At 71.8% G+C, this 108312-nt stretch carries 109 protein-coding genes and 3 pseudogenes (1 of these 112 only partly in view); 53 read left to right on the top strand and 59 right to left on the bottom strand.

Annotated features, from left to right (window positions below):
- Together ACFYP0_RS00755 and ACFYP0_RS00750 are read right to left on the bottom strand one after the other, a co-directional pair.
- A protein-coding gene (locus ACFYP0_RS00755; RefSeq protein ID WP_356980061.1) for an undecaprenyl-diphosphate phosphatase crosses the window boundary here: on the bottom strand, positions 1-14 show its start. 823 nt of this gene lie to the left of the window's left edge; 14 of the gene's 837 nt are visible here — the first part of the coding sequence; its start codon is at positions 12-14; the stop codon falls past the left edge of the window.
- The gene (locus tag ACFYP0_RS00750; protein ID WP_356980059.1) at positions 11-1063 is read right to left on the bottom strand and encodes an LLM class F420-dependent oxidoreductase; all 1053 of its coding nucleotides are present in this window, start codon (positions 1061-1063) and stop codon (positions 11-13) included. The genes ACFYP0_RS00755 and ACFYP0_RS00750 overlap by 4 nt, the downstream gene beginning before the upstream one ends.
- 186 nt (positions 1064-1249) lie before the next feature.
- Between ACFYP0_RS00750 and ACFYP0_RS00745 the strand changes: the two genes are divergently transcribed.
- A complete protein-coding gene (locus ACFYP0_RS00745; RefSeq protein WP_091408467.1) occupies positions 1250-2221 on the top strand; it encodes an aldo/keto reductase in 972 nt (323 codons plus the stop codon).
- A gap of 37 nt (positions 2222-2258) precedes the next feature.
- On the opposite strand, the gene ACFYP0_RS00740 is transcribed toward ACFYP0_RS00745, so the two are convergent.
- From ACFYP0_RS00740 to ACFYP0_RS00730, 3 genes are read right to left on the bottom strand one after another with little or no spacing between them, the layout of a single operon-like run.
- The gene (locus ACFYP0_RS00740; RefSeq protein ID WP_124854663.1) at positions 2259-3164 is read right to left on the bottom strand and encodes a hypothetical protein; all 906 of its coding nucleotides are present in this window, start codon (positions 3162-3164) and stop codon (positions 2259-2261) included.
- Between the two features lie 12 nt (positions 3165-3176).
- Complete coding sequence (locus ACFYP0_RS00735) at positions 3177-4238, bottom strand: WXG100 family type VII secretion target (protein WP_124854662.1); 1062 nt, start codon at positions 4236-4238, stop codon at positions 3177-3179.
- A complete protein-coding gene (locus tag ACFYP0_RS00730; protein ID WP_112587418.1) occupies positions 4235-4567 on the bottom strand; it encodes a hypothetical protein in 333 nt (110 codons plus the stop codon). Before ACFYP0_RS00730 ends, ACFYP0_RS00735 begins: the two co-directional genes overlap by 4 nt.
- Positions 4568-4659: 92 nt before the next feature.
- Here ACFYP0_RS00730 and ACFYP0_RS00725 point away from each other — a divergent pair, with 92 nt between their 5' ends.
- From ACFYP0_RS00725 to ACFYP0_RS00715, 3 genes are all read left to right on the top strand, one after another.
- On the top strand, positions 4660-5079 hold the full coding sequence (locus tag ACFYP0_RS00725; RefSeq protein WP_356980056.1) for a YbaB/EbfC family nucleoid-associated protein: 420 nt from the start codon (positions 4660-4662) through the stop codon (positions 5077-5079).
- Complete coding sequence (locus ACFYP0_RS00720) at positions 5076-5930, top strand: SseB family protein (protein ID WP_356980054.1); 855 nt, start codon at positions 5076-5078, stop codon at positions 5928-5930. Before ACFYP0_RS00725 ends, ACFYP0_RS00720 begins: the two co-directional genes overlap by 4 nt.
- 223 nt (positions 5931-6153) lie before the next feature.
- Positions 6154-6345: a DUF5703 family protein gene (locus ACFYP0_RS00715; protein ID WP_013734349.1), complete on the top strand. Its 192-nt coding sequence runs from the start codon at positions 6154-6156 to the stop codon at positions 6343-6345.
- Positions 6346-6396: 51 nt separating this feature from the next.
- On the opposite strand, the gene ACFYP0_RS00710 is transcribed toward ACFYP0_RS00715, so the two are convergent.
- Positions 6397-7059, bottom strand: a complete 663-nt coding sequence (locus tag ACFYP0_RS00710) for a hypothetical protein (RefSeq protein ID WP_091408864.1) — start codon at positions 7057-7059, stop codon at positions 6397-6399.
- Between the two features lie 58 nt (positions 7060-7117).
- Positions 7118-8446, bottom strand: a complete 1329-nt coding sequence (locus ACFYP0_RS00705; protein ID WP_124854659.1) for a M20/M25/M40 family metallo-hydrolase — start codon at positions 8444-8446, stop codon at positions 7118-7120.
- A gap of 148 nt (positions 8447-8594) precedes the next feature.
- Between ACFYP0_RS00705 and ACFYP0_RS00700 the strand changes: the two genes are divergently transcribed.
- From ACFYP0_RS00700 to ACFYP0_RS00690, 3 genes are all read left to right on the top strand, one after another.
- Positions 8595-9203: a hemerythrin domain-containing protein gene (locus tag ACFYP0_RS00700; protein WP_356980051.1), complete on the top strand. Its 609-nt coding sequence runs from the start codon at positions 8595-8597 to the stop codon at positions 9201-9203.
- Positions 9204-9289: 86 nt separating this feature from the next.
- Complete coding sequence (locus tag ACFYP0_RS00695; protein ID WP_124854657.1) at positions 9290-10270, top strand: LysR family transcriptional regulator; 981 nt, start codon at positions 9290-9292, stop codon at positions 10268-10270.
- Positions 10271-10330: 60 nt separating this feature from the next.
- Positions 10331-10576, top strand: coding sequence for a hypothetical protein (locus tag ACFYP0_RS00690; protein ID WP_053655798.1), 246 nt, complete (start codon positions 10331-10333; stop codon positions 10574-10576).
- A 53-nt stretch (positions 10577-10629) separates the two neighbouring features.
- On the opposite strand, the gene ACFYP0_RS00685 is transcribed toward ACFYP0_RS00690, so the two are convergent.
- The 3 genes from ACFYP0_RS00685 to ACFYP0_RS00675 are packed head-to-tail and all read right to left on the bottom strand — an operon-like array spanning position 10630 to position 13747.
- Positions 10630-10980 carry a DUF3140 domain-containing protein gene (locus ACFYP0_RS00685; RefSeq protein WP_091408434.1) on the bottom strand — a complete coding sequence of 117 codons (351 nt, stop codon included), beginning with the start codon at positions 10978-10980 and terminating at the stop codon, positions 10630-10632.
- Positions 10980-11192, bottom strand: coding sequence for a hypothetical protein (locus ACFYP0_RS00680; protein ID WP_355496546.1), 213 nt, complete (start codon positions 11190-11192; stop codon positions 10980-10982). Before ACFYP0_RS00680 ends, ACFYP0_RS00685 begins: the two co-directional genes overlap by 1 nt.
- Positions 11189-13747 carry an ATP-dependent Clp protease ATP-binding subunit gene (locus ACFYP0_RS00675; RefSeq protein WP_124854655.1) on the bottom strand — a complete coding sequence of 853 codons (2559 nt, stop codon included), beginning with the start codon at positions 13745-13747 and terminating at the stop codon, positions 11189-11191. Before ACFYP0_RS00675 ends, ACFYP0_RS00680 begins: the two co-directional genes overlap by 4 nt.
- Before the next feature lie 140 nt (positions 13748-13887).
- Here ACFYP0_RS00675 and ACFYP0_RS00670 point away from each other — a divergent pair, with 140 nt between their 5' ends.
- The 7 genes from ACFYP0_RS00670 (at position 13888) to ACFYP0_RS00640 (ending at position 22347) form a co-directional block, all read left to right on the top strand.
- Entirely contained in the window at positions 13888-14280 is a 393-nt protein-coding gene (locus ACFYP0_RS00670; RefSeq protein WP_091408422.1) for a hypothetical protein, read from the top strand.
- A gap of 153 nt (positions 14281-14433) precedes the next feature.
- Positions 14434-14694: a hypothetical protein gene (locus ACFYP0_RS00665; RefSeq protein ID WP_030332749.1), complete on the top strand. Its 261-nt coding sequence runs from the start codon at positions 14434-14436 to the stop codon at positions 14692-14694.
- Positions 14695-14700: 6 nt separating this feature from the next.
- Positions 14701-15819 carry a hypothetical protein gene (locus tag ACFYP0_RS00660; RefSeq protein WP_356980047.1) on the top strand — a complete coding sequence of 373 codons (1119 nt, stop codon included), beginning with the start codon at positions 14701-14703 and terminating at the stop codon, positions 15817-15819.
- Positions 15812-18487 carry an FtsK/SpoIIIE domain-containing protein gene (locus ACFYP0_RS00655; RefSeq protein WP_356980045.1) on the top strand — a complete coding sequence of 892 codons (2676 nt, stop codon included), beginning with the start codon at positions 15812-15814 and terminating at the stop codon, positions 18485-18487. Before ACFYP0_RS00660 ends, ACFYP0_RS00655 begins: the two co-directional genes overlap by 8 nt.
- Positions 18484-19146 (top strand): hypothetical protein, encoded by a 663-nt coding sequence (locus ACFYP0_RS00650; protein WP_356980043.1) that lies wholly within the window; start codon positions 18484-18486, stop codon positions 19144-19146. The genes ACFYP0_RS00655 and ACFYP0_RS00650 overlap by 4 nt, the downstream gene beginning before the upstream one ends.
- Positions 19147-19236: 90 nt before the next feature.
- The gene (locus tag ACFYP0_RS00645; RefSeq protein ID WP_357005340.1) at positions 19237-21792 is read left to right on the top strand and encodes a CHAT domain-containing protein; all 2556 of its coding nucleotides are present in this window, start codon (positions 19237-19239) and stop codon (positions 21790-21792) included.
- Positions 21793-21831: 39 nt separating this feature from the next.
- Entirely contained in the window at positions 21832-22347 is a 516-nt protein-coding gene (locus ACFYP0_RS00640) for a trypco2 family protein (RefSeq protein ID WP_356980039.1), read from the top strand.
- Position 22348: 1 nt separating this feature from the next.
- Here ACFYP0_RS00640 and ACFYP0_RS00635 read toward each other — a convergent pair whose 3' ends face one another.
- Together ACFYP0_RS00635 and ACFYP0_RS00630 are read right to left on the bottom strand one after the other, a co-directional pair.
- On the bottom strand, positions 22349-23626 hold the full coding sequence (locus ACFYP0_RS00635) for a cupin domain-containing protein (protein WP_356980037.1): 1278 nt from the start codon (positions 23624-23626) through the stop codon (positions 22349-22351).
- A 9-nt stretch (positions 23627-23635) separates the two neighbouring features.
- Complete coding sequence (locus ACFYP0_RS00630) at positions 23636-23941, bottom strand: hypothetical protein (protein ID WP_091408405.1); 306 nt, start codon at positions 23939-23941, stop codon at positions 23636-23638.
- A 157-nt stretch (positions 23942-24098) separates the two neighbouring features.
- Here ACFYP0_RS00630 and ACFYP0_RS00625 point away from each other — a divergent pair, with 157 nt between their 5' ends.
- Positions 24099-24872, top strand: a complete 774-nt coding sequence (locus tag ACFYP0_RS00625; protein ID WP_356980035.1) for a DUF72 domain-containing protein — start codon at positions 24099-24101, stop codon at positions 24870-24872.
- Positions 24873-24914: 42 nt separating this feature from the next.
- On the opposite strand, the gene ACFYP0_RS00620 is transcribed toward ACFYP0_RS00625, so the two are convergent.
- From ACFYP0_RS00620 to ACFYP0_RS00575, 10 genes are all read right to left on the bottom strand, one after another.
- A complete protein-coding gene (locus tag ACFYP0_RS00620; protein ID WP_124854647.1) occupies positions 24915-25343 on the bottom strand; it encodes a DUF2267 domain-containing protein in 429 nt (142 codons plus the stop codon).
- Positions 25336-25521, bottom strand: coding sequence for a hypothetical protein (locus tag ACFYP0_RS00615; protein ID WP_356980033.1), 186 nt, complete (start codon positions 25519-25521; stop codon positions 25336-25338). The genes ACFYP0_RS00620 and ACFYP0_RS00615 overlap by 8 nt, the downstream gene beginning before the upstream one ends.
- A 111-nt stretch (positions 25522-25632) precedes the next feature.
- Positions 25633-26505, bottom strand: coding sequence for a DUF72 domain-containing protein (locus ACFYP0_RS00610; protein WP_356980031.1), 873 nt, complete (start codon positions 26503-26505; stop codon positions 25633-25635).
- Positions 26506-26553: 48 nt separating this feature from the next.
- Complete coding sequence (locus tag ACFYP0_RS00605; protein WP_356980029.1) at positions 26554-26952, bottom strand: TraR/DksA family transcriptional regulator; 399 nt, start codon at positions 26950-26952, stop codon at positions 26554-26556.
- A gap of 164 nt (positions 26953-27116) precedes the next feature.
- A complete protein-coding gene (locus tag ACFYP0_RS00600) occupies positions 27117-27779 on the bottom strand; it encodes a uridine kinase (RefSeq protein WP_356980027.1) in 663 nt (220 codons plus the stop codon).
- Positions 27780-27820: 41 nt separating this feature from the next.
- Positions 27821-28426, bottom strand: a complete 606-nt coding sequence (locus ACFYP0_RS00595) for a winged helix-turn-helix domain-containing protein (protein WP_112587450.1) — start codon at positions 28424-28426, stop codon at positions 27821-27823.
- Between the two features lie 247 nt (positions 28427-28673).
- Positions 28674-29207, bottom strand: a complete 534-nt coding sequence (locus tag ACFYP0_RS00590; protein ID WP_124854642.1) for a winged helix-turn-helix domain-containing protein — start codon at positions 29205-29207, stop codon at positions 28674-28676.
- Positions 29208-29257: 50 nt separating this feature from the next.
- Entirely contained in the window at positions 29258-29746 is a 489-nt protein-coding gene (locus tag ACFYP0_RS00585) for a rhodanese-like domain-containing protein (RefSeq protein ID WP_124854641.1), read from the bottom strand.
- 40 nt (positions 29747-29786) lie between these two features.
- Complete coding sequence (locus ACFYP0_RS00580) at positions 29787-30242, bottom strand: cysteine dioxygenase (protein ID WP_356980024.1); 456 nt, start codon at positions 30240-30242, stop codon at positions 29787-29789.
- Positions 30243-30355: 113 nt separating this feature from the next.
- Positions 30356-30733 carry a signal peptidase I gene (locus tag ACFYP0_RS00575; RefSeq protein ID WP_124854639.1) on the bottom strand — a complete coding sequence of 126 codons (378 nt, stop codon included), beginning with the start codon at positions 30731-30733 and terminating at the stop codon, positions 30356-30358.
- A 109-nt stretch (positions 30734-30842) separates the two neighbouring features.
- On the opposite strand from ACFYP0_RS00575, the gene ACFYP0_RS00570 reads away from it, so the two are divergent.
- Positions 30843-31190: an ankyrin repeat domain-containing protein gene (locus tag ACFYP0_RS00570; protein WP_386994817.1), complete on the top strand. Its 348-nt coding sequence runs from the start codon at positions 30843-30845 to the stop codon at positions 31188-31190.
- A 31-nt stretch (positions 31191-31221) separates the two neighbouring features.
- On the top strand, positions 31222-32172 hold the full coding sequence (locus ACFYP0_RS00565) for a DUF3500 domain-containing protein (RefSeq protein WP_356980020.1): 951 nt from the start codon (positions 31222-31224) through the stop codon (positions 32170-32172).
- A 166-nt stretch (positions 32173-32338) separates the two neighbouring features.
- Here the strand turns inward: ACFYP0_RS00565 and ACFYP0_RS00560 are convergent.
- The 8 genes and pseudogenes from ACFYP0_RS00560 to ACFYP0_RS00525 all read right to left on the bottom strand — a co-directional run.
- Positions 32339-32647: pseudogene (locus tag ACFYP0_RS00560) on the bottom strand (class I SAM-dependent methyltransferase); the annotation flags it as partial.
- 76 nt (positions 32648-32723) lie between these two features.
- Positions 32724-32918 (bottom strand): DNA-binding protein, encoded by a 195-nt coding sequence (locus tag ACFYP0_RS00555; RefSeq protein ID WP_356980018.1) that lies wholly within the window; start codon positions 32916-32918, stop codon positions 32724-32726.
- 314 nt (positions 32919-33232) lie between these two features.
- Positions 33233-33718: a DUF2231 domain-containing protein gene (locus ACFYP0_RS00550; protein ID WP_356980016.1), complete on the bottom strand. Its 486-nt coding sequence runs from the start codon at positions 33716-33718 to the stop codon at positions 33233-33235.
- Positions 33719-34052: 334 nt separating this feature from the next.
- Complete coding sequence (locus ACFYP0_RS00545) at positions 34053-34793, bottom strand: GAF and ANTAR domain-containing protein (RefSeq protein WP_355496572.1); 741 nt, start codon at positions 34791-34793, stop codon at positions 34053-34055.
- Between the two features lie 181 nt (positions 34794-34974).
- Positions 34975-37266, bottom strand: a complete 2292-nt coding sequence (secA2, locus tag ACFYP0_RS00540; RefSeq protein WP_355496575.1) for an accessory Sec system translocase SecA2 — start codon at positions 37264-37266, stop codon at positions 34975-34977.
- 75 nt (positions 37267-37341) lie between these two features.
- Complete coding sequence (locus tag ACFYP0_RS00535) at positions 37342-39150, bottom strand: ABC transporter ATP-binding protein (RefSeq protein ID WP_355496577.1); 1809 nt, start codon at positions 39148-39150, stop codon at positions 37342-37344.
- A gap of 41 nt (positions 39151-39191) precedes the next feature.
- Positions 39192-40280 carry a zinc-dependent alcohol dehydrogenase gene (locus tag ACFYP0_RS00530; protein WP_355496580.1) on the bottom strand — a complete coding sequence of 363 codons (1089 nt, stop codon included), beginning with the start codon at positions 40278-40280 and terminating at the stop codon, positions 39192-39194.
- Positions 40273-41283 (bottom strand): Gfo/Idh/MocA family protein, encoded by a 1011-nt coding sequence (locus ACFYP0_RS00525; RefSeq protein ID WP_355496582.1) that lies wholly within the window; start codon positions 41281-41283, stop codon positions 40273-40275. The genes ACFYP0_RS00530 and ACFYP0_RS00525 overlap by 8 nt, the downstream gene beginning before the upstream one ends.
- A 228-nt stretch (positions 41284-41511) precedes the next feature.
- Between ACFYP0_RS00525 and ACFYP0_RS00520 the strand changes: the two genes are divergently transcribed.
- The 5 genes from ACFYP0_RS00520 (at position 41512) to ctaD (ending at position 47193) form a co-directional block, all read left to right on the top strand.
- Positions 41512-42495, top strand: a complete 984-nt coding sequence (locus tag ACFYP0_RS00520; protein ID WP_356980127.1) for a glucosyl-3-phosphoglycerate synthase — start codon at positions 41512-41514, stop codon at positions 42493-42495.
- A complete protein-coding gene (locus ACFYP0_RS00515) occupies positions 42492-43658 on the top strand; it encodes a glycosyltransferase (protein WP_355496586.1) in 1167 nt (388 codons plus the stop codon). Before ACFYP0_RS00520 ends, ACFYP0_RS00515 begins: the two co-directional genes overlap by 4 nt.
- An 84-nt stretch (positions 43659-43742) precedes the next feature.
- The gene (locus tag ACFYP0_RS00510; protein ID WP_124858322.1) at positions 43743-44201 is read left to right on the top strand and encodes a DUF4383 domain-containing protein; all 459 of its coding nucleotides are present in this window, start codon (positions 43743-43745) and stop codon (positions 44199-44201) included.
- A gap of 147 nt (positions 44202-44348) precedes the next feature.
- Positions 44349-45077 (top strand): ATP-binding protein, encoded by a 729-nt coding sequence (locus ACFYP0_RS00505; protein WP_355496589.1) that lies wholly within the window; start codon positions 44349-44351, stop codon positions 45075-45077.
- A gap of 124 nt (positions 45078-45201) precedes the next feature.
- The gene (ctaD, locus tag ACFYP0_RS00500) at positions 45202-47193 is read left to right on the top strand and encodes an aa3-type cytochrome oxidase subunit I (RefSeq protein ID WP_355496592.1); all 1992 of its coding nucleotides are present in this window, start codon (positions 45202-45204) and stop codon (positions 47191-47193) included.
- A 64-nt stretch (positions 47194-47257) separates the two neighbouring features.
- On the opposite strand, the gene ACFYP0_RS00495 is transcribed toward ctaD, so the two are convergent.
- Entirely contained in the window at positions 47258-48406 is a 1149-nt protein-coding gene (locus ACFYP0_RS00495) for a SigB/SigF/SigG family RNA polymerase sigma factor (protein WP_124858316.1), read from the bottom strand.
- Between the two features lie 222 nt (positions 48407-48628).
- Positions 48629-50071 carry a hypothetical protein gene (locus ACFYP0_RS00490; protein ID WP_356980012.1) on the bottom strand — a complete coding sequence of 481 codons (1443 nt, stop codon included), beginning with the start codon at positions 50069-50071 and terminating at the stop codon, positions 48629-48631.
- 145 nt (positions 50072-50216) lie between these two features.
- Between ACFYP0_RS00490 and ACFYP0_RS00485 the strand changes: the two genes are divergently transcribed.
- Positions 50217-50447 (top strand): CDGSH iron-sulfur domain-containing protein, encoded by a 231-nt coding sequence (locus ACFYP0_RS00485; RefSeq protein WP_112587484.1) that lies wholly within the window; start codon positions 50217-50219, stop codon positions 50445-50447.
- A 214-nt stretch (positions 50448-50661) separates the two neighbouring features.
- Here ACFYP0_RS00485 and ACFYP0_RS00480 read toward each other — a convergent pair whose 3' ends face one another.
- The 3 genes from ACFYP0_RS00480 to ACFYP0_RS00470 are packed head-to-tail and all read right to left on the bottom strand — an operon-like array spanning position 50662 to position 54671.
- Entirely contained in the window at positions 50662-51750 is a 1089-nt protein-coding gene (locus ACFYP0_RS00480) for an iron-containing redox enzyme family protein (protein ID WP_355499988.1), read from the bottom strand.
- A gap of 49 nt (positions 51751-51799) precedes the next feature.
- Complete coding sequence (locus tag ACFYP0_RS00475) at positions 51800-53554, bottom strand: thiamine pyrophosphate-binding protein (RefSeq protein WP_355499985.1); 1755 nt, start codon at positions 53552-53554, stop codon at positions 51800-51802.
- Positions 53547-54671: a baeRF2 domain-containing protein gene (locus tag ACFYP0_RS00470; protein ID WP_355499982.1), complete on the bottom strand. Its 1125-nt coding sequence runs from the start codon at positions 54669-54671 to the stop codon at positions 53547-53549. Before ACFYP0_RS00470 ends, ACFYP0_RS00475 begins: the two co-directional genes overlap by 8 nt.
- A 142-nt stretch (positions 54672-54813) precedes the next feature.
- Here ACFYP0_RS00470 and ACFYP0_RS00465 point away from each other — a divergent pair, with 142 nt between their 5' ends.
- Positions 54814-55362 (top strand): hypothetical protein, encoded by a 549-nt coding sequence (locus ACFYP0_RS00465; protein ID WP_181539518.1) that lies wholly within the window; start codon positions 54814-54816, stop codon positions 55360-55362.
- Positions 55363-55410: 48 nt separating this feature from the next.
- Here the strand turns inward: ACFYP0_RS00465 and ACFYP0_RS00460 are convergent, their stop codons facing one another.
- The gene (locus ACFYP0_RS00460) at positions 55411-55749 is read right to left on the bottom strand and encodes a DUF3817 domain-containing protein (RefSeq protein WP_124858346.1); all 339 of its coding nucleotides are present in this window, start codon (positions 55747-55749) and stop codon (positions 55411-55413) included.
- 153 nt (positions 55750-55902) lie between these two features.
- On the opposite strand from ACFYP0_RS00460, the gene ACFYP0_RS00455 reads away from it, so the two are divergent.
- On the top strand, positions 55903-57381 hold the full coding sequence (locus tag ACFYP0_RS00455) for a glutamate--cysteine ligase (protein ID WP_355499979.1): 1479 nt from the start codon (positions 55903-55905) through the stop codon (positions 57379-57381).
- A 34-nt stretch (positions 57382-57415) separates the two neighbouring features.
- Here ACFYP0_RS00455 and ACFYP0_RS00450 read toward each other — a convergent pair whose 3' ends face one another.
- A complete protein-coding gene (locus ACFYP0_RS00450; RefSeq protein ID WP_158629610.1) occupies positions 57416-57802 on the bottom strand; it encodes a DUF2267 domain-containing protein in 387 nt (128 codons plus the stop codon).
- A gap of 404 nt (positions 57803-58206) precedes the next feature.
- On the opposite strand from ACFYP0_RS00450, the gene ACFYP0_RS00445 reads away from it, so the two are divergent.
- Positions 58207-59232: a S66 peptidase family protein gene (locus ACFYP0_RS00445; protein WP_355499976.1), complete on the top strand. Its 1026-nt coding sequence runs from the start codon at positions 58207-58209 to the stop codon at positions 59230-59232.
- A gap of 3 nt (positions 59233-59235) precedes the next feature.
- Here ACFYP0_RS00445 and ACFYP0_RS00440 read toward each other — a convergent pair whose 3' ends face one another.
- From ACFYP0_RS00440 to ACFYP0_RS00430, 3 genes are all read right to left on the bottom strand, one after another.
- Entirely contained in the window at positions 59236-59682 is a 447-nt protein-coding gene (locus tag ACFYP0_RS00440) for a GNAT family N-acetyltransferase (RefSeq protein WP_356979608.1), read from the bottom strand.
- 133 nt (positions 59683-59815) lie between these two features.
- Positions 59816-60988 carry a zinc-dependent alcohol dehydrogenase gene (locus tag ACFYP0_RS00435; protein WP_355499970.1) on the bottom strand — a complete coding sequence of 391 codons (1173 nt, stop codon included), beginning with the start codon at positions 60986-60988 and terminating at the stop codon, positions 59816-59818.
- Positions 60989-61017: 29 nt separating this feature from the next.
- Positions 61018-61968 carry an SRPBCC family protein gene (locus tag ACFYP0_RS00430; protein WP_355499968.1) on the bottom strand — a complete coding sequence of 317 codons (951 nt, stop codon included), beginning with the start codon at positions 61966-61968 and terminating at the stop codon, positions 61018-61020.
- 241 nt (positions 61969-62209) lie between these two features.
- On the opposite strand from ACFYP0_RS00430, the gene ACFYP0_RS00425 reads away from it, so the two are divergent.
- The 5 genes from ACFYP0_RS00425 (at position 62210) to ACFYP0_RS00405 (ending at position 67497) form a co-directional block, all read left to right on the top strand.
- Positions 62210-63220 (top strand): carboxypeptidase-like regulatory domain-containing protein, encoded by a 1011-nt coding sequence (locus ACFYP0_RS00425; RefSeq protein ID WP_355499965.1) that lies wholly within the window; start codon positions 62210-62212, stop codon positions 63218-63220.
- A 53-nt stretch (positions 63221-63273) separates the two neighbouring features.
- A complete protein-coding gene (locus ACFYP0_RS00420; RefSeq protein WP_386993815.1) occupies positions 63274-63804 on the top strand; it encodes an RNA polymerase sigma factor in 531 nt (176 codons plus the stop codon).
- Positions 63791-64999, top strand: a complete 1209-nt coding sequence (locus ACFYP0_RS00415; RefSeq protein WP_355499962.1) for a WD40/YVTN/BNR-like repeat-containing protein — start codon at positions 63791-63793, stop codon at positions 64997-64999. Before ACFYP0_RS00420 ends, ACFYP0_RS00415 begins: the two co-directional genes overlap by 14 nt.
- Before the next feature lie 81 nt (positions 65000-65080).
- Positions 65081-65449 carry an SCP2 sterol-binding domain-containing protein gene (locus ACFYP0_RS00410; RefSeq protein WP_355499959.1) on the top strand — a complete coding sequence of 123 codons (369 nt, stop codon included), beginning with the start codon at positions 65081-65083 and terminating at the stop codon, positions 65447-65449.
- Positions 65446-67497: an amylo-alpha-1,6-glucosidase gene (locus tag ACFYP0_RS00405; protein WP_386993812.1), complete on the top strand. Its 2052-nt coding sequence runs from the start codon at positions 65446-65448 to the stop codon at positions 67495-67497. The genes ACFYP0_RS00410 and ACFYP0_RS00405 overlap by 4 nt, the downstream gene beginning before the upstream one ends.
- Before the next feature lie 8 nt (positions 67498-67505).
- Here the strand turns inward: ACFYP0_RS00405 and ACFYP0_RS00400 are convergent, their stop codons facing one another.
- Positions 67506-68459, bottom strand: coding sequence for a helix-turn-helix domain-containing protein (locus ACFYP0_RS00400; RefSeq protein WP_355499957.1), 954 nt, complete (start codon positions 68457-68459; stop codon positions 67506-67508).
- Between the two features lie 93 nt (positions 68460-68552).
- Between ACFYP0_RS00400 and ACFYP0_RS00395 the strand changes: the two genes are divergently transcribed.
- Positions 68553-69563 (top strand): saccharopine dehydrogenase family protein, encoded by a 1011-nt coding sequence (locus tag ACFYP0_RS00395; protein ID WP_355499955.1) that lies wholly within the window; start codon positions 68553-68555, stop codon positions 69561-69563.
- 78 nt (positions 69564-69641) lie between these two features.
- On the opposite strand, the gene ACFYP0_RS00390 is transcribed toward ACFYP0_RS00395, so the two are convergent.
- From ACFYP0_RS00390 to ACFYP0_RS00380, 3 genes are all read right to left on the bottom strand, one after another.
- Complete coding sequence (locus ACFYP0_RS00390; RefSeq protein ID WP_356979604.1) at positions 69642-70148, bottom strand: hypothetical protein; 507 nt, start codon at positions 70146-70148, stop codon at positions 69642-69644.
- 82 nt (positions 70149-70230) lie between these two features.
- Positions 70231-71241: a HEAT repeat domain-containing protein gene (locus tag ACFYP0_RS00385; protein WP_355499950.1), complete on the bottom strand. Its 1011-nt coding sequence runs from the start codon at positions 71239-71241 to the stop codon at positions 70231-70233.
- A 6-nt stretch (positions 71242-71247) separates the two neighbouring features.
- Complete coding sequence (locus ACFYP0_RS00380) at positions 71248-71916, bottom strand: HEAT repeat domain-containing protein (RefSeq protein ID WP_386993809.1); 669 nt, start codon at positions 71914-71916, stop codon at positions 71248-71250.
- A 158-nt stretch (positions 71917-72074) separates the two neighbouring features.
- Here ACFYP0_RS00380 and ACFYP0_RS00375 point away from each other — a divergent pair, with 158 nt between their 5' ends.
- Together ACFYP0_RS00375 and ACFYP0_RS00370 are read left to right on the top strand one after the other, a co-directional pair.
- Positions 72075-73262, top strand: coding sequence for a DUF418 domain-containing protein (locus tag ACFYP0_RS00375; protein WP_356979602.1), 1188 nt, complete (start codon positions 72075-72077; stop codon positions 73260-73262).
- Positions 73263-73271: 9 nt separating this feature from the next.
- Complete coding sequence (locus tag ACFYP0_RS00370) at positions 73272-74363, top strand: winged helix DNA-binding domain-containing protein (RefSeq protein WP_356979600.1); 1092 nt, start codon at positions 73272-73274, stop codon at positions 74361-74363.
- Positions 74364-74376: 13 nt separating this feature from the next.
- On the opposite strand, the gene ACFYP0_RS00365 is transcribed toward ACFYP0_RS00370, so the two are convergent.
- Both ACFYP0_RS00365 and ACFYP0_RS00360 read right to left on the bottom strand, forming a co-directional pair.
- A complete protein-coding gene (locus ACFYP0_RS00365; protein ID WP_355499943.1) occupies positions 74377-74820 on the bottom strand; it encodes a DUF5990 family protein in 444 nt (147 codons plus the stop codon).
- 159 nt (positions 74821-74979) lie between these two features.
- Entirely contained in the window at positions 74980-75384 is a 405-nt protein-coding gene (locus ACFYP0_RS00360) for a nuclear transport factor 2 family protein (RefSeq protein WP_124858270.1), read from the bottom strand.
- 67 nt (positions 75385-75451) lie between these two features.
- On the opposite strand from ACFYP0_RS00360, the gene ACFYP0_RS00355 reads away from it, so the two are divergent.
- The 5 genes from ACFYP0_RS00355 to ACFYP0_RS00335 all read left to right on the top strand — a co-directional run bounded on the left by ACFYP0_RS00355 (position 75452) and on the right by ACFYP0_RS00335 (position 81238).
- Positions 75452-75988 (top strand): TetR/AcrR family transcriptional regulator, encoded by a 537-nt coding sequence (locus tag ACFYP0_RS00355; RefSeq protein ID WP_355499940.1) that lies wholly within the window; start codon positions 75452-75454, stop codon positions 75986-75988.
- Positions 75989-76133: 145 nt separating this feature from the next.
- Positions 76134-76835, top strand: a complete 702-nt coding sequence (locus ACFYP0_RS00350; RefSeq protein WP_355499938.1) for a DUF4396 domain-containing protein — start codon at positions 76134-76136, stop codon at positions 76833-76835.
- A gap of 172 nt (positions 76836-77007) precedes the next feature.
- Positions 77008-79623, top strand: coding sequence for a rifamycin-inactivating phosphotransferase (rph, locus tag ACFYP0_RS00345; RefSeq protein WP_355499935.1), 2616 nt, complete (start codon positions 77008-77010; stop codon positions 79621-79623).
- A gap of 22 nt (positions 79624-79645) precedes the next feature.
- Positions 79646-80569, top strand: coding sequence for a class A beta-lactamase (gene bla, locus ACFYP0_RS00340; RefSeq protein ID WP_355499933.1), 924 nt, complete (start codon positions 79646-79648; stop codon positions 80567-80569).
- Between the two features lie 39 nt (positions 80570-80608).
- Positions 80609-81238, top strand: a complete 630-nt coding sequence (locus ACFYP0_RS00335; RefSeq protein WP_355499930.1) for a VOC family protein — start codon at positions 80609-80611, stop codon at positions 81236-81238.
- A 36-nt stretch (positions 81239-81274) separates the two neighbouring features.
- Here the strand turns inward: ACFYP0_RS00335 and ACFYP0_RS00330 are convergent, their stop codons facing one another.
- Positions 81275-82189, bottom strand: coding sequence for an SDR family NAD(P)-dependent oxidoreductase (locus ACFYP0_RS00330; RefSeq protein WP_355499928.1), 915 nt, complete (start codon positions 82187-82189; stop codon positions 81275-81277).
- A gap of 101 nt (positions 82190-82290) precedes the next feature.
- On the opposite strand from ACFYP0_RS00330, the gene ACFYP0_RS00325 reads away from it, so the two are divergent.
- The 5 genes from ACFYP0_RS00325 (at position 82291) to ACFYP0_RS00305 (ending at position 85317) form a co-directional block, all read left to right on the top strand.
- Complete coding sequence (locus tag ACFYP0_RS00325) at positions 82291-82956, top strand: TetR/AcrR family transcriptional regulator (protein ID WP_355499926.1); 666 nt, start codon at positions 82291-82293, stop codon at positions 82954-82956.
- Between the two features lie 57 nt (positions 82957-83013).
- Complete coding sequence (locus tag ACFYP0_RS00320) at positions 83014-83898, top strand: S41 family peptidase (protein ID WP_355499924.1); 885 nt, start codon at positions 83014-83016, stop codon at positions 83896-83898.
- A gap of 350 nt (positions 83899-84248) precedes the next feature.
- On the top strand, positions 84249-84626 hold the full coding sequence (locus ACFYP0_RS00315; RefSeq protein ID WP_355499922.1) for a DUF2089 domain-containing protein: 378 nt from the start codon (positions 84249-84251) through the stop codon (positions 84624-84626).
- Entirely contained in the window at positions 84626-84883 is a 258-nt protein-coding gene (locus tag ACFYP0_RS00310; protein WP_124853472.1) for a hypothetical protein, read from the top strand. The genes ACFYP0_RS00315 and ACFYP0_RS00310 overlap by 1 nt, the downstream gene beginning before the upstream one ends.
- A gap of 11 nt (positions 84884-84894) precedes the next feature.
- Positions 84895-85317, top strand: a complete 423-nt coding sequence (locus tag ACFYP0_RS00305; RefSeq protein WP_355499920.1) for an SHOCT-like domain-containing protein — start codon at positions 84895-84897, stop codon at positions 85315-85317.
- Between the two features lie 216 nt (positions 85318-85533).
- On the opposite strand, the gene ACFYP0_RS00300 is transcribed toward ACFYP0_RS00305, so the two are convergent.
- Complete coding sequence (locus tag ACFYP0_RS00300) at positions 85534-86220, bottom strand: Type 1 glutamine amidotransferase-like domain-containing protein (protein ID WP_355499918.1); 687 nt, start codon at positions 86218-86220, stop codon at positions 85534-85536.
- Between the two features lie 77 nt (positions 86221-86297).
- On the opposite strand from ACFYP0_RS00300, the gene ACFYP0_RS00295 reads away from it, so the two are divergent.
- Positions 86298-87371, top strand: coding sequence for a glycoside hydrolase family 43 protein (locus tag ACFYP0_RS00295; RefSeq protein ID WP_355499916.1), 1074 nt, complete (start codon positions 86298-86300; stop codon positions 87369-87371).
- Positions 87372-87470: 99 nt separating this feature from the next.
- On the opposite strand, the gene ACFYP0_RS00290 is transcribed toward ACFYP0_RS00295, so the two are convergent.
- Positions 87471-88727 (bottom strand): MFS transporter, encoded by a 1257-nt coding sequence (locus ACFYP0_RS00290; protein ID WP_355499914.1) that lies wholly within the window; start codon positions 88725-88727, stop codon positions 87471-87473.
- Position 88728: 1 nt separating this feature from the next.
- Positions 88729-89313 (bottom strand): winged helix-turn-helix domain-containing protein, encoded by a 585-nt coding sequence (locus ACFYP0_RS00285; protein WP_355499911.1) that lies wholly within the window; start codon positions 89311-89313, stop codon positions 88729-88731.
- 265 nt (positions 89314-89578) lie between these two features.
- Between ACFYP0_RS00285 and ACFYP0_RS00280 the strand changes: the two genes are divergently transcribed.
- The gene (locus ACFYP0_RS00280; protein WP_355499908.1) at positions 89579-90076 is read left to right on the top strand and encodes a hypothetical protein; all 498 of its coding nucleotides are present in this window, start codon (positions 89579-89581) and stop codon (positions 90074-90076) included.
- 28 nt (positions 90077-90104) lie between these two features.
- Here the strand turns inward: ACFYP0_RS00280 and ACFYP0_RS00275 are convergent.
- The 3 genes and pseudogenes from ACFYP0_RS00275 to ACFYP0_RS00265 form a co-directional block, all read right to left on the bottom strand.
- Positions 90105-90445 (bottom strand): annotated as a pseudogene (locus tag ACFYP0_RS00275) (DUF6069 family protein).
- Between the two features lie 157 nt (positions 90446-90602).
- Positions 90603-91181 carry a sigma factor-like helix-turn-helix DNA-binding protein gene (locus tag ACFYP0_RS00270; protein WP_355499998.1) on the bottom strand — a complete coding sequence of 193 codons (579 nt, stop codon included), beginning with the start codon at positions 91179-91181 and terminating at the stop codon, positions 90603-90605.
- Between the two features lie 100 nt (positions 91182-91281).
- Entirely contained in the window at positions 91282-91893 is a 612-nt protein-coding gene (locus ACFYP0_RS00265; protein ID WP_355499905.1) for a TetR/AcrR family transcriptional regulator, read from the bottom strand.
- Positions 91894-91969: 76 nt separating this feature from the next.
- Here ACFYP0_RS00265 and ACFYP0_RS00260 point away from each other — a divergent pair, with 76 nt between their 5' ends.
- Positions 91970-93073: a DMT family transporter gene (locus tag ACFYP0_RS00260; RefSeq protein WP_355499902.1), complete on the top strand. Its 1104-nt coding sequence runs from the start codon at positions 91970-91972 to the stop codon at positions 93071-93073.
- A gap of 202 nt (positions 93074-93275) precedes the next feature.
- Positions 93276-93536 (top strand): annotated as a pseudogene (locus ACFYP0_RS00255) (fatty acid desaturase family protein); the annotation flags it as partial.
- Positions 93537-93624: 88 nt separating this feature from the next.
- Here the strand turns inward: ACFYP0_RS00255 and ACFYP0_RS00250 are convergent.
- The 3 genes from ACFYP0_RS00250 to ACFYP0_RS00240 form a co-directional block, all read right to left on the bottom strand.
- Positions 93625-94875: a helix-turn-helix domain-containing protein gene (locus ACFYP0_RS00250; protein WP_355499899.1), complete on the bottom strand. Its 1251-nt coding sequence runs from the start codon at positions 94873-94875 to the stop codon at positions 93625-93627.
- A complete protein-coding gene (locus tag ACFYP0_RS00245; protein ID WP_355499896.1) occupies positions 94862-95023 on the bottom strand; it encodes a hypothetical protein in 162 nt (53 codons plus the stop codon). Before ACFYP0_RS00245 ends, ACFYP0_RS00250 begins: the two co-directional genes overlap by 14 nt.
- 123 nt (positions 95024-95146) lie before the next feature.
- A complete protein-coding gene (locus ACFYP0_RS00240; RefSeq protein WP_355499995.1) occupies positions 95147-96331 on the bottom strand; it encodes a helix-turn-helix domain-containing protein in 1185 nt (394 codons plus the stop codon).
- Positions 96332-96768: 437 nt separating this feature from the next.
- On the opposite strand from ACFYP0_RS00240, the gene ACFYP0_RS00235 reads away from it, so the two are divergent.
- Genes ACFYP0_RS00235 through ACFYP0_RS00225 form a run of 3 tightly spaced genes read left to right on the top strand, consistent with a single transcriptional unit; the run spans position 96769 to position 99013 of the window.
- Complete coding sequence (locus tag ACFYP0_RS00235) at positions 96769-97167, top strand: GntR family transcriptional regulator (RefSeq protein WP_355499894.1); 399 nt, start codon at positions 96769-96771, stop codon at positions 97165-97167.
- Positions 97164-98054, top strand: coding sequence for an ABC transporter ATP-binding protein (locus ACFYP0_RS00230; RefSeq protein WP_355499891.1), 891 nt, complete (start codon positions 97164-97166; stop codon positions 98052-98054). The genes ACFYP0_RS00235 and ACFYP0_RS00230 overlap by 4 nt, the downstream gene beginning before the upstream one ends.
- On the top strand, positions 98051-99013 hold the full coding sequence (locus ACFYP0_RS00225; protein ID WP_355499888.1) for an ABC transporter permease subunit: 963 nt from the start codon (positions 98051-98053) through the stop codon (positions 99011-99013). The genes ACFYP0_RS00230 and ACFYP0_RS00225 overlap by 4 nt, the downstream gene beginning before the upstream one ends.
- A gap of 135 nt (positions 99014-99148) precedes the next feature.
- On the opposite strand, the gene treZ is transcribed toward ACFYP0_RS00225, so the two are convergent.
- From treZ to glgX, 3 genes are read right to left on the bottom strand one after another with little or no spacing between them, the layout of a single operon-like run.
- Positions 99149-100873: a malto-oligosyltrehalose trehalohydrolase gene (gene treZ, locus ACFYP0_RS00220; RefSeq protein ID WP_355499885.1), complete on the bottom strand. Its 1725-nt coding sequence runs from the start codon at positions 100871-100873 to the stop codon at positions 99149-99151.
- A complete protein-coding gene (treY, locus tag ACFYP0_RS00215; protein ID WP_124854569.1) occupies positions 100870-103176 on the bottom strand; it encodes a malto-oligosyltrehalose synthase in 2307 nt (768 codons plus the stop codon). The genes treZ and treY overlap by 4 nt, the downstream gene beginning before the upstream one ends.
- Before the next feature lies 1 nt (position 103177).
- Entirely contained in the window at positions 103178-105295 is a 2118-nt protein-coding gene (gene glgX / locus ACFYP0_RS00210; protein WP_124854568.1) for a glycogen debranching protein GlgX, read from the bottom strand.
- Between the two features lie 317 nt (positions 105296-105612).
- Here glgX and ACFYP0_RS00205 point away from each other — a divergent pair, with 317 nt between their 5' ends.
- A complete protein-coding gene (locus ACFYP0_RS00205; RefSeq protein WP_124854567.1) occupies positions 105613-107052 on the top strand; it encodes a glycosyltransferase family 4 protein in 1440 nt (479 codons plus the stop codon).
- A 431-nt stretch (positions 107053-107483) separates the two neighbouring features.
- Complete coding sequence (locus tag ACFYP0_RS00200) at positions 107484-108128, top strand: maleylpyruvate isomerase N-terminal domain-containing protein (protein ID WP_355499881.1); 645 nt, start codon at positions 107484-107486, stop codon at positions 108126-108128.
- The last annotated feature ends 184 nt before the right edge of the window (positions 108129-108312 follow it).

The raw sequence follows: 108312 nt of genomic DNA, 5'->3' as shown, positions 1-108312 counted from the left end.
TCGACCCAGGTCACTCGCCGACTCCCGAGAGGTCGAGAGCCTCGGCGACGGTACGCAGGGTCTGCACACCGCTGTCCCGGTCGGCCACGAAGAGGGTCACCGACAGCGTGGTGACGCCGGCTGCGGCGTACTCCCGCATCCGCTCGGCGATGCGCTCCTTCGGGCCGAGCAGCGAGGTGCGGTCGATGAACTCCATGGGCACCGCGGCGGCGGCGTCGCGCTGCCGCTTGGCCAGGTACAGCTCCTGCACCTCGCGGGCGGCGTCGCCGTAACCCATCCGGGTGGCGAGCTGGTTGTAGAAGTTCTGCTGCCGGCTGCCCATGCCACCCACGTAGAGCGCGGCGTACCAGCGGACGAGTTCGGCGCAGGAGGCCACGTCGTCGCCGACCACCACAGGCACCGACGGCACCACGTCGAACCCTGCCAACTCCTTGCCGACCTTGGCCCGCCCGGCGCGCACCGAGGCGAGCTGCTCCTCGGCGAACTCCGGGGCGTAGAACACGGCCAGCCAGCCGTCGGCGATCTCGCCGGCCAGCTCCAGGTTCTTCGGGCCGACCGCGGCCAGGTAGATCGGTATGTGCTCGCGGGGTGGGTGGAAGCCCAGCCGCAGGGCCTTGCCCGGGCCGTCCGGCAGCGGCAGCGTGTAGTGCTCGCCGTCGTACGCCACCTCCTTGCGGGCGACGGCCAGCTTGACGATGTCGACGAACTCGCGGGTCCGGGCCAGCGGCTTGGCGAAGCGCACGCCGTGCCAGCCCTCGGACACCTGCGGGCCGGAGACACCCAGGCCGAGGCGGAACCGACCGCCGGAGAGCGCGTCGATGGTGGCGGCGGTCATGGCGGTGGCCGCCGGCGTACGGGCGGGGATCTGCATCACCGCGGCGCCGACGTCGATCCGTTCGGTCTGGCCGGCCATCCAGGCGAGCATGCTGGGCGAGTCGGAGCCGTAGGCCTCCGCCGCCCACACCACCGAATAGCCCAGCCGGTCCGCCTCCTGAGCCAGCGCCAGGTGGTCGGCCGGTGTGCTCCACGCCGTCTGATATCCGAGACTGAGCCCGAGTCGCACTGGTCCTCCCCCATCCGTGGCACAGGTCGCCCCAGGTTACGCAATGCCGATAACGGACTCGATCACCGGCTCGACCCCTTTGATCCCCCCTCCATCGGGGCAGCCCGGGGCGGCGGAACCGGCAGAACCGGCAGAGATACGGGAGCGAGGATATCCGTGGCGGCAGGTTCGAAATAAGGTTCACCCATGCAACAGCGACCGCTCGGCCGAAGCGGGCTGGCGGTTTCCCGGCTCGCGCTCGGCACCATGACCTGGGGCCGGGACACCGACGCCGACGATGCGGCCGCTCAGCTGAAGAGTTACCTCGACGCGGGCGGCAACCTGATCGACACCGCCGACGTGTACGGCGACGGCGACGCCGAGTCGGTGATCGGCTCGCTGCTGGGCTCCCTCGTCCCCCGTGAGGACCTGCTGATCGCCACCAAGGCCGGGTTGCGCCCCGGCAGTGGCCGACGTCGGGACGGCTCCCGGGGGCACCTGCTGCGCACCTTGGACGCGTCGCTGCGCCGGCTCGGCACCGACCACGTCGACCTGTTCCAGGTGCACGGGTACGACCCGGACACCCCCCTCGAAGAGACCCTGGCCGCCCTGGACCACGCGGTGGCCAGCGGCAAGGTCCGCTACGTCGGGGTGTCGAACTTCTCCGGCTGGCAGACCGCGCGGGCCGCCGCCTGGCAGACCGCCTGGCCGGGGCGGGCGCCGGTGGTCGCCTCTCAGGTGGAGTATTCGCTGCTGGAGCGAGGCGTGGAGCGGGAGGTGCTGCCCGCGTGCGACGCGCTCGGCCTCGGCGTGCTGCCCTGGTCGCCGCTGGGCCGGGGCGTGCTCACCGGCAAGTACCGGCACGGCCGCCCGGCCGACTCCCGGGCCGCGTCGCCGCACTTCGAGCGGTTCGTCTCGACCTACCTGGAGCCGCGCTGCTCCAGCATCGTGGAGGCGGTGGCGACCGCGGCCGGTGGGCTGGGGGTGTCGCCGTTGGAGGTGGCGTTGGCGTGGATCCGGGACCGGCCCGGCGTGACCGCGCCGATCCTCGGCGCGCGCACGGTCGGGCAGCTCCTCGGCGCGCTCGCAGTGGAACGGATCACCCTGCCCGAGGAGATCACCACCGCGCTGGACGACGTCTCCGCGGTACCGGTCGGCTACCCCGAACGCGACGGCTGACCAGCCGGCCAGGTCCCGGCTGGCCGCGCGCGCCGGATCACGGCTGAGGGCGCTGCCCGGGGAGGTCGTGGATCGCGGTCAGGAAGCGCGACTGGTCGTCGCGGAGCGCGGGCTGGGTGAGCCGGATCCACGAGCCGTCGTCGAAGACGATCGTGGACGTCAGCTGCACGAGCCCGGTCGCGCCGCGCTCCGAGTCGACCCGGGCCACCCGGTCGCGACGCACACTCCACAGCACCCGCGGTTGCCGTCGGTCGGGCCGGTCGGCGTCCGGGCGGGGGCCCATCCGCAGCAGGTGCAGGTGGGTGTCGGTCACCGCCAGCGGGGTGCCGCTGTAACGCTCCAGGAAGAGCAGCAGGCTGCCGGCGAGGGTGGCGAGGTCGCCGCTGAAGACGAACCGGCGACGGTAGGCGATCTCGGCGAGCTGCTCGGCCAGCGGGCGGTACAGGCTGAGCCGGAACAGGGCGCGGAACGCCTCCTGCTCCTCGGTGAGCGGGATGGGATCGCGCTGCACCCGCTGGTGTGGTGGGGTCGGCTCCGGTTCGGCCGCCTCCGGCACACCGGCGGCGATGGCACCGGCCTTACCGGGCAGCAGCAGCACGCCCGCGGCCAGCCGGACCGGCGTCAGCACCGCGTCCACCCAGACCACCGGGTTGACGATGTTGAGTAGCCCGAACAGCACCTTCGGGTCGAGCGAGTCGACAAACTCGTCGGCCATCACATCGGCGAGCTGCCGACCGGCCTTGTGGGTCTGCGGGGCGCGGACCGGGCCGAGCCCCACGTAGCGCAGCTCCTGACCGGGCAGCAGTGGCGCGACGAGAGCACGTTCGGGTTCGTCGCTGGTGCGGAACTCGTCGCGCAGCTCGCGGGCCTTGTCCCGGGCGGCCCGCGCGCCGCCGAGCACCGCGTCGGTGAACCGACCGAGCCGGCCTCGCTCCTCTGACATCACGCGTTCCTCCTAGCGGCCCGCCGGCTGACCCGCCGGCGGCTGCCCGAACACATTCTGGTCGATCCAGTCCGCGCCGCCCTGCACCGCCTGGTCGATCTGGTCGCCGACCTGTTCGCTGCCGGGAACGGAGAGCCCGCTGGTCAACGCGACCGTCCCCCAGGTGACGCCGTGCACGACCGAGTTCGGCACGTTCCACGGCAGGTTCGTCGCCCAGTCCCGGGCGATCACCCGGGCCCCGTCGGCGACCCCGTGCGCCCGCAGCGCGGCGGCCCGGTCGAGGACGCCCATGTCGAACGGGGAACCGGACTTGCCCAGCTTGTAGGTGCCCTTCGTGGGGTCGAAAATTTTGTGGAACCACTTGTCGGCCTTGCCGGCGGCGTGCCGCTTGTCGGCGTACTTCTTGCCGGTACGCAGCTTGTCCTGCATCTTGACCAGCTTGTCGAGGTGTGCCTGCAGCTTGCGCAGGTACAGCATGACCCGCTGGAGCAGGCGGATGACCTTCTGCAGATGCACCGCCAGCGGCCGGATGACCTTCAGCATCCGGGTGACCACGACCAGGGCCCTGGTCACCGTCACGCCCACGCCGACCGCCCAGGACGCCCCCATAGTCACCGGCGCCATCAGCAACGCCGTCACCAGCGTCACCAGGAGGAAGTTCACGAACTCCACGCAGAGGTCCACGAGCACGTCGTGCACGGTCTGCAGGCCGTCGGCGACACTGCGCAGGTATTCCGCGGTCGCGGCGAACTGCTCGGCGACGTCGAGGAGCTGCTGCTCCACCTCGGCCAACCGCTGGCCGTACGCCACACCGGACGGTGAGCGCCAGCCGGCCTGCGCGGACTCCCGGGTGCCGCGGTGGCCCTGGGCCAGGTCGCGCACCTGCGCGGCCAGCGCGTCCCACTCGGCGGCCTTCGCGCGCAGCACGGCCGGCTCGCCGTCGACCAGGTCGACGAGCTGGATCAGTGGCCAGGCCAGGGTCCGGCAGACACTGTCGACGGCGTCCTGCACCCCGGAGAGCGCGCTGTCCAGGCCGTTCCACAGTTGGACGGCGCTGCCGGCCGGGCCGCTCATCCGGGCAGCCCCGACTGGATGGCCTTGAACCCGGCGTCGAGGTCCCGTTCGTTGTGCTCGTACGCCTCGACCGTGTCGGCCAGCGCCGTGGCGACCCGGCCGAACGCGGCGTTCGCGGCGGCGAACAACTCCTTGCCGCCGGTGACCTGCTCGGCGTACTTGTCGCGGAGCATGTCGCTGGCGAACGGCAGGTGACCGAAGGCGTCCGACGGCACGTCGCCGGCCGAGACGATCTGCCGCTCCAGCGCGGCCAGCGAGCTGGCGACCTGCTTGGCGGCTGTCTCCAGTCGACGGACCGCCTGCACGTCGACATCGATATCCGGCGGCATGCCGTTCCTCCCCCATGAGTCGAGCGCACCGACGATACGATCTCCCGGCCGCCGGGCACCACCCGGTCGCACGATCCACGGGGAGGATTCTCATGACGGACCCGACGTCCGCGTTCGACGCGCTCGCCGGGCGGATCGCCGACATCGAACGCCGGTTCGCGGGCCTCCGCGACGACCTGGCCGAGCTGTCCGGCACCGCGGTCGACGAGAGCGGGCTGGTCTCGGCGACCGTCGACGCCACCGGCGCGCTGACCGGCCTCACCCTCGCGCCCGCCGCCCTGCGCGCCGGCACGGAGGGGGTTGCCGAGTTGGTGCTCGACGCGTACCGGCGGGCTCGGGAGGTTGCCTCCGGGCACGTCGACGAGCACACCGAGGGGTTGGACGTCGCGCTCGGCGCAGGGCTCGGCGACCTGTTCGGCACTCCGGGGGACTTCTCGTCGCTGGGCCGGCTGGAGGAGACCGTGGCCCGGCTCGGTCGGCTGGACGACCGCCTGCCGGGCGCACCGGCGTGACGTCGCCGGCGCCGACCTGGCCCGAGATCGCCGCTCGGCTGCGGGACAGCGTCTCCCGCTGCGACCGGGACACCGACCTGGAGCTCTCCGCCGGTCCGCGCGGGATCCGGCTGCTGGTGCGCCGCGAGGTGGTGCGGGTGATCTGCCCCGGCCACGACGAGGCACGCCTGGCCGCGCTCGGCTGGCACCGCCCGACCGGCGACGAGGGCTGGTGGTACGAGGCGGCGCGCACTCCGGAGCAGGTGGAGCGGCTCAGTGTGTTCGTGACCCGTACCGCCGCCGAGGTGTTGACCGACGAACCCGGCGCGCTCTCCTGCCAGCCGGTGCCACCGACCACCGGTCCCGGCCCTGGGGTGCCGCCGGCCGCGCGCCCCGGCCCTGCGGCGCTGTCGATCGATCGGCCGGCGCCCGTCGAGGTGGCCCAGGTCGAGGCGGCTCCGACGGGAGCGGCACCCGCCGAGGCGACACCCGTCGACGCAGAGCCGGCGGTGGTTGCGCAGCTCGCCGCCGCCGTCGGCCAGCGCGACCTGCCCGGCTACCTCGGAGCGCTGGCCGGCGCCACGGTGTGCGTTCCCCTCTCCGGGGAACCGGCGCCGGACGCCGACTTCCCGTGGATGGTGGTCGGTGACGCGACCGGCGCGCCGCTGCTGCCGGTCTTCACCTCGCCGGGGGCGCTCGCCGCGTTCACCGGGGACGGGGTGCCGTTCGTCGCGCTGCCCTGCGCCGACCTGTTCGAGGACTGGCCGGACTCGTCCTGGGGGCTGACGGTCGACCCGGGCAGCCCTCGGGCGGTCGCCCTGGCCGCCCCGGCCCTCGCCGCCCTGCTGACGGCGAACGTCACCACAGCCTGACGCCCCTGCCCAACCGGGACGACGCACCCTCTTCCGCGATCTTGCAGTTTCTGTCGCGACATAGGGAACGTTCCACTCATCTCGGCGACAGAAACTGCAAGATCGGCGCGACGGGGACGCGGGGCAGCGAGGAAGGACGGGGCGGCACTAACCGCCCGCGGCGGCGTCGTTGGTCACTCCGGAGGGGGTGGCGAACGCCCGCTGGGCTGGGCAGCATGGAGGCATGGACTACGAATACGCGCCACTGCGGCTGCCGCCGAACGTCGACCGGCTGACCGCCGCGGCGCAGTTGGCGATCCAGGCGGAGTTCTCCGGATGGGAGTTGGCCCGGGTGCGGCTGTACCGGGACGGCACGCGGCAGGTGGTGCTGCGTCGTCGGCGGGTCAACCAGCCGCAGCCGGGTCTGTCGTACTGACGACCGGGCGGTGCCGTCCGAGGCCGGAGCCGGCCCCGGACGGCAGCCGGCCTAGTGCTGGTGCCCCGCGTGGTCGTGGTCGTCGTCGAGCTCCAGGAACGGGTGCTCGTCGAGCCGACCGACCAGCCGGTCGTCGGCCGCCGGCTGGAACGGGCCGACCGCGTCGTCGTCGTCGAACGACTCCAGATCGACCGGGGTGCCCACCTCGCTGACCATGACCACCCCGTCGAGCGGCTCCAACTCGGGGACGTCCAACGCGCCGAGCGAGCCGTCACCGCTCTGCAGCAGCTCCAGCACCGCCTCGCCGACGCCCTCCACCGGCGCCGGCTCGTCGTCCTCCGGGGTGCCCTCGCGGCGGGCCGCCTCGGCCACCCGCAGCAGCGCGGCGACGCTCGGCACCCGGTAGTCACGACGCTGACGCACCGAGATCACCCGGGGGTGCGGGTCGCTGGCCTCGGCACCCTCGCCGCCGCCGAAACGCTCGTCGGCCTCGTCCGGGTCGATCGAGTCGACATCCCACGGCGTCACCTCGCCGAAGGCGTCGAGCAGTCGCTCGTCGTACGCGAAGGAGGCGTTGTTCAACGCCACGTACGCCTGCCAGACGTCGTCGTCGTCGACGCGGCCCTGCGCGGCGCGTACGGCGGCCAGGTGGTGGCGGGCCGCTTCGATCACCCGCTCGAGAGCGGCGTCCAGCTCACCATGCTGGTCGGTCATGTGGGGCAGTCCCTTCACGATGGGGAGGTTGCGCGCCGGCGGCCACCGCCGGACACGACTAGCAGGTGCGGAGGAACCGGTCGAGAACCCGCACGCCGAACTGTAGTCCGTCCACCGGAACGCGCTCGTCGATGCCGTGGAACAACGCCGAGAAGTTCAGGTCGGCGGGCAGCCGCAGCGGGGCGAACCCGAAGCAGCGGATGCCGAGCTGCGAGAACGCCTTGGCGTCGGTGCCCCCGGAGAGCATGTACGGAACGGGCCGCGCCCCCGGGTCCTCCGCGCGCAGGGCCGCCGACATGGCCTCGACCAGGTCACCGTCGAAGGTGGTCTCCAGCGCAGGCTGCCGCTGGACGTACTCGATCGCGATGTCCGGGCCGACCAGCTCACGCAGCTGCCGCTCCAGCAGCTCGGACTGGCCGGGCAGGCTGCGGCAGTCGATGGTGGCGGTGGCCCGGCCGGGGATGACGTTGTCCTTGTAGCCGGCGCTCAATCGGGTCGGATTGGCGGTGTTACGAATGGTCGCGCCGATGATGTTGGCGATGGGGCCGAGCTTCGCGATGGCCGTCTCCGGGTCGTCCGGGTCCAACTCGATGCCGAGCAGGTCGGAGACCTCGGTCAGGAAAGCCCGCACGGTGTCGGTCACCACCACCGGGAAGCGGTGCCGGCCGATCCGGGCGACCGCCTCGGCGAGCGCGGTGACGGCGTTGTCGTCGTGCATCATCGAGCCGTGCCCGGGGCGACCCTTGGCGTGCAGCCGCAGCCAGTCGATGCCCTTCTCGGCGGTTTCGATGAGGTAGAGCCGCTGGCTGTCGTTGACCGAGTAGGAGAAGCCGCCGACCTCACCGATCGCCTCGGTGCAGCCGTCGAAGAGGCCCCGGTGGTTGTCCACCAGGAAGCGCGCGCCGTAGTCGCTGCCCGCCTCCTCGTCGGCGGTGTACGCGAGCACGATGTCGCGCGGGGGTCGTACGCCGGTGCGCTGCCAGTGCCGCACGACGGCGAGCACCATCGCGTCGAAGTCCTTCATGTCGATGGCGCCCCGGCCCCAGAGGTAGCCGTCGCGCAGCTCGCCGGAGAACGGGCCCACCGACCACTCGTCGGCGTCGGCGGGCACCACGTCCAGGTGGCCGTGCACCAGCAGCGCGCCCCGGCTCGGGTCGGTGCCCGGGATGCGGGCCACCACGTTCGCCCGGCCCGGCGCGGACTCGTGCAGGACGGACTCCACGCCCACCTCGGCGAGCTTCTCCGCCACGTACTCGGCCGCGCGGCGCTCGCCGACGCTGGTGTCGTTGTCACCGGTGTTGGTGGTGTCGATGCGCAGCAGGTCGCGGCAGAGGTCCACGACCTCTGCGGTGGGGTCGGGCAGGGCGGAGGCGGCATCGCTCGTCATCGCCTCTTCATACCAGCCCGGGCCGCTCGACAGGCCGGCGCGGGTGGACGCATCGACGGGCCGGTTTCGCGTTGGCCGCGTTCGGGTACCGCCGCCCACGACCGTACGTCCCTGCCGGAGCTTCCGCCCGCCAGTCGAGGAGGGCACCATGTCCGCTGTTCCCCTGCCGCCGCTGCCGCCCACGCCCGCACCCGAGGAGGGTTACCGACCCGCCGGTCGCAGCATCGCCGACACCGTCGACCGGGAGCACAGGCAACTGCTGGCGCTGCTGGACCAGCTCTCCGGCCCGGGCACCACGCCGCAGGAGGGGTTGGCGGTGCTCACCGCCGCGCTGTCGCGGCACCTGTCCGCCGAGGAGCAGTACCTGCTGCCGGCGGTCCGCGCGGCACTGCCGGAGGCCACCGAGCGGGTGGACGCGGAGATCAACGCCGACGCGGCCCTGCTGAGCGCCCTGAAGGGGCTGACGGACGAGGCGCTGACCGAGATCGCCGAGCGGGTCCGCCGGCATGTCGACGGGGTGGGCGCGCTGGTCACCGAGCTGCGCGCGGTCGCGACCGAGGAGGAGCTGATCCGGCTGGGCAACCGGTTGGAGATCGCCGAGGAGGCCGCGCCGACCCGGCCGCACCCGGGCACGCCGGCCACCCCTCCGTGGAACCGAATCGTCGAGCCGGCGGTCGGAGTGGTGGACAAGGTCCTCGACGCGGTGACCCGCCGGCCGACGTACCTGGCGGACCTGCCGGAGCCACCCCGCGACTGAGGCAAGACCACGCTCGCCAATGCATTCATTATCACCGATCCGCTCGGGCTATTCCGCCGGCTGACCCGTGGTCCTACCGTCACAATATGAACCTGGAGCTGCGTCACCTGCGGGTGGTCTGCGCGATCGCGGAGACGGGAAGTGTGACGAAGGCGGCCTCGGCGCTCGGCCTGGCCCAGCCTGCGCTCACCGCCCAGCTCCAACGCATCGAACGGACGCTGGGCGGCCCGCTGTTCGACCGGGACCGGCGCGGGGCACGGCCCACCGCGCTCGGTGAGCTGGTGCTGGCCCGCGCCCGGGTGCTGCTGCCGGCGATGAAGGGGTTGCAGGACGAGGCCGCCCGGCTGGCCGGAGCGGGCGACACGCCGCCGTGCTACCGGTTCGGTGGGGTGAATAGCCCGATCCTGGGTCGGCTGGTGCACCGGTTGGCGGCCGAGCAGCCGCCCGCCCAGATCACCACGTACGCGTCCTGGTCGGTGGACGAGTTGGCGCAGTTGGTGGCCGGCGGTCGGTTGGACTTCGCGCTGGCCGGTGTGTGCGGCGACGCCAGCCCGTCGGCCGGGTTCGGGTTGAGCTGGCAGGAGGTGGCCGTCGACCCGGTGCTGGTGCTGCTGCCGGAGACCCATCCACTCGCGGCCCAGGACGAGGTCCGCCTGGCCGACCTGCGCCACGAACAGTGGGTCGCCGCGCCCGGTGACGGCTGCTTCGCCGACTGCTTCGCCGCCGCCTGCGCCCGCGCCGGCTTCACCCCTCGCAAGGTGTACGAGACGGACATCCGCGGCTGCGTCGACCTGGTGGAAGCCGGCGTGGCGGTGGCCCTGTGCCAGGCGACGTTCCGCCCGGTGAGCGGTCTGGTCACCCGTCAACTCGCCGGTACGCCGCTACGCTGGCGGCTGCTGCTCGGCTGGCATCCGGACTCCCCCGCCGCCCAGGGCGCCCAACTGGTGCTGGAGACGGCCAAGGCGGCCTACGTCGACTCGTTGGCGCCGCACCCGGCCTACCTGGCCTGGCTGCCCCGCAACCCGGGGTTCGGCGTCCGGCACCCCAGCGGGGTACGGCAGGGCTGAGCGGCCGGTATTCCCGGCCGCTGGCGGTGCGAACCGCCGTGGGCCGGGTATCTGGCGGACATGACCGACCTCTACCCGCCCGCCGACGACCGCGAACTGCTGCGCCAGGCGGCTGCCGCGCACACCGCCGCCACCCGCGAGGTGGAGGCTTTCCTGCGCCGCCTACCGGCGGTGCCCGACCCAGCCGACGTGACCGAGTACGCCAACCTGCTCACCCGGGAGGACCAGACCCGCGGTGACCGGGACGCCGCCGCCGACGCGGCCGGCCTGACCATCGCGAGCCTGGAATCCGACAAGGGCCAGTAGCAGAACGCCGAACGGTGCCGTCCCTGCCCGGGACGGCACCGTCGTGCGGTCGATCAGCGTTCGACGAGCGGGTCGTGACCCAGGTCCAGCAGGGAGTGCCGCCAACTGTCGTCGGCGTTGCCGCGCGACGGCTTGGCGTCCATCAGCTCGCGGATCCGCTCGACCGCCTCCCGCATCACCTCGATGTCCTCCGGGGTGAGGTCCACCTTGCGCTTGTTGAGCACCTTGAGGATCTCCCGGCCGGGCTGGGGCAGGTCGAGGTTCGGGTTCGGGCTGAACGACTCCTCCCCCGAACCCCGGGTCAGCAGCCACGTCCGCAGTTGCTCCGACGGGACGTTGACCTCGGCGTGGAAGTCCTCCCAGAGCACTTCCACCTCGGGGTCGAGCCGCGCTTCGCGTACCATCAGGTCTCCTCTCCGGGCGGCGGCCCGGACGTCTCCGGGTCGTCCTGGTCGGTCTTCGGATGCAGGCCCTCCGCGGGCACCCGCGTCCGGCGGGGGTTCGCGGTGGGCGGCGCCAGGATCGGGTCGGGATGGTCGTCCTCGTCCCGGGGTTTCGCGGACTCCGCGGAATGGTGCGGGTCCTCGTGTTCGTCCCTTCGCGCCGGCCCGCTCATCGCGGGTGTGTGGTCGTGGCGGCGGTGTACCCCCGCTCGCCCGCGGTCACGTCGAAGGTGAGTGCGCCGTCGCGGACGTCCACCGTGACCTTCTGCCCCGGCGAGATCGCCGACTCCAGCAGCATCCGGGACAGGTGGTTGTCCACCTCCCGCTGGATCACCCGGCGCAGCGGGCGGGCACCGAACTCCGGCTGGTAGCCGTGCTCGGCGAGCCAGTCGATGCCGGCGGTGGTGAACTCCACCTGGAGGTCCTGGGCGTGCATCCGGCGGCGGGTCTCCTCCAGCAACAGCGCGGTGATGTCGCGCAGCTGCTCGGCCTCCAGCCGGCGGAAGATGATGACCTCGTCGATGCGGTTGAGGAACTCGGGGCGGAAGTTCTCCTGCAGGCGGCGCATGAGCCGCTCCCGCAGCTCGTTGCTCTCCTGCTCGCTGCCCACGTCCCCGGTGCCGAAGCCGACCGAGCGCTGGGCGCCGGTGATCAGCTCGGACCCGAGGTTGCTCGTCATGATCAGGACGGTGTTCTTGAAGTTCACAGTGCGACCCTGACTGTCGGTGAGCCGCCCGTCGTCGAGCACCTGGAGCAGGATGTTGAACACGTCCGGGTGGGCCTTCTCGATCTCGTCGAGCAGCACCACCGCGTACGGGCGGCGACGCACCGCCTCGGTGAGCTGACCGGCTTCCTCGTAGCCGACGTATCCGGGCGGCGCGCCGACCAGCCGGCTGACCGTGTGCCGCTCCTGGAACTCGCTCATGTCCACCCGGACCATCCGGTCCGCCTCGCCGAACAACGCCTCGGCCAGGGCCCGCGCCAACTCGGTCTTGCCGACACCGGTCGGGCCGAGGAACAGGAAGCTGCCCATCGGTCGCTCCGGGTCGGCCAGCCCGGCCCGGGAGCGGCGCACCGCCTCGGCGACCGCGGTGACCGCGTCGTCCTGACCGACCACCTTCTGGTGCAGGTGACCCTCCAGGCGCAGCAGCCGGTCGCGTTCCTCCTCGGTGAGCTGGCTGACCGGGATTCCGGTGGCCCGGGAGACCACCTCGGCGATCTCCTTGGGGCCCACCTCGGGCACCTGGGAGCTGGACGAACCGTCCTCGCCGTTCGCCCGCCGGATGGCCTCCTCCAGTTCGGAGATCCGGTCGCGCAGCGCGGAGGCCCGCTCGTACTGCTCGTCGGTGACGGCCTGTTCCTTGTCCCGGCGTACCTCGTCGAGTTCCTGCTCCAGCTCCCGCACGTCGGAGGCGGGGGTGCGGGTGCGCAGCCGTACCCGGGCGCCGGCCTGGTCGATGAGGTCGATCGCCTTGTCCGGCAGGAACCGGTCGGTGACGTACCGGTCGGACAGCTCGGCAGCCGAGACCAGCGCCTCGTCGGTGAAGCGCACCTGGTGGTGGGCCTCGTACCGGTCGCGCAGCCCGCGCAGGATGGCGATGGTGTCGTCGACGCTGGGCTCGGGCACCAGCACCGGCTGGAAGCGCCGGGCCAGGGCGGCGTCCTTCTCGATGCTCTTGCGGTACTCGTCCAGCGTCGTCGCGCCGATCACCCGCAGCTCGCCGCGGGCGAGGGCGGGTTTGAGCATGTTGGACGCGTCCATTCCGCCCTCGCTGCCGGCGCCACCGGCCCCGACCAGGGTGTGGATCTCGTCCATGAAGATGATCAGCTCGTCGCGGTGCGCCCGGATCTCGTCGATCACCTTCTTCAGCCGTTCCTCGAAGTCGCCCCGGTAGCGGGTGCCGGCGACCAGACCGGCCAGGTCGAGCTGGACGACCCGCTTGCCGAGCAGGGTCTGCGGTACGTCGCCGTCGCAGATCCGTTCGGCCAGCCCTTCGACGATGGCGGTCTTGCCGACGCCGGCCTCGCCGATCAGCACCGGGTTGTTCTTGGTCCGCCGGGACAGGATCTCCACGGCCTGCTCGATCTCGTCGGCCCGCCCGATCACCGGGTCGATCTGGTCGTTGCGGGCCAGGTCGGTGAGGTCCTGCCCGTACTGGTCCAGGGTGGGGGTGCCGCGGTCCGGCTTCGGCCCGGTCATCGGCCCGCGCTCGGCGTTGGCGGCCTGCAACGACTCGGGTTGGATCCGGCCGGCGGCCAGCATCCGCCCGGCCGGCGACTCCGGGTTGAGCGGCAGCGCCATCAGGATGTGCTCGGGACCGATGTAGTTGGCGCCCATCGCGCGGGACAACTGATGGGCGTCGAGCAGCGCCCGCTTGGCGGCAGGGGTCAACGACAGGTTGGGCGGCACCTCCCCGCGCGGCGCGCCGTCGCCCTTTCCGCCGAGGGCGTTGAGCAGGGTGTCCGCGTCAGCACCGGCCCGGCGTACCAGGTCACGCAGTGGTTCGCGTTGCAGCGCCGCCCAGAGCAGGTGGTCGGTGTCCAGGTCGCTGCTCTGCCGTTGCGCGGCCCGCCGGGCCGCGTCGGCCAGCATCTCCCGGGCGTCGGCCGTCATCAGTCGGGTGATGTCGACCCGGTGCGGCGGTCGGCGCCCTCCCTCGCCCCGGCCGAAGTACCTGGCCAGGAATTCGTCCCACGGGTCGGAGCCGATGTCACCGGGTCCCATCATGTCTGTCCTCCGCAGTAGGGCTCGGCACGGTCGGCAGGGGCTACCCGGCGCGCGCCCCGACAAACGCCGCAGGTGGCGGAGGACGGGCGTTCCGGGAGTGGCGTCGGGTCCGGGCCGGCCGATGGTGGCAGGCTGACGGGATGGATGAGACCCCGCTGCTGATCGTGGATGGCGCCAACGTGGTGGGCTCGCGCCCGAACGGGTGGTGGCGTGACCGTGCCGGGGCCGCTGCCCGGTTGCGCGACTCGCTCGCCCCGGTGGCGACCATCGGGTTGCCGGCCCGGCTGACCGCCCCGGTGGAGGTGGTCCTGGTGGTCGAGGGGGCCGCGCGGGACGTGCCGGGCACCGAGGGTGTGCGGGTGGTCTCCGCCGCCGGCTCCGGCGACGACACGGTGGTCGAGCTGGTGGAGGGCGCGCCGCGGCGTCGGCGGCTGGTGGTCACCGCCGACCGGGAGTTGCGCGGGCGGGTGACGGCGCTGGGCGCCGAGGTGTACGGCCCGCGCTGGCTCCGCGAGAACCCGACCAGCAACTGAGAAATTCTCGCACTGGGACTCCCACAGATCGGACTCCCGGCACTTCCGAGGGCCTTCCGGACAGGCGGGCAGGAACACCGACAGGGCGGATGTTCTTTCGGAACCGCCGATAGGCTCTAATGGAGATCTCCCCCGCCCCCAGGAGGTTCCGCCGTGGCGAGCGTCGCCGAGCTGAAGGCTGCCATCGATGTCGCCCTCCAACAGATCGGAGACGGGCAGACAGCCGTGCAGGCGGCCGGCGAGAAGCTCTCCGAGGCACAGCAGACCCTGGCCGGAGCGCTGGAGGGCAGCGGGCACGAGACGGTGGAGGCGGCCCAGGCGTCGCTGACCCAGGCCAGCCAGGAGCTGGAGGAGTGTCTCGCCGCGACACTTGTCGCGGTGGAGCAGGCGCAGCTCTACGTCTCCACCCTGTAGGCCGCCATGTCCATCATCGAGGATGTCGGCGGGCAGGTCCGTGCCGCCACCGAGGAGTTCCCGGTGGCGCTGCTCGGGCAGGCGCTGGAGAAGTTCGGCCTGGCCGCGGAGCGGCTGCGCTGGGTACGACAGGAGTCGGCCAACCCGATGGGGGTGCCCGAGCTGTCCGCCGCCACCGAACACGCCGAGAGCGCCGGCTACGCGCTGCGGGTGGCCCAGGAACAGCTGTCGGCCTACCTGACGGCGATCGGGCTCGGCGCGGACGGCGCCCCGGCACCCCGCCCTGATCAACGCGCTCCCCGACACGACACGCCACCGGCGTCCGGGCCCGCCACGGTCGCGCCGGAGCCGGCCGAGCAGGTGCGAATGCGCCGCTGGTGGTCGGTGCGGGTGGCCGAGCTGACCGGCGGGCGCGAGGGCACCGACGACGAACCCGACGAGCGGGTGGACGACTCCCAGGAGTTGCTGCGCCGAGTGGTGGGCGGTGTCCGCTCCGGCGATCGGGACCGGCTCCGCAAGGAGCTGCGCCGAGCCCCGGCCGACGTGGGGCTGGGCATGGCGGCGCTGGCGCCGCCGCTGCTGCGCGAGCTCGCCGGTGAGCTGCTCGGGCACCCGCCGCGCGCCACCGACCTCGGGCGGCTGCGCGGCGAGTTGGACGGACGGGTCCGCGACCTGCTGCCCGGGTTGCCGCCGCCGGTGCTGGAGACGCTGCTGACCCGGGTGTGCCGGATGCCGCCGCCACGCGCCTCCGGGGAACCACCGCACGCCGCCGACTCCGCGGTCACCGCCGGGGTGGCGACCGGGCTGCTGCTCGCCCGCCTCGGCCGGGACCTGCCGGCCGGCGGCGCGAGGGAACCGGCGGGCGCGAAAGAACCGGCGGGCAGCGCGGGGCAGCGAGGCGACGCGGGGCAACCGGCGGGCGCGCAGCGACCGGGTGGGACCGGGCGACCGGGCGCGGTTCCCCGTGCCGGCGGTGCGGTGCAGCGGCCGGGCAGCGCGGCTGCGCAACGCTCCGGTGGCCTGCCGCCGCGTTCGGATGGGCCGACGGCGCGCCCCGGTGGGCTGCCCCCACGCTCGGGCAGCCCGTGGCGGGACGCGCCGACGCGCCGGGGCTCCGATGGCTGACCGGCGCGGTCAGCTGGCCAGCCGTGTCCGGGAGACCCTCGCCGAGGCGTTGGGCGCCACCCGTACCCGGCTGTCCGCCGCCCAGGCCGACCTGACCGCCGGGCGGGAACGACTGGCCCGGGTCCAGCGAGCGGCGGCCGCCGTACCGGCGCGGGTGGGCGCCCAGCGGGACCGCCGTATCGCCGAGATCGACGCCCGCTACTCCACCCGGATCGCGGAGCTGGCGCGGCGGGCCGCCGACGCGGCCCGGCAGGAGGCGCCCGGCTGCGCGGGGGCCGACTGGGCCGGGTGGGCGCCGACGCCCGCCCGCCGGGCCGAGCCGCCCGGCGCGCTGCGGGTCGGCACGGTCCGGATCGACGGGGTCGACCCGGTGCCCGCGCTGGTGCCGCTGCTCGACGCCGGGCACGTCCACCTCTCCGGCGACGACCGCGCCGGCTGCGACGCGGTGGTGTCCGCGTTGCTGCTGCGGGCCGTCGGCCGCGCCGACCCCGGGGCGGTACGACTGATCGGGTACGACCCGGACCAGCTCGGCGGCGGACTGGCCGGGTTCGCCCCGTTGGGCACGGCGGGGCTGCTCACCTTCGTCGGCCCGGGCGGGCTGGGCCCGCTGCTGGACGACCTGGTGGAGCAGATCCGCCGGATCAACGAGACGGTCCTCGCCGGCGAGTACGCGTCGCTGCGCGAACTGGCGGCGGCGACCGGCCGACGACCCGAGCCGTGGCGGGTGGCGGTGCTGCTCGGTGGGGAGGAGCTGAACCGGCACGAGCGCGGGCAACTGGACCGGGTGGTGCGGGCCGGCGCCGCCTGCGGCGTACACCTGGTGGTGCACGGTGTGCCGTTGCCGGAGGATCCGACCGTGACCCGGGTAGTGGCCGGGGTGTCCGGCGCGCGGATCGGCGGCTCGGCCGGACTGCCGGTCCGGCTGGACCCGCCGCCACCGGCGGCGCTGGTCACCGAGACCTGCCGGGACGTCGCCGCCCAGGTGAACGCGGGCCCGCCGCCGACCCCCTTCACCGACCTGCTGCCCCCGCCCGAGCTGATGTGGCGGGAGGACTCCGCCGACGGGCTGACCGCGCCGATCGGTGAAGGCCCGCACGGTCGGCCGGTGCGGTTGACGCTCGGCGACTATCCACCGCACGCGCTGATCGGCGGGCCGTCCGGCACCGGCAAGACCAATCTGATCTTCGCGTGGATCGGCGCCCTCGCCGCCCGCTACTCCCCCGCCGAGCTGGAGTTCTACCTGTTGGACTTCAAGGAGGGGGTTTCCTTCGCGCGGTTCGCGCAGGGCCGGCGCGACCCGAGCTGGCTGCCGCACATGCGGCTGGTCGGCATCAACGTCAACACCGACCGGGAGTTCGGGCTGGCGCTGCTGCGCTTCCTCGCCGAGGAGTTGCGCCGACGCGCCGACGCGGCCAAGAAACACGAGGTGACCAAGCTGGCCGAGCTGCGGGCGGTCGACCCGACAGGGCACTGGCCACGCATCGTCGCCGTGGTGGACGAGTTCCAGATGTTGCTGGCCGGCCGGGACGTGGTCGCCCGGGAGGCGGCCGACCTGCTGGAGGACCTGGCCCGCCGCGGCCGGTCCCAGGGCATCCACCTGGTCCTGGCCTCGCAGGACGTGCGGGGCATCGAGGCGCTGTGGGGCCGCCCCGCACTGGTCGCCCAGTTCACCCTGCGCATCGCGTTGCCCAAGGCGCTGCGCATCCTCGCCGAACGCAACGACGCGGCGCAGTCGCTGCCGCGCTGGCACGCGGTGGTGAACGCCGAGTCGGGCATGGTGGAGGGCAACGAGGTGGCCCGCATCCCGTCGGCCAGCGACTGGGAGACCTGGAGCGGGTTGCAGCACCGGCTGTGGCGGATGCGCGCCCCCGACGCGGCGCCGGCCCGGCTCTTCGACGGCGACGCGATCCCCCGGCTGGCGGACGCCCCGGACTTCCGGGCGCTCGCCGTACCGCCGGACGGGACCGTGCCGCGCAACCCGGTGGCCCTGCTCGGCGAGATCATCGACGTGCAGTCCCGCTCGGGGTCGCTACGGCTGCCGCGTGCCCCGGGCCGCAACCTCGCGGTGCTCGGCACCCGCGTCGACGAGGCCTGCGCGGTGCTCGACGCGGCGGCCCGGTCGCTGGCCCGTCAGCACCCTCCGGGCACCGCCCGGTTCTCCATCGCCTGCCTCGACCCGGACGCCGACCCGATCGCCCGCGCCCTCTACGACGACCTGGCCGACGACGCCTCCTGGTACGACGAGGAGACCATCGGCGAGCTGATGGCCGAGACGGCCGACGGGCTCAGCGGCCCGGGAAGCCCGCACTACCTGCTGCTGTTCGCAGTCGACGCGGCAGCGGGTGCGTTGGCCGCTCGCGCGGGTCGGCGTACCGGCCTGGAGCAGCTACGTCGGATCCTGCACGACGGGCCGGAACGACGCACGCACGTGCTGGCCTGGTGGCGGGGAGTGGCCCGGATGCGCGTCGACCTGGGTGGGGCCGGCACCCGCACCGACCAGATCGGCGCCTGGGTGGCCCTGGACGCGCACGGCGACGAGCTGGGCTCGTCGCTCTATCCGGGCACCGGCGGCCCGGACTGGTATCCCCGCCCCTGGCGGGGGCTCTTCTTCGACCGGGCGGTGCACCGCACCGGACAGGTGATCATCCCCTATGGACCGACACGATGAACGAACCGGTGACCAGCGAGACGTACGCGGCGCAGCTGCGGCGGCTGGCCGACCTCACCGCGCGGGTGCGCGAGCAGCGCGCCGAGGCGCACACCTGGCACGAGCGGCAGTGCGTTGCCGCCGAGCGGGCCGTCGCCGAGGCCGCCGAGCAGCTCCAGAGCGCCGAGGAGGAGTTGGTCGCCGCCCGTGAGCAGCAGAAGCAGGTGGACGCCGAGGTGGCTCACCTGTGGCAGCAGGTCCGCTCGCGCCTCGGCGCCCGCCGCCTCGGCGGCCCGCCCGCCCCGGCGAACGGCGTCGGAGCCACCGACCCGGTGCTGCTGCTCGCCAAGGCCCGGGGCCTGCTCGACCGGGCTGGTCAGCCGGGCGAGCTGCCCGGCTCGGTCAACCCGCTGCTGGCGCTCTGCGGCGTGGCCGGCGGTGTGCTGGCGTACGCGCTGGGCTCCGGTGCCCGCGCGCTCGGCGCAGGGTACGGCGGGGACCTGGCGGTCGGACTACCGGTGCTGGCGCTGGTGGTGACGCTGCTCGGGCCGTTGGTCGGCCTGGTGCCGGCCCGGGTGCTGGCCGACCGCCGGCACGCGGTGCTCGGCCCCCGACCGATCACAGTGGTCCTCGGTGCGGGGGTGGTCGCCACCGGGCTGCTGCTGGCGCTCGGCCGCTGACCGCGCTGATCGGAACAGCCGTCGAGGTTGTCGCATAGTCGACCGTCGGCGCGGCGAGTCCGGGGCCAGATCTTCGATACGGTACGAGAAATGGTCAGTTTCTCCCTCAGCTACCCCACCGACCGTGGTGGCGACGCCGCGCGTCTGCTCGACGATGCGCTGACCACCCGATTCGGTGGCGAGAACGTCCTCGTCGGCGTTGCGGGCGCCGTGGAGGGCTCCGCCGATCTTCGGCGGCGCCTGGCTGCCTCGGCGGCACTCATCGTCGTGATCGGACCGCACATCCCTGGCGTGCCCGAGGTGCCGTCGAGAAACCTTCCGGACATCACCCGTCGGGAGATCGAAACCGCCTTCGAACTACAGATCCCGGTCATACCGGTGCTGGTGGGGGGCGCTGAACTGCCATTCGAGACGGAGTTACCCGAACCGCTCAGACCGCTCGCTCGACAGCAGTACCGGCGGATCCACGCAGGTACCCTCCGCGAGGACATCCGTCACCTGGTCGACGACCTGGCGAGAAGTTTCGGCGCGAAGAGCGAGAATGCTGGTCCGGTGCCCGTGATCCGACTGATCCTCAGCGCGGAACCGGTTCGGTTGTTCATGCCCCCTCCCAAGCGACGACCAGCGGTGACGATCGTCTACTCGACCCGCCGGGGTGATTGGGTGGTCGCCGACAGCAGCCGGCCGATACGGTGGTGGAACCCCGCGATCGTCGCCAGATTCGTTACCCGCTACGAGGTGGACACCAGCGACCACAGGGTCGACTTCCACGTCCGGTTGCCCGCGAAGGGCGGCGCCTACCACTTCGAGGCGTCGATCTCCGTCCGCTTCCGGGTGACCGACCCGGCGCAGATCGTCCGACGCCCGATCACGGACGCCGCGGGCGTGATCCTCAAGTTCCTGCTCGAGATCTGCAGGCCGGTCACCAGGCAGTTCGGTCCCGAAGAAGTTGCCGAGGCCGCGGCGGCCCTGGACGGGCGACTCGCTCGGGAGGTTCTCGTCCCCGAGGGCATCACCCTCTACACGAGAGGGACGCGACTGAGCCTTGACGATCACGCGAGGAACTATGTGCGAGAGCGTGAGTCGCAACGCGCGAGACGTTACCTGCAGGAGCGAGCCAAGCCTCGGGTGGAGTTCCACGGGTTTCCGCCAGGTGCCGGCGCGATACCGTCCCTTGCGTGGCGGGATGGCTCGTCCTCTGTGGGTGCCAGCCGGCCCCCGGAGCGGCTGCTGGTGGCGCGGGCGCCCGCGCAGGTGCCTGCGGGCCAAGAACTGAGCGTCGACGTCCGGCTCGTCACCGAGGGCCGGCCGGTTCATTCGGACGCCGTGACCGCCCGGCTGGAGAACCTCCTCGTCGCTGACGACGGCACACCGGTGACGGTGACCGTCCACGCGCCCGCCGGCCTGCACGCCGACGGCCCGCTTCAGCAGACCGTGCTGGTCAAGCCGGACGAGGACCCGGATCCGATCCGGTTCGGTTTCGGGGCGCAGACCCCGGGTCTGCATCGCATCGACGTGACGGCCTGGGCCGGCGGCACGTTCCTCAGCGAGGTGTCCGTCGAGGTATCCGTCGCGGACGGTGGGCCGTTCCGCGACGGCCGGTTACACGCGGCACCGCTGAATGCCCCGCAAGCCCGGCCGGGCGAGGTCACCATGGAGGTGCGATTCGACGGCAGCCGCTACACGTTCCAACTGCGCTCCGACGCGGCGCTGTTCGCCCCGGTCGTCGAGTCGATCACGAACCCGCCCACCGCCGCGGTGGAGAACGCGATCAAGGAGTTGCAGCAGCTCGCCGGGGGTGGTTCCCGGTACAACGCGACGATGACCCGCGAGGTCATCCGGTCGGCGGGCATCCAACTGTGGTCGGAGCTGGTGCCGGCTGACGTGCGGGACCAGTTCTGGCAGGTCGGCGCCGACATGAGCGCCTTCACGATCGCCACCGACCACGACGTGGTCCCGTGGGAACTGCTCTATCCGCTCAGCGCCCAGCACGATGCCGGCTTCCTCGTCGAGCAGGTCCCCGTGGTACGCCGCACCTACGGGCAGCGCCGCAACGCGAGGGTCGGCCTGCGCAACCCGCGCTTCGTGGTGCCACCGAAGGCTCCCACCGGAGCGCACGAGGAGATCGCCACCATCCGCGCGATCCTCGGAGCGGCCGACAGCGAGCCCATCACCAGGGCCGACGAACTCCTCGCCCTGATCAATGCGGGGGCGCTCGGGGCGATCCACTTCGCCTGCCACAACACGTTCTCGTCGGACGGCTCGTTCATCGACATGGACGGCGGCCGGTTCAAGCCGGCCCTGCTCGCCGAGGCCAGCATCCGGAAGCTGCTGGCGGAGACCGGCCCCCTCGTGTTCATCAACGCGTGCCGGAGCGCGGGCGTGGCACCGACGTACACGAAGATGCTCGGCTGGGCTCAACAGTTCATGTCGTCCGGAGCGGGCGCGTTCGTCGGCACGCTCTGGGCGGTTCGCTCGGACAGCTCGGCCCGCTTCGCGACCGCGTTCTACCGGTCCCTCGCCGACGGCGCCACGCTCGGCGCGGCGGCCCTCGCCGCACGGGTCGAGCAGCAGGACGACCCGCTCGATCCGACCTGGTTGGCCTACACCGTGTACGGCGACCCGTTCGCCACCGCCGCCGTCTGACCGGTCGGCAACTCAACTCGCTCAGGAGGGACGGACGGCATGGACGTGATCGACTACAGCGTGCCGGTCGAGGAACTGGTGTCGGCGGTGAAGAACGCGGTGAAGCAGGCCGGCATCTCCACGACCGACGAGGGCCGGGACCTGCGGGTCGGCACGGTTCAACTTATCTTGAGCGCGGTCGTCACCACGAAGCTCGGCGGTGGCCTGGACTTCCGGGTCCCCGTGATCGGCTGGAAGGTCAAGGTGGGCGGCAGCCACGCCCGCCAGCGGACCCACACGATCGACATCACGCTCGTCGCCGAGGATCTCCAGGATCAGCACGAGCTGCGCCACGGCGCGGTCGAGTCGACCCTCGTGGACGCGATCACCACGATCCGCGCGGTGGTCACCGCGGGCACCGGGGGTGACGACCCGCTGGTGTTGCAGGCCGCCACTGTGGAACTCGTCTTCGGCGTCACCGACCAGGGCACGATCTCGGTCGGCGCGGAGGGTGAGCTGACCGACGAGGTCACGAACACGCTCAGGATCGAGCTTGTCGGGGCCACAGCCGGCTAGCTCAGGCCGGGACGAGCACGGCCTCGCGGAGCAGTCGGCGGGTCAGGGTGACCCGGTCGGCGTCGTCGGGCAGGCCGGGCAGGTCACCGACCCGGGTGACCGTGCCGGTGAGCAGGGCGCGGGCGGCCGGTTCGCAGCTCGCCGGAAGGGTGATGGTGCGGTCGAAGAGGCGCAGCGCCACCATGTCCGAATCGTGCGGCACCAACTGCCAGCGCAGGCCGGGACGCAGGGCGACCCGGGAGTCGGCGTCAAGGGTGGCCAGCGCATCGGCCTGGGCGAGCGGTCGGATCGGCGCCGGACGGGCCGCCGGCCAGGCCCGCTGGCGCAGTCGCGCGGCGACCGCGCCCGGGTCGGCGCGCAGCAGCCAGTCCCGCAACGCCTCCACGGTCTCGGTCAGCTCCGGCTCGATGGCGTCCGGGTCGGCGACGTCGGTGCCGAACGGCAGGCTGGCCCGCAGCCGCTGGTCCTCGGCGGACAGCGCCAACAACTCCTCGACCAGGGCGTAGCGGGTGAGCGCGCGGATGCCCACGGTCAGGTGCAGCGAGCTGGCGTCCTGCGCCTGCGCGCTGTGCAGCCACCCCCGGGGCAGGTAGAGCGCGTCACCGGGGGCGAGCACCACGTCCAGCGCGGCCGGGCCCTGCGCGGTGGCACCGACCTCGTCGGCGCGCCCACCCCACGGCTGCTTCTCGAGCGGGTCGGGCAGCACCGGCGGGTGGATCCGCCAGTGCTTGCGGCCGTCGACCTGGAGCACGAACACGTCGTGGGTGTCGTAGTGGGTGGCGAAGCCCTGGCTGCCGGCCGGGGTCAGGTAGGCGTTGATCTGCAACGGCTGGTTGAGCGCGAGGCCCAGGTCGCGGGCGAAGTCGACGAGCGGCGGCCAGATCCGGTGCAGCCCCTGCAACACCAGGGTGGCCCCGGACGCGTACTGCTCCAGGACCCGCTCGTCGAGCACCTGGTCGCCGATCTCGGCGCCCGCCCCGCCGCCGCCGGTCCAGCGCGACGCCGCGACCAACTGGCCGTCCCTGGCGACGCGCAGGAACGGCGTACGCAGGCCGCGCCGGCTCAGCAGCTCGTCGGCGTCGGCGGGGCTGAGAAGGTCGGTGAAGCCGGCCGGGTCGGGCAGTTCGGCGGCGCGGGACAGCAGCGGGGTGTGCCCCCAGTGCGCGGCGGCGAACTTGGCCGGTTCGACCGAGACGCACCGGGCCAGCGCCGCGGTGGCCTCGGCGGACGGAACCGCCGGGCGGCCGTGGTGGCCGCCCGGCGGGTCGAGGTAGGTCATGGCGAGCCGCTACCGGGCGCTGCCGTCAGCGCCACCGTCCTGCTGGCCCGGGGTGGCACCACCGTCGGCGGGACCCTCCGCGCCGCCATCGGCGCCACCGTCGTGCTGACCGGGAGTGGCACCGCCGTCGGCGGGACCCTCCGCGCTGCCGTCGGCGCCACCGTCGTGCTGGCCCGGGGTGGCACCACCGTCGGCGGGACCCTCCGCGCCGCCATCGGCGCCACCGTCGTGCTGACCGGGGGTCGCACCGCCGTCGGCGGGACCCTCCGCACCGCCGCCGCCGGTGGTCTGCATGTCGTCATCGTTGAGTGCCATCGGTACTCCCTCGGGTGTGCCGCCCCGCCGTACGCCGGGGTCCGTCGTGCTGCGGGTGGTACCCCACGCGCGATCTTCTCTAACCCTCACCGTAGACGCCGAACCGGGGCGACACGGGCAGTTCGCGAGCGGCGGCGGAGAGTGCCAGGATGGGGTGGTGATCCTGGTGGGCACGTCCGGCTGGCAGTACCGGGACTGGCGCGGCCGCTTCTATCCGCAGGGGCTGCCGCAGCGGCTCTGGCTGGAGCACTTCGCGGCCGGGTTCGCCACGGTCGAGGTCAACAACGCCTTCTACCGGCTGCCCGAGCGGGACACCTTCGCCGCCTGGCGGGCGCGCACCCCGGCGGATTTCTGCGTGGCGGTGAAGATGAGCCGCTACCTCACCCACATCAAGCGACTGCGTGACCCGGAGGAGCCGGTGGCCCGGTTCCTCGGCCGCGCCACCGCGCTCGGTGACCGGCTCGGCCCGGTGCTGCTGCAACTGCCACCGAACCTGCGGGCGGACGTCGAGGCGCTGGACGCGACGCTGCGACTGTTCCCGGCCCAGGTGCGGGTGGCGGTCGAGCCCCGGCACCCCTCCTGGTGGACCGCCGCCACCCGTGCGGTGCTGGAGCGGCGTCGGGCCGCGCTGGTCTGGGCGGACCGGCTGGGCCGCCCGGTCGCCCCCCGTTGGCGCACCACCGACTTCGGCTACCTGCGGCTGCACGAGGGGCGGGCACGGCCGTGGCCGCGTTACGGTCGGGCCGCGCTGCGGTCCTGGGTGGGTCGGCTGACCGACGCCTTCGGCGCGGACGAGCCGTCGTACGTCTATTTCAACAACGATCCGGGCGGGGCCGCGATCGTGGACGCCGTGGCGTTCGCCGCGCTGGCCCGCCGGGCCGGGCACCCGGTGTCGCGGGTGCCCACCGCCGCCGAGGCCGCCGACGACTGAGCCCGCCCGACAACCGTCGGACGGGCTCGCGGTGTCAGGCCGTCACGGCATCATCGTGGCGAGGTCCTTGGGCATGGTGTCCTTCACGTCCTGCCACTCACCCTGGGTCACGTGGCGGCGCAGGGTGTCCAGCACCACCTGCGTCACCCGCTCCGCGCCACCCTCCGCGTCGTACGGGAAGCCCTGCCGCACCTCGTAGAGGAAGTCGTCACGGTTGAGCTTGATCGGCACGTCGGACGGCACCCAGCCGTCGAAGTAGATCCCCCGCACCAGCACCGGCAACTGCTGGGCGAACTCCACGCTCTCGTCCACCGGCAGCCGGTCGCGCAGCAGGTGCAGCACCGTGCGCAGCGCCGCGTACGACTGGTTGCGCCGTTCCTTCGGCCAGCCGTAGGCGTTCTCGATGTCCTTGAGAATGAGGTTCGTCTTGTCCAGCGAGGACTCGAACGCTGAGATCATCGAGTCAGCCATCGGTCGACCCCCGATCCATGGTGTCCCACCGTCGGTCGTCGGCGCGGCGCGGCGGCCCCGCCGGGCCACGGCGGGCCCGTACCGGGCTGCCCTGCGGGGCGCGCCGGGCGTTGTCGGCTGTGCCGACCACGTGCAGGACGGCACCACGCCGTCGATCCGTCACCACTCGAACCGTCATCCCCGTCACCTCCGTGTCGTCTCCGGCGTCGGCCGTCCTCGGGCGGCCGTACCCACCGCGTCCACCCTGCCCATGGGTGGGGTGAGTCGTCCCCACCCGGATCGGGTGAGGTCAGCCGGCGTCGAGGAGACTCGCGAGGGTCTTCGCGTTGGTCTGCGCGTAGTCCCGATAACAGTTGTTCATGAGCACGTGGGTCTGCCCGGCCTCGCCGGCCAGCTCACGCAGCTTCGGCGCCCAGTCGGCCAACTCCCGCTTGGAGTAGTGGTAGCCGAACTTCTCGTGGATGTCCTTGCTGGTCCACTTGTCGCTGTGCCCGTGGAAGCGCATGACCGCGAGGTCCGCGGTGGCGGCCAGCACCGGAGGCAGCGACGAGCGGTGGCCCTGCGGCATGTCCACGCAGACGTACGGCAGTTTGTGCTCGCGCAGGAAGGCCAGGGTCTCGTCGGCGTTGTCGCCCTCGAACCAGGAGGCGTGGCGGAACTCGTACACCGGGCGCAGCGGCGCGCAGCGCTTCGCCACCTCCAGCAGGTACTGCTTGTTGGCCCGCTTGATGGTGAACCAGGGCGGGAACTGGAACAGCAGCGCGCCCAGCTTGCCGGCCTCGACCAGCGGGTCCAGCGCGGACAGGAAGCGCGTCCACACCTCCTCGTACGACTGCGCGGGCAGGTCGTCGGGGTAGACGTTCTTCTTGTCGGTCTCCGGGCGCAGGTCCTTGTAGAGCGCGCTGACCCGGGTGGGGTGCCCGGTCAGCAGGCTGAACGCCTTGATGTTGAACGTGAAGCCGGCCGGGGTGCGTTCGGCCCACAGCCGCGCGGTCGCCTCGGCGGGCGGCGAGTAGTAGGTGGCGTCCACTTCGACCAGCGGGAACTGCCGGGCGTAGTAGGCCAGCCGCTTCTCCGGGGTGTCCGCGGTCTGCGGGTACCACCCCGAGTCCAGCAGAGTGCGGTCGGTCCAGGACGCGGTGCCCACGAGGATGTCACCCATTGGGGAAGTCCATCGCGTCGCGGACCGACCGGCAACCGCTGGGGTGGCTCAGGCCGCCCGCCGCTCGCGAGTCTGCTTGCACGTCACGCACGTGGTGGCGGACGGGAAGATTTCCAGCCGTTCCACCGGGATCGCCGCGGAGCAGCCCTCGCACCAGCCGTAGGTGCCCTCCTCGAGCCGGCCGAGGGCGTGCTCGAACTGGGCGCGGCGGTCGAGGATGGTGCGCAACAGGGACTGGGCGGTGTCCCGCTCGGCGGTCTTGGTGCCGCTGTCGGCCTGGTCGTCGCCGGCGGTGTCGCCGACCTCCACCAGCCGCAGCACCTGGCTCTGGAGCACAGCCTGGTCGTACTCCCCGGTCAGCTCGTCGTACCGCGCCTGGAGCGACTGCCGGATCTGGTCGATCTCCGTCTGGGACCGGGTCGTACCGACCGTGTCGTGGACGAGCATCGCTGCCTGCCTTTCCTGGGCCTGTGGCTCAAGGTGAACCGGGTGCCGGCGGCGCGGGGCCCCGGTCACGGTCGCTTTCGGTGCGCGGGCGATCACCCGTGCTCTGTGAGCCGGGCGAGTACCCGCCCGATTAGGCGCGCAAACCGACAAGTTCTCGGTTGTTGTCAGACGTTGCCGCCGGACTCCACGAGCGCCGGTCGGCGGGGGTCGTCGGCGCGTACCACGACGTCGGCGAAGCTCGCCGGAACGACCTCCTCGGCGTACCGGTCGAAGGCCGGCAGCGCCCACTGCAGAGCCGGTTCGGTGCGCCGGCGCAGCGCCGCCGGGGACAACTCCAGGTGGACGGTCACGTCGAAGGGCAGACCGCCGCCGAGCAGCAGCGAGCCGCTGACCAGGACGACACCGCCGGGCGCCAGGTCGACATAGCGGGCGCGGCTGGCCCGGTCGGCGTCGGCATCCCAGAGCGACGGAAGCAGCCGGCCGCTGCCGCCCGGACCGGCCGGGTCGAGCACCTCCCGGCGCAGCCCGGCCTCGTCGACCCAGGCCTCGTAGAAGGAGTCCGGGTTGCTGCGCCCCAACTCGAAGCGCAGCGACGCGGGGCGCAGGAAGTCGGTGGCGCGGACGTGCAGCACCGGGTGCCCCTGGGCGCGCAGCGGGTCGACCAGCGCCGCGGCCAGCTCGTCGACGCCGGCGGCCGGGGCGCCGTCCACGGCCACCCGCAGCCGCGCGGGCCCGGCGGCGGCGCTCGCGGCCCGGGTCGCCGCGTCGGCCAGCCGGCCGGTCAGCTCGGTGACGAGCAGGTCGGGCGAGATGGGGCGGATGCGCACCGGACCATCCTGCCCCGCGCCGGGTACGTCGGTGCCGCCGGTCAGCCGCTGCGGTCGATGGTGACCCGGGCGTCGTCGGCCAGCCGGTAGCCCACGCCGTAGACGGTGGTGACCAGCGGCACGTCCACGCCGACCTTGCCGCGCAGCCGACGCACGTGCACGTCGACGGTGCGCACGCCGGCATGCTCGTAGCCCCAGACGGCGTTGAGCAGTTGGAGCCGGGTGAACACCCTGCGCGGGTGGGCGACCAGGTGCAGCAGCAGGTCGAACTCCAGCCGGGTCAGCGGCAGCGGCTCCTCGTCGCGCAGCACCGAGCGCGACGAGGCGAGGATGTGCAGGGCGGGAATGGTCGGGCTGATCGGGCGCGCCGGCGACCGGTTGGCGGGCGCCTGGTCGGGGCGGCGTTCGGCCGGAACCGATCCGATGATCACGCCTTCGCCCCGCTCCAGCATCTCGCGGGCGGCCTCCAACAACCGGCGCGCCGCCGGGGTCAGCGACTCCTCACAGGCCAGCGGGATGGACAGCGTCACGGTGAGCACGGGCGCGGCGGTGTTCGCCGGGCGACGCTGGCCGCCGGGAGGTCGACCGGGCACCGCGGGTTGGGACGTATGCCATCCGGCGCGCGACGACGCGGGGCTGACCGACATGGTCCTCCTTGGGCTGGTCCGGGTATCTCCCCACGGCCCGGGACGCCGCTTCATCGATGTTTCCCGGCGCCTGGGCGAGGGTCAAGAGGCGGCTGCGTTGCATGAATGTGACAATTGACGAACACATCGGAGCCAGATGCTCGCTCTGCGTACGAGGCCTGATGATTACAGCAGAGTCGTCGAGATGCCCCGTTACGGGGGTCCCCGACCGGTTCACCAGGCGGTCACATCGCCGCCGGACCAGGGCTCAGCTGCTGTGATCCACGCTGATCAGGGCCTCGTCGGCCAGCCGGTAGCCGACGCCGTAGACGGTGGTGACCACCTCCGAGCCGGCCAGCTTGGCGCGCAGCCGGCGGACGTGCACGTCCACCGTCCGGGCCACCGCGTGCTCATAGCCCCAGACGCTGGAGAGCAGTTGCAGGCGGGTGAAGACCCGGCGGGGCCGTTCGGCCAGGAACAGCAGCAGCTCGTACTCGATGCGGGTCAACGCGATGATCCGGTCGCCCTGGCGGACCATCCGCGAGCCGGCCAGGATGCGGACGTGGTCCGGTGCGGCGGGCGGCGCGGCGGGGCGCGGGGCCGACGCGGGCTCCTCCACGGCACGCAGTTGGCCCTCCCCCGACTCGGCCAGCTCGCCCAGCAGCTGCACCAGGCGGGCCAGCCGGGGGCTCAGCGGCCCGGGGACGAGATCGAGGGTGATGGTCAGGGTCGGGCTGGTGCGCGCACGGGCCGGCGGGCGCACGCCGGGGTGGCGGCGCGTGGGGATGGCGACGACGGACATGATGCCTCCTGAGTGGCGGTACGCGCGCCACGCCGGGTGTGGCGTGACGGTCAGCGGCGCGCCCAGCCGGCGTTGACCGGGGACGCGAGGGGAGATGGGTGGTGCAGTGGGGTCGGGCCGAGCGCCGGCAGGCCAGCTATCCGCCAGGCCGCGAACCCACCGACCACATCGGTGGCCCGGTGCAGGCCGACGTCCTGCAACGCGGCGGCGGCCAGCGACGAGGTGTAGCCCTCCTGACAGAGGATCACCACCGGCACGTCGTAGTCGACGGCCTGCGGCAGCCGGGCCGCACAGCGTGGGTCGAAGCGCCACTCCAGCACGTTGCGTTCGACGATGAGCGAGCCCGGCACCACGCCGTGCGCGGCCCGCTGCGCGGCCGGGCGGATGTCGACCAGCAGCGCTCCGGCCCGGTACGCCAGGTGCGCCCGCTCCGGGTCCAGCCGGCGCAGCCGGGCCCGCGCGGCGGTCAGGATCTCGTCGATGCCCCTGGAGCCCGGTGGCGGCACGGGGGCGGGACAGTGCTCGGCGGTTATCTGCATTCTCGGGTCCTTCCGGTGACAGGGTTCTCGGTGGGAGCGGCTACCAGGACCGGCCGGCCTCGGCGACCTCGGCGACCCGCAGCCGCCCGTCCAGGAGGTGATAGCGGGTCATCCGCAGCAGCGCCGGCCGGTAGACGTGCACGCTGACCGCCGGCGCCGGGCCCCGGTTGGTCACCTGGTGCACGTGCCGGGGGCCGAAGCGGCGGCCCGCGCCGGCCGGCAGCAGTCGGGGGCGTAGTCGACCGGCGCCGACCGTCTCCTCGGTGAGCACGCCGCCGACCACCCGGAACGCTCCGGAGGAGCCGCCGTGGTCGTGCAGGTCGGTGCCCTGCCCGGGCAGCCAGCTCAACGCCCACACCTCGTGCTCGTCGCTGACGGCGAGGCGGGCGTACCAGCGCTCGGCGGGGTCGAAACGCAGCGCGACCGGCCAGCCGGCCGGGTCGGCCCATCCGGCGGCAACGGTGAGCAGGTCGGGCTCCGGACGGTGGTGCGTCATGGCGGTTCCTCGCGGGTCGTTCGGCGGGGTGCCCTCGTACTCTAGACGGCAAAGCCTATAGGTTTAGTAGGTAATTCCGTCTGGTGGGACGCCAGGTCAGCCGCTCGGGTGAATCAGCGCAGCACCGGCGGGTCCGCGCGGTAGCCCGGCAACGAGGGCCAGCGGACGGTCAACACCACCGACGCGCGCTCGGCGAACCACGAATGGTCCACCCCACGGGCCCACACCACGTAGTCGCCCGGCTCGGCCAGCCGTACCGTCCGGTCCGGCAACTCCACCCGGAAACACCCCTCGACGAGTACGAGCAGAGTGGTGCGCCGCTCACCGGTCGCCCAGCGGGACCGGGCCTGCCCGGGCGGATGCACGCCCCACTTCACCTCGACGTCGGTGCTGTGCCGGATCTCCCCCGGCGGCGCGAAGTGCCCGAGCAGCCAACCAGCGTTGGTGGCGCCGTCGACGCCCGCGTTGCCCACGTACACCGTCTCACCCATCGGACCCCTCCCCCAGCGCGCCGGCCGAGCAACCTATCAGGACCGGTGTGGCTAACCTGGACCGGTGACCGAGAACCTCGACGCCGAGACGCTGGCGTTCGCGCACCGGATGTTCGACCTGGCCCGAGCCGGCGCCACCGACGAGTTGGCGGCGCAGATCGACGCCGGCCTGCCGGTCAACCTCACCAACGACAAGGGCGACACGCTGCTCATCCTGGCCGCGTACCACTCTCACCCGGACACGGTGGCCGCCCTGCTCAGCCGCGGCGCCGACCACACCCGGGCCAACGACCGCGGTCAGACCGCATTGGCGGCGGCGGTCTTCCGCAGCAGCACCGAAGCGGTCCGCGCGCTCCTCGCCGCCGGCGCGGATCCGGCACACGGCAACCCGTCAGCCGTCGAGACCGCGAACTTCTTCGACCTGCCGGAGATGACCGAGCTGCTGCGCGTCGGCTGACACCGGCACGGCCGGGCGGTATACAGGGGCGGTGGAAGATCCTCTGCCCGAGCAGATGCGGGCGGCCAGCACCGCGCTGCTGACCGCCCTCGACCCCGCCGCCCGCGAGAGCGCGATGCACTCGTTCGACGACGAGGCGGCCCGACGCTGGCTGGAATACCGGCCTCGACCCCGACCGGGCGTCTGCCTCGCCGAGCTCGACGTCACCGCCCGCAAGGCCGCCCACCGGTTGCTGGCCACCGCGCTCAGCCCCTCGGCGTACGCACAGGCGATGGCGATCATCTCGCTGGAGGAGGTGCTGGACCGGGCCGAGGGCTGGCAGCGCGGGCGGCACAGCGGCGACTACTGGGTGGCCGTGTTCGGCGACCCGGCGCGCGACGACCGTTGGGCGTGGCGACTCGAAGGGCACCACCTGTCGGTGAACATGACAGTGGTGGACGGTCAGGTCTCCCCCGCGCCGATCTTCTTCGGCGCCAACCCGGCCGCGGTCCGCTACGCCGGCCGGCCGGTCTCCCGTCCACTCGGTGTCGAGGAGGACCTGGCCCGCGCCCTGCTCGACGCGCTGGGCCCGGCCGAGCGGGCCGCCGCGATCATCGCCGACGAGGCGCCAGCGGACATCATCAGCGCCACCCGCGGACGGGTCGACGCGCCGCTGGAGCCCCTCGGCGTACCGGCGGAGCGACTGGGACCGACCGGCCGCGCGCTGCTCGACCAGGTGGTCGCCCTCTACCTCGACCGGCTGCCGCCCGAACTGGCCATCCGGGAGGCGACCCGACTGGACGCCGGCCCACTGCACTTCGCCTGGGCCGGCCCGACCCACCCCGGGCGGCGGCACTACTACCGGGTGCAGGGCGACGACCTGCTGATCGAGTACGACAACACCACCGCGGACGGCAACCACGCACACACTGTGCTGCGCCGCCCCGCCAGCGACTTCGGCGCCGACGTCCTGGCAACCCACCACCACACCCACCCCCACTAACCCCGCCCCCGCCCCCCGCCCTCGCCCCGCCCTCGCCCCCGCCCCGCCGATCTTGCAGTTTCGGCGGTCGAGTTGCCCGGGTAGGCGGCTTTCGCGGGTACCGAAAGTGCAAGATCGGCGGGTCGGGGTGGCCGTCAGGGGCGGGTGGCCTCGATCAGGAAGCCGGCGCGACCGCGACCACCGACGCGCCGACCCGACGCAGGGTCCGGCGGGCAACCTCCACGTTCGGCGGCCACGCCTCGGTCGCCGTCAGCAGCCTCGGTGGACGCGGCACCTCGGCGAGCACCTCCCCGCCGCCGGTGTCCACGTCCAGCGCCGCGTCGGCCCTCGCCATCCGGTCGGTGACCAGCCGCGCGTACCCCCAGGGTGGACGCTCCTCGGTGGCCCGGCCGGCCAGTCAGCCGAAGCCCCAACCTTCGACGGGCGCGGCGGCCGCCTCCGCGATCAAGTCCTCGGCGTCACGCTCAACGGTCATGGCGGTCAACTTCGCGGCCGATCGCCCGGCCGGCAACCCATTTGCCGCCGCCCGGCCGGGGTGTCCGCGGTGGATCTCAGCCGAGGCTCAGCCCGTGCTCTTCGAGGGCGGCCTGGAGGATCCCGAGCGCCCTCGGGCCCATGCCGTGCAGCTTGGACAGGTCCGCCCGGGGAACGTCCGCGAGCTGGCGCAGCGCGGTGTAGCCGGCACCGTTCAGAGCCCTGGTGGCGGGCGTGCCGATCTTCGGAAGCGTGTCCAGAGAGGAGGTCATCCCGGGATGGTAGACCGACCAGTCGCACAGATGCCGGCCCCGCACACCAGGCCCACTTGCCGGCCGGACGGCGGGGTCGGGCGCGTCCAGCGGGTCGGGTGCGCCCCGCGAGTCGGGGGACGCGTCCAGCGGGTCGGGGACGCGTCCAGCGGGTCGGGTCACCGGGCCGGCCCGGCGGGTGGGGTCCGGTGCGCGTCCGGCGGGTCGGGTCAGCGGGCCCGCTCGGTGGGTGCGGTCAGGGCCGAGTCCAGAGGGTCCAGTAGCGGGGCCTGCTCGGCCGGTGGGGTCAGAGACGAGACCGCCGGCAGGGCGGGTCAGGGGCGGGCGATCTCGCCGGTGGAGCCAGCCAGCGCGTCGAGGCTGCCAGACTCGGCGCGGCCGCTGTCGAACTGACGCATCAGCCGGGCGCCCAGGTGCACGCCGACCCCGCCGACGGCCAACGCGACCAGTTCGGTGACCAGGATCGCGACGGACGCGCCGCGCTGCGGGGAGTGTGACCGGACCAGGCAGGTGAGCAGGAACATGGCGGCCATCACCGCGTTCACCAGGTTGAAGGCGACGGCGGTGCGGCGGGTACGGTCGCCCGGCACGTCCCACAGGTCGACCATGCCGGCCACGGCGGTCAGCGCGGCGGCGACGAGGGCGGCGACGCTGGTCCAGTAGCCGACCTCGCCGAGGAACGCGGGCCCCCCGATCACGTCGGTGAGGTCGAAGACGGTGGCGCTGACGAAGAGCCCGAGCGGAAACGTCACCAGCATCGGTTGGATCGGGTGCCCCTGCACCCGCAGCCTGCTCTGCATCGGTCCTCCCCCAGGTCGGCGCAGCTCACCTGACCAGAGTGCTACCCGGGGCCGGTCGAGGCGAAACGATGCCGCCCGACTCGCCGCCGACAGGGAGAACGGGCACCGTGGCCGCGCCCGCCGAGGCCGGACGGCCAGACCGCCGGCTGATCGACTCGAGTTTCCGGAAGTCGGGGCGTCCGCCGACCCGTGACACCGCGATTTCCAGGAACCCGAGTGGATCACACCGCCGAGGCGACCCCAGCGGCCCACGCGACCCCAGCGGCCCAGGCGACCCCAGCGGCCGACGCGGCCCCAGCGGCCGACGCGATCCACGCGGCCCTAGCGGCCGGGGTCAGTTGTCGCGTTGGCGGGAGACAGTCCGGACCAGGCGCTCGGCCACCTCGCGCAGCGGGATGTCCAGCGACGAGGCGGCCGTACGCAGCACGTCGAGGGCCTCGGCCGGCGGGCATCCGCGCTGCGTCATGATCACGCCGACGGCCTGGCCCACCACCCCGTCGTGCAGGAGTGAGGCGTCCCGTTCCCCGGCGAGGGTCATCTGCCGGCCGCGGTCGCGGACGGCGGCGAGCAGCAGACCGGCGTGTTCGGCGAGCAGCATGGCGGTCAACTGGTGTTGCGGGGTCAGCAGGTCCGGCGCGGCGGCGTACAGGTTGATCGCCCCGATGACCTGGTCGTCGATGTCGACCGGTGCGGAGATCACCCCGCGTACGCCGAGGTCGCGGGCGTGCGCCGTCCAGGCCGGCCAGCGGAGCTCACCGGTCAGGTCGGCGGCGAGGATCATCTCGCGGCGGTGGATCGCGCTCATCGCCGGTGTGTCCGGCCCGTGTCGCAGGTCGTCCAGCCCGGCCAGCCCTTCGTCGGAGGCGGCCACCCCGGCCGGCTCACCGGCCCGCAGGGCGGTGAACCCGCACCAGCGCACCCCGGCGACGGCGTCCCGGGTGACCCGGACCAGGGCCAGCAGCGCCTCATCAAAGTCGGTCAGGGCGATCAGCCCGGCGGTCAGCTCCCGCAACAGGGCGGCTGCTTCCAGCACACCGAGGGTGCGCACCACCGGTTCCCGCGTGTCGAGATTCACCGGTTCGCAGCCTCCGTGCCGTCCCGTGCCTGCCCGGTACGCATCGTCACCTGTGTCATCGTCTGCTCTCTCCCGACTCGACCGACCAGCCCTACTACCCTGGGAAACCTGGGTCGAAACGGCGTAAATCGGGGCCCCGGTCGCGCGCGGAGGCGCGGTCGGGGCCCCGACGGTCGGTACGTCAGCGCGAGGCGCCGCTGAGCCGCCGCCCGATCGACGCGATCAGACGGTCGAGCTCGGACCCGAACGGGTTGTCGTGCACCAGGTACGTCCAGGTGGCGGTGGGCCGGACCAGGGTGCCGTCGTCGGGCTGCCAGTTCTCATCGAATTCGGTCTCGGTGAAGGTGGCGATGGTGCGGGCCTCGATCTCCGGGATCAGGTCGTTGAACGCCGGCACCGCGGCCCGGTGGAACTCGTCCAGCGGGTCGAGCCGGCCCAGCGCGCGCAGGTGCACGCCCTCGCGGACCTCCGACAGCTCGGCCAGGTGCTCGGCCCAGAGCCGGTCCAGGTGGTAGAGCGCGATCGACCGGGCGGCACGGGCGAGCAGGTCCTCGTCCATCTCGCCGGCCTTCTCGGGCTCCTTCTCCAGCAGCATCACCGCGGCCACGTCGCTGGTCAGCAGCCGCTCCCGGCGCGCGGCGAGGGCCTTGCGCTGCTGCTCGATCACGACGCTGTAGCGCCAGGTGTTGCGGTGGATCTCGTGGTTGACGCCCTCGGCGACCCGCTGGGCGTGCTCCACCGCGTAGTCGACCTGCTCGTCGGTGACCAGGCCGTCGGCGTTCATCCGCGGTGAGGCCGGCACCGAGTCGGAGGCGTGCCGGACGACGAGGTCGTCCTCCAGGCTGACGAAGAAGACCGAGCCACCGGGGTCGCCCTGCCGGCCGGCCCGACCGCGCAGCTGGTCGTCCACCCGGCGGCTGTCGTGTCGGCCGCTGCCGATCACGTAGAGCCCGCCCAGCTCGGCGACCCGCTCCTGGTCGGTCTGGTCGCTGCCGCCGAGGCGGATGTCGACGCCACGGCCGGCCATCTGGGTGGACACGGTCACCGCGCCGTACGCGCCGGCCTCGGCGATGATCGCGGCCTCTTCGTCGTCGTTCTTGGCGTTCAGTACGACGCAGGGCACGCCGGCGGCGTTCAGCCCGGCGGCCAGCCCCTCGGACTCCTTGACGTCCAGGGTGCCGACCAGCACCGGCCGCCCCTTGGCGTGCCAGCGCTGGATCTCGTCGATCAGCGCCTCGTCCTTCTCCGCCCGGGTGGCGTAGATGCGGTCCGGCTCGTCCTCGCGGATGCACGGGGTGTTCGGCGGGATCACCGCGACCTCGAGGTCGAAGAACTCCCGCAGTTGGTCGCCGACCAGCACGGCGGTGGCGGTCATCCCGCAGACCTTCGGGTAGAGCGCGATGTACGCCTGCATGGCGATGGTGCCGAGCACCTCGCCCTCGGCGGTGGCGTCCAGCCCTTCCTTGGCCTCGACCGCGGCTTGGAGACCGTCCGGCCAGCGGCGGCGCTGGGCCACCCGGCCGCGCATCTCGTCGACCAGCTCGACGGAGCCGTCCCGGACGATGTAATCCACGTCACGGTGCAGCAGGGCGTGCGCGTGCAGCGCCACGTTGACCGCGGAGAGCTGCGCGACGTGCTCCTCGTCGTACAGGTCGATGCCGAGCTTGGCCTCCATGGCGGCCAGGCCGGCGGAGGTGAACGCCACGCTGCGCCCGTCCTCGGCGACCGTGTAGTGCTTGCCCTTGCGAAGGCCACGAACGAGCGCGGCGGCGGCGTGCACCGGGTCCTGCTCGCCCGGCACCGCGCCGGCCAGGACCATCGGCACCCGGGCCTCGTCGATCATGATCGAGTCGGCCTCGTCGACGATGGCGGTGGTCAACGCGGGCTGCACCCGGTCTTCCACGTCGGTGACCAGTTGGTCGCGGAGGTAGTCGAAACCCGCCTCGCTGACCGAGACGTAGGTGACGTCGCAGGCGTACGCGTCGCGCCGCTCCTGCGGGGTGGAGGCCTCGTTGACCCAGCCGACGGTGAGGCCGAGCAGGGTGTAGACCGGCTCCATCCACTGGGCGTCGCGGCGGGCCAGGTAGTCGTTGATGGTGAGCACGTGCACCGGGCCGTTGCCGAGCCGGACGTGCCCGTACGCGGCGATCGTGGCGGTCAGTGTCTTGCCCTCACCGGTGGCCATCTCGGCGACCTTGCCGGAGAGCAGCGACATCGCGCCGAGCAGCTGCACGTCGTACGGCCGCTGGTCGAGGCCACGGCGGGCGGCCTCACGGCCGACGGCGCAGATCTCCTCGTAACCGGCGGCGGCACCCGCGGCCGCGGTCAGCTCGGCGTCGTCGAGCGCGGTGAGCTCAGCCTCGCGCGCCTCGATCGCCGGGAGCAGTTTCTCCAGCGGAGCAAGATCCACGGTCGAGCCGGGGCGCTGGAGGAACCGCCGGAACTTGCTCTTGAACCGTTGCGACACACCCATGAGCGGCAACGGTACGCGATTCCGGGCGGCGCGCGCGGCCCGGCCGCCCGGCAAGTTGGCCTTCCTGGGGCGCGGTCAGCCGACCAGCAGCTGATGGCTGGCGAGTTCCCGGTACAGCGGGTCGGTGGCGGTCAGTTCGGCGTGGGTGCCCACGGCCACCACCCGGCCGCCGTCGAGGACGACGATCTGGTCGGCGTCGACCACGGTGGCCAGCCGGTGCGCCACGATCAACAGGGTCCGCCGGACGGCCACGGCGTCGATGGCGCGGCGCAGCGCGACCTCGTTGCGGGAGTCGAGGTTGCTGGTCGGCTCGTCGAGCAGCAGCACCGGCGGGCCGGCGAGCAGCGCGCGGGCGATGGCCAGCCGCTGCCGCTCACCTCCGGAGAGCAGCACGCCACCCTCCCCCACCTGCACGTCGAGGCCGAGCGGGGTGCGCTGCGCCAGGTGGCCCAGGTTGACCTCGTCGAGGACGTCGCGCAACCGGTCGTCGGTGGCGTCCGGGGTGGTGATCAGCAGGTTCTCCCGCAGCGTGCCGGCCAGCACGGGAGCCTCCTGCTCGACGTAGCCGAGCCGGGCCCGCAGCGCGTCGCGGGGCAGGTCCCGTACGTCGGTGCCGTCGAGTCGGACCGCGCCGGCGCTCACCTCGTAGAAGCGCTCGACCAGGGCCAGCAGGGTGGACTTGCCGGCGCCGGAGGGACCGACCAGGGCGGTCCGGGTGCCGACGGGGACCGCGAAGCTGACCTCGTGCAGCACCGGCTCGCCGCCCGGGTAGCCGAAGCCCACCCGGTCGAACTCGATCATCGGGGTCGGGCGACGCGGGGTTGCCGTCGCGGCGGCGGAAGCCGGGCGGTCGTCCGCGCCCTCCGCGGGCACCGCGAGGATCTCCTCGATCCGCTGGAGGGCGCCCAGGCCGGACTGCAACTGGGTGTACGCCCGCAGCACCTGACCCAACGGCAGCGCCAGCAGAAACAGGTACATGACGAACGCGACCAGGTCGCCGACGGAGATCGCCCCGGCGGCGACCCGCGCCCCACCGATGCCGAGCACCAGCAGGAACGCGCCCTGCACGGTGACCGAGCCGATCGGGCCGACCAGCGCCTGCACCCGGGCCACCCGCAGCCCCGCCGCGTACGCCTCCCGCGCGCTGCCGGTGACGGTCTCCGTCTCCCGGGTCTCGGCCCGGCTGGCCCGGATGGTCCGGGCCGCCGAGATGGCCCGCTCCACCGCCGAGGTCATCTCGCCGATCCGCTCCTGGGCGACCCGGGCCAGCGCCCGGACCCGGCGGGCGAAGGTGGCGGCGAAGGCCAGCCCCAGCGCCACCCCGAGCAGGGTGACGCCGAACAGCAGCGGGTCGAGCAGCACCATGGCCGTGCCGGCGCCGACCACCGTCACCGCCCCGGTGACCGTCTCGAACAGCCCGGAGGTGACGACCGCGCGCAGCAGCGTGGTGTCCGAGCCCACCCGGGAGAGCAGGTCGCCGGTGCGTCGGCGGTCGTACTCGGCGATGGGCAGCCGCAGCAGGTGGCCGGCGAGCCGACGCCGGGTGCCCAGCACCACTCCTTCGGCGGTGCGTTGCAGCAGGTAGTCACGCAGCCCGCCGATCGCCGCGCCGAGCACCACGAGGGCCACCAGCACCGCCACCAGCTGGGAGACGCCCTGCTCGGCGCCGATCCGCTCCAGGACCGACCGGGTGAGCAGCGGCTGCGCCAGCGACGCCGCCGAGCCGATCAGCGACAGCGCGCCGACCACGACCAGGGTGCCGCGGTGCTCCCGCAGGTACGGCAGCAACGCGGCCAGGCCGACCGACCGGCCCCCGGGGCTGCCGCCGACCGGCCGGTCGGTCGAGGTGTCGCCGGAAACCGGCCGGTCCTGCACGGTGCTCATGTCGCGAACGGTAGCCGCCCCCGGCACGCGGCAAAGGCGGGTCAGGTCGCGAGCACCACCTGAAGCTCCTGGCGGCGACGGTCGGCCAGGTCGGTGAGGAGGGCGGGCGCCTCGTCGAACGGCACCACCGCCGAGACGAGGTGCTTGCGGATCGTGTCGCCGTACGTCCTGAGCAGGTCGACGGTCTCGGCGGAGAGCCGTTCGCGGTCCCAGGTCGGCGCGAGCCCGCGCGGCACCCGGCCGATCTGGGCGCAGCGCAGCGACAGCCCGTTGTGGTGGAACTCCTCACCGAGGCGGACCGCGTCCGCGCCGCCCTGGTAGAAGGCGAGGTCGATGACGGTGCCCTGGGGCCGCAGCAGCCGCAGGGCGAGGTGCAGCGCCCACGCCTGCCCCCGGCACTGGAACACCACGTCGGCGCCCCGGTCGCCGGCGGTGTGCGCCCAACGGGTCTTGAGCACCACCGCCGGGTCGTCCGCGTCGGGGTCGAGGGTTTCCAGACCGAGGGCCTCGGCGACCTGGCGGCGTTGCGGGGTGGGGTCGAGCACCACCACCGACGCGGCGCCGTTGCGCCGGGCGAACAACGCCGTCAGCAGCGCCACGACACCGGCGCCGACGACGGCGACCCGTCGGCCGCGTACCCCGTCGCCGAGCGCGCGGACGTCGGTGCCGTGCAGGTCGGCGGCGGCGTGCAGCAGACCGTTGGCGCAGATCGGGCCCATGTGCGCGACGTAGACGCCGAGCAGCGGGTCCAGGTCGTCGGGCAGCGCCACGAACCGTTCGGCGACCGGGTCGGCCAGCCAGCCGGTGCGGTGCCCGTACGTCATCGCGCCGACCGTGCCCACCGCGACGGCCGGGGTCTCGCTCTCCACCACCCGGCCGACCTGCATGTAGCCGAGTCGGGTCACCGGGTAGGGCGTGCTGGCCGCGCCCGGCTGGAACAGGCCCAGGTCGGCGTTCCAGGTGACGTTCAGGTAGGGGTTCGTGCCCTTGACGTAGCTCAGCTCGGTGCCGGCGGAGACACCGCTGAACAGCGTCTCGACCCGGAACGTGCCGGGGCGCAGCGGGGCGGCGTCCTGCTCGACGAGGTCGACCCGGCCGGGGCCGGTGACCACCACGACCTTGTCACGCATCGACGGTCACCCCGGTGGCGAGCACCGTCGGCCCGGTCGCGCTGGCGAGCCGCACGGTGGCGCCGGTACGGGCCGAGTCGGCCACCGCGAGGGCCAGGCGCTGGGTCGCGAGGGCCTCGGCGTACGGGACGCGCACGTCGTCGCCGATGCCGCGGACGGCGTCGACGAAGGCGCGGTCCACCGCCACCCGGGCGGCTTCCGGGTCGGCGGGAACGTGTCGTTCGCCGTCGGCGTCGCGGATCGACAGCCCGTCCTCGGTGATCGCCAGGGCCAGCCCGTCGGCGAGGATCTCCAGGCCGGCGCGGTGCTTCCAGCCGAGGACGCAGGCGGCGCTGAGCGTGCCGACCGCGCCGTCGGCGAAGCGCAGCGCGGCAGTGGTCACCGAGTCGATGTCGGCGCCGTCGACCGGCGGTGGGGTGCCGTTGCCGTACGCGGTGACCTCGGTGACCTCGCCGGCCAGCACCCGGATCAGGTCGAGCACGTGGGCGGCCTGCTCCACCACCGGGCCGCCGGAGCGGTCCCGCCGCGACCACCACGCCACCGGCGGCACCTTGTCCAGCCAGGCGCCGCTGACCATCCGCACCGGCCGGTCGGCGAGCAGGTCGCGGGCCTGGTCGAGCACGCTCAGGTAGCGCCAGTGGTGGCCGACGGCGGTGCGCAGCCCACGCCGCGCGACCAGTTCGGCGATGCGCTCGGCGGTGCTCAGGTCGACAGCGACCGGCTTCTCCACGAACATCGGCACCCCGGCCTCGATCACCGCCTCCTCGGCAGGGCCGTGCGCGAACGGTGGCACGCAGACGTACACGGCGTCCAGCTCGGCGGCCAGCAGCTCGGCGACGTCGGCGCAGGCCCGCCCGCCGTGCTGTTCGGCCAGCGCGGACGCGGCCTCCGGCGCGACGTCCGTGACGCCGACCAGCTCGACGTCGTCGAACCCGGCCAGCACCCGCGCGTGGCGTTGTGCCACGCCACCGGCTCCGACCAGACCCACCCGGCATTTCCGCATTCCGACACCCCTTCGAAGACTTTTCATCTGCGCTGGGAGCAGTCCCCTGAGCTGTGCGCAATCAAACGTTCATCCCCCGGGAACGCATTGTCGTCACCTCTGTGATCAAGCTGTTGCCCAGAATGCGGTTAGCGCGTGATGAGGAATGGGAACAACCAATTTTGGTTTTTCCACGCACGAACGGAGGGGGTGCCCGTGCGGGATACGACATCGAGTGTGTCGCCGGTGGTGGAGGCGTGGGCCACGTACCGGACGACGGCTGCGGCGGACTGGCCGACCCGTCGGCTGTTGCGTGCCAAGGGTGAGACCCGGGTCAGCGTGGTGCTGCCGGCCCGCAACGAGGAGGCCACCGTCGGCGCGATCGTGTCGACCATCCGGGAGCACCTCATGGATCGGGTGGCGCTGGTCGACGAGCTGATCGTGGTGGACTCCCGCTCGACGGACCGCACCGCGCAGGTGGCCCGTGCCGCCGGCGCGGAGGTGGTCAGTCAGGACGCGATGACCCGGGGGTTGCCCCGGCTCACCGGCAAGGGCGACGCGCTCTGGGCCGGGCTGGCCGCCGCCGAGGGCGACGTGGTGGCGTTCATCGACGCCGACCTGCGGGAGTTCCGGCCGCACTTCGTGAGTGGGCTGCTCGGCCCGCTGTTGACCGACCCGTCGGTCGACTTCGTGAAGGGCTTCTACCACCGACCTCTGGTGGGCACCGCCAGCGTGGAGCAGGACGGCGGGGGCCGGGTGACCGAGTTGATGGCCCGACCGCTGCTCAACCTCTTCTGGCCCGAGCTGGCCGGCTTCGTGCAGCCGCTCGCCGGCGAGTACGCGGGTCGCCGGGACGTGCTGGCCCAGGTGCCGTTCGTCTCCGGGTACGGGGTGGAGACGGCCATGATGATCGACCTGCTCGACCTGGTCGGCCTGGACGCGCTGGCGCAGGTCGACCTCGGTGAGCGCAAGCACCGCCACCAGGACACCGCGGCCCTGGGCCGGATGTCCGCGCAGATCATGTTGACCGCCTGGTCCCGGCTGCAACGGCGCGGCTGGGCGACCCCCGGATTCGCGCCGGAGGCGTTGCTGACCCAGTTCCGTCGCGGTGGTTCGGACACCCTGCCGAACCTGGACCGCGAGATCGTGGTCAGCGACGTGTCCATCGAGGAGCGCCCACCGTTGGCCGAACTGCGCCACCGGGTGCCCCGCCGCCGGGTGGCCGCCGCATGAGCGCGAGGAGTCTCACCGTGCTGATGAACGCCGGCCCGTGGCTGTCGGTGCCACCGCCCGGCTACGGCGGCATCGAGAACGTCATCGCCACGCTGGTGCCGGAGCTGCGGCGACTCGGCGTACGGGTGGTGCTCGCCTCGGTGGGAAGCAGCACCCTGCCGGTGGACGAGCAGATCTCGGTCTTCCCCGACGGGCAGTTCGCCGCATTGCAGCGGCCGTACAACCAGGTCTGCGGGATCGCCCAGGCGCACCTGGCCGGCGTGGTCCGGGAGCTGCACTCCCGCGACGACATCGACCTGGTGCACGATCACGTCGAGGCGGTCGGGCTGGCCACCCTCGCCGCGATGGGGCCGGCCGGACCGCCGACCCTGCACACCCTGCACTGGGACCTGGCCAAGCACCCGGCGCTCTACGGCAGCCTGGACGGCGGCGACCGGGTCCGGGTCAACGGTGTCTCCGCGTCGCAGCTGGCCCGCGCCCCGCTGGCGCTGCGCGAGCACTCGGTGGGGCACGTGCACCTGTCCACGCCGCTCGCCGTCGACGCCGACCGGCGGCCCCGACCGGACAAGGGCGAGCACCTGCTCATCCTGGGCCGGATCAACCCGGGCAAGGGGCAGGACGTGGGTGCCCGGCTCGCGCACCGGGTCGGTATTCCGCTGGTGCTGGCCGGCCCCGTCGGCCCGTACCACCGGCCGGCCGACCTGGCCGCCGCCGGCGACGAGGCTCGGCAGAACCCGGACGTGCGGTTCTTCCTCGACGAGGTGGCGCCGCACGTCGACGGTGACCTGGTCCGCTGGGTCGGCACCGTCGCCGGTCAGGAGCGCGACGACCTGCTCGCCAGCGCCCGCGCGTCGCTGTTCCCGCTGCGGTGGGAGGAGCCGGGCGGCACGGCGGTCGTCGAATCGCTCGCCCTGGGTACGCCGGTGGTGGCCACCGCTCGGGGTTGCCTGCCGGAGCTGATCGAGCACGGCCGTACCGGGCTGCTCACCGCCGACGAGGAGGAGTTGGCTGACCTCGTCCTCGCCGCCGAGTTGCTCGACCCCGACGAGTGCCGGCGGGTGGCCGCGCAGCGCTTCACGCCCGCGGTGATGGCGCAGCGCTACGTCGAGCTGTACGAGCGGGTCCGGCAGTCCGCGAGCGCGCCGAGGTTGCTGCCGGCCTGACCGCCAGCGGGGCCGGCCCGGTTTGCCGGTCGCGCCAGCGGGTAGCCGGCAGCGCTCATGCCGCCGCGCGACGAGGAGCCGGGAATGGTCGGACCGATGGCGCACTCCCGGGCCCGACCCAACCCGGCCGACGGCAAACCGCCGGTCCGTCGCGCGGCGGCGACGGTGGGGGTGTTGTTCCTGCTGGTCGGCGTGCTCGGCTTCGTGCCGGGGATCACCACCGGCATGGACGCGCTGCGCTTCGCCGGCCACGACTCGGGCGCGTACCTGTTCGGCGTCTTCCAGGTGTCGGTGCTGCACAATCTGGTGCACCTGGCGTACGGGGTGGCGGGTCTGCTGTTGGCCCGGACGGTCACCGGCGCTCGGGCGTTCCTGATCGGCGGCGGCGCGGTCTACCTGGTGCTCTGGCTCTACGGGCTGGCGGTGGACCACGACACCGGGGCGAACGTGCTGCCGGTCAACGACGCCGACGACTGGCTGCACCTGGGGCTCGGCGTCGGCATGATCGCACTGGGCATCCTGACCGGCCGGCCCCGTCGCTGACCGCCGACCCCCGGCCTGACCGGCCGGGTCCGTCGCTGACCTGGGGGCGGGGGGCGTGACCTGCCTCGCCCCGCCGTCGGTCCGGTTTGAGCGGGAAGGGCCTCGGGTAGTTGGCAGATCCCGACCCAGCAGCGAATTGAGGCGCCGATGTCGAGCGGGATCACCTGCGAGGTGCGTGCCACGGCACCGGTGGCGGTCGTCCGACTCACCGGTCCGCTGCACCTCGGCACGATGCGCTCGGTGCACCGGGCGCTCAGCGACGCGCTGGTCGACCAGCCGGAGGCGCTGGTGGTCGACATGGCCGGGGTGAGCGTGGAGGACCGGTTGGCGCTGTCCGTTTTCGCCGCGACCGCCCGCCGGGCCGAGGAGTGGCCGGCGGTGCCGGTGCTGCTCTGCTCCCCGTCGCCGATCGCCGCACGATGGCTGGCCGAGTCGACCACGTGCCGGGTGCTCCCGGTGTCCGCGGACTGCGCGGAGGCGACCCGGTTGGCCGGCACGACGTCCACGTTGCGGATGCGGGCCCGGCTGGAGCCGGTGGCCGGGGCCTGCCGGCGTGCCCGGGAGTTGGTCACCGACGCGTGCGCGCGGTGGAACCTGCCCGACGCGGCCGGGCCGGCGGCGTTGGTGCTCAGCGAACTGGTGGGCAACGTGGTGCGCCACGCCGGCACGCCGATGCAGGTGACGGTGACCCTGCGCCGGCCGTACCTGCACCTGGCGGTGGTGGACGGCAGCAGCGCCCAGGCCCGTGCGGGCGGGACGGACCTGTACGCCGAGGGTGGGCGAGGATTGATGCTGGTCCGGGAGCTGACCCAGCGGTGGGGCAGCGTGCCGGCCGGTCAGGGCAAGGCCGTCTGGGCGATGCTGCCAGCAACCTGAGCGTTCGAGGTGCTTGCACCGGTCCTGGCGATCTGCCCGAAATTGCCGTCGTTGGCTGGTTACATGGTGTGAGGGTGGGTAGAGCACGCCCGTCCTTTATGCCGTCACGACGGGGTGAGCAGCCATGCCCAAGCGGGTAACCACAGAACCCGGTCGAGATCGGGGCCCGGCGATCCTGGCACCGGCCCGCTTCGGGGGCTTCCCGGGACCGGTACGCGCACCGGTTCCCGGCAGCTCGTTGATCAAGTTCCTGGCCACGACCGACCACAAGCAGATCGGCCTGCTGTATCTGCTGACCTCCTTCGCCTTCTTCTTGTTGGCTGGCCTGGAGGCGATGGTGATGCGGGCCGAACTGGCCCGCCCGGGGATGCAGATCCTGTCCCCGGAGCAGTACAACCAGCTCTTCACCTCGCACGGCGCGGTGATGCTGCTGCTCTTCGCCACGCCCGCGGCGTTCGGGTTCGCCAACTACATCGTGCCGATCCAGATCGGCGCGCCGGACGTGTCGTTCCCCCGCCTCAACGCGCTCGCCTACTGGCTTTACCTCTTCGGCGGGCTGATGGTGGTCGGCGGCTTCCTCACCCCGCAGGGGTCGGCGGACTTCGGCTGGACCGCGTACACCCCACTGAGCAGTGTCGAGAACAGCCCCGGAGTGGGCGCGAACATGTGGGTGCTCGGCCTGGTCGTCTCCGGGCTCGGCACCATCCTCGGCGCGGTCAACCTGATCACCACGATCCTGACCCTGCGCGCCCCCGGCATGACCATGTTCCGAATGCCGATCTTCACCTGGAACATGCTGTTCACCAGCGTGCTGGTGATCCTCGTCTTCCCGCTGCTGGCCGCCGCGCTGCTGGCGCTCTCCGCCGACCGGTTGCTCAACGCGCACGTGTACGACGCGGCCACCGGCGGCCCCATGCTGTGGCAGCACCTGTTCTGGTTCTTCGGCCACCCCGAGGTGTACATCATCGCGTTGCCGTTCTTCGGCATCATCACCGAGATCATCCCGGTCTTCTCCCGCAAGCCGCTCTTCGGCTACACCGGGATCGTGCTGGCCACCATCGCCATCACCGTGCTGTCGATGACGGTCTGGGCGCACCACATGTTCGCCACCGGTCAGGTGCTGCTGCCGTTCTTCAGCATCCTGAGCTACCTGATCGCGGTGCCCACCGGTGTGAAGTTCTTCAACTGGATCGGCACCATGTGGAAGGGTCAGCTCACCTTCGAGACGCCGATGCTGTTCGCCATCGGCTTCCTGGTCACCTTCCTGCTCGGTGGCCTCACCGGCGTCCTGCTGGCCAGCCCGCCGGTCGACTGGCACACCCACGACAGCTACTTCGTGGTGGCGCACTTCCACTACGTGGTGTTCGGCACCGTGGTCTTCGCCCTGTTCGGCGGCTACTACTTCTGGTGGCCGAAGATGACCGGGCGGCTGCTCGACGAGCGGCTCGGCAAGGCGCACTTCTGGACCATGTTCATCGGCTTCCACGGCACCTTCCTCGTGCACCACTGGCTGGGCAACGAGGGCATGCCACGCCGGTACGCCGACTACCTGCCCACCGACGGCTTCACCACCCTGAACACCATCTCCACGATCTTCTCGTTCATCCTCGGCCTGTCCACCCTGTTCTTCATCTACAACGCCTGGAAGTCCTGGCGGTACGGGGCGATGGTGACGGTGGACGACCCCTGGGGCTTCGGCAACTCCCTCGAATGGGCCACCAGCTGCCCGCCGCCCCTGCGTAACTTCGACCGGATGCCCCGGATCCGCTCCGAACGTCCGGCGTTCGACCTGAAGTACGGCCCCCTCGTCGCCGATCTGGGCCGCGACCTGCCGCAGCGCACCACCAAGCCGCCACAGCACCTCGCCGAGGAGTTCCGGATGGAGCACCACGCCCCGGAGTCGCCGTCCGCCGAGGGCGCGCACGGCGCACGCGACGCGGTCGACTACCAGCCGGCGCCGCGCTCCGGCGCCCGCCCGGTGGACGTACCGGAGCCCGAGGGCGTCCGCCGGCCGAGCTTCGAGCAGAGCGACCCGCCGCAGGACGCCGAGGACGCGCCGAAGCCGCACGAGCGCTGGCGGCACCCGCACAGCGACGGCAACCCCGAAGAGCACTGACCAGGGGTACGCGCAGAAGGGCCGACACCCAGCGGGGTGTCGGCCCTTCGCTTGTCCGTGTGCGTCAGTCCCGGGCCGGCGCCAGGCCGGCGGCGGTGAGCGAACGGCGTACCGCGGGTTGGACCCGGGTCAGCCGCAGCGGCACCCCGGTCCGCTCCGCCGCGTCCCGACCGGCCATCAGGGCGGCGATCCCACCGGCGTCGAAGCCACCCGCGCCGACGAGGTCGACGACCACCTCGCTGGGCTGGCCGGTGACCGCCTCCAGCATGGCCCGGCGCAGCTGGTCCGCGCCGTCGCGGTCGATCTCGCCGCCGACCTCGACCACCACCGAGTCGCCGTTCTGCTTGACCGAGATCCGGGTCTTGCCCGGGTCGGGTTCGGCGGCGCCGTTCTGCCACGGCGGCGGCGCGTCGGCGAGCATCGCCTGGCGCAGCCAGGTGAGCGCCCGCGACAGCAGCCGGGACACGTGCATCTGCGAGATGCCGAACCGGGCGGCGATCTCAGCCTGGGTCTGGTTGCCGTAGAAGCGCATCGCGAGGATCCGTCGCTCACGCCAGGGCAGTCGGTGCAGCAGGCCGCTCACCGTCACCCGGTCGTCGACCGACTCCAACGCGTTGTCCGACTCGCCGACCAGGTCCCCGAACTCGGCGGAGCTCTCCCCACCCACCGGCGCGTTCAGTGAGGCCGGGCTGTAGCCGGCCGCCGACTCCAGGGCGGCGAGGATCTCCTCCTCCGGGGTCTCCAGCCGGGCCGACAGCTCGGCCACCGACGGGGCCCGGGACAGTTCGCTGGTGAGTGCGGCGGTGGCCTGCCCCACCTCGAGGATCAGGTCCCGCAGCCGACGGGGCACGTGCACACCCCAGGTACGGTCCCGGAAGTGCCGTTTGATCTCGCCCACGATGGTGATCGCGGCGTACGCGGTGAACGAGCCCCGTTCGGGGTCATAGCGGTCGACGGCGTTGACCAGGCCCAGCCGGGCCACCTGCTCCAGGTCCTCCAGCGGCTCCCCCCGTCCCCGGTACCGGCGGGCCAGCCGGCCGGCGAACGGCAGCGCGAAGCGCACCAGGTCGTCCCGGGCCTCCCCCCGCCGCTCCGGCGGCAGCCCGGCGATCCGGGCCGCGTACGCCATCGCCGCCGCGTCGAGGTCCTCCAGACCGCGATCGCTGGGTGGTGGTGGGGTCGTGGTCGTGGTCGTGCTCGTCTGTCCGAACATCCGCGCCTCCCTCAGGAAGGTCCCCCGCCCGGATCGGGAAACCGGTCGTGCGCGTGGTCGAGCCACGCACCGGGCCGGAAAGTGGGTCAGTGACTGGGATGCCAGCGGGCGACACCGCCTCTACGCAGCGCAATTAGGCCGTCGCAGCCAGCGATGTTCCCGCTCCGTAGGTACTCAATCACGGGACCCCGGGTTCGCGAGGATGTTTCGGCGTCCTCCGTCTCAGGAGACCAACAACCCCTGGTGGCCGCCGCTGTCGCGGAGCACGGCCAGCGCCTCGGCGACCCCCAGCGGGGGCGGCGCGGGCAGGTCGTACGGCTGGGCGCGCAGCACCTCGGTGGCCCGGCGGGTGGGCACCGAGGTGACCGGGTAACCCCGCGCGGTGGTGCGGTCCAATGCCCGACGCCGTCGGCCGAACCCGGCGACGGCCAGCCACTGCGGCAACCCGGCCAACGCGGGTGAGCGCACCCCGGGCGGTTCGGGCAACACGTCCACCGAGCTGAACGCCTCGCTGCCGGCCAGCCACCACTCGGCCTCGTCGACGCTGCGGCGGGTGGCGTTCTCACACCAGTACGGCACCAGCCCCGCCCGCACCACCTGCCACGGGTCGAGCAGTCGACCGCATTCCACCACCAACCGGTCACCGGTCTTGCCGGCGCGCCGCAGCCACCGCCGGTACAGGTCGGCCACGCCCGCGCTCAGCGCCGCCGGCCGGGGCACCAACACCCGGTGCAGCGGGTGCTGATTCCGGGTGGACCAGTCCCGCGCGGCCAACTCGAAGCCCGAGTCGACGCCGTGCTCGGCGTACGCCGACGGCACGGACACCTCCGGCGGCTCCCACCGCGTCGCGTCGCCCCCGACGGAGCGCAGCACCTGCCGCAACGCGTGGCTGTCCGGGTGGAAGTCCACCGGGTCCAGCCCACTGCCAGGGCAGCCGACCTGGAAGCTGTGCCCCGGCCCGCGCTCCAGGACCGGCCAGGTGCGCGCGTCGCGGACCAGCAGCACGGGGGCACCCGGCACCAGCCGGTCGGCCAGGAACCGCGCGTACGCGGCTGGTAGGGCCCTCCACGCGGCGGTCAGCGACACGGTCGCCCCGGCCAGCGCGCCATGGCTGGCCGGGCAGTGCACCTGGCGCAGGTGCAGGTCGGCGTTGCCTGCGAGCAACCGGGTGGCGAGTGCCGCGCCGTGCTCCGCGGCGTCCGCCGGGCGGTCCACCCCGCCGTCGGACCAGTGCACGGTCATCTCGAAGCCCGCCGGCAGCCACGGCACGCCGAGGGCCACCGCGAGGTGTGCGGCCGCTCCGTGCGGAGAGCCGATCAGCACCCCGGGGTAGCGCCGGCGGGGGTACTGGTCGACGAACCAGCGGGCCACCCTCGCGGCGTCCACCTCGTCGATCTGGGCCACGGTGAGCGCGACCTTGCCGGCGGCGCGGGCGACCGCGGCACGGCGTACCGGCTCGGGGGCACCGGGGAACCGCGACGTCGGCCCGGTCTGCCCAAGGTCGGCACAGTCGACCCCGCGCAGTGCCCGGGCGGTGGCGGCGACCAGCACCCGGGCGGAGCTGCCCGCGGCCACGACCCGGTCGCCGGCGAGACCGGCGCCATCGGCCGTGAGCCCCTTGTGCACCTTGTGCACCGGCCCCACCTTGCCTCGTTCGCTCACCACGCGGCCCGGCTTCCCGTCCCGATGGGGTTCAAACGGGGCATCACCCTCCCGGCGGCACATTCCGCTGCTCAGCGGGGTGCCCCGGTCATCACCGGCGTTCGGCGGCTCGGGTTTCGCCAGGGCCAGGACGGGCACTTCCGGGGCCATGCGCACCGACGACACCAGCGAGCCAGCCGCCGCCACGATCACCCCGTACGAGGACGGACCGCTGCTGGTCCGCGGCGACTTCGCGTTGGTCACCCCGGACGGCGAGCGCATCGACGCGCGGCGGGGCACTGTGGCGTTGTGCCGGTGCGGCAAGTCGGCGCTCAAGCCGTTCTGCGACGGCACCCACAAGGCGATCAACTTCCGCGCGGGCACCACCCGCGAGGGCTGACCCCACGTCGTCGCGTCACGCAGCGAGCGGGCGCGGAGGGGCCGCACCAGAGGCACGTCCCCTTTGCTCTGCACCCGCCCACGCGCCAGTTACGGACCGTGTCCGGTGCATGGGCGGGTGCAGAGCAAAGGGCGGACCCGGGTCGGCACGCCCCACCCAAGGGCAGCACGCCCTCACCCGGGGCGGCACGCCCTCACCTGACAAGCCCTTCGGATCAGACGAACGCGGGCGGGGCCACCTCGGGCGACGCGACAAGCGAGACCGTGGGCGGCACGGCCGGCGGGGCCGGTGCGCGCAGCGAGCTGCGGCCGGCGGCCCAGCTGTCCAGCAGGTGCTCGGCGAACAGCCGGTCCACCGCGAGCCCGGCCGCCGCGCCGAAGAGCACATCGGGGGCGAGGGCCGGCTCGACGCGGACCAGGCCGCCGCACATGTCGTGCGCGGCGATCTGCTCGTGCACCGCGTCGGCCTCGACGTGCTCGTCGTAGAAGCGGGTGGCCACCTCGTCGAAGCCGAGCCGGCGCAGCCCGTTGCCGTAACGACGGTTGGGCAGCGAGGAGGTCATCTCGAACGCGGCCAGGTGCCCGAGCAGCGCGCCACGCAACCGTCGGTGCAGCCCGAACAGCGACATCAGGTTGTTGGTCGCCAACGTCACCGCCGGCGCCACGTCGATGTGGGCGCCGTAACCGGTGTCCAGGCCCAGCCGGTCGAGGGTGCTCCGGAACAGCTCGGCGTGCATCCGGTCCAGCCGCCCGTTGCCGTACTCGTCGGACTGGATCTCCACGAGCGCGGCCTTGGGCGGGCCACCGAGGCGGGGCAGAGCCCAGCTGTGCGGGTCCGCCTCCCGCAGGTGGTAGACGGAGCGGTGGGCGACGAACTCGCGGAACTGGGTGAGATCGGCGCGGCGTTGCAGCATCGCGGCCAGCGCCGGACCGTCGTCGGCCGCGACCAGCTCGGCCAGGCCGGCCGCCACCCCGGCGGCGGGCACCGACGGCGCGCCGACCAGCCGCCGCAGCGCCGTCTCGAAGACCCGTTCGCAGCGGGCACGCAGCGCCAGTAGCGTCGGCTGCCACTCCCACGACTCGTCCACCCCGAGCCAGCCCCGGTAGTGCAGCTCGTAGCAGAGGAACAGCGTCAGCTGCAGGTCCTCGTCGGTGACCGGGTCCGCCGGGTAGAGGCCGACGCCGAGATCGGCCGGCAGGTCGTGCGGCGGGCGCCGCAGAGCCTCCACGGCCGCTGCGGAAAGCGGACCCCGTGCCATCGGCAGGGTCGCCGGACCGTAGCGGCGGTCGGCGGGCTCGGACATGGGACCTCCAGCGTCGTCGGGCCGCTACTCATGCCCTGGTCCGAGGTGGCTAAACGAGGTCGTCGGCGTTCGCGCTGACCTCCACCTGCTCGCGGACCTTCCGCGCCGGAGCGCCGTCGGCGTACAGGCCCCGCAGGTCGGCGAAGGCGGGCTCCGGCGGCGCCAGGGACACCGCCGGGTCAACGACCGCCTCCAGTACGCAGGGGCGGTCCGCGGCGAGGGCCTCGTCCCAGGCCGCGCCGACCAGCTCCGGACGGTCCACCCGAACCCCGTGCAGCCCCAGCAGCCGGGCCCACCCGGCGTACGGCACGTCGGGGCGGCGGCGGGTCGGGTCGGACAACGCTTGCCGCCCGCCACCCATGCCGTTCTGGTCCCGGTTGTTGAGCACCAGCACCACCAGCCGCGGGTCGCGCCACTGCTGCCAGAGGTACGAGACGGTGATCAGTTCGGCGAGCCCGTTGAGCTGCATCGCCCCGTCACCGACCAGCGCGATCACCGGCTGGTCGGGCGCGGCGAGCTTGGCCGCCACCGCGTACGGCAGCGCGCAGCCCATCGAGCCGAGGGTTCCGCAGAGCTGCGCGTTGACCCCCGGTGGCAGGGTGAGGTGCCGGGCGTACCAGTAGAGGACCGAGCCGACGTCGACGGCGACCGCGCCGGTGCCCGGCATCCGGGCGGACAACTCCTGCAGGACGAGCTGCGGGTTGACCGGCTCCGCGGCGGCGGCGGCGCGCTCGGCGGCGACCTCACGCCAGCGGTCCACCGAACTTTCCACGGTGGCGCGCCACTGCTGGTCGGACCGGCCGCGCAATCGGCTCAGCAGCGCCCGCAGCGTCTCGGCGGCATCACCGACCAGCGGCACGTCGGCCGGGTAGCGGGTGCCGATCCGGCGGCCGTCGATGTCGATCTGCACGGTGCGCGCCTGCTCGGGCATGGGGAAGTAGTCGGTCCACGGGTCGTTGGTGCCGACCATCAGCAGCGTGTCGCAACCACCCATCAGCTCGGCCGCCGCCGGGGTGCCGACCTCGCCGAGCACCCCGGTGTGGAACGGCAGCCGCTCGTCGAGCACCGGCTTGCCGAGCAGCGAGGTGGCGACCCCGGCACCCAGCCGGTCGGCGATCTCGATGATCTCGGCGGCCGCGTCCCGACCACCCTGGCCCACCAGGATCGCGGTCCGCTGGCCGCCGCCGAGCAGCTGCGCGGCGGCGTCCAGGTCCACCTCGTGCGGCAGGACCCGGGCCAGCGGTTCGCCCGGGGTCGCCGTGATCACCCCGGCGCCGTACGACTGCAGGTCGGGCACCAGCGCCTCCTGCAACTGTCGGGGCAGCACCACGCACGTCGGGCTGCGGGTCGCCGCCGCCGTACGGAACGCCTGGTCCAGCAGCGCTCCCACCTCATCCGGGCTGCGGCCGTACCGGACGAACTGGTTGCACACGTCCCCGAAGAGCCGGCTCAGCCCGATCTCCTGGTGCGCGCCGCCGAGCGGCCCGGAGATGTCCTCCCCGACGATGGCCACCACCGGCTTGCTGTCCAGCTTGGCGTCGTAGAGGCCGTTGAGCAGTTGGACGGCGCTGGGACCCTGGGTGGCGAGGCAGACCCCGATGCCGCCGGTGAACTTGGCGTGCCCGGTGGCCATGAACGAGGCGGTCTCCTCGTGCCGGGCCGGAATGAACGCCGGCTCGCCGCCGGTGCGGTCCAGCGCGTCGACCAGTGGAGCGATCGCCTCGCCGGGGTACCCGAAGGCGCGGGGCACCCGCCAGGCCAGGAGCCGCTCCACCACGACGTCCGCAACCGTTCGGTCAACCATTGCCGCGCCCCGGTGTGCTGGGGTCGACGTAGCGCAGTACCGCGCCGACGCCGTCGGTGAGGTCGGGCGCCTCGTCGGGGCCGAGCACGGTCAGGGCCGCGTCGGTGCCCACGAGAGCTCGGACCAGCGCCGCGTCCGCGCGTACCCGCTGCGGGTCGGCGACCGACATGGCGGCCAACTGCCCCGGGTCGACGGCGATCTCGGTGGGTTGCGCGCCGATCCACAGCTCACCGTTGGCCGACGGGTCGTCCACGATGAGCATCATGTCGACCTGGTTGCGTTGCAGAGCCGAGACGACCGCGTCGAGGCCGCCGCCCACGTCCTCCTGCACGCCGAACTTGTCCAGCGCGGCGCTGATCCGCTGGTCGGCGATCTCCGCGATGGTCTGCACGGTGAGGTCGTCCAGCATTGTCTGGTCGGCGCCGCCGGCCCGTGACCCGGCATCGGTACGGACCACCAGGTCCTGCCAGCGCTCCGGCATCTGCGCGGCGATCATTCCGGTGGCCCGGACGTCACCGGCGACCACCACCACGTCCGCGCCGACCCGGTCGGCCAGCTGCACGGTCGCCGCCGTGACGTCGCCGGCGTTCTGGTGCCACGCCTCCATGGCCGCCCGCTGGTAGCGCGACTGGGACCAGCCGCCGGGCTTCGCCCGTCGCAGCGGGTACTCGTCCCGTCCGGCGACGTGTGCCCGCCGGGGCACCCCGCCGGCGCTGACCGCCATCGCGTCGGCGCCGAGCCGGTCGGCGACCACACGTACCCAGGCCACCTGCTCGCCGCGCTGGGCGAGCAACGGCATCACGTGCGGCAACGGCCCCACGTGGGCCAGGTCCCGCAGTGGCGGCGCGGACAGGTACTCGGAGAGCACCACCCGGCCGTGACTGGCGAAGACCGCCAGGCCGTAGTCCCCGACGATCGGATCATGACCTCGGACCACCCGGTCCAGCGCGGCGATGTTCGCCTCGTCCGCCCCCTGTTCGGCCAGGCTGCGCTCCAGGGCACGCCAGCGCAGATCCAACGCGGGATGGGCGTCCTCCGTGTCCGCGGAGGCGTCCAGGTACACCGAGCACCACGGCCCGGGACGGTCGTAGAGCGGGCGCAGGAAGGACAGCTGCATGCTCGACCCCTTTCCAGCTCGGCCCCCCGCTTACCCGGGTCGCCGGGGATGTCACCTCGCGGCCGTGAGCCCGTGACCAGGTTTCATTCACGTCGTTCAACCGAGGACGTCGATACGATCTGTGAACACAAGCGGACTCTCGGTGGTGGAAATGGACAGCGGACTCGATACCCGACGGATCGTGCACCCGACGGAACGAATCGTCACCGGGCGGCTGATCCGCCTGCTCGACGGCTACACCCGTGAGGTGCGTATCGGTCAGCCGGTGCTGGTGGCGGTGCTCGCGGCGGCGGCCTTCGCCCGGCTGCCCGCCCTGCTGCTGCGCTCGCTCTTCTCGTTCGGCGGCGGCGGCACCCGCCGTCGCTGGAAGGAGCTGAAGCAGGGTCCGGAATACCTGGTCACCCCGGTGCGGCTACGTAACGCCGCCGGTCAGCTCTGTGAGGTGGAGCTGCACGGTCACCTGCCGCAGAGCGCCCTGCACCCGGCAGACCAGGTGCAGCTCACCCTGCGCCCGCAACGCGACCCGGAGCTGCCGCCCCGGATCGAGCGGATCGTCAACCTCACCACCGGGCAGCTGCTGACCCCGCGTACGGCGACGCTCTGGTCGCATCTCGGGCCGCCACTGCTGTTGCAGGCGTTCCTGGGCACGCTGCTGGTGGCCGGCATCGCGGCCTGCTCCGCGCTGACCTGACCGGCCCCGGAGGGTCGGTGGTTCAGCCGGCCGGGGCGGGTCGGTGGTTCAGCCGACCGGGGCGGGCTCGCGGGCCGGTTGCCGGTCGACGCCGAGCATCCCCCGGCGGCGGGCCCAGCGCTCGAAGGCCAGGGTGGCGAACGGCGGCACCGCGCTGGCCAGGGCCACCGCCGTGGCCAGCAGGCTCCACCGGTGCAGCCGGGCCACGGCAAGCACCAGCAGGGCGTACGCGACGAACAAGCCGCCGTGGATCGGCCCGAAGATCTTGACGCCCAGTTCGTTGTCCGGCGGACCGTACTTGACCAGCATGCCGACCAGCAGGGCCAGCCAGGAGCAGGCCTCGGCGATCGCCGCCGCGACGAACAGCCGGGTCACCTTCTCGCGCATCCGCACGCCACCACCTCTCGGCCCGCAATGCTATCGGTCCGCTCTGGCTGGGCTAACGGGGCGGGCAGTTGGGTAGGAAAGGGTCCTCGGGTCTTCCCCCGCCCGACGATTACGTGCGAGGTTAGGGGGACCAGCGGTGACGGGGTGGTGACCATGGGCGAGGACGTCGGCGTACGAACCTTCAGTCGAGAGGATCGAGCCCGGTACCGCGACAAGGTCCGCCGCTGCCTGGATGTCTTCGCCGAGATGCTGCGCGAGTCCCGCTTCGACGTCGACCGGCCGATGACCGGCGTGGAGATCGAGCTGAACCTGGTCGACGAGGCGTCGAATCCGGCGATGCGCAACGCCGACGTGCTGGCGGCCATCTCCGACCCGAGCTTCCAGACCGAGCTGGGCCAGTTCAACGTGGAGATCAACGTCCCGCCGCGCCGGCTGACCGGCACCGGCACCGCCGACTTCGAGGAGTACGTGCGGGCCAGCCTCAACGCCGCCGAGGTGAAGGCTCGGGCGATCGGCGCGCACATGGTCATGATCGGCATCCTGCCGACGCTGCGGCCCGAGCACCTGACCGCCGAGACGCTGTCGGCCAACCCCCGCTACAAGCTGCTCAACGAGCAGATCTTCGCGGCCCGCGGCGAGGACCTGCCGATCGCCATCAGCGGGGTGGAACGTTTGGCGGTCACCGCCGACACGATCACCCCGGAGGCGGCCTGCACCAGCACCCAGTTCCATCTTCAGGTCAGCCCGGCCCAGTTCGCCGACTACTGGAACGCCGCCCAGGCGGTGGCCGGCATCCAGGTCGCGGTCGGCGCGAACTCACCGCTGTTCTTCGGCCGGGAGCTGTGGCGCGAGACCCGCATTCCGCTTTTCCAGCAGGCCACCGACACCCGGTCGGAAGAGATCAAAGCCCAGGGGGTACGCCCTCGGGTCTGGTTCGGCGAGCGCTGGATCACCAGCGTGTTCGACCTGTTCGAGGAGAACGTGCGTTACTTTCCGGCGCTGCTGCCGGTCTGCGATCCGGAGGATCCGGCGCAGGCCCTCGCGGCCGGTGAGGTGCCCAATCTGGCCGAGTTGCGCCTGCACAACGGCACCGTCTACCGGTGGAACCGCCCGGTGTACGACGTGTCACGGGGCCGGCCGCACCTGCGGGTGGAAAATCGGGTGCTGCCCGCCGGCCCGACCGTGCTGGACACCATCGCCAACGGCGCCTTCTACTTCGGGTTGGTGCGCGCCCTCGCCGAGTCGGACCGGCCACTGTGGTCGCAGATGTCGTTCAGCGCCGCCGAGGAGAACTTCACCAGTTGCGCCCGGCACGGCATCGACGCGCAGGTCTTCTGGCCCGGTCTCGGTTACCTGCCCGTCACCGAGTTGGTGTTGCGCCGGTTGCTGCCGATGGCGCATCACGGCCTGGACCGGTGGGGCCTCGACCCGGCCGAGCGTGACCGGTTGCTCGGCATCATCGAGCAGCGTTGCCTGACTGGCCGCAACGGGGCGACCTGGCAGGTGGAGACGCTGCACCGGTTGGAGTCGGCCGACCACCTGGACCGGCCGGAGGCGCTGCGCGAGGTGGTCCGACACTACGTCGACCTGATGCACAGCAACCGGCCGGTGCACGAGTGGCCGATCCCGTGAGGACACCGGACGGGTGGCCCGATCGGCGCGGGGCTCAGCCTCGCGGGGTGGGAACACCGAAGAGATCGATGATGCCGCCGGGAAGCTGGGCGAGCAGGTCGTTCCGCTCGTCGTCGTTCAGCGCCTCGGCGACGGTACGCAACACCGCCTGGGCGTGTTGACGCACGTGGTCCGCGTTCGCGACCTGTTCGCGGTCCCCGACGTTCTTCAGGAACTCGCCGACGTCCCACCGGCGGCCCTGCGGGTTGCGGGTGACGGACCCGTTCAGCCGCTCCGGTAGCTGCGCCGCCAGGTTGTCCGCCTCCTGTCCGGCAAGCCGTTCACCGAGCACCGACAGGACGGCCTGTATGGACCGCACGGCTTCGTTCTCACCGAGGCCCGCGCGCTGTCGTACCGTGGCGATCATCTGCTCGTACTCCATGCCCCGCTCCTTCGGTCTCGTCGGCATGCCGTCAGGCCTGCCTGCGGACGAACGGGACGAGTTCCCAGGCTCCCCGGCGACAAACGGGGTCGCGCGCGGACCCGGACTTTCCCGTCGTCGGCGGGCGGGGCCGCGCAAGCCGGCGCGAACCAGGCGTCACTTGGTTGCCAGCTGGGCCAGGTCGGCCGTTATGGGAAGCGCGTCCGCTGGTGCAGGGGCACCGCGCGCGTTCGCCCGGGCGGAGAGTTGTCCCTTGTGGACCCCTTCTGGCATTGATGATTGTCGTAGGCTGTGGCAGCTCGCACACATCGTCTGATCACGATGAGGGGACGCCGGTGGCCACTTCTGGAACAGACCCAGCCGCGATCCAGGGGCCCGCGCGGGTGCCCCTGTCCCGTCGACACATGCTGCGGATGGGGGCGGCGGCAGCCGGTGGCGCGGTGCTCGTCGGCTCGGCGGAGGCCGCGTCCGCGCAGGCCGCGCCGGTCGGTGCGAAGCGCGTCCTGCGGGCACCGGCGCTGGCACCCGGTGACCGGGTCCGGGTCGTGTCGCCCGGCAGCGCGCCCGACCCCACGAACATGGCCTGCGGCATCGAGATCCTGCGGAGCTGGGGTCTGGAGGTCGAGCTGGGCAGGCATGTCTTCACCAGATACGGCTATCTGGCCGGCACCGACGCGCAGCGGCTGGCCGACCTGAACGCCGCGCTCACCGACCCGGGCGTTCGTGCCGTCTTCGCCGCCCGAGGTGGTTACGGCACGCAGCGGATCGTCGATCAGATCGACGTGTCCGTTCTGCGCCGGGATCCCCGGGTGGTCGTCGGTTTCAGTGACATCACCAGCATCCACGGCAAACTCTGGCGCGAGACGGGCCTGGTCACCTTCTACGGCCCCATGGTCAACTGGAGTGACGCCCGTACCGGCCCCGAGTCGGCCGAGGCGCTCCGCAGGGCGGTGATGACCACCGCACCGGTCACGATCTCCCGGGATCCGGCCGAGACAGCCGCTTCCGTGGTGGTGCCGGGGCGGGCGTCGGGGCCCCTGCTCGGTGGCTGCCTGACGCTGATCTCGACATCGCTCGGCGCGGAGGACTCCCCGAAGTTCGACGGCGCGATCCTCTTCTTCGAGGACGTGGACGAGGCTCCGTACAGCATCGACAGCATGCTGACCGAGCTGCGCCGGGTGGGCGTGTTGCGCAGGGTCGCCGGTGTGGTCATCGGGCAGATCACCAACAGTGTCGGTGAACCGGGCGAGTGGGACGCGGCGGCGGTGCTCAAGGACCGCCTGTACGACCTTGGCGTGCCGGTCCTGGGCGGGCTACGGCTGGGGCATGGCGACGGGCAGCTCACCGTGCCGCTGGGCTCGCGCGCCACGATCGACGCCACGGCGGGGACTCTGACGGTGGAGCCGGGGGTCCGCCCGCGCCAGGCCTAGAGCTCAGACCTGCGGCGTCTGGTCCCAGGGGGAGGGGTCGTCGCGCAACCGGCTGTACAGGTAGCCGTCGCGCCACTGGCCAGCCCGAAACTCACCGGCCCGTACGACGCCCTCGAGTTGGAAGCCGGCTTTCTCCAACGCTCGTTGCTCGGCGACGTTCTCCGGGTGCGTGCCGGCCTGGATGCGCTGGGCCGGGCTGTGGTGGATGCCGGCGGCGGCCTGCTCCTGCTCGACCTCCACGACGAGCCGTCCGTCGTCCTCGCCGAGGTAGCCGTCGACGGCGAACCGCCGCGCCGGCGCCCCGGCGTCGCTGAAGCCGGCCCAGTCCAGACCGATCAGGCCCGGCTCGGTGCGGAGCCGCCGGAAGATCGCCAGGTCGGGCTCGGCAACCGGCCGTAGCCGGACAGTGAGATCGGCCGAGACAGACATCGACATGTCACCACTCTCCATGGCGACACGCTAGCTTGCGCAGATCCAGGGCTGGGTTCGGCGCCGTGTGCACGCAGGCGGGCTGAATCGTTTGCGACATCAGCTCCACAGGCAGCGCGCGAAGAACTCCCCCGCCGGCAGACCTGGCCGCCGGTCAGACCTTGAGCAGCACCTTCGTACAGTCGTCCTGCTTCTTCTGGAAGATCTTGTAGCCCTTCGAAGCGTCGCGCAGCGGCATCCGGTGGCTGACGATGAAGCTCGGGTCGATCTCGCCGCGCTGGATGCGCTCCAGTAGCGGCCGGGTGTAGCGCTGGACGTGGCACTGACCGGTCCGCATGATCAGCGAGCGGTTCATGAACGCGCCCATCGGGAATTTGTCGACGAAGCCGCCGTACGCGCCGACGACCGAGATCACCCCGCCGGAGCGGCAGGCGAGGATCGCCTGTCGCAGTGCGAACGGCCGCTCCGTCTCGACTCGCGCGGCCTGCTTGGCCCGGTCGTACGCGTACATGGCGGCGTTGCCGTGGTGGCCCTCCAGGCCCACCGCGTCGATGCACGCGTCGGGGCCCCGGCCGGCGGTCATCTCGTTGAGGGTGTCCAGCACGTCGGCTTCCTCGTAGTTGATCGTCTCGGCGTCGATGTGCTCCTCGGCCAGCCGCAGCCGGTACGGGAACCGGTCGATGACGATCACCCGCTCCGCGCCGAGCAGCCGGGCGCTGGCCGCGGCGAGCAGCCCGACCGGCCCGGCGCCCCAGACGGCGATCACCTGCCCGGGTTTGATGTCGCACATCTCGGCGCCCATGTAGCCGGTCGGGAACACGTCGGCCAGCATGACCGCCTGGTCGTCGCTGATCTCGTCGGGCACCTTGACCGGGCCGACGTCGGCGAACGGCACCCGGGCGTACTCGGCCTGGCCACCGGCGTAGCCGCCGAGCAGGTGCGAGTAGCCGAAGATGCCGGCCGGCGAGTGCCCCATGATCTTCTCGGCGATGCCGGCGTTCGGGTTGGAGTTCTCGCAGACCGAGTAGAGGCCGCGTTGGCAGGACGAGCAGTGCCCGCAGGCGATCGGGAAGGGCACCACCACCCGGTCGCCGGGGGCGAGGTTGCGGACCTGTGGGCCCACCTCCACCACCTCGCCCATGAACTCGTGGCCGAGGATGTCGCCCTTGCGCATCGCGGGGATGTAGCCGTGGTAGAGGTGCAGGTCGGAGCCGCAGATCGCGGTGGTGCTGATCCGCACGATCGCGTCCCGGGCGTTCATGATCTTCGGGTCGGGTACGTCGATGACCTTGACGCTGTCGGTGCCCATCCAGGCGGTGGCCTTCATTCTCGGTCCCTTTCGGAGAGCTCGGGCGGTCAGCGGCGGGACGCCGGCAGCGGCTGGGCGGGTCGCTGCATGGCCTGTTGGCGTACGGAGATGCCGTTGGGGCTGCCCTCGGAGCGGACGACCTCGCCGGTCTCCAGCACCTGCTTGAACCGGCGCAGGTCGTCGCGGACCTGCTGCTCGGGTTCCTCGCCGAAGAGCTTCGCCACCGCTCGGCCGAGCGCGCCGGCCGGCGGCGCGTAGCGCAGCTCCACCCGCACCTCGGTCCCCCGGTCGCCGGGCGCGGGCACGAACCGGACCCGGCCGGCGTTGGGCACCCGGGTCCCGGGCAGCGACCGCCAGGTGATCGACTTGTTCGGCTGGTCGTCGATGATCTCGGCGTCCCACTCGACACGGTGCCCGGCGGGGCCACGGGCGATCCAGTGCGAGCGGCGCAGGTCGTCGGCGCGGACGGACTCCAGGTGCGCCATGAACCGGGGCAGGTTCTCCATGTCCCGCCAGAACCGGTACGCCTCGGCGGGCGACCGGTTCACCGTCACCGCGATCTGCATCCGGATCACCCGGGCGCGGGCCCGTCGAGCCCGCCCGACGCGCACGGCGGCGAGCACGTCGACGGCGGTGATGCCGGCGATGGCGAGGGTGGTCAGCGCGACCCGGCGGCGGCGATCACCGCTGCGGTCGGCGAGGGCCCGCCCGAGCAGGGTGAGGTCCATGGCGTCGCCGGCCACCCGGCTCCAGGTCCAGCCGGCCGGGCGGCGGCCGCTGAGCAGGCCGGCGGCGCTGCCCAACTCTCGTAGGCCGATGGCCGGAAGCACGGACCGCGCGGCCGGGGAGTCGTCCAACCCGGCCAGTCGCGCGACGGGTCCGGGTGCGATCAGCGCGCCCACTCCCAGGGCCAGGCTCAGCAGGCCGAGCGCGCTCGGCAGCGTCGCCGGCACCGGCCCGTCCAGCTCCGACAGGAGCACAGTGTCGACACTACTCATGTCCGATCCCTCCCGGTGGGCGTCGCCGCTGGTCCGCCGGCGGGGGCGGCGGTGGTCCCCGCCCCGTGACGCTATGTCGAACAGGTGCCGCGCGCGCCGGGTTCGGGGCAGAACGTCCGATGCGGGCGATGTGGGCGGGAACGCCTGCGGCAACGGTCGACATCGCGACATTGACCGATTTGGATCACTTGAGCGCCGTTACGGTCAGGTCAACCCGCCGCGCCGCCGGAAGGACATCCCCGTGAGCCGTGCTCTGCTGCGCCACCTGACCGTTGTCATCGCCGCCGCACTGCTCGTCGGGGAGGCCGCCGCACCGGCCGCCGCGCGTACCCCCGGGTCGCCCGCGCCCGGCGGTGTCCGCACCGTGGTGCGCGACGCGGCAACCGGCGCACCGGTCCCCCGCGCCTGCGCCGCGCTCGTCCCGGTGGACGCCGCGGCGTTGGCGACGGTCACGCTCGGCGAGGACCAGCTCGGACGGTACGGGGGTTGCGCCGACGAGCAGGGCGTCCTGATGGCCGGGAACGTCGCCCCGGGGAGGTACCGGCTGCTGGTGCGCCCCTACGACACGACGGCGCACGGCTGGCAGTGGGTCGGCCGGCACGGCGGCACCGGTGAGCGTGAGCGGGCCCGGGTGGTCCAGGTACGCGCCGACGCGGTGACCGGCGTGCCGGAGGTCCGGCTCGACCCGCCCGGCACCGTCGTCGGAGTGGTGACCGACGCGGCGACGGGCGCTCCGGTCCCCCGCGCGAGGGTCATGGTGGTGCCGTACGTGCCGGATCCGAAGTACGGCGACCACGGCCCGACCACCGACGACGACGGCCGCTACACGATCACCGGCCTCGGCCCGTACCACTGGCCCGTGCAGTTCGCCGCCGCCGGGCTGGCGACCGTGTGGTCCGGTGGGGTGGGCGGTCGGCAGCAGGCGCGGCCGGTGCGGGTCCGCGCCCAACAGACGGTGACCCTGAACCAGGCGCTGCCCGCCGGGACGCCGCTCGGCGGGGCGGTACGGGTCGACGAGCTGCTCACCTACGCCCAGGTGATCGCGTTCGACGCGGCCACCGGGGACCTGGCCGGCGTCGCGGACGTGGGCAGCGGTTACGCCCTGCGCCTTCTCCCCGGGCAGCGGGTGAAGCTGCGCTGCGACTGCGCGTACGCCCCGCCGGTCTGGCACCGCGACGCCGCCGGCTTCGACGCCGCGACTGCCGTGCGGGTCCGACGGGCGCCGGTCGTGGTGGACTTCAACCTCGACTGACCCGGATTCTGGCCGGCCGTCGCAACCTTCTTCCGGGCCCGTTGGTGGGAGTGGTGAAGAAGGGGGTGACGGTGTCCGACGGCGATCCGATCTCCGAGCTCTACGCCAGCTGTTTCCGACGCCTGGTCGTCCAGCTGTACGCGGTGACCGGCGACCTGACCGAGGCGCAGGAGGCGGTCCAGGAGGCGTTCACCCGGGCGCTGATGGCTCCAGGGCGGTTCGCCGGGCTGGAGAACCCGGAGGCCTGGTTGCGTCGGGTCGCGGTGAACTGGGCCCGCAGCCGGTACCGCCGCCGTCGGATGCTCGACGGGCTGCTGCGCCGCATCGGTCCGCCGCCGGCCGTCGCCGACCACTCCCCGGAGCACCTCGCCCTGCTCGCCGCGCTGCGCGTGCTGCCCGAGGGGCAGCGAGATGCGCTGGCCCTGCACTACCTCGTCGACCTGCCGGTGGACGAGGTCGCCGCGACGCTGGGCGTGTCGTCCGGGACGGTGAAGTCCCGGTTGTCGCGGGGCAGGGTCGCCCTGGCGGCGCTGCTCGCCGACACCGACGCTACGGAAACCGGGAGGATCGATGTCCGGTCGTGAGTTCTCCGGGTTCGACGTCGACACGGTCACCGAGGCCGTGTCGCAGCCGCCCCTCGACGAGCTGCGAACCAATGCCCGATCCCGTCGGCGCCGGTCGGTCGCGATGGTGACGACCGCACTGGTCGTACTGGCCGGGCTGACGGTCGTACCGCTGGTGGCCGAGCCGGACCGGGGCACGCCGACCGACCCGCCGACACCGTCAGGTGCACAGTTCAGCCAGTTCACGCTGACCGGGCCCGATTCCGGGGTCGACGTGCGGCAGGACGGCTGCGTCGTGCGCTTCGCGTACACCGGCGACGACGGCCGCGCCTGGTCGGACTGGGACGCGGCGCGCTTCGAGGGCACCCGATGTGCGGCCGACACCGCCGCCGGGACGCCGAGCAGCGGTATGGGCTTCTCCGTGCTCGGTGAGCGGTCCTACCTGGTCACCGACTTCGGCCTGGCCCACCTCTCCACCGACTACGGCCGCACCTGGCGGGTCGCGGATTCGGCGATCGTCGCCGTGCCCACCTTCCCGGCGACGGCCCGACCGGTCTCCTGCGGATTCGGCTGTGCGCCGGTGTCGGAGCCGCTGGCGGTGGACCCGTCGAGCGGAACGGTGTACCGCCTGACCACCCCGGCGCCCACGTTGCTTCCGCTGTTCAGCCTCTACCCGGCAGCGGACGGCAGCATCTGGGCCACGTACCGGACGGGCGTCGGCCAGGGGTCGACCGTCGCGCGCAGCGCCGACCGAGGCGCGACCTGGACCACCTGGGAGGTGGGCGACGGTGGCGGCGTGATCACGGCGGTGGGGCTCGACGACCGGGAAGGGTACGTGCTGACCGAACCGTCGACGGCGGGTGGCGGTATGCGGCTGCTGCGGACCACCGACGGCGCGAAGACCTGGACGGACACCGGTGCCGAACTGCCGACGCACGTGCACTACGACCTCACGGTGGGGTCGGACCGGTCCCTGCTGGCGATCACTGCCGGTGGGGGCACCGAAGCCGACCGCCGCGCGCGGCTGCTGGTCAGCCGGGACGACGGGCGGACCTTCACTGTCGCCCGGGAGCACGGCCGGCTCGTCGGCGCGGTCAGTGTCGCGCCCGGCTACGCCTGGCTCTTCGGGCGTGACGACGGCTCGACGGGCGAGCCGGACCACGTCCTGGTCACCACGGACGCCACCACCTGGGCCCGCTTCTCGCTCGCACCCTGAACAAGGGGGAACCACCCGGCGTTAGGAGTGCGCGGCAGCGGGTAGCCGGCATCCGCTCTTACCAGCGGCCGGGGAGGTGGGATGTCGGAGACCAGCGCCTTCTTCGAGCGGTTGACGGTCGCTGGCCGGGATCCACGGTTCAGCAAGGTCTGTGGCAGCGTGCGATTCGACATCCGCGACGACGGCAACCTGGAGCAGTGGCTGCTCGAAATCGATCATGGCCGGATGCGGGTGACCCGAAGCGGTGCCCCCGCCACCACCGTGATCAAGGTGTCCGCGCAGCTCGCCGACGCGATGGCGCGGGGCGAGGTGAACGGGCTGGCGGCGATCACCCGCGGCGAGATCATGGTCGACGGTGATCTCGCCCTGGCGTTGCGCATCGGGCGGCTGTTTCCGCGAGAGCCCGGGCAGCTTCAGCGCGAGGATCCGACAGTGGGACGTGACCGATGAGGGACATCGCGGGCACCGTGGCGTGCATCGACGGGAACACCTTCATGGTGTCCGACGCCAGCGGCGACGTGAAGTCGTCCCCGAGCACCCCGGTCGGCCTCTTCGCCGCTGACACGCGCTTCCTGTCCCGCTGGAGGCTCACGGTCAACGGCGAGTGCATGACCGCGTTGTCGGTGGACGACAGCCAGTACTTCGAGGTGACGTTCTTCGTGGTGCCGGGCGCGGCGGTGGACTACGTGGAGGCCGACGTGTCGGCCATTCGGCGCAGGCGCATCGGCCCGGACCTCACCGAGTCGCTGACGATCTTCAATTATGGCGAGCAGGACATGACGCTCGACGTGCGTCTGGAGGTGGCCGCCGACTTCGCCGACATCTTCGAGATCAAGTTCGACGTCGGCGAGAAGAGCGGCGCGCACTACACGCACGTCGGCCCGAACGAGTTGCGCCTGGGCTACCGGCGCGGCACCTACCAACGTGAGGTCGTCGTGTCGGCCAGCGAGCCCGCGGAGTTCGGCCCGGACGGCCTTGCCTTCGCGGTCCGGCTGCGCCCCGGGCAGCAGTGGTCCACCCGGTTGCAGGCCGTCATGTTGGCGCTGCGCCCGGACGGCGTCGACCTGCGCTCCGCCCTGCGGGCCCTACGGCCGGACGACTCCACCCTGCCCACGAGCATGCAGGCCTGGGTCGCGGCGGCCCCGACCCTGGACACCGACAGCGTGGGTCTCCAGCAGGTCTACCACCGCAGCCTGGTGGACCTGGCGGCGCTGCGCTTCGCCCCGCTCTCGCTCGGCGGGGCGAGCGTGCCCGCGGCCGGCCTGCCCTGGTTCATGACCCTGTTCGGCCGCGACAGCCTGTTGACCTGCCTGCAGACCCTGCCGGTCGCCCCGTCGCTGACCCCACCGACACTGCGGATCCTCGCGTCGTTGCAGGGCGTCCGGCCCGACGACGTGTTGGAGGAGGACCCGGGCCGGATCCTGCACGAGCTGCGCTACGGGGAGTCGGCCGCGTTCGAGGAGCAGCCACACTCCCCCTACTACGGCACTGTGGACGCCTCGCCGCTGTTCGTGGTGCTGCTCGACGAGTACGAACGGTGGAGCGGCGACACCGCGCTGGTGACGGAGCTGGAGCAGGAGGCCCGCGCGGCCCTGGCCTGGATCGACCTGTACGCGGACCTGAACTCCAGCGGCTACATCTGGTACCAGCGACGCAACCGCGCCACCGGGCTGGACAACCAGTGCTGGAAGGACTCCTGGGACAGCATCTCCTACGCCGACGGCCGGCTGCCGGGCTTCCCGAGGGCCACCTGCGAAACCCAGGGGTACGCCTACGACGCGAAGATCCGAGGGGCCCGACTGGCCCGTACCTTCTGGGGTGATCCCGCCTTCGCCGATCGGCTGGAGAGCGAGGCGGCGGCCCTGTACGAGCGGTTCAACCGGGAGTTCTGGCTGGAGGACCGCGGCTTCTACGCCCTCGCGCTCGACCACGACGGCACCCCCGTGGACAGCCTGTCGTCCAACATCGGGCACCTGTTGTGGAGCGGCATCGTGCCACCGGAGCGGGCGCCTCGGGTGGTCGAGCACCTGATGGGGCCGGCGCTCTTCTCCGGTTGGGGGGTGCGGACGTTCGCCGAGGGGCAGCGCCGCTACAACCCGCTCGGCTACCACAACGGCACGGTCTGGCCGTTCGACAACTCGTTCATCGCGTGGGGTCTGCGCCGCTACGGGTTCGGCAACGAGGCGGCCCGCATCGCCGAGGGCATCCTCTCCGCCGCCACCTACTTCGAGGGTCGGCTACCCGAGGCGTTCGGCGGGTTCGACCGCGACACCACCAAGTTTCCGATCCGGTACCCGACCGCCGGCAGTCCGCAGGCGTGGTCCAGCGGAGCCTGCATGCTGCTGATCCGCACCATGCTCGGCATCAACCCGCACGACGATCACCTGGCCGTGGACCCGGCGCTGCCCGCCACCTTCGGACGGATCGCGCTCCTGGACATCCCCGGTCGTTGGGGCAAGCGCGACGCGTTCGCCCGTCAACGCCCCGACCAGCACTGACGGAACGGTCAGCCGACGGCTGGCCCGGTGGCCCGGAAGGTGCGCCGGTACGCGTCCGGCGGTACGCCGACGGTGCGGTGGAAGTGTCGACGCAGCGTCGCGGCGGTGCCCATGCCGGCCGCCTCGGCGACGGCGTCGATGCTGTCGTCGGTCTGCTCCAGCAGCTCCTGGGCGCGGCGGATCCGCTGCGTCGACAGCCACAGAAGTGGAGTGGTGCCGGTGGCCGACCGGAAGTGGCGGGCCAGGTTGCGGGAGCTCATGTTCGCCTGCCGGGCCAGGTCCTCGACGGTCAGCGGCCGGTCCAGGCGGGCCAGGGCCCAGGGGAACAGGCTGGCCAGCGGGTGGTCGTCGCGGGCCGGCACCGGGGTGGTGACGTACTGGGCCTGACCACCGGCGCGGTGCGGTGGCACGACCAGGCGGCGGGCGACGGCGTTGGCGACGGTCGAGCCGTGGTCGCGGCGGATCAGGTGCAGGCACAGGTCGATCGCGGCGGCCTTGCCGGCGGAGGCGAGCACGGTGCCGTTGTCGACGTAGAGCACGTCCGGGTCGACCCGTACCCGGGGATAGCGGGCGGTCAGCGCCTCGGTGTGCGCCCAGTGCGTGGTGGCCCGCAGCCCGTCGAGCACCCCGGCGGCGGCCAGCACGAACGCGCCGGTGCACAGGGAGACCATCCGGGCGCCGGCCCGGTGGGCCGCGCGGACGGCGTCGAGCAGGTCGGGGGGTACGTCCGCGTCGACGTCCTCGACCGACGGGACGATCACGGTGTCGGCTCGGGCTAGGCGGTCCAACCCGTCGTCGGGCGCCACCAGGAAGCGGCCGACCCGGACCGGGCCGGGGCCGCAGATCGCCACGTCGTACCAGGGGTCGGCCAGGCCGGAGGGGTCGTGGGCGAAGACCTCGCAGGCCAGGGCCAGCTCGAAGTGCAGCATCCCGTCGGTGGCGGCGATCGCGACAAGGGCCATGTCCGAAACTGTACGGGGGTTGGCGTTCCCGACACTGGTCGGCCGCCGACCGCTGCGAGAGGCTGGTCCCAGTCGATCTTCGAGGGGGCAGCGATGGGTTACCGGGTGGCGGTGTTCGGGGCGTACGGGCACACCGGGCGGTTCGTGATGGCAGAGCTGCGCGAGCAGGGGTTCGATGCTCTGCCGGTGGGCCGCGACCCGCGCCGGTTGGCAGCGTTCGGGCTCGGCTACCGGGTGGCCTCGGTCGACGATCCGGCCTCGCTCGACGTGGCGTTGACCGGCGTGGACGCGGTCATCAACTGCGCCGGGCCGTTCGCGTCGACCGCCGCCGGGGTGATCGAGGCCGCGTTGCGCGCCGGGATCCCGTACGTGGACGTGGCGGCCGAGATCGAGGCCAACCTCGACACGTTCACGCACTTCACCGAGCGCGCCCGGAGGGCGGGTGTCGCGGTGGTCCCGGCGATGGCCTTCTTCGGCGGGCTCGGTGACCTGCTCGCGACGACGGCGATGGGCGACTGGACGTCGGCCGACGAGGTGCACGTCGCGTACGGACTGAGCAGCTGGCACCCGACGGCCGGGACGGTGGCCGCGGGCGTCGTCTCCCGCGAGCGCCGCGCCGGCCGCCGGGTCCGCTACACCGGGGGCCGCTTGGAGTACCACTCCGGCGGGGAACTGCCGAGGGTGGACTGGGACTTCCCCGCGCCGCTGGGCCGGCGCACCGTCCTCGGGGAGTTCACCATGGCCGACGTCGTCACCATCCCCCGTCACCTGGGCATTCCCGAGGTCCGGACCTACATGACCGTCGACGCCACCACCGACCTGGCTGCCGCGGCGGCGCCGGTCGCGGTCGACGGGCTGGGCCGGTCAGCGCAGACGTTCACGGTCGACGTCATCGTGCGTCGCGGCGACGCGCGCCGCCGCGTCGTGGCCAGTGGCCGGGACATCTACGCCGTCAGCGCGCCCCTGGCCGTGGAGGCGGTTCGGCGCGTCCTCGATGGTCGGACGAGGACCAGCGGCGTCGCCTCCGCCGGCGAGATGTTCGACGCGCCCGACTTCCTGCGCGCGCTGTCGCCGGCCATCCGCGTCGAGCCGGTCAGCGACTGAGGCCGTTAATCTGGCCACCCAAAGCGACGGACGGCCCCCGCTCAGGCGTGGGGGCCGTCCGTCATCGCATCACGTCGGTCAGAGGATCACATTGATCCCGGCGGCCTTGCACGCGGCGCTGACGTCCTTGCCGGCCTTCTCGAAGGCCGGATTGTCGGCGGCGGTCGCGGGATCCGCCGCGGCCGCGGCCTTGGCCGCCTCGGCGCCGAACGTCCGCAGGGCGTCGGCCAGCTTGCCGTCGCCGGTCGCGGCGACCGTGGTCACTTCCTGCTCCAGCCCAGTCAGGATCTTCTTGAAGTCCGCCGCGGACGCGTCGCCAGTGGTGGCGACCTTCACCAACTCGGCCCTCATCTTGTCGTTGGCCTTCTTCACCGCCGCGCAGAGCTGCTTGTCGGTCGCCGCGCCCGCAGCGGGTGACGAGGCCGACGTGGCGGCGGCGGAGGTGGCCACCGCGGACGGGGCCGCGGAGGTGGGAGCGGGCGTGGTGGATCCGGCGGTCGTCGCCTTGTCGGTGTCGCCGCAGGCGGCGAGGGCCGTCGAAACGGCAAGGATCAACATGGCTGAGGCAAGACGGGAAGCTTTCACGGACGCGGACGATAGCCGATGTCCAGATGACGATCAATTTGCCCGGCGTCTCGCACGCTCTGGGTCGCTCCACAGTGTCCGGTCATGGTGAAGCCGCGTCACGGAGCGCGAGGATGGAGGTCGCCGTCAGTGCGACGGCGCGGTCCTCGTCGTGCGACAGCTCGGTGAGCGCACGTACGGCGGCGCCTCCCGGGATGTCCGCCAACGCCTCGGTCAGCCGTCGCCGTGCAGACGGTACGACGCCGCTCTGCCCGAGGCAGGCAACGAGCCGGTCCGCTATCTGGTCTGCCAGCGCGGGATCGGCCGCCAGCAGGCTCAACGCGTCGGCCGCGTCGGCATCCCTGGTTTCCGCGACAACCATGTCGATCAACGTGGGAAGCGCGTCCGCCACTCCGCGCGCGCCGAGCGCCAGAGCCGCGTACCCGCGGACCACGATGTCGGGGTGCGCGAGGGCGTCGCGCAGCACGTCGGTCGCGGCGGTGTGCGGGATCTCGGCGACCGACTGGACGGCACGCTCGCGTACCTCGGCATCTGGTGAACCGAGGCCCTCGGCCAGCAGCGCCAGCCCACCGTCGCCGGACTGCGCCAGCGCCCAGCGCAGGGCTCCGGCGACGTTCGGGTCCGATTCACTCAGCACCGCCTCGACAAGTGCCTCCACCGGCACCGGGCCCTCGCCGACGGAGGACAGGGCGGCGCGTTGGCGGGTGCCCGCGCTGTCCGACCCCAGCGCCCGCAGGAGTGTGACGACATGCAGGACGTCCTCCCAGTCGGCGGGGTCCGCGGCACCGATCCGACGGAGTCGGGTGAGCAGCTCCATCTCGTCCGCGATGCGGAGTCGCGTCCGCCGGATGAGGTCGTTGACGAGTTCGGCAGGGGTGAAGCCGGGATCGTCGAGCGCGCGGCGGACGTCACGGAGCGACAAACCCAACGACCGCAGGCTCTCGACGTGGAAGATCAGTCGGATGTCCTCGCCGGTGTACTCGCGATAGCCGGAACCGGTGCGACCGGTGGGCCGGATCAGCCCGAGCGCGTCGTAATGCCTGAGCATGCGCGCGCTGACCCCGGACCGTCGCGCCACCTCACCGATCAACACCTGGCGTCATCCCTTCTCGCCCGTCGGGCCGAGGGCGACGACACGCTTCGCCGCCTCGATCGCGAACTCGAACCCTGCATCCGGGTCCTGCATCAGCCGTTGTGTGGCGACCGCGTGCGCGCGTACGCGCGGGTCGAGATCCGCCATCGCGGCGTGCAGGATCGGCATGATCACCTCGCCGAGCGCGATCAGCGCCCGGCTGAGGCTCAACTGCATCTCACGCCCGCCCCGCCCGAGCTGCGTCGACAACACCGCGGCCAACCCGGGCTCCCCACCGGGGGGTACGAGCACAACCGCCGCGCGCCAGGCGCTGCGCGCCACCTCGTCGTCGGTGTCGGTCAGCAGCGCCCGGGTGATCGCCGGCCAGGCTCGCCGGTCCCCGATCTTGGACAGGGTGTGCAACGCCTGACTTCGGGCCTGCGCACGCTCCGAGTGGAGCTCTTCGGTGAGCTTCGCAACGGTCAGGTCCGGTGGGTGGCGCAGGAGGGCCCAGGTGAGCATCTCGCGTACGGAGAACTCGGGCTCGACCGCGCATCGCTCGATGAGTGTGTCGATGAGCTGCGGGTCGGGGGCCGTGCCGACCGTCAGTGCCGCGCGCAGCCGCACCGACGAGTCGCTGTTCTCCAGCCCGCGGAGAACCCTCACCGCGTTCATGTCCTGTTTTGGCGTGGCCATCGGAAACACCCCTTTCCACCCCAGTGAAGACCTTGTCACTGTGTCAAGGTCAACCCGTCCTCGCTGCTGCTCACGCAGGGATGGTGTCGTTTCGTCACGACGGTCCGTGTGACGAAACCACTTCACGGGGGCGGGTCACGCTCCGGAGGCTGGACATCATGAATGTGACCCGGCTCGACCGACCAGGCGACGGCCACCCAGAGCCCTCGCCCGGGGACACCCTCGCCCGAATCACCGTCGTGGACGCACTGCGCGGAAGCGCGCTGCTGCTCATCCTGCTGGTGAACATCGCGTTCTTCAGCTCCGGCTACGACTTCCACCTGGTCGACGATCCGACGCACGACGCAGTCGACCTGCTGATCGCCGGCGCGGTGGAGCTGTTGTTCGCGATGAAGGCGTACCTGCTGTTCGCCTTTCTGTTCGGCTACAGCTTCACCCTCCAACTCGACTCCGCGGCTCGGCGCGGAGTGGCGTTCCGCCCGGCGTTCCTGCGCCGGCTCTGCGGGTTGTTCGTTCTCGGCGTGCTGCACGCGGTGCTGCTGTTCCACGGCGACATCCTCACCACGTACGCACTGCTCGGCCTCGTGCTGCTCGCGGTCCGGCGGATCCAGCCCCGCACCGCGCTGGTCGCGGCGGCGACCATCATCGGCGGCGTCGCCTTCGTGGTCGGGATCGCCGCGGTCCTCGGTGCCACAGTGGTTGCGGACGAGGCCGCCGCGGTCAGCGCCGGTGCGCGTTCGACGCTGGCCCTGGGCGGCGGCCTCGGCGATGTCGTCCTGGAGCACCTGCGGTCGATGCCGGCGATGATCGGCGGTCTGGCCGTGCAGGGGCCCCTGGCGTTCGCGGCGTTCCTCGTCGGCCTCGCCGCCGGCAAGCACCGGCTGCTCGCCACCGTGCCCGCCCACGAGGATCTGCTGCGCCGGTGCGAACGGGTGGGGTATCCGATCGGTCTGGCCGGCGCCGTCGTGTTCGCGGTCGGTGGCTCTACGGCCGACCTGACCGGAGTGATGGTCAGCATCGTCACCGCGCCGTTCCTGGCCGCCGCCTACGCCGCGACCCTGCTGCGCCTGTTCACGCGGCGGCCGCGCCTCGCGGGCGCGTTCGCACCCGCTGGGCGGATGGCCCTGACGAACTACCTGGCCCAGTCGCTCATGTGCGTGCTCGTCTTCACCGGCCTCGGGTGGGGTCTGGTCGGCCGTACCTCGCCGGCACAGACACTGCTGATCGCACTGGTGATCTTCGCGGTGCAGCTGATGGTCAGCTCGTGGTGGCTGCGGCGGTTCCGGTACGGCCCCGTCGAATGGGCGCTGCGCGCCTGGACCCACCGGAAGCGCCGCCCCAACTAGGGTGCTGACATGGTCGATCGGCACCAGGTGATGAACTTCCGGGTCCGGGCCCAGCAGCTCGACCGGGACGAGGGCACGCTCGCCGACACCGCCGTCCTGGACCTCGGCGTGCAGAACACCGGCCCGGACGGCGCGCGGTGGGCGCTGGCGGTACGCGGGGTCGACGTGACCGCCGTGTCCGACACGGATCTGGTCCTGCTGTGGACGGTACGGGGCGCTCCCCACCTCTACCGCCGGGCCGACGTGGCGAAGGTGGCAGCCGCCGTCGATCCCTTCTCCGAGGCCGACGCGGGCAAGCGCATCTACGACGCCGCGAAACCGTTGAAGGCCGCCGGCATCGACACTCTCGTGGCCCTGGACGAGATCGCCGACCGGATGCGTGCCATCGTCAGCACGCCGACGGTCAAGGGGGACGTCTCCGGCCGCCTGGCCACCATGCTGCCCGAGCCCTATCTGCGGTTCTGCCGTCCCTGCGATGCCACGCACCTCTACGAGATGCCGTTCCGGCTCGCCGCCGTGCGGGCCGGACTGGAGTTGCAGCTCGGCACCTCACCCCCGGTCCTGCGGCGCATCACCGGGTTCAGGAAGGCAGCCGCCGCGGGCGACCGCTTCGACCTCATCCGCGCGTATCTTCGCCTGCTCGGTCCGGCCACCCCGAAACAGGTCGCCGACTACCTCGACGCCCCGGTGAAGGACGTGAAGGCGCACTGGCCCGAGGATGTGATCGAGGTGACGGTCGACCGCGAGGCACGCTCACTGCTGGCCGCCGACGAGGAGTCGCTGGAGTCCGCCGACGGCAGGGTCACCCGACTGCTCGGCCCGTTCGACTTGTTTTTGCAGGCCAAGGACCGGGCAACGCTGGTGCCGGACACCGCCCACGCCAAGGAGCTGTGGCCGGTGTTGGGTCGCCCCGGCGCCGTCCTGGTCGACGGCGAGTTGGTCGGCACCTGGCGTCCCCGCAAGTCCGGCAGGACGTTCACGGTCGCCGTCCAGCCGTGGCACCGGTTGTCGGACGCCACGCGTAAGGCCATCACCACGCAGGCCGAACACCTCGCCGCGTACCGCTCCGTCTCCCTCAGCGGCGTCGACTTCGGCAGCTAGCCTTCGGCTGCACTCACTCCACCGCCCAGGCGACGGCGGGCGGGTGCACCCGAGCGCAGATCGGCCCACCGGCGGCATCGGTCAACCCGATCCGGCCGACCAGCGTCCCGTTGCCCTCGTGGGCGGCGCGCAGCAGCTCGGTCGGCACGTCGGTGAACATCAACTTGGCTCGTCGGAACATCGCGAAGCCGTCCTGGGTCACCGCGCCCCAGCTGAGATAGAGAAACCGCGCCCCGGGGCGGCCATGCACCCAGGGGCCACCGACGTCGAGTGCTCCATCGATCTCACGGCTGGACACCTCGAAGGACCAGGTGGCGCTTGCCGCGTCGGCCGGCACCTGATCGACGACCTCGACCTTGCGTTGAACCCCGACGTGCACGTTGCCCAGCCGCAACGCGTCGGCCTCCGCGCCGGGACGCCGACCTGGGAGATCGCTGCCGTCGATCCTGATCCGCATTCCGCCGACTCTAATTCAGACGGCCGGTTGCTCGGCGGTGTCGTCGTTCTCGCCGTACTCGCCGCGGATGGGCAGGTAGTAGGCGGGCAGGAAGGCGGCAATGATGGCCACACCGGCGATCGCCATGCCCGCGAGTCTGCCAGCGCGGCGATGCCTCTTCTACGCCTGCCCGACAGCCTGAGCGATGGCGAGGGTGTGCTGATACTCGCGCCAGTGGGCAAGTTTGCCGTCTCGGCTCCGCAGCACCCCGATGAACGGCGCCGAGGCGGTCAGCCCGGTCGCCGTGTGGGTGCCGACCAGTTCGTATTCGACCACGATCACCTCGGGATCAGCGGTCTCGTGCAGGACCACGTTGCGGCAGTCGTCGAACCGGACCGGGAACATCGCCCGGCCCGCCTGCGTGTGTTCAAGAACCCGTTGCTTCCCTTCAATACGGGTAGGGCGGCCGGGTACGGCGAACGGCGTCTCAAGCACCACGTCGTCGGCGAGCGAGTCGGCCTCGTAGGTGGGCAGGTTCGCGAGCCACCGGGCGCGCATGCTGTCGAAGATCTCGCTTGGTGTCACGTCGTCCTCCTGGATAATGAGTCGTGACTCGACTTACCCGTTCGATAATAATGAGTGGAGACTCACTTTGATAGAGGGGTCGCCGCTGCGTGCCGACGCGCAGCGCAACCGGGCACGCATCCTCGACGCCGCCGAGGTGATCTTCGCCGAGTTCGGCACCCGCGCGTCCACCGAGGAGGTTGCTCGGAGGGCCGGCGTTGCCATCGGTACGGTCTTTCGGCACTTCCCCACCAAGGACGACCTGCTCGCCGCGATCATGAAGCGACTGCTCGCGCAACTCGTCGAGGAGGCCGGGAAACACGACCTCTTCACGTTCTTCACCCACCTGGTGGCGCAGGCCGCCGCGAAGAAGACCGTCGTCGACCTGCTCGCCGGGTCCGGGGTGGACATCCGGCTTCCCGACGCGGCAGGTCACCTGGAGGAGGCGGTGGGCAGGCTGCTGGAACACGCGCGGGCCGCCGGAGCCGTCGCCGACTCGGTACGGCTGCCCGAGACGATGGCGCTCCTTACCAGCCTGTGCCAGGGCGCTCTGCATGGCGGGTGGGACCAGCAGTTGCAGGCCCGTACGCTCACGGTCGTCTTCGCCGGCCTGAAGCGCGACTGACCGCAGCGGACGGCGCGCTCCACGACGGACCGGCGGCGAGGCCGGGGAGGGTTGACCCGTCCGCGCCCGCACGCGGGAACGCCCGATCCGCCGATCCGGACGAGTACGACATGAAAGACTCGCCCGGCTGGCGGAAGGGGCGGGGATGCAGCCAACCTGGCTCGTAGCGCTCTCCTGGGCTTCGCTCGCGGTCGGCGTCGTCAGCTTCGCGGTCGTACTGGCTGACACCTATCTGCGCGGACACCGTCAGCCGGTCCGGGTCATGGAGATCGTCTGGCTGGTGACCGTCCTCTACATCGGCCCGGCCGCCGTCCGCCTCTACTGGAACTGGGGCAGGCCCGAGGCGTTCTCTCGACGGCGGCAGGAGGGGCACCCGCGACGGCCTCGCCGGGGCATCGTCGTCACCCATGTGTCCCGCTGCGGCGCACACTGCGCTCTCGGCTTCGTCGTCGCCGAGGTCGCCCTGTACGCCGTGAGATTCGACCCGGCCGAGGACCCGCTGTGGGTCGGCTACGCCGGCGACTATCTGACGGCGGTGACGATCGCCGTTCTCTTCCGGTACTTCGCCGGGCCGGGTCGCAGCCTGGGGAAGGTCTGGCACGCGCTGTCGAACGTCGGCAGGATCGAGCTGCTGACCATCACCGTGTTCGAGGTGGCGTTGTTCGTGTGGCTGACCCTCGCGCATCGCGTGGTCTTGCCGGAGCCACACCTGCGACCCGACAGCCCCACGTTCTGGTTCGCCGGTCAGGTCGGGCTGATAGCCGGCTTCGTCGCGGCCTGGCCCACCGCCTCCTGGCAGCTCGGCCGAGGGCTGAGATTCGAGCCGCGCCGACTCCCCTACGACTGAACGGGGCCCATCGCCGGCTCGACAAAAACAAGCGGCAAGGAGATCACTCTCCCTGCCACTTCTAACGTATACCGCACCTGGGGGCTTGCGGCAAGACCCCGGTCGTGGCGCAGAATCGGCGGCCGGACCAGCACGAACGAGGTAACGGGGGCGCGACGTGGGTGTGTTGTCGATGGACGGGGACCGCGGCGACCAGGCACCGCTGTTGGATCTTCGAGAGGTCGACGAGACGCAGGTGTCGGTCGTCGGCGGCAAGGCCGCGCACCTGGGGGCGCTGTCCCGGATCGACGGCATCCGGGTGCCGGCGGGGTTCTGCGTGACGACGGCAGCCTTCCGGAAGATCATGGCGCAGACGCCGTCGATCGACGATCGGCTCGATCAGCTGTCGCAGCTGAGCCCGGACGACCGGGAGGCGATCAGCACGCTCAGCGCGGAGATCCGCCACAGCGTCGAGGAGACACCGGTTCCGGGCGACCTGGCCGCCGCGATCACCGGCGCGCTCGCCCGGTTCGGCGAGCGGACCGCCTACGCCGTGCGGTCCAGCGCGACGGCGGAGGACACGCCCACCGCGTCCTTCGCCGGCCAGCAGGACACCTACCTGAACGTGGTGGGGCCGGAGGCGGTCCTGCGGCACGTCAGCCGGTGCTGGGCGTCACTGTTCACCGAGCGGGCCGTCATCTACCGCCTGCGCAACGGCATCGACCACCGCACCGTCCAGATGGCTGTCGTCGTACAGCAGATGGTTCTTCCGGATGCCTCCGGCATCCTGTTCACGGCGGACCCGGTGACGGGCAACCGAAAGGTCGCGACAGTGGACGCCAGCTTCGGCCTCGGCGAGGCCCTGGTGTCCGGCCTGGTGAACCCGGACGTCTTCACGGTGCGCGACGGTGAGGTCGTCGCCAGCACGGTCGCCGCGAAAGAGCGTGCCGTCGCCGCGCTGCCGGAGGGCGGGACGCGGGAGGTGGCCATCGACCCGCAGCGGCAGGAGCAGCCGGCGCTGACGCAGGCTCAGGCGCTGCGTCTGGTGCGGCTCGGGCGACGGATCGAGGCGCACTTCGGCCGCCCGCAGGACATCGAATGGTGCCTGGTCGACGACGACTTCCAGATCGTGCAGAGCCGGCCGATCACCACGCTGTTTCCCATCCCGGCGGCTGATGACCAGGAGAACCACGTCTACCTCTCGGTCGGTCACCAGCAGATGATGACCGACGCCATGCGGCCGCTGGGGCTCTCCATGTGGCAGCTGACCGCCATGGCCCCGATGCTGGCGGCCGGCGGGAGGTTGTTCGTCGACGCCACTCGGCTGTTGGGCTCCCCCGCCAGCCGCGCGGGCTTTCTGAAGATGGCGGGGCGCGTCGATCCGCTGATGCGCGACGCGCTGGAGACCCTGCTCGACCGCCGGGACTTCGTTCCGACGCTGCCGGACCAGGCCGGTCCGGGTGGGCCGACGACCGGCGGCCCGTCCACCTCGGGCGAGGCCGACCCGGCCATCGTTCCCCAGCTGATCGAGCGGAGCGAGGCCTCCATCGCCGCCCTGCGACGCGACATCGCGACGGTGACCGGTACGGCGCTGTTCGACTTCCTGCATGAGGCGTTCCAGGAGCACAAGCGGGTCCTCAGTGATCCGTTGAACATGCAGGCGATCATGGCGGGCATGGAGGCCACCTGGTGGCTCAACGACCGGCTGCACGAGTGGCTGGGCGACAAGAACGCCGCGGACACCCTCACCCTCTCCGCCCCCGGCAACGTCACGTCGGAGATGGGGCTGGCGTTGCTCGACGTCGCCGACGTGATCCGTCCGTATCCGGAGGTGGTGGCGTTCCTCCAGGACGTCGCGCACGACGACTTCCTCGACGACCTGCCGAAGGTCGCGGGCGGGGCCGAGGCGCGCGCCGCCATCGAGGCGTACCTCGACCGGTACGGAATGCGCTGCGTCGGCGAGATCGACATCACCAGGCCACGCTGGAGCGAACGCCCCGGCACGCTCGTGCCCGTGCTGCTGGACAACGTCAAGCTCTTCGAGCCGGGCGCGGCCCGGCGGCGCTTCGAGCAGGGCCGGCAGAAGGCGCGGCAGCAGGCGCAGGAGGTGTTGACGCGCCTGCGGGCGCTGCCGGACGGGCAGCAGAAGGCCGACGAGACCGCGCGGATGATCGACCGGGTGCGAGCCTTCATCGGCTATCGGGAGTACCCGAAGTACGACATCATCAGCCGCTACTTCGTCTACAAGCAGGCCCTGCTGGCAGAGGCCGAGCGCCTGGTACGCGCCGGGGTGCTCACCGAGACCGAAGACGTCTTCTACCTCACGTTCCAGGAGTTCCACGAGGTGGTGCGCTCGCACCGGGTGGACGACGAGCTGATCCGGCAGCGCCGGGACGCCTTCCGGTCGCACCAGGCGCTCACCCCGCCTCGGGTGCTGACCTCCGACGGCGAGGCGATCACCGGGTCGTACCGACGCGACGACGTGCCGGCCGGCGCCCTGGCCGGTGTGCCGGTGTCCTCCGGGACGGTCGAGGGACGTGCCCGCGTCATCCTGGACATGGCGCAGGCCGACCTCGAAGCGGGTGACATTCTGGTCACGGCCCACACGGACCCGAGCTGGACGCCGCTGTTCGTCGGCATCGCCGGCCTGGTCACGGAGGTGGGCGGGTTGATGACGCACGGCGCGGTGATCGCGAGGGAGTATGGCCTGCCGGCTGTCGTCAGCGTGCTCGACGCCACCCGGCTGATTCGCGACGGGCAGCGGATCCGCGTGCACGGCAGTGACGGGTACGTCGAGATCCTGCCCTGACGGCACCCTCAGGAGGAGTGACATGGCGGTCCCGGTCCGGCGTCTGGCGACAGTGGTGGCCGCGGCGGCGACAGTGGTGTCGTTGGCGGGGTGCAGCAGCGGCGGCGGCCGCGACTCCACCGAGTCGCGGACGACGCCGAGCCCGGAGGTGACGTTCGCACCGTCGCCGGCCGCCGATCAGGAGTTCCGCCGGCTGGAGGAGCAGTTCGGGGCGCGGCTGGGGATCTACGCCGTCGACACGGGCACCGGTCGCACTGTGGAGTACCGCGCCGACGAGCGGTTCGCGTACGCCTCGACGTGGAAGGCCCTGGCTGCCGCCGAGGTGCTCGACGGCACCACCGACGCCCAGCTCGATCGGGTGGTGCGGTACCCGGCACGGGACCTGGTGGCGCACTCCCCCGTCACCGAGAAGCACGTCGGCGAGGGCATGAGCCTGCGCGCCCTCGCCGACGCCGCCGTGCGTTACAGCGACAACACGGCCGGCAACCTGCTGCTGCGCCACCTCGGCGGGCCAGCGGGGTTCGAGTCGAAGCTGCGCGCGCTGGGCGACACGGTCACCGACGTGGCCCGGTACGAGACCGCGCTGAACGAGGGAACACCGGGCGACAAACGGGACACCAGCACGGCGCGGGCCCTGGCCGGCGACCTCCGGGCGTACACAGTGGGGGTTGCCCTGGAACCGGCGGACCGTGACGTGCTGATCGGCTGGCTGCGGGGCAACACCACCGGCGCGGCGCTGGTCCGCGCCGGGGTGCCGGCCGGCTGGGTGGTCGGGGACAAGACCGGGACCGGCGGGTACGGCACCCGCAACGACATCGCGGTGATCTGGCCGCCCGACCGGGCCCCGATCGTGCTGGCGGTGTTGACCAGCCGCGACACCAAGGACGCCACCCCCGACGACGCGCTCATCGCCCAGGCCACCCGGGCGGTCGTCGCCCAGCTGTGAATGCCGGGGCGCAACACCACCGATGTTAGGTTCGCGGCCATGACTGCGCAGATCAGAGCCGCACATTTCCACGCGGCCGACGGAGTCGAGGACTGGCGCTCCCTCTACCACCTTGTCTCGGCCCACTTCCCGACCGGCTCGCTGGCCAAGGGCATCGCGCTCGTCGATGAGATTGGCCGACTCACCGACGAGACCCAGCAGCAGTACCTCAGCATCGACCTGCGCGGCACCGGCGTCACCGTGAGCCTGACTCGGCGCGACATCACGTTGGCCCGGCGGATCTCGGCCGCCGCCAAGGAGCTGGACATCCGCGCCGACCCGACCGCCGTGCAACTCATCAACATCACCCTCGACGCACTCGCCAGCGCGGACGTGCTGCCGTTCTGGAGAGCGCTGCTCGGCTATCGCCAGATCGGCGACGACTACCTGTTCGACCCGTCACGCCGCGGCCCGGGCTTCGGGTTGCAGCCAATGGACGAGGAGCGCCCACAACGCAACCGCATGCACCTTGACATAGCCGTCCCGCACGATCAGGCAGAGGCTCGCATCGCCGCTGCCCTGGCCGCTGGTGGCCATCTGGTCTCCGACGCGCACGCGCCCATGTGGTGGGTCCTTGCCGACCCCGAGGGCAACGAGGCGTGCGTTGCCACCTGGGTCGGCCGCGACTAACAGAATCTCGAGGCCACCCGCCCACCCTCGGCACGGTCACACCGCGACGGCTGCCTCGCCCACCGGGAACCGCACGCCGGTGAGGTCTTCCGAGACGGCCCAGAGGCGTTGCTGCACGCTCACGTCGTAGGAGTCGGGGCTGGAAGTGACCAGCCTCGGGTAGCCGCGCGCCTCGCCGAGGCCGTCGGGGCCGTAGTACTGCCCGCCGAGGACCGACGGGTCGGTGGCGGCCCGCAGGGTGGGCAGTGCGCCGGCCGTCGCGGGCTGGGTGATCACCGGGGCGAGCCAGGTGATCGGTCGGCGGACGGCCGCCGGGGCGTTGCGGATCAGTTCGGTGTTGGAGACGCCGGGGTGTGCGGCCACCGCGACGGTGGTGCCGTGCGCGGCGAGCCGGCGCTGCAACTGGTAGGTGAACATCAGGTTGGCGAGCTTCGACTGGCCGTAGGCGCCGACCCGGCTGTACGAGCGCTCCCACTGCAGGTCGTCGAAGTGGATGGCGGCGCGGATGCGGTGGCCAACGCTGCTGACGGTGACAACCCGGGAGCCGGGCACAGGCAGAAGCAGGTCGAGCACCAGGCCGGTGAGCGCGAAGTGGCCCAGGTGGTTGGTGCCGAACTGCATCTCGAAGCCGTCGCGGGTGCTCTGCTTCGGGGTGTACATGACGCCAGCGTTGTTGATCAGAAGATCGATCCGCGGGTGGGAGGCGCGCAGGCCGGCCGCGGCGGCGCGCACCGATTCCAGCGAGGTCAGATCCAGCTCCCGTACGGAGACGTCGCCGTTGATGCGGGCGGCGGCCGCCTTGCCCTTCTCCGTGTCGCGCACGGCCAGCACGACCGACGCCCCGCGCTCGGCGAGCCGCCGGGCGGTCTCGAAGCCCAGCCCGGTGTTGGCGCCGGTGACCACGGCCACCCGGCCGTCCTGGCGCGGGATCTGCTGCTCGGTCCACTTCATCTCAAGCTCCTTAGGTACCGCCGGTAACTTATGCCTGAAACGGTAAGGTACCACCGGTACGCTGTCAAGGGACCGCCGGTACCTAAGCTAGGATTGGCGTCATGACGTTCCAGCGGGCACGCAGCGAGGAGCAGCGTGAGGTCCGACGCCGGGCCATCCTGGAGACGACCTCGGCGATGCTCGACGAGATGCCGGTGGCCGAGGTGACCCTGAACGAGCTGAGCCGGCGGGTCGGCCTGGCCAAGACGGCGGTGCTGCGCTATTTCGAGTCCCGCGAGGCGATCCTGCTCGACCTGTTGGACGACCGGACGACGACCTGGCTGGCCGAGCTGGAGCAGGAACTGGCCGACGGTGTCGACCTGAGCCGGCCTGCGGTGGAACGGGCGGAGCAGACGGCCGACGTGCTCAGCCGATCGCTCGCCTCCCAGACGGTGCTCTGCGATCTGTTCGGCGCGCAGGGCGGGGTGCTCGAACACAACGTCTCGGTCGAGGTGGCCCGCCGGCACAAGCGGGCCGCACTGGGCCAGCTGGCGGTGATGGCCGACCTCGTCCGGCGGCACCTGCCCGAGGTCGGCGACAACGCCGAGCTGTTCTGCCTGCACACCCTGATCATGGGTGGCGCGCTGTCCGCCTACACCACACCGCCGCCGAGCCTGCTCGCCGTCTACGAGTCCGAGCCGGCGCTCGCGGTCCACCATGTCGACCTGCGGACAGCCCTGCGGCTCGCCATCATCACCTCGCTCGTGGGCATGCTGCCGCGCTCCTGAAGCCCCAGTGCGAAACTCGGTGGCCATGAGGCTGTTTGCGGTCTACCGTGGCCCGCCGTGCTCTCAAACGAACAGATGATCGGGCAGGCCCTGGACCGGATCGAGGCAGGGTACGTCTTTCCTGAGAGGGTCGCGGACATCGACGCCGCGATCCGGCGCCGCCTCGCGGCAGGCGAGTACGACAACCTCGACGGGCCGGCGCTCTGCGAGACGGTGACCGCTCACCTTCAGGAAGTCTGCCCGGACAAGCATCTGCGGCTGCTGTGGTCGGACCAGCCGCAGTCGCTGGATCCAGCCGACGAAGACGGCGGTCGGGCCGCCTTCCTCGCGCTGCTCAGGGCGGAGAACCAGGGGATCCGCCGGGTCGAGCACCTGGACGGCAACGTCGGGCTCGTCGACGTGCGGCGCATCGCGTACGCCGACGAAGGCGCCGCCGCGATCGGCGCGGCCATGCAACTGGTCGCCCTCAGCACCGCGCTCATCCTGGACCTGCGCGCCTGCTCCGGCGGAACACCGGAGGGAGCCGCGATGTGGTGCAGCTACTTCTTCCGCGACGACCAGGTGCACCTCAACGACTTCTACGAGCGGTCCACCGGCGCCACCCGCCAGTTCTGGACGACCGCGCACCTGCCCGCGCCGCGCTACACGGACCGACCGGTGCACGTGCTCACCAGCGCGGTGACGTTCTCCGGGGGCGAGGACGTGGCGTACACCCTTCAGGCGCACGGCCGGGCCGTCGTCGTCGGTGAGACGACGCGTGGCGGCGCGCATCCGACGGCCCGCCACCCGATCACCGAACACATCCTCGTGACCGTGCCGACCGCCCGGACCATCAACAGCGTCACCGGCACCAACTGGGAGGGCATCGGAGTGGTCCCCGACGTACCCGTCCCGGCGGACCAGGCACTCGACACGGCACTCACGGCCATCTCGGGCGGATAGGCGCGGCGGCGTCGACGGCCGTTCCCCCGAACGCGGTGCTCGGGTCGGCGGGATCTCCGGAATCCGCCGCGGTTCCACGTCCCGGCCGTTGGCGATGATCGACTCGGGTTTCATGAAGTCGGGGTGTCCACGGAGCCGGGACACCCCGATTTCCGTGAAGGCGAGTGGATCGTGCCACCGAGCCGTGATCACGATCCCCGCGCCCTGGGCTCGTAGCGCGAGCCGTCGTGGTGACCTCAACCGCGAACCCGCCCGTCCATCCCGCCACCACCTCCAGGCAGGAGCCTTGATATTAAAAATATCAAGGTTGTCCCCTTGGCAGCTTAAGATTTCTAAGTTATAAATTGTGTATGACAGAGCAGGCGATGGACTGGCAGGAGCTCACCACCCTGACCCGAGGGCAGCCGTTCGTCGTCGAGCGGGTGCGCCTGGCGAGCAACGGCGTCGCGATCGAGGGCGAGTTCGAGCCACCGCAACTGGCTCAGCTCAACGTCGATGATCAGGTCTTCGTCACGGCGTTCGTGCGTTGCCACGGTTCGATCAAGGAGATGGAACGCATCTTCGGGGTGAGCTACCCGACGATCAAGTCACGACTCAACCGGATCACGCAGATGCTCGACTTCGTCGAGACCGACCCGGCACCCTCACGAGCCGACATCGTCGACCGGTTACGCCGCGGTGAGATCACCGCACAGCAGGCGTTGGCCGAGCTGGAGGGCCGGGCGTGATGCCGCAGCTGGTGACCGTCAAGGTCAACCGCCCGGACCACCGGCCCATCCGCTTCTGGATTCCGGTGCTCCCCGTGGTGCTCGTGCTCTTCCCGGTCGTGGTCCTGGTCGTGCTGGCGGCGATCGTGGCCTGCGTCGTGTTCCGCATCGGTGTGGTGCGGGCACTCGGCGCCGCTTGGCGTGTCATCTCCGCGCTGCCCGGCGCCCGCTTCGACATCGAGCAGGGCCGCACGGCCGTGCTCGTGGCCATCCGATAGGAGAGGTTCGAATGACCGAACAACGCAAGGACATCCTCGACATGCTGGCCGCCGGCAAGATCACCGCAGAGGAGGCGGAGCAGCTCATCGCCGCACTCGAACGGGACCAGGCACCGGCGACGGTGGGTCACGACGCCCGACCGAAGGGCAAGGTGAAGTACCTGCGGGTGGTGGTGGACGCCACCGACAACGGCGAGCCATCGCGGGTCAACGTGCGGGTGCCACTGCAACTGCTGCGGGCCGGTGTACGGCTGGCGGCGCTGATCCCGCCGCAGGCCCTGGTCAAGGCCAACGCCTCACTCAGCGACTCGGGCGTGCCGATCGACCTGACGCAGCTCAAGCCCGAGCAGTTGGAGGCGCTCGTGGAGCACCTCGACGAGGTGACCGTGGAGGTGGATTCACCCGATGCCACAGTGCGGGTCTTCTGCGAGTAGCCGCCGTCTGATGGGACGGCCCCTCGGAAGGGTGCTGGAACACCCTCCCGAGGCTGCGCCCGCCGCAGCAGAGCACAGGAACTGCCAACCTGAAGTTTAGCCACTGATCGGCACACCAGCGGAGGGACCACTCGGACGGGTGGTCCCTCCGCTGTGTCCCGCGGCCGCATGTCGCTCGCCTACCCGGGCGGCGAGTCGGTGCTCGACTGAGCCCGGTCAGGGGTTGATCAATTCCCAGTCGCCTTCGGAGATGACGTCAACCCTGCCGTCGACCACCTTGATGGCGGTGTTGTCGTCGATGGCGTAGGTCGGGACCGGGATTCCGGACGCCCACTTCTGAATGTGGGACAGCTCGGTGTCCTCCATGTCCGGATGGTTGAGGTGGGGGTACAGCGTGAAATCCACCAACCCCAGCGCCCGGTCGGCGTCCTGCGCCATGTCGCTGCCGTCGGGGACGAATTGACTGTCGAATTCGGCGTCGCAGTTGTACTGGGTGACCGCGATGCTCCCGGCGCTGACCCCCACATAGACCGTGTCACTCAGCGACGGCAGGAGGTTGGCCAGGCCCGACTGGCGCAGCCAGTAGGTCAGGTACAGCACGTCGCCGCCCCAGACCAGCAGGGCGTCGGCCTCCCGGACCGCCGGGGCCCAGTTCTCTTCTCGAATGGTGGGCAGCGCGGTGAGCTCCAGCACCCCCAGGGACTTCCAACCCAGCTGGCACAGGGGGATGTCGGGTTGGCCGTGAATCGCCTTCCACGCCTTCTCAGCTCCGCCGGGGAAGGGGTAGACACCGGTGGGAACGAACAGAGCCGTGGACTCGGCGAGCGGCTTGCCCAACAGGTCGACCAGCGCGTCGGAGATGCTCGGGTTGCTGATGCCCCCCGACGTGAGAAGAAACTTCATGGAAATTCGCCCTTCTGAAGCTAATCTACAAAGGTCAATGCTTGCTGCCGGCTCCTCCCGAGGACAGGATCCCGATCGTGACCATCGGAAACCGAACCCTCCCACGAATCCTCGCCGCTCTGCTGGCCGCCGTGCTCGCCACCGGCCTGTCCCTGGTTGGCGCCGGACCGGCGACGGCCGGGCAGACCAGCCTGCGGGCCGCCGACCCGAGCGTGATCCGCGTCGGCGGCACCTACATCTCCGTCCAGTCGCTCAACGGCGGGATCGCCGTTCGGCAGGCGGCCTCCCCGGACGCGCTGGCCGCCGCAACCGCGCGGCAGGTCTGGACGGACAGCCGCAACCTCGGTGAGGTCTGGGCCCCGGAGATCATCACCGACGGTGGCCGGTACTACATCTACTTCTCGGCCGGGCGCGGCACCGCCCACCGCATGTACGCGATCCACTCGGCGTCGCCGGCCAGCGGCTACACGGCCGAGCGGCAGCTCGCGCTGCCCGACGGCAAGTGGGCGATCGACGGCAGCCTGTTCACCTTCAACGGGCAGCGGTGGTTCGTCTGGTCCGGGTGGGCCGGCGACACCAACGTCGAGCAGAACATCTACCTCAGCCGCATGAGCGACCCGCTCACCCCGACCGGCAACCGGTACGTCATTTCCCAGCCCCGCGAGAGCTGGGAGCGCGTCGTCGGTAACCCGTTCATCAACGAGTCCCCCGAAGCGATCAAGGACCCGAACGGGCAGCTGCACATCGTCTACTCCGCCAATGGCAGTTGGAGTGACCAGTACTGCCTCGCCGACCTGCGACTGCGCGCCGGCGGCGACCCGACGTACGTGTGGGACTGGTACAAGTCGAACGGCTGCCTGTTCGGCTCGAACCGGGCCACCATGATGGCCGGCTGGGATCCCACCCTGCACGTCAACGGGCCTGGCCACCACAGCTTCGTCCTGCTCAACGGCGACATCGCCACGAGCCCGCCCGCCGGGCCGAGGTTCCCGTTGATGTACCACGGCGTGCCCAAGGGCACGGCGTACTCCTGGGCGAACCGGCACTGGTACACCGGCACCTTCTGCTGGTGGGGCAACACCACCTACCGCCGCGCCAACGTGCCCGGCCCGACTGCCGACACCGGGTTCAGCATCAAGTTCTTCGAGTGATCCGGGCGCGCCTGCGGCCGACACCGAACCGCAGCCGGCGTCACACTGTGGACGCTGCGGGTGCACCCGCTTCCGGCGCTTGCGGCCTGTGACCGGGGTCTACCCGACGTCGGCGGTGGCGGGTTGCCGTTCGGCGGGGCGCTGCAGCCGGACGGAGCGCAGGCCTACGTAGGCGACGGCACCGGAGGCCAGGTACAGCACGGCCTGCACGTTGAGCACGAGCACGACGCTGAGCACGTCGCCGAGCAGGCCCGCCGCGGCCATGCCCAGCCCCTGTGCGGCATTGAAGATCGCGAAGTAGGCGCCGAAGGCCCGGCCCAGCTCGGTGTCGGGCACGCTCTGTTGGATCTGCGCGAAGGCTCCGCTGGCGTACGCGATTCCAGGCGCGCCGACCAGGATGAACAGCAGGATGTACCACTCGGGTTGACGGGTGACCGCCGGCCCGTTCCAGATGACCAGGCTGATCAGGGCGAACGTGGTCGCGCCGAGGCTCATCAGCAGCCGGGGACTGAGCCGCGCGCCCAGCATGCCGACGATGAGCCCGCCCGCCACCCCGCCAATCGCCTGGACGCCGCGCAGCACACCGGTGAGGGTGCCGTCGGCATCCAGCGCACGACTGACGAAGACGACAAAGAGCACCACGAACAGGCCCTGCGCGATGCCGCCGAGCGCCATGCTCAGAATCGTCACCCGCATGACGCGGTTGCGTCGTATCGCCGTGAGCCCGGATCGCCAGTCGGTGAGGAACGACGACGTACGGTCCGGAGTCGCCTGTCCTGCGGCGTGGTGGCGCGCGGCGCGGCGGCCGGCGGCGATCAGGGCTGCCGCGATCACGAAGGCCACGGCGCTGCCGACAGCCAGGTAGCGGGTGCCGTCACGGGTGATCGCGAAACCGCCCAGCGAACCTCCGATGAGCCGTCCCACACTGACGTTGAGCGCCACCGCGCTGTTGGCGCGCACCAGGTGCGCGGGCTCGACCAGTCCCGGCAACGCGGCGTTGCGGGCGGAGTCGAACGTCTGGGTGAGCACCGCCTGGGCTCCGGCAACCAGCGAGATGACCCACAGGTGGTGGTCGGGTTGACCGAGCAGCGGGATCACCACAGCGGCCTGCAGCGCGGCGACGCCACTCATGAGCCGGAACCGGTCCACACGATCGGCGAGAGCACCGGCGAACGATCCCAGCGTGATGCCGCACAACAGTTCGACGAGGAAGACGGCGGAGGTGGTGAGCGCAGAGCCGGTCACCCCGAACACGTAGATCGGCAGCCCGGTGAGCAGCAGCCAGCTCGCCACGCTGGAGAAGAGCCCGGCAGCCCAGATCAGGACGAACCCGCGGTGTCGCAGCAGCGTCACCATGTCAGATGAACTCCGGCGTGGGGTACGCCTGAAGGTTGAGGCTGACGGGCCGGGCGTCGCTCGGGGGCGCGGTGCGCAACGGGCGCAGGTACGGCCGGATGACGGCGTCCAGGGTCAGCGTCAGGTGCCGCAGTTCCTCCGGAGTGAGCGAGAGCGTGTAGCTGTGGAAGGTGGCGCTCTCCCGCCACTCGTCGGTCAGTTTGTGCTGCTGATGCTGGTAGCGCTGCAACGATCGGAACACCTCGTCGAGCTCGATGGCGGTCAGCGCGTCGGTGATCTGCTGCCCCTCGGCATCATCGGGATCCGGGCGGAGTTCGAGCCCGGTGGCGGCGGCGCGCCACGGTCGGTCACGCCGGTTGGACCTCTCGGCGGGGACCCGCTCGATGAGGCCGTGCCGGGCCAGTTGACGCAGGTGATAACTGCAGTTCGATCCGGTGTCGTCCAGGGCGTCGGCGCACTGCGCGGCGGTTCTCGGGCCGGCGGCCAGCAGATAGCGCAGCAGCCGCAGGCGCAACGGGTGCGCGAGGGCGCGCAGCTTGGTCGCGTCCTGGACACGCAGCCGGCGTTCCGGCTCGTTCAGCTCCATCAGCACCCCTAAACGAAAGACTCCTTTCGTTTATACGCCCTAGCGGCACGTTCTCGCAAGAAGTCTTTCGAAAGCAGTAGCGGCCAGTGAACCTGAGACGCCGCAGCTGTCCCACGTGGACTTTCTTACGAGGGCTGGGCTCCCGGGGTGAATAACATCCCCTTCACCATCCACTTCCCGCTGAGCTCGCTGTACTGCCCAGGCGCGTTGGGGCCGGGCCGCCAGCCCGGCCCTCGACGCGTTCACCACGAAGGACCACGAACCCATGACCTCTGAACCACCCGCGTACGCGGTGCCGGGCGTCGAGTCCGAGGACCCCACGAACACCCCGGGCTACTTCCTCTACCGTGTGGACCGACTCGCCGGCTTCCCCCCGGTCGCCGCGGCCATCGACCGCGCCCCGAGCGTCCTGCCGGCGATCTGCTCGGACGACAGCGCGATGCGGGAGGCTTTCACCCAGAGCCGTGGCGCGCTCTGCCGGCAACTCTGGGTCGGCACCGACGACGGCCTGCACTGGGAGTTGAGCTTCGGCGACGGCGTGAAGTTCATCGTCGACGCCGGGGACGAGCCCGTGGATTTCCTCCGGGACGCTCTCATGGCGCAGCCGGGCGTCAGCTCAGCCGAGCACTACTGCGACGAGAACTTCAAGGTCGAGACGACCCGGGTGCTGCGCGCCGACGAGATGGCCGCCAACTTCATCGACACGGTCGTCACCGCCCACCGCGAGTTCGCCCGCAGCCAGGGCATCGACCTGCCGTACTGAGGCCAGCACGCCCCCCGCACCCAAGACGTCAATCGGTCCGGGTGCGGAGGCTCCGCGCCAGGGTGGGGATCATCACCGCCGCGGGGACGAGGTGCAGCCCGAGGAGGGCGGTGATGGTGGCGGTGTTGGCCCCGAGAGGAAGGGCGGGACCAACGAGATCGCGGTCAGCGACACTGCCGTCCACACGAATCGCTCGGCGGGGCGAGCACTCCAGCGCAGAAGAGCGACGGCGATGACGATGCCCACGACCGAGAAGACGCCGGTCACCACGGCGAACCCGGCCAACGGGATCGTCTCGCCACCATCGGGGATCTCGAAGTCGACGCCAACGGCCCGGGCGAGCGCGGCGGCGAGGGTGGTGGCCACCATCGCCGCGAGCGTGGCAATCACAACGGTGACGACGAGCCCGCGGAACCGGTGGGTGTAGCTGGTCTGGCCCGGCACCGGGCCTGCGGCGACTCCGGTGTCATTCATGCTGTTCATAGCGTTCCTCCATCATCGGCGACTGCGAGCGTCCACACGGGCACTACTCCGTGCCGTCCGCCGGCAGGCGCTCCGGCAGCCCGAGCCGCGGGAACTGGTCGTCGTGGAAGATGACGATCTCGGTGATCGCCCCACCGGTGACGCGCAGGACGTCGATCGTCAGCGGCAGGTACGCGCCCTCCCGCTCCTGCCAGAGGTAGAAGGCGATGGCGGGCTGCCGGTTCACGGAGGTGAGGACGGTGCGCAGGCGTCCCAGGCCCTCGAAACCGCTCTCCACCCAGTCGTTCACCACCGCGTCGCGGCCGGCGTGCAGGCCCGGCGTGGGTGGCATCGAGCAGCGGACGTCGTCGCGCAGCATCGTGGCTATCCGGCCGGTGTCCGTGGCGACGCCGGCCTCGGTTAAGCGGCGCACCAACTCGCGCGTCCCCCGCCGCGCAGCAGGTAGGCCCGGGTGTCCGGGCAGGTGCTCCCGCATGCCGGCGCGAGCCCGCTGCAGCGCGCTGTTCACCGAGTTGACCGAGTCCCCGAGCAGCTCCGCGACGTCCCTGGCTGGCCAGCCGAGCACGTCCCGCAGGATCAGCACGGCCCGTGGACGCGGCGCGAGGTGCTGGACCGCGACCAGGTACGCCAGCTCGATCGTCTCCCGCCGCCATCACCAGGGCGTTGCAGCACCAGCTGTCGGTCAGTCGACCGTGGCCGATCCCGCGTTCAGCAACGCTGGATCATTCCCTGGCCTGGGGTTCCGACGGGTGTCCCAGAACGCGGTGAGCCAGTGTTTCGAGGGCGGTCTGGACATCGTGGCGGCTCTGGTTGCGGTCGCGTAGGTGCTGGTACAGCTCGCCGGCCAGAGGCGCGAGGAGCACGTCGGCGAGGATGTCGCCGGCATCATCGAGGCCAGCTTGGCGGATTAGCACGCGGACGTGGACGCGCCAGAAGCCGTAGGCGCCGCTCTGGTAGCGAGCCGCGCCACCCTCCCCGGCCAAGGCCAGCTGCAGGTGTTGGTCGAGCAGGTCGAGCATGGCGGAGTAGAACGCGGCCAGCCGTTCAGCCGGTGTCGCGCCGGGGCCCAAGGGCGGAGCACCGGCGAGCAGCTGCTGCTGCAGCCGCCTTTCGTGCTCGTCGAGCAATGCCACCGCAAGGGCGGCCCGGTCGGGGTAGCGCCGGTAGAGGGTGCCCTTGCCGACGCCGGCGGCGCGGGCGACGTCTTCCATGCTTACGTTCGTTGCTCCGTGCTGGGCGAACAGTGCCTCCGCGGCGGCCAGCACCCGGGCCCGATTCCGGGCGGCGTCCGCACGCTCCGGACGCGGTGATGGATTGGCGAGCGGTAGCGGCATACCTCATCCTAACGTAACTGGACGTGCGTCCACTTCCGTTCTATCGTCGAACCGGAACCGGACGCACGTCCGGTTCGTGCTGCTGGAGGCGGACATGCAATTTTGGGCGATCCCGCTGTTGATGACTGTGGGTGCGATGCTGGCGGTTCAGGCTGCGGCGAACGTGCAGTTGAGCACCGCGATGCGCAGCCCAATGGGTGCCTCTACGCTGCAGCTGGCGATCGGGTCGGTGCTGCTGCTGATCGCCACCGCGGTGGTCGGCACGACTGTCGCCTTTGGGCACCTCTGGAACGTAACGCCGTGGCACCTGCTTGGCGGGCTCGGCAGCGCGATCTACATCACGGCCGGGATCCTGTTATTCCCGCGGCTCGGGGCGCTGACCACTGTCGGGCTTATGATCACCGGGCAAATGCTAGCCTCGCTGCTGCTGGACACCTTCGGGCTGCTGGGGCTTCCTACCGAGCCGTTGCAGATGGCATCGCTTGTCGGCGTACTCGCTGTACTGACCGGCGTGACCCTGATCGTGCGCTCTCAAGCTTCCGGAACAGATGCATCCGCGGTGGCCCCCCAGAAGGCCACTCGGACCGTGAGCACGCCGCCGTCTCGCACCGCGGTCGGCGCAGTCGCAAGGTGGCCCGCGTCGGGATCGGCTTCGATGGCCGGCTCTGCTGCATCCGCCAGGGTCGGCGCGGCAGCCGTGTCGGCTGGCCCGACTAACCGAAATCGGCTGAGCTGGCTGCTTTTCGCGATGCTCAGTGGCGCGGTGCTCCCCGTACAGGGCGCGGTCAACGCTCGGCTTCGCGCTGACCTGAACGCGCCGATCACCGTCGCGGCGTTCTCGTTCTTGCTGGCCACCGCCGCAATGGGGTTGGCCCTGGCAGTCGCGCTGAGCGTGGCGCGCACACCTGGGCCGCAGCTGAAGCCGCTGCGCACCGTGCCGTGGTGGGGCTGGCTCGGCGGACTGGCCGGCGCCATCTACGTCACCTCGATGTTCCTGTTCATCCCCCGGATTGGCGCCGCCCCGACCGTCGCGCTCACCGTCGCCGGGCAACAACTCGCCAGCGTCGCCGTCGACCATTACGGGCTACTGCGCCTGCCCCGCCGACGCGTCAACGGCCGGCGCCTGGCCGGCGTGGCGGTGCTGCTCGCTGGCGTCGCTCTGCTCCAACTCACCCGGTGACGTCGCCATCGACAGATCTGTGGAATTCACCTGGGCGTGGGAACGGCGGCGGCTGAGCTCGTCAGCCGCGGCGGACTCAAACGCCGACGAACGGAAGCTGGCCTGCTCGTCCTGCATTTCGCCGGCTACCTCGGGGCCGTGTTCCTGGTCCTGAGCGTTCCGCAGGCGATCGTGTTCATCCGACAACGTCGACTACCTACGCCGACAGGTCCTCACCTCCCGCAACGTGCGCGGCGGCCCGCTCCCCGACGCACTACTCGGTGGGCTCAACTACCAGATCGAACACCACCTCGTCCCCAGCATGCCCCGACCCAACCTTCACGACGCCCAGCCGCTGATCCGTCAGTTCTGCAGGGAACACGAGATCGCCTCCCACGAAACGACCCTCATTCAGTCCTGGGCGCAAGGGCTGGCATACCTACGGGCAGTGGGCACCGCATCGACCCGACCGAGCAACCGCTGAGACTGGTTCGGCAAGCTTGGTTACCGATCGCTGGCCGCTCGGCTGCTGCGGCCGGCGAGGGGAACCGGTTGCGGTGCGCTCAGGCCGGTCAGCGCGTGAGGCCGACGAGCGTCGCCAGCCGCGCCACGCCGGCCGGTGCCGGGTTCGCGCGGGCGGTCTCGGCGATCACCGTACGCGCCAACGGCCGGCACCGAACCTCAGCCGGCGCGACGCTGTCCGCGTCCACCAGGGCCCGTGCGGCGCCGCGCAGGTCACCCACCTGGAGGTACGCCCGCGCGACATCAACCAGGTACGCGCCCCGGTACTCGGCCGGCAGCCGCCGCCACCCCTCCCGCCGCACCACGCATGAGTGCCTTCGTAGCGCCTCGGCAGCCTCACCCCGTTGCGCAGTCACCAGAACCCGGGCCAGCTCAACGGCGACCGGCCCGAAGCTGGTGCGGTGCGTGTCGTCGTACCCCCGAAGGTTTGCGGCGACGCCCGCGGCCCGGTCGGCAAGCTCGTCGGCGCGGCGGTGCTCGCCGCAGCCGGCGGCAGCCAGCGCGGCCTGCACCAGCAGCGCCCCACCCACCGCCCACTCCCCCGCCGACCGCCCCCGGCCCTCGCCCCCGTGATCATGAGGTTGGCCGGTCGTTTGATCTCCATTCGGCCCGTCAACCTCATGATCACCGGAGCGGGATGGGGTCGGGTCGGTGGTGGGCGGGAGGAGGCGGTTGGCTGCACTTTGGGTTGCTGTCAGGGCCAGGCGGTCGCGGTTTGACGCGCGGAGCGCCTGAGCTACCGAGATGGTTGACGTTGCCGCGAGGAGCGGGTCATCGCCGGCGGCGGCCATCGCGCGGTCGGCGGCCAGCCAGGCGAGGTCGGCCTCGCCGAGCTTCACCAGCAGGGACGAGGTGATCCGGTACGCCGGCACCAGCAACTCCGCCGACCGCGCGCCCTGGGCGGCGTCGAGCAGACCCGGCAACACCCGCGTCAACTGCCCGTAGTGCGCGTGCTGGTAGGTCAACCAGGCATGCCCGACCTGCCTTCTCAGCTCGTCCGTCTGCGGTGGAGCCTGCGGGATGTCGTAGCGGGCGAGCGCGGCCCGGATGTCGTCCACCCCATCCGGCGTGCCCGCCGGTGTGCCCTGCGGCTGGCCGAGCAGCACCTCCGGATCGACCCGCAGGACGTGGGCCACCTCCTGGATCACCGAGTACCGGTCCAGGGCGCGGGCACCCCGCTCGATCTTGTCCACCCAGGACTTCGACCTGCGCAGCCGGTCGGCGAGCATCTGCTGCGTCATCGACCGCCGCACCCGCCAGCTCGCCACCCGGCGGCCGATCGGGAGGTCATCGCTGGTCACGCCGCCACCGCCGGTCCGGGACCGCGCGGGTCGTGTCGTCCACGGGTACGCGCTCCGCCTCGGCCTGGGCCAGAAGGCGCTGCTTGGCAGCCTCCCGCTCGGCCGCCTCGCCGTTGCTCTCCGGAGCGTTGTCGTCCCGACCGCTCATCCCGCCTCCTCCGGTGGAGGCCCAGCAGCTCAGGATCGACCATCGCCGCGCTGGGCCATCAGGACGTGATCACGTCCCAAACCGGACAGTAGGGCCGATTGGTGATGCCCTAATTACTGGCAGTTATGCGGCCAGGTTGATGCCGATGCGACCGGCGAGCAGGCGCAACTCGTCGGGGATGGCTCGTCGCTGGGCACGCTGCGCGAGGGTCACTACGGCATCGCGAGCGAGGGGATTGATGGCGAACGGGATCGGTGCGGCGCGCTCGGCCTGCACGAATGCGGCGAGGGCTTCGACGTCTCGGCGACCGCCTTCCGCCACGGCGCGGCCGAGGTCGAGCCAGTAGGACTGCTGGCGGATCGACGCTGCCAGCACCTGCGGCCGGACCATCCGAGACAGCTCAATGACCCGGCCGGACTCGCCCTGCTCGGCGGCGATGGACATCTCCCAGAGCCCGACGTTGGTGGGTCCGAACCCACAACCGTTGAAGCCCGCGCCATCGGCCGGATCCCCGAGGGTTGCCGCCTCGCGGGCCGCCTCTGCGAGGTGATCGCGGGTGACGTCCAGGCGACCGCTTACCGCCGAAGTCAGCGCTGCGGAGAGGTGGAGTTGCCCGAGCATCTGTCGGACTCGTTCGTCGGCGGCGTCGGCTTGAAGTTCGGCCAAAGAACGGTCAGCAGCGCGGGCCGCGACGGCGGCGGACTCGATCGGCAGGCTCTGCGCGTACGCGAACCGAGATGCGGCGATCCACGCTGGATCCTCAGCCTGCTCGGCGACCACCCCGGAGAGCCGGGCAGCATTGAGAGCCAGGTGGCGGTATCCGAGGTTCCGCAGGCAGGTGGCGGCCTGGTAGGCCACCTGAACGAGCGTGGTGCCGCCCACAGCGGCTGCTTCAAGCAACAGGCCGGGGAGCAAACGAGCCATAGCTGAGTAGTTGCAGGACGTGCGGAGCTGCTCGGCGCGGGCGATCTCGGCCGTCAGACGTTCGGCTGTGTAGGTCGACGCGCGGCGCTCGCCGTCCTCAATCTCGATCAAGGCTGACCAAATCGCCGGCACGCACTCGGCGGCGCTCTCACGGGCCGGGTCGCCGGGCTCCGTGCCCTGGCCGAGCAGGTCGGCCACCGTGACCTGGAGTGCGGCGGCCAAAGCGACCAGAGTGGAGCGACGGTCGATGGCCTTCCGGCCCGACTCGACCTGCGACACGTACGACTGGGTGACGCCGGCGAGCCCAGCGAGAACGGTCTGCGTCATGCCGCCCCGGCGCATCCGCCAGTACCGGATCCTGGCACCAATGGTGTCCGGCTTCATCACCATGCCTTCGCCCACCCCCAGGTAGAGGACCAGGACAGCGGCCGCGCCCTGCCGTCCCGCCCGTTTGGACGGTACACCGACGGAGCATCCAAGTGACGACGCCGAGCGCCCCGAGAGGCCTCGCAGGCCCAGTCATACTTGGCACATCCCCAGCGTCAGAAGCTGGCTATGGTTCGCCGGGCGACCTGAATGAGCCCGACAAGTGACTAGGTGTGGTGCCCGTACGGCTTTCGGATCTGCCGAATTGAGCACACCGTGCGGCGGCCGACTCTGGACCTGCTCTGCGTCGAAGTCTTCGCTCTGCCCGCCGTTCATGCGGCGGACACCACCGCCACGCCCACCCGCTGAACGTGTCGGCGAATACGCGAAGACGCGGTTTGACGGCGGGCAAGCTTTACTGTTTTACTACGCCCCTAGTAAAGCAGGGAGGCTCGATGTTCCACTTCCGGCTCGACACCGGCTCCGGCGTACCGCCGTACCTGCAGCTGGTCCAGCAGGTCCAGCAGGCGGTCCTGCTAGGTTTCCTCCGGCCCGGTGACCGCCTGCCCCTGATCCGGGAGGTCGTCGAGTCCCTGGCCATCAATCCGAACACGGTGGCGAAGGCATACCGCCAACTGGAGCAGGAGAACCTCGTCACCGGCCGGCCAGGCCACGGCACGTTCGTCAACGACAAGCTGCCGGCTGCGGTGCCCCCGGCCACCTACACCTCCTTGCGAGGCGGCCTGCAGACCTGGCTGCGGAGGGCGTATGCCGCAGGGCTGGACGATCAGGCGATCGCCGCCCTGTTCGCCAGCGTCCACCACCAGACCAAGACGAATGCGGAGTCAGCATGACGGCCCAACCCGCGCTGCGTACCAGCAACCTCGGCAAGCGATACCGCAAAGCCTGGGCCCTGCGCGACTGCACCCTGGAGCTGCCCCCCGGCCGCGTCAGCGCCCTGGTCGGCCCGAACGGCTCCGGCAAGACCACGTTGCTGCGCCTGGCGGTCGGGCTGCTCACGCCCACGACAGGATCGGTCGAGGTGTTCGGCGAATCGCCCGCCACCAACAGCGTGCGGGCCCTGACCCGCATCGGTTTCCTCGCGCAGGACCACCCGCTCTACCGCCAGTTCACCGTGGCGGACCTGCTGCGCTTCGGCCGCTCCTGCAACGTGCGCTTCGACCACGAGCTGGCCGCGCGGCGCCTGACCCAGCTGGGCATCCCGCTGCACGCCCACGCCGGCGCGCTCTCCGGCGGGCAGCAGTCCCAGGTGGCGCTAACGCTGGCGCTGGCCAAGCGACCCGGCCTGCTGGTCCTGGACGAGCCACTGTCCAGCCTGGATCCGCTGGCACGGCAGGAGTTCCAGCGGACCCTCATGGGCGCGGTCGCCGACAGCCATCTGACCGTGTTGTTCTCCTCCCATGCCGTCCACGAACTGGAACGGGTCTGCGACCACCTCGTGGTGATCAACCACGGCCGGGTCGTGCTCGACGGCGACATCGAGTCGCTGCTGGCCGAACACCGGCTGCTCGTAGGTCCGCGGGTCGGGACGGACCCCCGCGGCTCGTCCGTGATCGAGGTCAGGCACAGCGACAGGCATACCACCATGCTGGTACGCCAGGCGGCAACGCCAATCATGCCCGGCTGGCAGGCGAACCCCGTCGGGCTGGAAGAGCTCGTGCTGGCCTACCTGCGTCGACCCGCCGACCTCGACGCCGAATACCAGGAGCAGACCGCATGACATGGACGATGTGGCGCCAGCACCGTACCGAGGTCCTGGCACTGACGGTCTTCGTCGGCATCATCGCTGTGGCGCTGTTCGTCCTCGGCCGGCCGATGCACGCCCTGTTCCCGATGGGTCCAACACACTGCCTGGTGCCACCGCTGGACCAGGGCTGCCGATCCGCGCTGGCCCAGCTTCAGCAGGACTACGGCTACAGCACCACCGTGCTGATCCTGCTCAACTTCGCCCCGTACACGATCGGCGGTTTCATCGGCGCGCCGCTGCTCGCCCGGGAACTGGAGACGGGCACCTGGCAGCTAGCCTGGACCCAGGCGGTGCCCCGCAGGCGCTGGCTGACCGTCAAGATCCTGGTACTCGGCACCGTCAGCATCCTTCTCGCCGCAGGACTGTCCGCAGTGGTCGCCTGGTACCGGCAGCCACTCGACCTGCTGGGCGGGTTCGACATCACCGGCTTCGACCTGACCGGAGTCGTGCCCATGGCGTACAGCCTGTTCGCGTTCGCGCTGGGCGTCGCCGCCGGAGCGGTGCTGCGCCGCAGCCTGCCGGCCGCCGCCGTGGCGTTCGTGGCGTTCCTGGCCGTACGCTTCACCATCGCCGGCTGGATCCGCCCGCACTTCCTCACGCCGGTCACCCACGTCCAGGCCTTCGTACCGGGAGCGGGCGACATCACCGACGGCACGACCAGCGCCCGGGACATGATCCTCGACCAGGGGTTCGTCGACGCCAACGGCCGCCACATCACCGGCCTCGACGCCGTGATCATGGAGGGAAAGGCCCGGGAAGGGGGCGGCGACCCCACCATCTACCTCCACGACCACGGCGTCCAGCGTTGGGCCGTCTACCAACCCATCGAACGCTACTGGGCCTTCCAGGCCATCGAGACCGTCACGTTCGTCGCGCTGGCCATACTGTTGCTGGCACTGGTCTTCTGGCGGATCCGCCGCCCCACATTCTGACCAGATGGACCCACAGCGAACGCCAGCCGCCACGCGGCACCCAACAAGCCACCCATCGCGTTGATCATTCCTAAGCTCAACGTCCGCTCATGCCGCGATCCGCGTGCATCCGCTTCAAGCGATTCAACATCAACGTCACAGCGCCACGATCGCCGCAGTCTCCGCAGGCAGTTCGATCCGGTCACGCATCACCGTGACTCCCTCCCCGGTAGCCAGGAGCACCCGACGCGCCACCCCAGGCAGCGACACCCCCTGCCCCCGCCCAGCGAAGTTGGCCACGACAAGCGTGTCCCCCCGCCGCATCACCAGGAACTGGTCCCCGTGCTGCACAGACACCTCGTGCATCCGAGGATCCGACAGGTCCGGAGAAGACCGACGCAGGGCGATCAACCGCTGGTAGAACGACAGCATCGAAGCATGCTCAGGCTTGTCCAGCTCCGCCCAGTCCAACCGCGACCGTACGAACGTCTCCGGGTCCTGCGGATCGGGCACGTCCCCCTCCGGCCACCCGTGCGACGCGAACTCCCGCCGCCGCCCGGTGCGCACCGCAGAGGCCAATTCCGGCTCCGGGTGCGAGGTGAAGAACTGCCACGGCGTAGAAGCAGCCCACTCCTCCCCCATGAACAGCATCGGAGTAAAGGGCGCGGTCAGCAGCAACACAGCGCCAACCCGCAGCAGCGAGGGTGAGAGAGAAGCCGAGATCCGATCCCCGGTAGCCCGGTTCCCGATCTGGTCGTGGTTCTGTAGGTAGGCCACCAGCCGATGCCCAGGCACCCGCGAATCCAGAGGTCGCCCATGGTGCCGGTTACGGAAGCTGGACCAGGTCCCCGCGTGGAAGAACCCACCCGTCAGCACGTCCGACAGCGTTTCGAGGGAGCCGAAGTCGCCGTAGTAGCCGTGCCGCTCCCCCGTCAGCAACGTGTGCAGCGCGTGGTGCGCGTCGTCGTTCCACTGCGCGTGCAGCCCGAACCCACCCGCCTCCCGGGGCGTGATGAGCCGCGGGTCGTTGAGATCCGATTCGGCGATCAGCGACAGCGGCCGACCCAGGTGCGTCGACAGCGACTCGACCTCGATGGCCAACTCTTCGAGCAGAGGCACCGCCCGGGTGTCCGGCAGCGCGTGCACCGCATCCAACCGCAGCCCGTCGACGTGGTAGTCGCGCAGCCACATGAGCACGCTGTCGATGATGTAGCGGCGTACCTCGTCGGAGTGCGGGCCGTCCAGGTTGATCGAGCGGCCCCAACTGTTGCTCTGCTCGGCGAGGTACGGACCGAACTGCGGCGCGTAGGCCCCGGAGGGCCCGAAATGGTTGTAGACAACGTCGAGGATCACCCCCAACCCGCGCTCGTGGGCGGCGTCGACGAACCGTTTCAGGCCGTCGGGGCCGCCGTAGGGCTCGTGGGGGGCGTACCAGCAGACGCCGTCGTACCCCCAGTTGTGTTCGCCGTTGAAGGCGTTCACCGGGAGCAGTTCGATCAGGTCGACACCGAGCGACACGAGGTGGTCGAGGCGGTCGATGGCCGCGTCGAAGGTGCCTTCCGGGGTGAAGGTGCCGATGTGCAGCTCGTAGAGGATGCTGCCGGGCAGCTGCCGGCCCGTCCAGGAGGAATCGGTCCACTGGAACGCAAGATGGTCGTAGCGGCGGCTCGGCCCGTGCACTCCCGCAGGCTGCCACGGTGACCGGGGGTCGGGCAGTGGGGTTTCGTCGTCGTTCAGCAGAAAGGAGTAGTCGGCGCCGGCGTCGGGCACGTCGACCTTCCACCAGCCGTCGGTGGCGGCGCGCATCTCGTGGTCGGTGTCGCCGGCCAGACGCAGCCGCACCCGGGTGGCGTCCGGTGCCCAGACGGAGAATTCGGTCATGAAACGGCCTCCTCGGCAGCGGTGGGAGGAGCCAGCAGAGCGACGGGGTAATCGGCCAGGAGGGTGTCCAGCGGCGTCTCTCCGCCACTGTAGACCCGCCCGGTGAACAGGTCCTTCATCTCGTGAACGGGAAGTGACAGGGCTGTGTCGCACCACCCACCGACACGTGCCAGTTCCAGCGGGAGCCGGGTCGCCACGGCGATCACCCCGCCCCGGTCGAAGGACACCGCGTGCCGGCTCACCGGCCCCTGCGCGGGCACCGGCCGGTAGGTGGTGAACAGCTCCGGGTGCGCCCGCCGCAACCGCAGGGTCCGCGACACGACGAGCAGCTTCGCCGCTCCGTCGGTGTCGACTGGGGGACGCCAGCCGCCGTCGATGCGTGCCAGCATTTCTCGGCGTACGTCGAAGTCGACCGGGCGGCGGTTGTCCGGGTCGACGAGGGAGTTGTCCCACAGCTCGGTGCCCTGGTAGGTGTCCGGCACCCCGGGCATGGTGAGTTGGATGAGCTTCTGCCCCAGCGAGTTGGACCAGCCGGCGGGGGTGATCGCGGCGGCGAGTTCGCTCAGCTCGTCGTGCAGGCTCGGGTCGTCGTACATCAGGTCGACCAGGGTGTGCAGGGCCTGCTCGAAGGCCGGGTCGGGGTCCGCCCAACTGGTCGAGGCCCCGGCCTCCCGGGCGGCCTTCTCGGCGTACGCGTGCAGCCGTTCCCGCTCGATCGGCCACGCGCCGACGGCGGTCTGCCAGAGCAGGTGGGCGAAGGCCGGGTCGGGCAGCGGCGCGTACTCCATCCATGCCTTGACCTGCTCGGCCCAGCGGGCCGGCAGTTCGCTGAGCACGGCGAGGCGGGCGCGGACGTCCTCGCCGCGTTTGGTGTCGTGGGTGGAGAGGGTGGTCATGCTGGCCGGCCAGCGGACCTGTTGGGCGGTGGCGAAGCGGTGGAACTCCGCGGGTGGCACGCCGAAGCGGACCGGGCTGTCGCCAACTTCGTTGAGCGCCACGAACCGGGTCCACCGGTAGAAGGCGGTGTCCTCCACGCCCTTGGCCATCACCGCGCCGGTGAGCTGCGGGAACCGCATGCCCAGCTCGTCGTCGGGGTTGCGCAGCCGGCGGGTCACCGCGTCCAGGGCGCCGGCCAGGTCGGGGCGGCGGCGACCCGCCTCGGAGCGGGCGGCGGCGAGCAGCCGGGCGCCGTGCGGCGGGTAGCCCCGGTAGACGGCGAACGCGGCGGCCAGCTCGGCGAGCGCCGCGCGGGCCTGCTCGGGCGGAACCTCGGGGGCGAGGGCGGCCAGCCGGGTCAGCTCGGCGGCGAGCAGCCGGGTGGCGGCGGCCAGTTTGGTGGCGTGGGTCAGGTCCTCCCAGGAGGTGTGCCGGCCGGTCACGTGAGTGTCGAGCACGGTGAAGTCGCCCTCGGCGTCGATGTCGATGAAGAGCCCACCGACCATGGCCAGGGCGTCGTAGCCGGTGGTGCCGTCCACCGGCCAGTCCGGCAGCTCCTCGCCGTACTCCAGGATCTTCTCCACCACGAGCCAGGTGTCCGGCGCGGCCTCCCGCAGCCGGGCCAGGTAGCCGGCCGGGTCGCGCAGGCCGTCCGGGTGGTCGACGCGGATGCCGTCGACCTCCCCGGCGGCGGCCCAGCGCAGGATCAGCTCGTGGGTGGCGGCGAAGACCGCCGGGTCCTCCACGCGCAGACCCGCCAGGCCCGCGATGGCGAAAAATCGGCGGTACGTCAGCTCGGCGTCACCGCGCCGCCAGGAGACCAGCTCGTAGTGCTGCCGGTCGTGCACCTCCCGGGCGCTGCCGTCGCCGGTGCCGTCGGCGACCGGGAAGCGGTGCTCGTGGTAGCGCAGCTCCCCGTCGACCAGCTTGAGGTCGTCCAGGGCGGCCGGGTCGTCGCCCAGCACCGGCAGCAGCAGCCGGCCCCGGTCCCAGTCGATGTCGAACCAGTCGGCGTACGACGAGTCGCGCCCCCGGCGCAGCACGTCCCACCAGGCGGGGTTGGCGGCCGGTACGGCGACCCCGGCGTGGTTGGGCACGATGTCGACGACCAGGCCGAGCTGCTTGTCGCGCAGGGCGGCCAGCAGCCGCTGCCGGGCGGCCTCCCCGCCCAGCTCCGGGTTGACGGCCCGGTGGTCGACCACGTCGTAGCCGTGCTGGGAGCCGGGGGTGGCGGTCAGCAGCGGGGCGCTGTAGAGGTGGCTGACGCCGAGGTCGTCCAGGTAGTCGACGATCGCGGCGGTGGCGTCCAGGTCGAAGCCGGGGCGGACCTGGATGCGGTAGGTGGCCTTGGGAGGGGTGGCCGGCATGTCAGATCGTCCTCTCCAGCACGACGAGGGAGCGGTCCGGCACCCGGATGGTGCCGCCCGCGCTGATCACGGCGGCGTCGTCCGGCTCGGGTTCGGCGGTGCTGATGACCCGTTCCCACTTCTGGCCGTACTCGCTGCCGGGCATGGTGAAGTCCAGTGGCGCGTCGTGGGCGTTGAAGCAGAGCAGGAACGACGCGTCGTGGTGCTTCTGGCCGTACTGGCCGCGCTCGCGGATGCCCTCACCGTTGACGAAGAGCGCCACCGAACGGCCGAAGTCGTTGCCCCAGTCCTCGCCGGTCATCTCCCGCCCGTCCGGGGTGTGCCAGGCCAGGTCGGGCAGCGGCTCGTCGATGCCGCGCCCGTTCACCGGCAGGCCGGTGAAGAAGCGGCGACGCCGGAACACCTGGTGCCGCTTGCGGAACGCGGTGAGCGTCTGCACGAACTCCAGCAGCTGCTCGTCGACGTTGTCCCAGTCGACCCAGGCCAACTCGCTGTCCTGGCAGTAGACGTTGTTGTTGCCGTGCTGGGTGCGGCCCAGCTCGTCACCATGACCGATCATCGGCACACCCTGCGACAGCATCACGGTGGCCAGGAAGTTCCGCCGCTGCTTGGCCCGCAGGGCGAGGACCGCCTCGTCGTCGGTGTCGCCCTCGACCCCGCAGTTCCAGGACCGGTTGTGGCTCTCGCCGTCCCGGTTGTCCTCACCGTTGGCCTCGTTGTGCTTGTCGTTGTACGACACCAGGTCGTTGAGGGTGAACCCGTCGTGCACGGTGACGAAGTTGATGCTGTGGAACGGCCGGCGGCCGTCGTCCTGGTAGAGGTCGGCGGAGCCGGAGATCCGGGACGCGAACTCGGCGAGGGTGGCCGGCTCGCCGCGCCAGAAGTCCCGCACGGTGTCGCGGTACTTGCCGTTCCACTCCGTCCACAACGGCGGGAAGTTGCCCACCTGGTAGCCGCCGGGGCCGACGTCCCACGGTTCGGCGATGAGCTTCACCTGGCTGACCACCGGGTCCTGCTGCACCACCTCGAAGAAGGTGGAGAGCCGGTCCACCTCGTAGAACTCGCGGGCCAGGGTGGCGGCCAGGTCGAACCGGAAGCCGTCGACGTGCATCTCGGTCACCCAGTAGCGCAGCGAATCCATGATCAGTTGCAGCGAGTGCGGGCTACGCACGTTGAGGCTGTTGCCCGTGCCGGTGTAGTCGACGAAGTAGCGGCGGTCCTCCTCGCTGAGCCGGTAGTAGCTCGGGGCGTCCACGCCCTTGAAGCTCAGCGTCGGCCCGAGGTGGTTGCCCTCGGCGGTGTGGTTGTAGACCACGTCGAGGATGACCTCGATGCCGGCGGCGTGCAGCGCCTTGACCATGCCCCGGAACTCCTGCACCTGCTGGCCGAGTCGGCCCAGCGCCGAGTAGCCGTGGTGCGGGGCGAAGAAGCCGATGGTGTTGTAACCCCAGTAGTTGCGCAGCCCCAGATCGACGAGGCGGTTGTCGTGGATGAACTGGTGCACCGGCATCAGCTCGATCGCCGTCACCCCGAGCCGGGTCAGATAGTCGATCATCGGCGGGGAGGCGATGCCCGCGTACGTGCCGCGCAGCTCCTCCGGGATGTCCGGGTGGCGCATGGTCAGCCCGCGCACGTGCGCCTCGTAGATCACCGAGTGGTGGTAAGGGGTGCGCGGCGGCTTGTCGTTGCCCCAGTCGAAGTACGGGTTGACCACCACCGACTTCGGCATGAACGGCGCCGAGTCGGTCTCGCTCATCCGCTCCGGCTCGTCCATGTCGTAGTCGTAGACCGCCGGGTCCCACTCCACGTCACCGTCGATGGCCTTGGCGTACGGGTCGAGCAGCAGCTTGTGCGGGTTGCAGCGCAGCCCGTTCGCCTGGTCGTACGGGCCGTACACCCGGTAGCCGTAGCGCTGGCCCGGCTCGATGCCCGGCAGGTACGCGTGCCACACGTAGGCGTCCACCTCGCGCAGCTCGACGCGGCGCTCCGCGCCGGTGTCCCACTCGTCGAAGAGGCACAGCTCGATCCGCTCGGCCACCTCGGAGAAGATGGCGAAGTTGGTGCCCATCCCGTCGTAGGTGGCGCCCAGGGGATACCGCTCGCCCGGCCAGACCTGCATCTCGCTCCTTCAACCCATGGTTATGTGCGCACCGGCCGATCGCTGCCCGCACGCATGCAGGTAGTGCCCCCGGCCCAGGCGCACCAATCCATCCTTCCAGGCGCTGCCCGGAAAACACCTGTCTGATGCGCGCTTTGCACCTCAGGTGTCCTCCGTCACGATCACCCTTTTGAAGGTGCGTTCTTGGGGCCGATGGACTTTCCTTGATCGGGGACAAGCGTCCGCGCGTGCCCGCCAGGCCCTCGGCCACCCCTTACACCTCTCGCTCCGCCGCCACTGACGCCGGCGCGTACCACCATGCATGGACGGAGATTGATGTGACGACCCTGCGGGTCGACGAGCAGCTCGCTGCCACCAAGGACCGGGCCCACCGGCCCACCGTGACCTCCCGGCCCCCCGCGCAGTCCGGTCCCACCGCGCAGCCCGGCACGCCCGTGCCGGCGCAGTCCGGCCCCGGGGTGCCCCCGCAGACCCGCCGCATCCTCATGCTGTCCTGGGAGTACCCGCCGGTGCTCGTCGGCGGTCTCGGTCGACACGTGCACGCGCTGTCGGTGGCGTTGGCCGCCGCCGGCCACGAGGTCACCGTCGTCACCCGCCACTCCGAGGGCGCGCCCCTGGAGGAGTACGCCGACGGCGTGCGCATCCTGCGCGCCCCCGAAGACCCGGTGGCCTTCCCCCTCGCCACCGGCTCACTGCTGGCCTGGACCATGGCCTTCAACCACACCCTCACCCGCACCGCCCTGCGCGCCACCCAGGCCGGCTCCTACGACGTCATCCACGCCCACGACTGGCTCGTCGCGCACACCGCGATGACGTTGCGCGACCACCTGGACATCCCGCTGGTCACCACGATCCACGCCACCGAGGCCGGGCGGCACCAGGGCTGGCTGCCGGAGGAGATGAACCGCACCATCCACGGCGTCGAGCAGTGGCTCAGCAGCGAGTCCAACCGGGTGATCGTCTGCTCCGGGTACATGCGCGACGAGGTGAACGCGCTGTTCGGCGTACCCGCCGGGCGGGTCGACGTGGTCGCCAACGGCGTGGAGCCGCGCCGCTGGCGGGTGCCCGCGCGGGCCGTGGCCGCCGCCCGAGCCCGCTTCGCCGGGAACGGCCCGCTGGTCACCTTCGCCGGCCGCCTGGTGTACGAGAAGGGCGTCCAGCACCTGATCGCCGCGCTCCCCCGGCTGCGCGAGCGGCACCCCGGGCTGCGTGCCGTGATCGCGGGTGACGGCCCGTACCGCGCCGAGTTGGAGGCCGAGGTGCACCGCCGCGGCCTGGGCGGCATGGTCACCATGCCGGGCTTCCTGGGCGGCACCGACCTGCCGGCGCTGATGGCCGCGTCCGACTGCTTCGCGGTGCCGAGCATCTACGAGCCGTTCGGCATGGTGGCCCTGGAAGGCGCCGCGGCCGGCGCTCCGCTCGCCGTCGCCGCCACCGGTGGCCTCGGCGAGATCATCGAGCCGGGCGTCACCGGGATGACCTTCCGTCCGCACGACCCGGACAGCCTGACCGACGCCGTGGACGCGCTGCTGTCGGACCCTGACCGTTCCCGCGTCATGGCCCGCCGTGCCCGCCGGATGGTCCACGACCAGTACGGCTGGGCCGCGATCGCCCAGCGCACCGCCGCCAGCTACGCCGCCGCCATCCACCACGACGCCGCGTTCACCGCCGAACGCGCCGAGCAGCGGATGTCGCAGGGTCGGGCCCTCCCGGCGCTGCCCGAGGGCAACCTGCTCGCCGCCGCCGGCCTGCGCTGACCCTCGCCGTCCGGCCCGCTTGCGGTTGATCGACTCGGCTTTCTTGAAGTCGGGGTATCCCGGCGCCGGAGACCCCCCGACTTCCGGAAATCCGAGTAGATCATGACGTGAGGAGCGCACCGCACAGCTCGGCGCTGGGCCGCCGGGCTACGCTGCCGGGCGCGAGGCGCCGGGGCGCCGGCCGGGTAGCTCGCCGCTGGGCGCCGGCCGCGCCACTCAATGTCGGGACCGTCCGGCCGGGGCCGCTCAGCGCGCCCTCGGCGCACCAGTCCCGGGCCGTCGGGCCGGGGCCACTCAGCCCGCCCTCGGCGCACCAGTCCCGGGCCGTCGGGCCGGGGCCACTCAGCCCGCCCTCGGCGCACCAGTCCCGGGCCACCGGGCCGGGGCCGCTCAGCCCGGCGCCGGTCGGCCGTGGCTGTCAGAATGTGCGGATGTCTCGTCCTGTCGACGCCCTGGATGCCAGCTTTCCGATCGCCGCCTCGATCGCGCTGGACCTGATCCGACGCCCCGAGGTGACCGAGCAGTGGTCGAGCCCGAGCGCCCTGCCACACCTGTCGGTGGGTGGGCTGGCGTGTCACCTGGGACGTCAGGCGGTCCGTGCCGCGGAACTGCTGCCGGCCCCGAGCGATCTGCCCACCCTGGAGTCGGCCGACAACCACTACGAGCGGGCCGCCTGGGTCACCGAGGGTTCCCCGGACAAGGACTCCGTCGCCTCCGGCCCCGACGAGGCCGACGCCGTACGCGGACCGGCCGACCTGCACGCCCGTTCCGCCCAGGCGCTGGAAGAGGTCGGCGACCTGCTCTCCCGGGGTGCCGCCCGTGACGTCGTGCCGATTCCGTGGCAGGGCTGGGCCCTTCCGCGCAGCGAGTTCCTGCTCACCCGTCAGCTGGAGATCGTGGTCCACTCCGACGACCTCGCGGTGAGCGTCGGCGTGCCCACGCCGGAGTTCCCGGCCGACGTCTTCGACCCCGTACGCGACCTGCTGGTCCGCCTGGCCGTGCGTCGTAACGGCCAGTCCGCGCTGATCAGCGCACTGAGTCGCAGCGAGCGATCCCGGAACATCTCCGCCTTCTGACCGCCCGCCCCGTCGCCGACCACCCGGGGCTCGGGGCCCAGGACCGCCCGGTGCCGCTCAGGGCCCAGGACCGCCCGGTGCCGCTCAGGGCCCAGGACCGCCCGGTGCCGCTCAGGGCCCAGGACCGCCCGGTGCCGCTCAGGGCCCAGGACCGCCCGGTGCCGCTCAGGGCCCAGGACCGCCC

Source organism: Micromonospora arida (assembly GCF_042873195.1).
Lineage (GTDB): Bacteria > Actinomycetota > Actinomycetes > Mycobacteriales > Micromonosporaceae > Micromonospora > Micromonospora arida.
This window is presented reverse-complemented; position numbering and strand designations above follow the sequence as displayed.

What these genes read in the sequence shown, in the direction of transcription:
- ACFYP0_RS00555 (WP_356980018.1), bottom strand. Translation starts at nt 32,918, where the DNA reads ATGACCTCCTCTCTGGACACGCTTCCGAAGATCGGCACGCCCGCCACC.
- ACFYP0_RS00610 (WP_356980031.1), bottom strand. Translation starts at nt 26,505, where the DNA reads ATGGGTGACATCCTCGTGGGCACCGCGTCCTGGACCGACCGCACTCTG.
- ACFYP0_RS00475 (WP_355499985.1), bottom strand. Translation starts at nt 53,554, where the DNA reads ATGGTTGACCGAACGGTTGCGGACGTCGTGGTGGAGCGGCTCCTGGCC.
- ACFYP0_RS00570 (WP_386994817.1), top strand. Translation starts at nt 30,843, where the DNA reads ATGTTCGACCTGGCCCGAGCCGGCGCCACCGACGAGTTGGCGGCGCAG.
- ACFYP0_RS00525 (WP_355496582.1), bottom strand. Translation starts at nt 41,283, where the DNA reads ATGCGGAAATGCCGGGTGGGTCTGGTCGGAGCCGGTGGCGTGGCACAA.
- ACFYP0_RS00725 (WP_356980056.1), top strand. Translation starts at nt 4,660, where the DNA reads ATGACGGACCCGACGTCCGCGTTCGACGCGCTCGCCGGGCGGATCGCC.
- ACFYP0_RS00735 (WP_124854662.1), bottom strand. Translation starts at nt 4,238, where the DNA reads ATGAGCGGCCCGGCCGGCAGCGCCGTCCAACTGTGGAACGGCCTGGAC.
- ACFYP0_RS00680 (WP_355496546.1), bottom strand. Translation starts at nt 11,192, where the DNA reads ATGAGCGGGCCGGCGCGAAGGGACGAACACGAGGACCCGCACCATTCC.
- ACFYP0_RS00200 (WP_355499881.1), top strand. Translation starts at nt 107,484, where the DNA reads ATGTCTCGTCCTGTCGACGCCCTGGATGCCAGCTTTCCGATCGCCGCC.
- ACFYP0_RS00460 (WP_124858346.1), bottom strand. Translation starts at nt 55,749, where the DNA reads ATGCGCGAGAAGGTGACCCGGCTGTTCGTCGCGGCGGCGATCGCCGAG.
- ACFYP0_RS00310 (WP_124853472.1), top strand. Translation starts at nt 84,626, where the DNA reads ATGCCGCAGCTGGTGACCGTCAAGGTCAACCGCCCGGACCACCGGCCC.
- ACFYP0_RS00280 (WP_355499908.1), top strand. Translation starts at nt 89,579, where the DNA reads ATGACCTCTGAACCACCCGCGTACGCGGTGCCGGGCGTCGAGTCCGAG.
- bla (WP_355499933.1), top strand. Translation starts at nt 79,646, where the DNA reads ATGGCGGTCCCGGTCCGGCGTCTGGCGACAGTGGTGGCCGCGGCGGCG.
- ACFYP0_RS00235 (WP_355499894.1), top strand. Translation starts at nt 96,769, where the DNA reads ATGTTCCACTTCCGGCTCGACACCGGCTCCGGCGTACCGCCGTACCTG.
- ACFYP0_RS00635 (WP_356980037.1), bottom strand. Translation starts at nt 23,626, where the DNA reads ATGACCTACCTCGACCCGCCGGGCGGCCACCACGGCCGCCCGGCGGTT.
- ACFYP0_RS00365 (WP_355499943.1), bottom strand. Translation starts at nt 74,820, where the DNA reads ATGCGGATCAGGATCGACGGCAGCGATCTCCCAGGTCGGCGTCCCGGC.
- ACFYP0_RS00470 (WP_355499982.1), bottom strand. Translation starts at nt 54,671, where the DNA reads ATGCAGCTGTCCTTCCTGCGCCCGCTCTACGACCGTCCCGGGCCGTGG.
- ACFYP0_RS00650 (WP_356980043.1), top strand. Translation starts at nt 18,484, where the DNA reads ATGAACGAACCGGTGACCAGCGAGACGTACGCGGCGCAGCTGCGGCGG.
- treY (WP_124854569.1), bottom strand. Translation starts at nt 103,176, where the DNA reads ATGCCGGCCACCCCTCCCAAGGCCACCTACCGCATCCAGGTCCGCCCC.
- glgX (WP_124854568.1), bottom strand. Translation starts at nt 105,295, where the DNA reads ATGCAGGTCTGGCCGGGCGAGCGGTATCCCCTGGGCGCCACCTACGAC.
- ACFYP0_RS00690 (WP_053655798.1), top strand. Translation starts at nt 10,331, where the DNA reads ATGACCGACCTCTACCCGCCCGCCGACGACCGCGAACTGCTGCGCCAG.
- ACFYP0_RS00550 (WP_356980016.1), bottom strand. Translation starts at nt 33,718, where the DNA reads ATGCAGAGCAGGCTGCGGGTGCAGGGGCACCCGATCCAACCGATGCTG.
- ACFYP0_RS00515 (WP_355496586.1), top strand. Translation starts at nt 42,492, where the DNA reads ATGAGCGCGAGGAGTCTCACCGTGCTGATGAACGCCGGCCCGTGGCTG.
- ACFYP0_RS00580 (WP_356980024.1), bottom strand. Translation starts at nt 30,242, where the DNA reads ATGACGCACCACCGTCCGGAGCCCGACCTGCTCACCGTTGCCGCCGGA.
- ACFYP0_RS00655 (WP_356980045.1), top strand. Translation starts at nt 15,812, where the DNA reads ATGGCTGACCGGCGCGGTCAGCTGGCCAGCCGTGTCCGGGAGACCCTC.
- ACFYP0_RS00715 (WP_013734349.1), top strand. Translation starts at nt 6,154, where the DNA reads ATGGACTACGAATACGCGCCACTGCGGCTGCCGCCGAACGTCGACCGG.
- ACFYP0_RS00485 (WP_112587484.1), top strand. Translation starts at nt 50,217, where the DNA reads ATGCGCACCGACGACACCAGCGAGCCAGCCGCCGCCACGATCACCCCG.
- ctaD (WP_355496592.1), top strand. Translation starts at nt 45,202, where the DNA reads ATGCCCAAGCGGGTAACCACAGAACCCGGTCGAGATCGGGGCCCGGCG.
- ACFYP0_RS00245 (WP_355499896.1), bottom strand. Translation starts at nt 95,023, where the DNA reads ATGAGCGGTCGGGACGACAACGCTCCGGAGAGCAACGGCGAGGCGGCC.
- ACFYP0_RS00305 (WP_355499920.1), top strand. Translation starts at nt 84,895, where the DNA reads ATGACCGAACAACGCAAGGACATCCTCGACATGCTGGCCGCCGGCAAG.
- ACFYP0_RS00290 (WP_355499914.1), bottom strand. Translation starts at nt 88,727, where the DNA reads ATGGTGACGCTGCTGCGACACCGCGGGTTCGTCCTGATCTGGGCTGCC.
- ACFYP0_RS00350 (WP_355499938.1), top strand. Translation starts at nt 76,134, where the DNA reads ATGCAGCCAACCTGGCTCGTAGCGCTCTCCTGGGCTTCGCTCGCGGTC.
- ACFYP0_RS00675 (WP_124854655.1), bottom strand. Translation starts at nt 13,747, where the DNA reads ATGATGGGACCCGGTGACATCGGCTCCGACCCGTGGGACGAATTCCTG.
- ACFYP0_RS00395 (WP_355499955.1), top strand. Translation starts at nt 68,553, where the DNA reads ATGGGTTACCGGGTGGCGGTGTTCGGGGCGTACGGGCACACCGGGCGG.
- ACFYP0_RS00300 (WP_355499918.1), bottom strand. Translation starts at nt 86,220, where the DNA reads ATGAAGTTTCTTCTCACGTCGGGGGGCATCAGCAACCCGAGCATCTCC.
- ACFYP0_RS00645 (WP_357005340.1), top strand. Translation starts at nt 19,237, where the DNA reads ATGGTCAGTTTCTCCCTCAGCTACCCCACCGACCGTGGTGGCGACGCC.
- ACFYP0_RS00630 (WP_091408405.1), bottom strand. Translation starts at nt 23,941, where the DNA reads ATGGCACTCAACGATGACGACATGCAGACCACCGGCGGCGGCGGTGCG.
- ACFYP0_RS00400 (WP_355499957.1), bottom strand. Translation starts at nt 68,459, where the DNA reads ATGGCCCTTGTCGCGATCGCCGCCACCGACGGGATGCTGCACTTCGAG.
- ACFYP0_RS00480 (WP_355499988.1), bottom strand. Translation starts at nt 51,750, where the DNA reads ATGTCCGAGCCCGCCGACCGCCGCTACGGTCCGGCGACCCTGCCGATG.
- ACFYP0_RS00505 (WP_355496589.1), top strand. Translation starts at nt 44,349, where the DNA reads ATGTCGAGCGGGATCACCTGCGAGGTGCGTGCCACGGCACCGGTGGCG.
- ACFYP0_RS00265 (WP_355499905.1), bottom strand. Translation starts at nt 91,893, where the DNA reads ATGCCGCTACCGCTCGCCAATCCATCACCGCGTCCGGAGCGTGCGGAC.
- ACFYP0_RS00585 (WP_124854641.1), bottom strand. Translation starts at nt 29,746, where the DNA reads ATGCAGATAACCGCCGAGCACTGTCCCGCCCCCGTGCCGCCACCGGGC.
- ACFYP0_RS00330 (WP_355499928.1), bottom strand. Translation starts at nt 82,189, where the DNA reads ATGAAGTGGACCGAGCAGCAGATCCCGCGCCAGGACGGCCGGGTGGCC.
- ACFYP0_RS00530 (WP_355496580.1), bottom strand. Translation starts at nt 40,280, where the DNA reads ATGCGTGACAAGGTCGTGGTGGTCACCGGCCCCGGCCGGGTCGACCTC.
- ACFYP0_RS00405 (WP_386993812.1), top strand. Translation starts at nt 65,446, where the DNA reads ATGAGGGACATCGCGGGCACCGTGGCGTGCATCGACGGGAACACCTTC.
- ACFYP0_RS00595 (WP_112587450.1), bottom strand. Translation starts at nt 28,426, where the DNA reads ATGTCGGTCAGCCCCGCGTCGTCGCGCGCCGGATGGCATACGTCCCAA.
- ACFYP0_RS00450 (WP_158629610.1), bottom strand. Translation starts at nt 57,802, where the DNA reads ATGGAGTACGAGCAGATGATCGCCACGGTACGACAGCGCGCGGGCCTC.
- ACFYP0_RS00510 (WP_124858322.1), top strand. Translation starts at nt 43,743, where the DNA reads ATGGTCGGACCGATGGCGCACTCCCGGGCCCGACCCAACCCGGCCGAC.
- ACFYP0_RS00430 (WP_355499968.1), bottom strand. Translation starts at nt 61,968, where the DNA reads ATGAGTAGTGTCGACACTGTGCTCCTGTCGGAGCTGGACGGGCCGGTG.
- ACFYP0_RS00225 (WP_355499888.1), top strand. Translation starts at nt 98,051, where the DNA reads ATGACATGGACGATGTGGCGCCAGCACCGTACCGAGGTCCTGGCACTG.
- ACFYP0_RS00670 (WP_091408422.1), top strand. Translation starts at nt 13,888, where the DNA reads ATGGATGAGACCCCGCTGCTGATCGTGGATGGCGCCAACGTGGTGGGC.
- ACFYP0_RS00685 (WP_091408434.1), bottom strand. Translation starts at nt 10,980, where the DNA reads ATGGTACGCGAAGCGCGGCTCGACCCCGAGGTGGAAGTGCTCTGGGAG.
- ACFYP0_RS00700 (WP_356980051.1), top strand. Translation starts at nt 8,595, where the DNA reads ATGTCCGCTGTTCCCCTGCCGCCGCTGCCGCCCACGCCCGCACCCGAG.
- secA2 (WP_355496575.1), bottom strand. Translation starts at nt 37,266, where the DNA reads ATGGGTGTGTCGCAACGGTTCAAGAGCAAGTTCCGGCGGTTCCTCCAG.
- ACFYP0_RS00410 (WP_355499959.1), top strand. Translation starts at nt 65,081, where the DNA reads ATGTCGGAGACCAGCGCCTTCTTCGAGCGGTTGACGGTCGCTGGCCGG.
- ACFYP0_RS00730 (WP_112587418.1), bottom strand. Translation starts at nt 4,567, where the DNA reads ATGCCGCCGGATATCGATGTCGACGTGCAGGCGGTCCGTCGACTGGAG.
- ACFYP0_RS00590 (WP_124854642.1), bottom strand. Translation starts at nt 29,207, where the DNA reads ATGTCCGTCGTCGCCATCCCCACGCGCCGCCACCCCGGCGTGCGCCCG.
- ACFYP0_RS00440 (WP_356979608.1), bottom strand. Translation starts at nt 59,682, where the DNA reads ATGGAGAGTGGTGACATGTCGATGTCTGTCTCGGCCGATCTCACTGTC.
- ACFYP0_RS00535 (WP_355496577.1), bottom strand. Translation starts at nt 39,150, where the DNA reads ATGAGCACCGTGCAGGACCGGCCGGTTTCCGGCGACACCTCGACCGAC.
- ACFYP0_RS00230 (WP_355499891.1), top strand. Translation starts at nt 97,164, where the DNA reads ATGACGGCCCAACCCGCGCTGCGTACCAGCAACCTCGGCAAGCGATAC.
- ACFYP0_RS00435 (WP_355499970.1), bottom strand. Translation starts at nt 60,988, where the DNA reads ATGAAGGCCACCGCCTGGATGGGCACCGACAGCGTCAAGGTCATCGAC.
- ACFYP0_RS00620 (WP_124854647.1), bottom strand. Translation starts at nt 25,343, where the DNA reads ATGGCTGACTCGATGATCTCAGCGTTCGAGTCCTCGCTGGACAAGACG.
- ACFYP0_RS00695 (WP_124854657.1), top strand. Translation starts at nt 9,290, where the DNA reads ATGAACCTGGAGCTGCGTCACCTGCGGGTGGTCTGCGCGATCGCGGAG.
- rph (WP_355499935.1), top strand. Translation starts at nt 77,008, where the DNA reads ATGGACGGGGACCGCGGCGACCAGGCACCGCTGTTGGATCTTCGAGAG.
- ACFYP0_RS00605 (WP_356980029.1), bottom strand. Translation starts at nt 26,952, where the DNA reads ATGCTCGTCCACGACACGGTCGGTACGACCCGGTCCCAGACGGAGATC.
- ACFYP0_RS00640 (WP_356980039.1), top strand. Translation starts at nt 21,832, where the DNA reads ATGGACGTGATCGACTACAGCGTGCCGGTCGAGGAACTGGTGTCGGCG.
- ACFYP0_RS00380 (WP_386993809.1), bottom strand. Translation starts at nt 71,916, where the DNA reads ATGGCCACGCCAAAACAGGACATGAACGCGGTGAGGGTTCTCCGCGGG.
- ACFYP0_RS00315 (WP_355499922.1), top strand. Translation starts at nt 84,249, where the DNA reads ATGACAGAGCAGGCGATGGACTGGCAGGAGCTCACCACCCTGACCCGA.
- ACFYP0_RS00325 (WP_355499926.1), top strand. Translation starts at nt 82,291, where the DNA reads ATGACGTTCCAGCGGGCACGCAGCGAGGAGCAGCGTGAGGTCCGACGC.
- ACFYP0_RS00575 (WP_124854639.1), bottom strand. Translation starts at nt 30,733, where the DNA reads ATGGGTGAGACGGTGTACGTGGGCAACGCGGGCGTCGACGGCGCCACC.
- ACFYP0_RS00705 (WP_124854659.1), bottom strand. Translation starts at nt 8,446, where the DNA reads ATGACGAGCGATGCCGCCTCCGCCCTGCCCGACCCCACCGCAGAGGTC.
- ACFYP0_RS00710 (WP_091408864.1), bottom strand. Translation starts at nt 7,059, where the DNA reads ATGACCGACCAGCATGGTGAGCTGGACGCCGCTCTCGAGCGGGTGATC.
- ACFYP0_RS00740 (WP_124854663.1), bottom strand. Translation starts at nt 3,164, where the DNA reads ATGTCAGAGGAGCGAGGCCGGCTCGGTCGGTTCACCGACGCGGTGCTC.
- ACFYP0_RS00495 (WP_124858316.1), bottom strand. Translation starts at nt 48,406, where the DNA reads ATGTTCGGACAGACGAGCACGACCACGACCACGACCCCACCACCACCC.
- ACFYP0_RS00455 (WP_355499979.1), top strand. Translation starts at nt 55,903, where the DNA reads ATGGGCGAGGACGTCGGCGTACGAACCTTCAGTCGAGAGGATCGAGCC.
- ACFYP0_RS00240 (WP_355499995.1), bottom strand. Translation starts at nt 96,331, where the DNA reads ATGAAGCCGGACACCATTGGTGCCAGGATCCGGTACTGGCGGATGCGC.
- ACFYP0_RS00445 (WP_355499976.1), top strand. Translation starts at nt 58,207, where the DNA reads ATGCTGCGGATGGGGGCGGCGGCAGCCGGTGGCGCGGTGCTCGTCGGC.
- ACFYP0_RS00615 (WP_356980033.1), bottom strand. Translation starts at nt 25,521, where the DNA reads ATGACGGTTCGAGTGGTGACGGATCGACGGCGTGGTGCCGTCCTGCAC.
- ACFYP0_RS00285 (WP_355499911.1), bottom strand. Translation starts at nt 89,313, where the DNA reads ATGGAGCTGAACGAGCCGGAACGCCGGCTGCGTGTCCAGGACGCGACC.
- ACFYP0_RS00375 (WP_356979602.1), top strand. Translation starts at nt 72,075, where the DNA reads ATGAATGTGACCCGGCTCGACCGACCAGGCGACGGCCACCCAGAGCCC.
- ACFYP0_RS00370 (WP_356979600.1), top strand. Translation starts at nt 73,272, where the DNA reads ATGGTCGATCGGCACCAGGTGATGAACTTCCGGGTCCGGGCCCAGCAG.
- ACFYP0_RS00660 (WP_356980047.1), top strand. Translation starts at nt 14,701, where the DNA reads ATGTCCATCATCGAGGATGTCGGCGGGCAGGTCCGTGCCGCCACCGAG.
- ACFYP0_RS00745 (WP_091408467.1), top strand. Translation starts at nt 1,250, where the DNA reads ATGCAACAGCGACCGCTCGGCCGAAGCGGGCTGGCGGTTTCCCGGCTC.
- treZ (WP_355499885.1), bottom strand. Translation starts at nt 100,873, where the DNA reads ATGACCGAATTCTCCGTCTGGGCACCGGACGCCACCCGGGTGCGGCTG.
- ACFYP0_RS00415 (WP_355499962.1), top strand. Translation starts at nt 63,791, where the DNA reads ATGTCCGGTCGTGAGTTCTCCGGGTTCGACGTCGACACGGTCACCGAG.
- ACFYP0_RS00335 (WP_355499930.1), top strand. Translation starts at nt 80,609, where the DNA reads ATGACTGCGCAGATCAGAGCCGCACATTTCCACGCGGCCGACGGAGTC.